Annotated in this window: 95 protein-coding genes and 1 tRNA gene (1 of these 96 running past the window's edge); 51 read left to right on the plus strand and 45 right to left on the minus strand. The window is 67.9% G+C overall.

All coding sequences use genetic code 11. The features are described 5' to 3' along the window. Positions 1 to 3: 3 nt before the first annotated feature. The 19 genes from tagH to gghA all read left to right on the plus strand — a co-directional run bounded on the left by tagH (position 4) and on the right by gghA (position 28,958). Complete coding sequence (gene tagH, locus DQG15_RS12100; protein ID WP_255415145.1) at positions 4 to 720, plus strand: type VI secretion system-associated FHA domain protein TagH; 717 nt, start codon at positions 4 to 6, stop codon at positions 718 to 720. A gap of 143 nt (positions 721 to 863) precedes the next feature. Beyond that, on the plus strand, positions 864 to 1,376 hold the full coding sequence (locus DQG15_RS12105; RefSeq protein WP_116085630.1) for an OmpA family protein: 513 nt from the start codon (positions 864 to 866) through the stop codon (positions 1,374 to 1,376). An 84-nt stretch (positions 1,377 to 1,460) separates the two neighbouring features. After that, positions 1,461 to 2,789 carry an ImpA family type VI secretion system protein gene (locus DQG15_RS12110; RefSeq protein ID WP_116085631.1) on the plus strand — a complete coding sequence of 443 codons (1,329 nt, stop codon included), beginning with the start codon at positions 1,461 to 1,463 and terminating at the stop codon, positions 2,787 to 2,789. Between the two features lie 96 nt (positions 2,790 to 2,885). Then, positions 2,886 to 3,407 carry a type VI secretion system contractile sheath small subunit gene (gene tssB / locus DQG15_RS12115; protein WP_116085633.1) on the plus strand — a complete coding sequence of 174 codons (522 nt, stop codon included), beginning with the start codon at positions 2,886 to 2,888 and terminating at the stop codon, positions 3,405 to 3,407. Positions 3,408 to 3,454: 47 nt separating this feature from the next. Continuing rightward, a complete protein-coding gene (gene tssC / locus DQG15_RS12120; protein WP_116085634.1) occupies positions 3,455 to 4,948 on the plus strand; it encodes a type VI secretion system contractile sheath large subunit in 1,494 nt (497 codons plus the stop codon). A gap of 49 nt (positions 4,949 to 4,997) precedes the next feature. Beyond that, positions 4,998 to 5,483, plus strand: a complete 486-nt coding sequence (locus DQG15_RS12125; RefSeq protein WP_116085636.1) for a type VI secretion system tube protein Hcp — start codon at positions 4,998 to 5,000, stop codon at positions 5,481 to 5,483. Positions 5,484 to 5,610: 127 nt separating this feature from the next. Then, positions 5,611 to 6,165 carry a type VI secretion system baseplate subunit TssE gene (locus tag DQG15_RS12130; protein ID WP_116085637.1) on the plus strand — a complete coding sequence of 185 codons (555 nt, stop codon included), beginning with the start codon at positions 5,611 to 5,613 and terminating at the stop codon, positions 6,163 to 6,165. After that, complete coding sequence (gene tssF, locus DQG15_RS12135; RefSeq protein WP_116085639.1) at positions 6,162 to 8,123, plus strand: type VI secretion system baseplate subunit TssF; 1,962 nt, start codon at positions 6,162 to 6,164, stop codon at positions 8,121 to 8,123. Before DQG15_RS12130 ends, tssF begins: the two co-directional genes overlap by 4 nt. Further along, a complete protein-coding gene (tssG, locus tag DQG15_RS12140) occupies positions 8,120 to 9,130 on the plus strand; it encodes a type VI secretion system baseplate subunit TssG (protein ID WP_116085640.1) in 1,011 nt (336 codons plus the stop codon). Before tssF ends, tssG begins: the two co-directional genes overlap by 4 nt. A 47-nt stretch (positions 9,131 to 9,177) precedes the next feature. Next, a complete protein-coding gene (gene tssH / locus DQG15_RS12145) occupies positions 9,178 to 12,015 on the plus strand; it encodes a type VI secretion system ATPase TssH (protein WP_116085642.1) in 2,838 nt (945 codons plus the stop codon). A gap of 291 nt (positions 12,016 to 12,306) precedes the next feature. Then, on the plus strand, positions 12,307 to 12,816 hold the full coding sequence (locus DQG15_RS12150) for a flavin reductase family protein (protein ID WP_116085644.1): 510 nt from the start codon (positions 12,307 to 12,309) through the stop codon (positions 12,814 to 12,816). Between the two features lie 258 nt (positions 12,817 to 13,074). Continuing rightward, positions 13,075 to 15,468 (plus strand): glycogen/starch/alpha-glucan phosphorylase, encoded by a 2,394-nt coding sequence (locus DQG15_RS12155; protein ID WP_116085645.1) that lies wholly within the window; start codon positions 13,075 to 13,077, stop codon positions 15,466 to 15,468. 502 nt (positions 15,469 to 15,970) lie between these two features. Further along, positions 15,971 to 18,178 (plus strand): 1,4-alpha-glucan branching protein GlgB, encoded by a 2,208-nt coding sequence (gene glgB, locus DQG15_RS12160; protein WP_116085647.1) that lies wholly within the window; start codon positions 15,971 to 15,973, stop codon positions 18,176 to 18,178. 43 nt (positions 18,179 to 18,221) lie between these two features. Continuing rightward, entirely contained in the window at positions 18,222 to 19,487 is a 1,266-nt protein-coding gene (gene glgC, locus DQG15_RS12165; protein WP_116085648.1) for a glucose-1-phosphate adenylyltransferase, read from the plus strand. Beyond that, positions 19,484 to 20,917, plus strand: coding sequence for a glycogen synthase GlgA (glgA, locus tag DQG15_RS12170; protein ID WP_116085650.1), 1,434 nt, complete (start codon positions 19,484 to 19,486; stop codon positions 20,915 to 20,917). Before glgC ends, glgA begins: the two co-directional genes overlap by 4 nt. 14 nt (positions 20,918 to 20,931) lie before the next feature. Next, positions 20,932 to 23,001: a glycogen debranching protein GlgX gene (gene glgX / locus DQG15_RS12175; RefSeq protein WP_116086306.1), complete on the plus strand. Its 2,070-nt coding sequence runs from the start codon at positions 20,932 to 20,934 to the stop codon at positions 22,999 to 23,001. Then, entirely contained in the window at positions 22,998 to 24,920 is a 1,923-nt protein-coding gene (gene malQ / locus DQG15_RS12180; protein ID WP_232830832.1) for a 4-alpha-glucanotransferase, read from the plus strand. Before glgX ends, malQ begins: the two co-directional genes overlap by 4 nt. Beyond that, positions 24,917 to 26,551 carry an alpha-D-glucose phosphate-specific phosphoglucomutase gene (locus DQG15_RS12185; RefSeq protein ID WP_116085652.1) on the plus strand — a complete coding sequence of 545 codons (1,635 nt, stop codon included), beginning with the start codon at positions 24,917 to 24,919 and terminating at the stop codon, positions 26,549 to 26,551. The genes malQ and DQG15_RS12185 overlap by 4 nt, the downstream gene beginning before the upstream one ends. Before the next feature lie 10 nt (positions 26,552 to 26,561). Further along, complete coding sequence (gene gghA / locus DQG15_RS12190; protein WP_116085653.1) at positions 26,562 to 28,958, plus strand: glucosylglycerol hydrolase; 2,397 nt, start codon at positions 26,562 to 26,564, stop codon at positions 28,956 to 28,958. 98 nt (positions 28,959 to 29,056) lie between these two features. Here the strand turns inward: gghA and mdoH are convergent, their stop codons facing one another. From mdoH to DQG15_RS12205, 3 genes are read right to left on the minus strand one after another with little or no spacing between them, the layout of a single operon-like run. Continuing rightward, positions 29,057 to 30,964, minus strand: coding sequence for a glucans biosynthesis glucosyltransferase MdoH (gene mdoH / locus DQG15_RS12195; RefSeq protein ID WP_232830833.1), 1,908 nt, complete (start codon positions 30,962 to 30,964; stop codon positions 29,057 to 29,059). Beyond that, positions 30,952 to 32,493 (minus strand): glucan biosynthesis protein, encoded by a 1,542-nt coding sequence (locus DQG15_RS12200; RefSeq protein ID WP_116085655.1) that lies wholly within the window; start codon positions 32,491 to 32,493, stop codon positions 30,952 to 30,954. The genes mdoH and DQG15_RS12200 overlap by 13 nt, the downstream gene beginning before the upstream one ends. Then, complete coding sequence (locus DQG15_RS12205; protein WP_116085657.1) at positions 32,490 to 33,686, minus strand: OpgC family protein; 1,197 nt, start codon at positions 33,684 to 33,686, stop codon at positions 32,490 to 32,492. Before DQG15_RS12205 ends, DQG15_RS12200 begins: the two co-directional genes overlap by 4 nt. Positions 33,687 to 34,197: 511 nt before the next feature. On the opposite strand from DQG15_RS12205, the gene DQG15_RS12210 reads away from it, so the two are divergent. The 3 genes from DQG15_RS12210 (at position 34,198) to DQG15_RS12220 (ending at position 41,098) form a co-directional block, all read left to right on the plus strand. After that, positions 34,198 to 35,178: a hypothetical protein gene (locus DQG15_RS12210; protein WP_116085658.1), complete on the plus strand. Its 981-nt coding sequence runs from the start codon at positions 34,198 to 34,200 to the stop codon at positions 35,176 to 35,178. A 379-nt stretch (positions 35,179 to 35,557) separates the two neighbouring features. After that, complete coding sequence (locus DQG15_RS12215; RefSeq protein WP_116085660.1) at positions 35,558 to 39,046, plus strand: hypothetical protein; 3,489 nt, start codon at positions 35,558 to 35,560, stop codon at positions 39,044 to 39,046. A 105-nt stretch (positions 39,047 to 39,151) separates the two neighbouring features. After that, positions 39,152 to 41,098 carry a cation:proton antiporter gene (locus DQG15_RS12220; protein ID WP_116085662.1) on the plus strand — a complete coding sequence of 649 codons (1,947 nt, stop codon included), beginning with the start codon at positions 39,152 to 39,154 and terminating at the stop codon, positions 41,096 to 41,098. Positions 41,099 to 41,193: 95 nt separating this feature from the next. On the opposite strand, the gene nusB is transcribed toward DQG15_RS12220, so the two are convergent. From nusB to DQG15_RS12245, 5 genes are all read right to left on the minus strand, one after another. Continuing rightward, the gene (gene nusB, locus DQG15_RS12225) at positions 41,194 to 41,652 is read right to left on the minus strand and encodes a transcription antitermination factor NusB (protein ID WP_116085663.1); all 459 of its coding nucleotides are present in this window, start codon (positions 41,650 to 41,652) and stop codon (positions 41,194 to 41,196) included. Then, positions 41,649 to 42,203, minus strand: coding sequence for a 6,7-dimethyl-8-ribityllumazine synthase (locus tag DQG15_RS12230; protein WP_116085665.1), 555 nt, complete (start codon positions 42,201 to 42,203; stop codon positions 41,649 to 41,651). The genes nusB and DQG15_RS12230 overlap by 4 nt, the downstream gene beginning before the upstream one ends. Beyond that, complete coding sequence (gene ribB, locus DQG15_RS12235) at positions 42,203 to 43,354, minus strand: 3,4-dihydroxy-2-butanone-4-phosphate synthase (RefSeq protein ID WP_116085667.1); 1,152 nt, start codon at positions 43,352 to 43,354, stop codon at positions 42,203 to 42,205. The genes DQG15_RS12230 and ribB overlap by 1 nt, the downstream gene beginning before the upstream one ends. 104 nt (positions 43,355 to 43,458) lie before the next feature. After that, complete coding sequence (locus tag DQG15_RS12240; RefSeq protein ID WP_116085668.1) at positions 43,459 to 44,400, minus strand: alpha/beta fold hydrolase; 942 nt, start codon at positions 44,398 to 44,400, stop codon at positions 43,459 to 43,461. A 53-nt stretch (positions 44,401 to 44,453) separates the two neighbouring features. Continuing rightward, on the minus strand, positions 44,454 to 44,741 hold the full coding sequence (locus DQG15_RS12245) for an SCP2 sterol-binding domain-containing protein (protein ID WP_116085670.1): 288 nt from the start codon (positions 44,739 to 44,741) through the stop codon (positions 44,454 to 44,456). A 140-nt stretch (positions 44,742 to 44,881) separates the two neighbouring features. On the opposite strand from DQG15_RS12245, the gene DQG15_RS12250 reads away from it, so the two are divergent. The 5 genes from DQG15_RS12250 (at position 44,882) to DQG15_RS12270 (ending at position 50,056) form a co-directional block, all read left to right on the plus strand. Beyond that, positions 44,882 to 45,394, plus strand: coding sequence for a tetratricopeptide repeat protein (locus DQG15_RS12250; protein ID WP_232830834.1), 513 nt, complete (start codon positions 44,882 to 44,884; stop codon positions 45,392 to 45,394). A 63-nt stretch (positions 45,395 to 45,457) separates the two neighbouring features. Then, the gene (locus tag DQG15_RS12255) at positions 45,458 to 48,484 is read left to right on the plus strand and encodes a helicase-related protein (protein ID WP_116085671.1); all 3,027 of its coding nucleotides are present in this window, start codon (positions 45,458 to 45,460) and stop codon (positions 48,482 to 48,484) included. 52 nt (positions 48,485 to 48,536) lie between these two features. After that, positions 48,537 to 48,926, plus strand: coding sequence for an RNA-binding S4 domain-containing protein (locus DQG15_RS12260; RefSeq protein WP_116085673.1), 390 nt, complete (start codon positions 48,537 to 48,539; stop codon positions 48,924 to 48,926). Positions 48,927 to 48,962: 36 nt separating this feature from the next. Beyond that, complete coding sequence (gene fdxA / locus DQG15_RS12265; RefSeq protein ID WP_116085674.1) at positions 48,963 to 49,298, plus strand: ferredoxin FdxA; 336 nt, start codon at positions 48,963 to 48,965, stop codon at positions 49,296 to 49,298. Between the two features lie 242 nt (positions 49,299 to 49,540). Continuing rightward, positions 49,541 to 50,056 carry a CarD family transcriptional regulator gene (locus tag DQG15_RS12270; protein WP_116085676.1) on the plus strand — a complete coding sequence of 172 codons (516 nt, stop codon included), beginning with the start codon at positions 49,541 to 49,543 and terminating at the stop codon, positions 50,054 to 50,056. Between the two features lie 87 nt (positions 50,057 to 50,143). Here DQG15_RS12270 and DQG15_RS12275 read toward each other — a convergent pair whose 3' ends face one another. The 4 genes from DQG15_RS12275 to DQG15_RS12290 form a co-directional block, all read right to left on the minus strand. Next, positions 50,144 to 50,947: a hypothetical protein gene (locus DQG15_RS12275; protein WP_116085677.1), complete on the minus strand. Its 804-nt coding sequence runs from the start codon at positions 50,945 to 50,947 to the stop codon at positions 50,144 to 50,146. Positions 50,948 to 50,993: 46 nt separating this feature from the next. Continuing rightward, positions 50,994 to 51,734, minus strand: coding sequence for a hypothetical protein (locus DQG15_RS12280; protein ID WP_116085679.1), 741 nt, complete (start codon positions 51,732 to 51,734; stop codon positions 50,994 to 50,996). 7 nt (positions 51,735 to 51,741) lie between these two features. Next, on the minus strand, positions 51,742 to 53,070 hold the full coding sequence (locus DQG15_RS12285) for a hypothetical protein (protein ID WP_198665145.1): 1,329 nt from the start codon (positions 53,068 to 53,070) through the stop codon (positions 51,742 to 51,744). Positions 53,071 to 53,180: 110 nt separating this feature from the next. Continuing rightward, entirely contained in the window at positions 53,181 to 53,897 is a 717-nt protein-coding gene (locus tag DQG15_RS12290; protein ID WP_157968980.1) for an endonuclease/exonuclease/phosphatase family protein, read from the minus strand. An 86-nt stretch (positions 53,898 to 53,983) separates the two neighbouring features. Between DQG15_RS12290 and DQG15_RS12295 the strand changes: the two genes are divergently transcribed. From DQG15_RS12295 to DQG15_RS12305, 3 genes are all read left to right on the plus strand, one after another. Further along, positions 53,984 to 54,682, plus strand: coding sequence for a hypothetical protein (locus tag DQG15_RS12295; RefSeq protein ID WP_116085682.1), 699 nt, complete (start codon positions 53,984 to 53,986; stop codon positions 54,680 to 54,682). 274 nt (positions 54,683 to 54,956) lie between these two features. Next, complete coding sequence (locus DQG15_RS12300; protein ID WP_232830835.1) at positions 54,957 to 55,430, plus strand: MmcB family DNA repair protein; 474 nt, start codon at positions 54,957 to 54,959, stop codon at positions 55,428 to 55,430. Positions 55,431 to 55,469: 39 nt separating this feature from the next. Further along, entirely contained in the window at positions 55,470 to 56,213 is a 744-nt protein-coding gene (locus DQG15_RS12305; RefSeq protein WP_157968981.1) for a hypothetical protein, read from the plus strand. A 7-nt stretch (positions 56,214 to 56,220) separates the two neighbouring features. Here DQG15_RS12305 and DQG15_RS12310 read toward each other — a convergent pair whose 3' ends face one another. Next, entirely contained in the window at positions 56,221 to 56,442 is a 222-nt protein-coding gene (locus tag DQG15_RS12310; RefSeq protein WP_116085686.1) for a DUF6324 family protein, read from the minus strand. Between the two features lie 145 nt (positions 56,443 to 56,587). On the opposite strand from DQG15_RS12310, the gene DQG15_RS12315 reads away from it, so the two are divergent. After that, a tRNA-His gene (locus tag DQG15_RS12315) sits at positions 56,588 to 56,664 on the plus strand. Between the two features lie 167 nt (positions 56,665 to 56,831). Further along, positions 56,832 to 57,605 carry a Bax inhibitor-1/YccA family protein gene (locus DQG15_RS12320; RefSeq protein WP_116085688.1) on the plus strand — a complete coding sequence of 258 codons (774 nt, stop codon included), beginning with the start codon at positions 56,832 to 56,834 and terminating at the stop codon, positions 57,603 to 57,605. A 163-nt stretch (positions 57,606 to 57,768) separates the two neighbouring features. Here the strand turns inward: DQG15_RS12320 and DQG15_RS12325 are convergent, their stop codons facing one another. After that, positions 57,769 to 58,803, minus strand: a complete 1,035-nt coding sequence (locus DQG15_RS12325) for a YcjF family protein (RefSeq protein ID WP_116085690.1) — start codon at positions 58,801 to 58,803, stop codon at positions 57,769 to 57,771. Beyond that, on the minus strand, positions 58,800 to 60,218 hold the full coding sequence (locus DQG15_RS12330; RefSeq protein WP_116085691.1) for a YcjX family protein: 1,419 nt from the start codon (positions 60,216 to 60,218) through the stop codon (positions 58,800 to 58,802). Before DQG15_RS12330 ends, DQG15_RS12325 begins: the two co-directional genes overlap by 4 nt. Positions 60,219 to 60,328: 110 nt before the next feature. On the opposite strand from DQG15_RS12330, the gene truA reads away from it, so the two are divergent. Then, on the plus strand, positions 60,329 to 61,096 hold the full coding sequence (truA, locus tag DQG15_RS12335) for a tRNA pseudouridine(38-40) synthase TruA (RefSeq protein ID WP_116085693.1): 768 nt from the start codon (positions 60,329 to 60,331) through the stop codon (positions 61,094 to 61,096). A 7-nt stretch (positions 61,097 to 61,103) separates the two neighbouring features. On the opposite strand, the gene glpK is transcribed toward truA, so the two are convergent. The 6 genes from glpK to hisS all read right to left on the minus strand — a co-directional run bounded on the left by glpK (position 61,104) and on the right by hisS (position 68,229). Then, positions 61,104 to 62,606 (minus strand): glycerol kinase GlpK, encoded by a 1,503-nt coding sequence (gene glpK, locus DQG15_RS12340; protein ID WP_116085695.1) that lies wholly within the window; start codon positions 62,604 to 62,606, stop codon positions 61,104 to 61,106. Positions 62,607 to 62,664: 58 nt separating this feature from the next. Beyond that, positions 62,665 to 64,242 carry a glycerol-3-phosphate dehydrogenase gene (gene glpD / locus DQG15_RS12345; RefSeq protein ID WP_116085696.1) on the minus strand — a complete coding sequence of 526 codons (1,578 nt, stop codon included), beginning with the start codon at positions 64,240 to 64,242 and terminating at the stop codon, positions 62,665 to 62,667. Positions 64,243 to 64,341: 99 nt separating this feature from the next. Then, a complete protein-coding gene (locus DQG15_RS12350; protein WP_157968982.1) occupies positions 64,342 to 64,860 on the minus strand; it encodes a DUF421 domain-containing protein in 519 nt (172 codons plus the stop codon). Positions 64,861 to 64,908: 48 nt separating this feature from the next. After that, a complete protein-coding gene (hisG, locus tag DQG15_RS12355; protein ID WP_116085699.1) occupies positions 64,909 to 65,619 on the minus strand; it encodes an ATP phosphoribosyltransferase in 711 nt (236 codons plus the stop codon). After that, on the minus strand, positions 65,616 to 66,725 hold the full coding sequence (locus DQG15_RS12360; protein ID WP_116085701.1) for an ATP phosphoribosyltransferase regulatory subunit: 1,110 nt from the start codon (positions 66,723 to 66,725) through the stop codon (positions 65,616 to 65,618). Before DQG15_RS12360 ends, hisG begins: the two co-directional genes overlap by 4 nt. Continuing rightward, positions 66,718 to 68,229, minus strand: a complete 1,512-nt coding sequence (hisS, locus tag DQG15_RS12365) for a histidine--tRNA ligase (protein WP_116085702.1) — start codon at positions 68,227 to 68,229, stop codon at positions 66,718 to 66,720. Before hisS ends, DQG15_RS12360 begins: the two co-directional genes overlap by 8 nt. A 184-nt stretch (positions 68,230 to 68,413) precedes the next feature. On the opposite strand from hisS, the gene DQG15_RS12370 reads away from it, so the two are divergent. Continuing rightward, entirely contained in the window at positions 68,414 to 68,614 is a 201-nt protein-coding gene (locus DQG15_RS12370; RefSeq protein WP_116085704.1) for a SlyX family protein, read from the plus strand. Beyond that, complete coding sequence (locus tag DQG15_RS12375) at positions 68,614 to 69,147, plus strand: gluconokinase (RefSeq protein WP_116085706.1); 534 nt, start codon at positions 68,614 to 68,616, stop codon at positions 69,145 to 69,147. Before DQG15_RS12370 ends, DQG15_RS12375 begins: the two co-directional genes overlap by 1 nt. Here the strand turns inward: DQG15_RS12375 and DQG15_RS12380 are convergent. The 9 genes from DQG15_RS12380 to DQG15_RS12420 all read right to left on the minus strand — a co-directional run bounded on the left by DQG15_RS12380 (position 69,121) and on the right by DQG15_RS12420 (position 79,173). After that, positions 69,121 to 70,686: an FGGY-family carbohydrate kinase gene (locus tag DQG15_RS12380; RefSeq protein ID WP_116085707.1), complete on the minus strand. Its 1,566-nt coding sequence runs from the start codon at positions 70,684 to 70,686 to the stop codon at positions 69,121 to 69,123. The two genes, DQG15_RS12375 and DQG15_RS12380, sit on opposite strands and share 27 nt — an antisense overlap. A 24-nt stretch (positions 70,687 to 70,710) precedes the next feature. Further along, entirely contained in the window at positions 70,711 to 71,376 is a 666-nt protein-coding gene (locus tag DQG15_RS12385) for an HAD family hydrolase (protein ID WP_116085709.1), read from the minus strand. Between the two features lie 40 nt (positions 71,377 to 71,416). Then, positions 71,417 to 72,895, minus strand: coding sequence for a mannitol dehydrogenase family protein (locus DQG15_RS12390; protein WP_116085710.1), 1,479 nt, complete (start codon positions 72,893 to 72,895; stop codon positions 71,417 to 71,419). A gap of 129 nt (positions 72,896 to 73,024) precedes the next feature. Continuing rightward, positions 73,025 to 74,023, minus strand: coding sequence for an ABC transporter ATP-binding protein (locus DQG15_RS12395; RefSeq protein WP_116085712.1), 999 nt, complete (start codon positions 74,021 to 74,023; stop codon positions 73,025 to 73,027). 14 nt (positions 74,024 to 74,037) lie between these two features. Continuing rightward, the gene (locus tag DQG15_RS12400) at positions 74,038 to 74,868 is read right to left on the minus strand and encodes a carbohydrate ABC transporter permease (RefSeq protein ID WP_116085714.1); all 831 of its coding nucleotides are present in this window, start codon (positions 74,866 to 74,868) and stop codon (positions 74,038 to 74,040) included. Positions 74,869 to 74,883: 15 nt separating this feature from the next. Next, positions 74,884 to 75,756, minus strand: a complete 873-nt coding sequence (locus DQG15_RS12405; protein ID WP_116085715.1) for a carbohydrate ABC transporter permease — start codon at positions 75,754 to 75,756, stop codon at positions 74,884 to 74,886. A 175-nt stretch (positions 75,757 to 75,931) separates the two neighbouring features. Continuing rightward, on the minus strand, positions 75,932 to 77,251 hold the full coding sequence (locus DQG15_RS12410; protein WP_116085717.1) for a sugar ABC transporter substrate-binding protein: 1,320 nt from the start codon (positions 77,249 to 77,251) through the stop codon (positions 75,932 to 75,934). 266 nt (positions 77,252 to 77,517) lie between these two features. Beyond that, the gene (locus DQG15_RS12415; RefSeq protein WP_116085718.1) at positions 77,518 to 78,480 is read right to left on the minus strand and encodes a sugar-binding transcriptional regulator; all 963 of its coding nucleotides are present in this window, start codon (positions 78,478 to 78,480) and stop codon (positions 77,518 to 77,520) included. 96 nt (positions 78,481 to 78,576) lie between these two features. After that, the gene (locus DQG15_RS12420) at positions 78,577 to 79,173 is read right to left on the minus strand and encodes a nicotinate-nucleotide adenylyltransferase (protein ID WP_370454189.1); all 597 of its coding nucleotides are present in this window, start codon (positions 79,171 to 79,173) and stop codon (positions 78,577 to 78,579) included. 112 nt (positions 79,174 to 79,285) lie between these two features. Between DQG15_RS12420 and ettA the strand changes: the two genes are divergently transcribed. The 3 genes from ettA (at position 79,286) to DQG15_RS12435 (ending at position 82,708) form a co-directional block, all read left to right on the plus strand. Then, positions 79,286 to 80,941, plus strand: coding sequence for an energy-dependent translational throttle protein EttA (gene ettA / locus DQG15_RS12425; protein ID WP_116085721.1), 1,656 nt, complete (start codon positions 79,286 to 79,288; stop codon positions 80,939 to 80,941). A gap of 322 nt (positions 80,942 to 81,263) precedes the next feature. Then, positions 81,264 to 82,160, plus strand: coding sequence for a hypothetical protein (locus DQG15_RS12430; protein ID WP_116085723.1), 897 nt, complete (start codon positions 81,264 to 81,266; stop codon positions 82,158 to 82,160). A 341-nt stretch (positions 82,161 to 82,501) separates the two neighbouring features. Next, the gene (locus DQG15_RS12435) at positions 82,502 to 82,708 is read left to right on the plus strand and encodes a cold-shock protein (RefSeq protein ID WP_116085725.1); all 207 of its coding nucleotides are present in this window, start codon (positions 82,502 to 82,504) and stop codon (positions 82,706 to 82,708) included. 36 nt (positions 82,709 to 82,744) lie between these two features. Here DQG15_RS12435 and parA read toward each other — a convergent pair whose 3' ends face one another. Next, a complete protein-coding gene (gene parA / locus DQG15_RS12440) occupies positions 82,745 to 83,383 on the minus strand; it encodes a ParA family partition ATPase (RefSeq protein WP_116085726.1) in 639 nt (212 codons plus the stop codon). Positions 83,384 to 83,585: 202 nt separating this feature from the next. Between parA and DQG15_RS12445 the strand changes: the two genes are divergently transcribed. Continuing rightward, positions 83,586 to 85,400: an autotransporter assembly complex family protein gene (locus tag DQG15_RS12445; protein ID WP_157968983.1), complete on the plus strand. Its 1,815-nt coding sequence runs from the start codon at positions 83,586 to 83,588 to the stop codon at positions 85,398 to 85,400. After that, on the plus strand, positions 85,400 to 90,151 hold the full coding sequence (locus DQG15_RS12450; RefSeq protein WP_116085729.1) for a translocation/assembly module TamB domain-containing protein: 4,752 nt from the start codon (positions 85,400 to 85,402) through the stop codon (positions 90,149 to 90,151). Before DQG15_RS12445 ends, DQG15_RS12450 begins: the two co-directional genes overlap by 1 nt. Positions 90,152 to 90,184: 33 nt before the next feature. Here the strand turns inward: DQG15_RS12450 and DQG15_RS12455 are convergent, their stop codons facing one another. The 6 genes from DQG15_RS12455 to DQG15_RS12480 form a co-directional block, all read right to left on the minus strand. After that, a complete protein-coding gene (locus tag DQG15_RS12455; protein ID WP_232830836.1) occupies positions 90,185 to 90,574 on the minus strand; it encodes a thermonuclease family protein in 390 nt (129 codons plus the stop codon). 297 nt (positions 90,575 to 90,871) lie between these two features. Then, positions 90,872 to 92,221 carry a TrkH family potassium uptake protein gene (locus DQG15_RS12460; protein ID WP_116085733.1) on the minus strand — a complete coding sequence of 450 codons (1,350 nt, stop codon included), beginning with the start codon at positions 92,219 to 92,221 and terminating at the stop codon, positions 90,872 to 90,874. 3 nt (positions 92,222 to 92,224) lie between these two features. After that, on the minus strand, positions 92,225 to 92,896 hold the full coding sequence (locus DQG15_RS12465) for a TrkA family potassium uptake protein (protein WP_116085734.1): 672 nt from the start codon (positions 92,894 to 92,896) through the stop codon (positions 92,225 to 92,227). A 95-nt stretch (positions 92,897 to 92,991) separates the two neighbouring features. Beyond that, positions 92,992 to 96,447 carry a chromosome segregation SMC family protein gene (locus tag DQG15_RS12470; RefSeq protein WP_116085736.1) on the minus strand — a complete coding sequence of 1,152 codons (3,456 nt, stop codon included), beginning with the start codon at positions 96,445 to 96,447 and terminating at the stop codon, positions 92,992 to 92,994. Positions 96,448 to 96,583: 136 nt separating this feature from the next. Next, positions 96,584 to 97,288: a response regulator gene (locus DQG15_RS12475; protein ID WP_116085737.1), complete on the minus strand. Its 705-nt coding sequence runs from the start codon at positions 97,286 to 97,288 to the stop codon at positions 96,584 to 96,586. Between the two features lie 2 nt (positions 97,289 to 97,290). After that, positions 97,291 to 97,821 (minus strand): MarR family winged helix-turn-helix transcriptional regulator, encoded by a 531-nt coding sequence (locus tag DQG15_RS12480; RefSeq protein WP_370454186.1) that lies wholly within the window; start codon positions 97,819 to 97,821, stop codon positions 97,291 to 97,293. A 137-nt stretch (positions 97,822 to 97,958) separates the two neighbouring features. Between DQG15_RS12480 and DQG15_RS12485 the strand changes: the two genes are divergently transcribed. Further along, entirely contained in the window at positions 97,959 to 98,828 is an 870-nt protein-coding gene (locus tag DQG15_RS12485; RefSeq protein ID WP_116085739.1) for a branched-chain amino acid aminotransferase, read from the plus strand. Between the two features lie 66 nt (positions 98,829 to 98,894). On the opposite strand, the gene DQG15_RS12490 is transcribed toward DQG15_RS12485, so the two are convergent. The 5 genes from DQG15_RS12490 to DQG15_RS12510 all read right to left on the minus strand — a co-directional run bounded on the left by DQG15_RS12490 (position 98,895) and on the right by DQG15_RS12510 (position 102,279). Beyond that, positions 98,895 to 99,089 carry a hypothetical protein gene (locus tag DQG15_RS12490; RefSeq protein WP_157968984.1) on the minus strand — a complete coding sequence of 65 codons (195 nt, stop codon included), beginning with the start codon at positions 99,087 to 99,089 and terminating at the stop codon, positions 98,895 to 98,897. Positions 99,090 to 99,148: 59 nt separating this feature from the next. Then, entirely contained in the window at positions 99,149 to 100,180 is a 1,032-nt protein-coding gene (gene queG / locus DQG15_RS12495) for a tRNA epoxyqueuosine(34) reductase QueG (RefSeq protein ID WP_116086318.1), read from the minus strand. A 48-nt stretch (positions 100,181 to 100,228) separates the two neighbouring features. Beyond that, entirely contained in the window at positions 100,229 to 100,699 is a 471-nt protein-coding gene (rlmH, locus tag DQG15_RS12500; RefSeq protein ID WP_116085742.1) for a 23S rRNA (pseudouridine(1915)-N(3))-methyltransferase RlmH, read from the minus strand. A 4-nt stretch (positions 100,700 to 100,703) separates the two neighbouring features. Continuing rightward, positions 100,704 to 101,081, minus strand: a complete 378-nt coding sequence (gene rsfS, locus DQG15_RS12505; RefSeq protein ID WP_116085744.1) for a ribosome silencing factor — start codon at positions 101,079 to 101,081, stop codon at positions 100,704 to 100,706. Positions 101,082 to 101,223: 142 nt separating this feature from the next. Then, positions 101,224 to 102,279, minus strand: coding sequence for an FAD-binding oxidoreductase (locus DQG15_RS12510; protein ID WP_116085745.1), 1,056 nt, complete (start codon positions 102,277 to 102,279; stop codon positions 101,224 to 101,226). Between the two features lie 53 nt (positions 102,280 to 102,332). Here DQG15_RS12510 and mnmD point away from each other — a divergent pair, with 53 nt between their 5' ends. Continuing rightward, positions 102,333 to 103,001, plus strand: a complete 669-nt coding sequence (gene mnmD / locus DQG15_RS12515) for a tRNA (5-methylaminomethyl-2-thiouridine)(34)-methyltransferase MnmD (RefSeq protein WP_116085747.1) — start codon at positions 102,333 to 102,335, stop codon at positions 102,999 to 103,001. A gap of 82 nt (positions 103,002 to 103,083) precedes the next feature. Further along, a complete protein-coding gene (locus DQG15_RS12520; RefSeq protein WP_116085749.1) occupies positions 103,084 to 103,977 on the plus strand; it encodes a DMT family transporter in 894 nt (297 codons plus the stop codon). On the opposite strand, the gene DQG15_RS12525 is transcribed toward DQG15_RS12520, so the two are convergent. Continuing rightward, the gene (locus DQG15_RS12525) at positions 103,974 to 105,824 is read right to left on the minus strand and encodes a lytic transglycosylase domain-containing protein (protein ID WP_116085750.1); all 1,851 of its coding nucleotides are present in this window, start codon (positions 105,822 to 105,824) and stop codon (positions 103,974 to 103,976) included. The two genes, DQG15_RS12520 and DQG15_RS12525, sit on opposite strands and share 4 nt — an antisense overlap. Before the next feature lie 275 nt (positions 105,825 to 106,099). Here DQG15_RS12525 and dapA point away from each other — a divergent pair, with 275 nt between their 5' ends. From dapA to DQG15_RS12555, 6 genes are all read left to right on the plus strand, one after another. Beyond that, positions 106,100 to 106,975 (plus strand): 4-hydroxy-tetrahydrodipicolinate synthase, encoded by an 876-nt coding sequence (gene dapA, locus DQG15_RS12530; protein ID WP_116085752.1) that lies wholly within the window; start codon positions 106,100 to 106,102, stop codon positions 106,973 to 106,975. A 101-nt stretch (positions 106,976 to 107,076) separates the two neighbouring features. After that, positions 107,077 to 107,550 (plus strand): SsrA-binding protein SmpB, encoded by a 474-nt coding sequence (gene smpB / locus DQG15_RS12535; protein ID WP_116085753.1) that lies wholly within the window; start codon positions 107,077 to 107,079, stop codon positions 107,548 to 107,550. An 81-nt stretch (positions 107,551 to 107,631) separates the two neighbouring features. After that, complete coding sequence (gene sseA, locus DQG15_RS12540) at positions 107,632 to 108,498, plus strand: 3-mercaptopyruvate sulfurtransferase (RefSeq protein WP_116085754.1); 867 nt, start codon at positions 107,632 to 107,634, stop codon at positions 108,496 to 108,498. Further along, entirely contained in the window at positions 108,495 to 109,061 is a 567-nt protein-coding gene (locus DQG15_RS12545; RefSeq protein ID WP_116085755.1) for an N-acetyltransferase, read from the plus strand. Before sseA ends, DQG15_RS12545 begins: the two co-directional genes overlap by 4 nt. Continuing rightward, entirely contained in the window at positions 109,061 to 110,239 is a 1,179-nt protein-coding gene (locus tag DQG15_RS12550; protein WP_116085756.1) for an amino acid aminotransferase, read from the plus strand. The genes DQG15_RS12545 and DQG15_RS12550 overlap by 1 nt, the downstream gene beginning before the upstream one ends. Positions 110,240 to 110,304: 65 nt before the next feature. Further along, positions 110,305 to 110,682 carry a rhodanese-like domain-containing protein gene (locus DQG15_RS12555; protein ID WP_116085757.1) on the plus strand — a complete coding sequence of 126 codons (378 nt, stop codon included), beginning with the start codon at positions 110,305 to 110,307 and terminating at the stop codon, positions 110,680 to 110,682. Positions 110,683 to 110,770: 88 nt separating this feature from the next. On the opposite strand, the gene amt is transcribed toward DQG15_RS12555, so the two are convergent. Both amt and DQG15_RS12565 read right to left on the minus strand, forming a co-directional pair. After that, a complete protein-coding gene (amt, locus tag DQG15_RS12560) occupies positions 110,771 to 112,138 on the minus strand; it encodes an ammonium transporter (protein WP_116085758.1) in 1,368 nt (455 codons plus the stop codon). Between the two features lie 34 nt (positions 112,139 to 112,172). After that, the gene (locus DQG15_RS12565) at positions 112,173 to 112,511 is read right to left on the minus strand and encodes a P-II family nitrogen regulator (RefSeq protein WP_116085759.1); all 339 of its coding nucleotides are present in this window, start codon (positions 112,509 to 112,511) and stop codon (positions 112,173 to 112,175) included. A gap of 272 nt (positions 112,512 to 112,783) precedes the next feature. Between DQG15_RS12565 and DQG15_RS12570 the strand changes: the two genes are divergently transcribed. Beyond that, entirely contained in the window at positions 112,784 to 115,060 is a 2,277-nt protein-coding gene (locus DQG15_RS12570; RefSeq protein WP_116085760.1) for a transglycosylase domain-containing protein, read from the plus strand. A gap of 26 nt (positions 115,061 to 115,086) precedes the next feature. Then, positions 115,087 to 115,343: the 5' end (the start) of a transglutaminase family protein gene (locus tag DQG15_RS12575; protein ID WP_116085762.1), read on the plus strand. The gene runs 523 nt beyond the window's last position; the window shows 257 of its 780 coding nt (coding positions 1-257); the start codon lies at positions 115,087 to 115,089; its stop codon lies beyond the right edge, outside the window.

Here is a 115,343-nt window from a genome sequence, read left to right on the forward strand (position 1 = left end):
AATATGAGAACGCATTTTCGACGCATTTTGTGCAATTACTCCGAAAGCTCACTTGCAAGAGCCCTGCGTCACGTTCTGCATCATCACCTACATCGCGCTACTCAGGCTCGACGCTGCCAGTACCCGCCCCCGTCCCCGGCGGGAGGGGGCGCCGCCGAGACCGCCATGCTTCGCGCGATCTGCGACGGCGCGGGAATCCAGCCCGACACGTTCGACGGCGCCGCTCCGCAGGAGGTCGCACAGGAGATCGGGCGGGCACTGCGGATCATGACTGCCGAGCTCCGCGAGCTTTTGAAGGCCCGGACAGCGACGAAAGTGTCCCTGCGCTCCGGAAGCCGAACGATGATGAACAACGAGGCGAACTCCCCGCTGAAGTTCTCGGCCGGAGTCGAGGATGCGCTCGGCATGATGTTCGGCCCCGGAAGGCCAGGCTACATGCGCGGCGCCGAGGCGGTGCAGTCGGGGTTCTCGGACGTGAAGAAGCACCAGGCCGCGATGCTCGCAGCGATCCAGCCGGCGCTCGCCGAGCTGATCGACGACCTCGCGCCGGAGACCATCGAGAAGAAGGTCGAGGGCGGACGGTTCTCGAACAAGAGCGCGCGGGCCTGGGAGCTCTTCGTCGAACGATGGGACGCGAAGACCGAGCCCTACGACAACGGGATACTCGATGTCTTCAACGTCTACTACTCCAAGGCCTACGACCGCATCGCACAGAATTGACGCAAGGGAAGTTACGCTGCGTCAAAACGGCCTCCGACATGCCCCGTGGGCCGCTCATGCAGGGGTTTCGGCGCCGCGGCCAAATTGACTCCGAGGTCACCGTGAGGTAACGTCCCGGCAGTTTCAGGAAAGGATTATCAGCGATGCGCAGCATTCTTCTGTCGTCCGCCTTTCTCGCCGCGATCGCGACCGGCGCGGCGGCGCAGGACACCCCCTACTCCCCGAACGATGTCGTCAATTTCCTCGTGGACAGCGCCGATCTCGGCCTCAACCGGGGGATCTGCATCGGTACCGCGCAGGAATGTGCGCCGCCCGAGCCGCAAGGCATGGACATGCTCATCAACTTCGAGCTCGATTCGGCCGACCTGACCGCCGAGGCGCGCGAGAACCTCGCCGTGTTCGCCGAAGCGCTGAAGGATGAGCGGCTGAACAAGGCCCGCTTCGTCGTGGAGGGGCATACCGATGCGCGCGGCGTGGAGGGCTACAATTTCGGCCTGTCCGAAGAGCGCGCGGCGTCCGTGAAGGACTATCTCTCGGAGCTTGGCGTCTCCGAGGCACGGCTCACCGCCGTCGGCCTCGGCGAGAGCGAGCCCCGCACCGGCGATGCGCTCGATCCCGAGAACCGCCGCGTCGAGCTGCGGATCGATCTTCAGTAGCGATCGGCGCCCGGACGGGGTTGCCGCTGGACATGACGATGCCGCCCCGTCAATCTCGGGGCGGCATTTTCATTCGGACCCGCCATGGATCACGAGAAACTACTTGAGCCCATTTCCGACGATCAGCCCTGCGGGCCTGACATGGAGGAAGAGGGCGACGACGCATTCATCGACTACTACTACGAGGCGCTCGCGCGGATTCCGGAGCGGTTCCTGCAAGGTGGCGAGCCGTTCGACCGCACCTCCATCGACCTCAAGAGCGAGACAGCGCAGATCGATACGCTGCTCGGGCAGTCTCGGGACCTGCGGCTTCTGTCGCTGGAAGCGAAGTTCTACGCTCTGGCCGGCCGGATCGACGGGTTCTCCCGAAGTCTCAATGGCATGTCCGGCCTCCTGAGGGAGTACTGGACGGACGTGCACCCGCAGATCGGCGGTGGCGTCACCGAACGGCGCAACCAGATCGAACTGCTCGACGACCGTTCCACCATCGTCATGCCCATTGAGCATGCCCCCCTCTTCCGCGACCGGCGCCTCGATTACGTATCGCTGAGGGATTATCAGGTCGCATCCGGCAAGAAACCCGCGCGTGAGAGCGAGAAGGTGCTCGATGCCGGCAGCATCATGACCGCGCTGCGCTCCCCCGACAATGCCGAGGCGGTGGAGAAGGTCTTCGGGCAGGTGAGCGAGGCCCGCGATGCGCTCGCCGCGATCTCCCTGACCTGCCGGACGGCCGACAGCGGGAGTTTCGCCCCCACGCTCGGCGCCGTGACCGAGTGCCTGAACGAACTCTACGCCTTCATCGCCGGCGCACGGCCCGATTTGTCGGGTGAAGAGGCGGGCGAGACGGAGGACGAGGCCGCGGCCGAGGGCGGCGCCCCCGCCGAGGACGGCCTCGCGGCGCCCGCGCAAGGCGGGACGATGACGATCACGATCGCCCAACCGGGCGACATTCCCAGCCACGCCGCCGCCGCTGCCGCCCTCCTCGCCGTCGAGGCCTACTACGCCCGCACCGAACCCTCCTCGCCGGGGCTTCTCCTCGTGCGGCAGGCGCGGAAGCTGATCGGGCGCCCGCTGACGGAGGCGCTCGATACGCTGCTGCCCAACGTCGCCTCCTACGCCAAGATCGATTTCGGATCGGAGACGGGCTTCGAGCTGGCGGCGGATACGCTCCGCGGCCTCGCGGCCGACACCTACGACGTCGATTCGCTGCTCGGTGAGGAGGGGGAAATTCCCGACTATTCCTGCGGCACGCGGCAGGAAGCATCGGCGCTGATCACCGCAACCGAGTCCTTCTTCCGCCAGATGGAGCCGTCGAGCCCGGTTCCGGTGCTTCTCTTCAAGGCCAAGACCTATCTCAACCGGGACTTCTCGGCGATCGTGAGCGAGCTGTTCGCATCGATGAACTCGGAGTGATCGGGAGGCGGCGCGGCACGGTTAGCGCTACGTCAAAAGGTTTGACAAAAAGCCCCCCCCGTGGCTCTTATAACGCCATATTGATGGAGATTTGACATGGCCTCTGACTCGGCGACTGGTTTCATCAAACGCAATCGTCCGCCTCGCGTGAATATTTCTTACGCGGACCCCTACGACGCGGAAAAGAATGTCGAACTGCCCTTTGTAATGGGCGTGATGAGCGATCTGTCCGGCAATGCCTCCGAGAAGGAGAAGGACCCCGTTGCCGAGCGCAAGTTTTCGCAGGTGGATACCGAAAATTTCGATGACTACATGGCATCGGTTGCGCCCGGCGTGTCGATGAATGTCGACAACAAGCTCGGCGATGCAGAGGGCGAGAAACTCTCCGTGAAGCTCGACTTCGCGAGCATGGAGGATCTCGACCCCGGCCAGATCGCCAAGCAGGTTCCGGCCCTGGCGAAACTGCTCGAGGCGCGGGACCAGCTCGCCAACCTCCAGCGCTACATGAACGGCAAGTCCAAGGCCCAGGATCAGCTCAGGCAGCTCCTCGAGGATCCCAAGCTCATGGCCCTTCTCGCCGAGAAGGACACGAGCAAGGACACGGACGCCGACACGTAATCTGCCGGCGCGATCGGCTCGAATTGAGATAGTGGGATAGCGTAGAGATGGCAGACGAAGCCCAAAGGGAAGCCGGCGCGGCCGGCGGTGCGGTAACCGAACTCGACGAGTTCTCGAGCCTTCTGAAGCAGAACTTCAAGCCGCGCTCCGAGAACGCGGCCAGCGAGGTCGAGAACGCCGTCTCGACGCTGGTCAAGACGGCCCTGTCGGACTCGACCGTGATCAAGGAAGACGTGCTCGACACGATCTCCGAGATGATCGCGAAGCTCGACGAGAAGATGACCTCGCAGATGAACGAGATCATCCATCACGAGGAGTTCCAGAAGGTTGAGAGCGCGTGGCGCGGCCTTCACTACATGGTCATGAACTCGGAGCCCGATTCCGAGCTCAAGATCAAGGTGATGAACGTTTCCAAGAAGGAGCTGGAGCGGGAGCTGCGCTCCTATCCGGGCGCCAAATGGGACCAGTCTCCGCTCTTCAAGCAGATCTACGAGCACGAGTTCGGCCAGCTCGGCGGGCAGCCCTACGGCACCCTCGTCGGCGACTTCTACTTCGACCACTCGCCGGCCGACGTGCGCCTGCTGCGGGACCTCGGCAAGATCGCCGCGGCTAGCCACGCGCCCTTCATTTCCTCGACCAGCCCGTCCCTTTTGAACATGGACAGCTGGAACGAGCTCGGCAATCCGACCGACCTGATGTCGATCTTCGAGACCCCGGATTACGCCGGCTGGAAATCGCTGCGCGACAGCGAGAACAGCCGTTACGTGGCGCTCACCGCGCCCCGAATGCTCGCCCGTGAGCCCTACGGCCAGAGTAACCTGCCGGTCGACGCCTTCAATTTCGAGGAAGAGACCGACGGCCATACCGGCGAGAAATACGCCTGGATGAATTCCTGCTACGCGATGGCGGCCAACATCGCCCGTTCGCACAAGGAGTACGGCTGGACCGTCCGCATCCGCGGCGTTCAGGCCGGCGGCGAGGTCATCAACCTGCCGCAGCATACCTTCGACACCGATGACGGCTCGCGCGATCTGAAGTGCCCAACGGAGGTCGCGATCAGCGATCGCCGCGAGGCGGAACTGTCCCGCGCGGGACTCATCAGCCTCATTCATCGCAAGAACACCGACAAGGCCGCCTTCATCGGCGCCCAGTCGCTGTACAAGCCCAAGAATTATCAGACGGAAGAAGCGACCGCCGCTGATAACCTGAGTTCCCGGCTGCCCTACATCTTCGCCGTGTCGCGCTTCAGCCATTACCTGAAGTGCATGGTCCGTGATCAGATCGGGTCCAACAAGGAGAAGATTCAGCTGGAACGGGATCTGACCGCCTGGATCAACCAGTATGTCGATCCCTCACCGGAGACCTCCTCGGAGCGGACGAAGGCGGAAAAGCCGCTGGCCGCCGCTCAGATCGAGGTCATCGAAGACGAGGAAAACCCCGGATACTACATGGGTAAATTTTTCCTTCGTCCGCACTTCCAGATGGAAGGAATGGATATCGGGATGTCCCTGGTATCCAGGCTCCCGCAAGGCGCCAATTAAACTCAACCTGGATTGAATCACCCATCCATTGCCAACAAGGAGAGCTCCAATGGCAGTTGACATGTTCATTAAAATCAACGGCATCAAAGGCGAGGCGCAGGACAAGACCCACAAGGACGAGATCGACGTCCTGGCCTGGTCCTTCGGAATGTCGAACTCCGGTTCCACCCATATCGGTGGCGGCTCCGGTGCCGGAAAAGCGAATTTCCAGGACATCAGCTTCACGAAGTACATCGACAAGTCGTCGCCGATCCTCGCGATGCACTGCTCGAACGGCAAGCACATCCCGGACGCCAAGCTCGTGTGCCGCAAGGCCGGCGAGAACCCGCTGGAATATCTCATCATCGACATGAAGGACATCCTGGTGTCCTCCGTCTCGCTGGGCGGCAGCGGCGGCGAGGATCGCTTGACCGAGAACGTCACGCTGAACTTCGGCTCCTTCAAGTACAAGTACGTGGAGCAGACGAAGACCGGCGGTTCCGGCGCCCAGCCCGACATGAAGTGGGACATCGCCGCGAACGCCGAAGGCTTCTGATCGGCGGGACCCACCGCGGGCGCGCGACGGTCAGAGCCGTCGCGTCGCTTCACGGGCGAGACACGCGGGCGGGCGCTTCATGTGGCCCGCCCCGTTCGTTTTCAGTGCATAGCGGGGAGGCATCGCCGTGGCCGATCTGTCCAGACAGCCGCTCCAGGTTCCGCTCATGTATGCCTTTCGCGAGGCGTTCGAAGCGAAGGACGCCAAGAAGGGCGAGCACGAGTACCGCGACGGCGCGCGCGTTCTGAGCGACCGCGGCGCGACCCGCAGGCGCGGCGCCAACGAGGCGCAGCTCAAGGCCGATCTCGAGATCGACCTCAACAAGCTGGCCAACACGATCAACCTCGCCGCCGCCGAGGATCTGAGCCCGTTTCCCTTCGTTCGCAGATCTATCCTCAATTACGGCGTGGTCGATCTGTCCCTCGTGTCCGAGCACGGCGAGGCGGTGCGCGCCCTGACCCGCGACCTGCGCGAGGCGCTCCTCGCCAACGAGCCCCGCTTCATATCGCGGACCATGGAGATCCGGCTGCACGAGGCGGTGGACGATGTGGACCAGAAGTTCATCTTCGACATCTCCGCCGAGATGGCGTGCCGGCCGGTCGACATTCCGCTCGAATTCGTCGCCGAGATCGACGTCGGATCGGGGAAGATCGCCTTCAACAGGATCGGCGGGGCGAAATGAACCGCGAGTTTCTCGAAGCGTACAACCGCGAGCTCGCCATCCTCTACGAGCGCGCCCGGGAGTTCGCGGAGGATTATCCCGGCATTGCGGAGCGTCTGGGTGGCCTGACGGAGGAGAAGCTGGATCCGGGACTGGCCGGGCTTCTGGAGGGCAGCGCGTTTCTCGCCGCGCGGGTGCAGCTCAAGCTGCAATCCGAGTTCTCCACCTTCACCACGAACCTGCTCGACCAGCTCCTGCCCAACTACCTCGCCCCCACCCCGGCGGCGATGATCGTGCAGGCGCGCCCCGATTTCACCGATACGGCGCTGACGGACGGCGCCCGCCATCCCGCCGGCGCCTATCTCGACGCGACCTATGTCGAGCGGGAACAGCGCGTGTCCTGCCGGTTCCGCCTCTCCGCGCCGCTGACCGTCTGGCCGCTGGACATCGACAAGGCCGATTACCTTCCGAGTCCGGGTCCGATCCAGTCCCTCGGCCTCGATGTCCTGGGGGAGACCTCGGCCGGTCTGCGCCTGCGCATCGTGCGGCGCACGGACAACAAGAAGCGCTCCCTCGAAGAGGTCACGAAGATCGGCCGGAAGCCCGCGCTCGTGGACGAGGTGCAGGTCGACGAGCTGCCCGTGCATCTCAACGGCAACCGGCCGGACATGGTCTCCCTCTACGAGCAGCTCTTCGCGAACACCGCCCGGATCACCCTGCGCTACCTCGACAAGGCCGGGGACCCGATCTTCCTGCCCTGCCCGCCCGGCATGATCGAGCAGATCGGCTTCCGCGAGGAAGAGGCGCTCTTTCCCGAAGACGACAAGATCTTCTCGGGCTTCAACCTCCTGCGCGAATTCTACGTCCTGCCGCAGAAGTTCCTCGGCTTCCGGCTGACCGGGCTCCGGGCGCTCGTGTCCCGCATCCCGGCGCCCGCCTTCGACATCCTGATCGAGTTCGACACCGCCCAGCCCCGCCTTGCGCCGCTGATCGGGCCCGACAACTTCCGGCTCTATGCCGTTCCGGCGGTGAATCTCTTCGAGGAACAGTGCAGCAAGGTGAAGCCTGACCCCAGGCACAACGAGTACATCGTCGTGCCGGACAGCGCGCCGTCGGTGAATTACGAGATCCACCGCATCGCCTCCGTCGCCGCCCATTACGCTGGCGTGCGCAAGAAGGTCCGCGTGCACAGGCTCTACTCGCTGCCCGATGCCGAGATTCGGCCGCAGGATGCGCTCTACTACACGATCCGCCGCAGGCCCCGGCGCCTGACGGAGAAGGAACGCCGGTTCGGCTTCGGCGGCGATTACATCGGCACGGAGACGTTCCTGTCCCTCTACGAGCCGGCCGGTCTCGATGACAAGGATCGGGTCCAGCGGCTCCAGGTCACCGCGCTCTGTTCCAACCGGCACCTGACGCAGCAACTGCCCATCGGCCAATCCGCCGTCGATTTCCGGCTGGTGGACGACATGGAGGTCGCGCTGAGTTGCATCTCCGGGCCGACCCTGCCCCGGACCTCGATCGCCCAGATCGAACGCAACGATCCCCGGACCGGCAAGCATGGCGAAGTGCTCTGGCGTCTCGTCAACATGCTGTCCTTCAATCACCTGGGCCTTAGCGACCGCGGCGCGGAGGACCCGGCCGGGGGCCTTCGGGAACTTCTGTCGCTCTTCGCCGACGTGGGGGACGCGATCACGGACCGGCAGCTGCGCGGGTTTTCCTCCATCACCGCCCGCCCCATCACCCGCTCCCTCAGGCGGCCGGACGGGTTCCATGCGGCGAGGGGCACGGAGGTCACCGTCCGCTTCGACGAACGGGCGTTCGAGGGGGCGGGCATCATGCAGATCGGCGCCGTGCTCGACCGGTTCTTCGCCGATTACGCACATATCAACAGCTTCACCGAGACCGTCCTCACCTCCGACCAGCGCGGCGAGGTCATGCGCTTTCCGCCCCGCTCCGGCACGGGGCCGCTGCTGTGAGCGCTCCGTCAAAACCCGAGACCCGCCGCGAGGAGCTCGCGGACGAGCCGTGGCGGTTCGACATCCTCGCCCTCCTGCGGGAACTGGAGCGGATGCATCCGGACAAGCCCCGCATCGGTCGCGCGTCGGTGATGCGGGAGGAGATCGTGCGGCTGGGGCAGGATCCGTTCTACGAGTTCCCCGCCTCGAACATCCAGTCCGCCGAGTTCGAAAAGGACGGGCCGGTGCATCTGCGGGCCCGCTTCCTCGGCTTCTTCGGCCCGCAGGGCGCGCTTCCGCTCCTGACCACCCTCGAGGCGTATCGCTGGCAACAGGGGCGGGACGACAGCTTCGTGCGCTTCGTGGACATCTTCGCCACGCGGCTGATGCAGCTCTTCTTCCGGGCCTGGGCCGACGCCCGGCCGATCGCGCAGTTCGACCGGCCGAACGACGACCGCTTCGCCGATTACGTCGGCTCGATGATCGGCATCGGCACGCCCGATGCGAAGGGGCGGGACAGCATTCCGGACTGTGCGAAGCTGCCCTATGCCGGGCTGATGGCGGGCCGCGTGAAGTCCGCCGCGCGCCTTCAGACGGTGATCCGCGGCATCCTCGGGGTAGAGGCGCGTCTGCGGGAGAGGGTCGGCATGTGGCTCGATTTCGAGCAGAGCGATCTCACCCGCATGGGCCGGACCGGCGCCGAACTGGGGCGCAATACTCATGCCGGCGCACGGGTCTACTCGATCAACGACAAGGCCGTGATCGAGATCCGGACCACATCTTATGACGAGTACCGCTCCTTCCTGCCCGGCCAGCCCGCCTTTCAGCACCTCGCTGACATCGTGCGCTTCTATCTCGGCGAGACGGTCGATTTCGACGTGGAGCTGACCCTCCCCGCCACCGCGCGCCCCGCCGCCCGGCTCGGCCAGGCGGGACAGCTCGGCTGGACCAGCTGGGCCAATCCCGGGGACGCGGAGCCCGGCGAGAGCATTACCGGCGCCACGTTCAGCCTGCACGAGGCGGCATGACGACGTTCTAGTAGAAGAAACATAACGAACCGACGGGGGATGCATTTATGTCTGAGATCAGCCTGGAGACAGTCGCCGGCAAATTAAACCGGACCGGCTACGACGCCTTCATGAAGGCCCTGCGCCACGCCAAGAACGAGGGCCACCGCAACGTGGAGCTCAGTCACTGGCTCTTGCACATGCTGATGAACGACCGCTCGGACATCACCATCGCCCTGCAGAACTACGGCGTCGATCGCTCCAAGGTGATGATCGAGACGCAGAAGACCATCGACAGCTACAAGCAGAACGTCACGGAGATGCCGGGCTTCTCCTCCCACGTGATCGACCTCCTGGACCGCGGCTGGCACTACGCCACGCTCCTGTTCGGCGAGCCCTCGATCCGCACGGGGCACATGCTGGTGGGGATGCTGAAGGACAAGACGCTCTCCCAGGCGCTGGAAAGCACGTCACCCACCCTCTCGAAACTGGATCCAACCACCGTCGCCAACGATGCCCGCTCCGTCTGGGCCGCCTCCGAGGAGGAGGACATGCGTCCGATGGACGGGTCCGGTCTCGGTGGCGGCGGCGGGGCTGCGCCCGCCGGCGAGGGGGAGGAGAGGCGCGGAACGACGGCGCTCGACCGGTTCTGCATCGACATGACGGCGGATGCCAAATCCGGCAAGATGGATCCCATCGTGGGCCGCGACGAGGAGATCCGCCAGATCGTCGACATCCTGATGCGGCGCCGGCAGAACAACCCGATCCTCACCGGGGAGGCCGGCGTCGGCAAGACCGCGGTCGTCGAGGGATTCGCGCAGCGCCTCGCCTCCGGGGACGTGCCGCCACAGCTTCAGGGCGTTCGCCTCCTGTCGCTCGACATCGGCCTGATGCAGGCCGGCGCGTCCATGAAGGGGGAGTTCGAGCAGCGCCTCCGGCAGGTGATCGACGAGGTCCAGGGCTCCCCGACCCCCATCATCCTCTTCGTCGACGAGGCCCATACCCTGATCGGGGCCGGCGGCGCGGCCGGGACCGGGGACGCGGCGAACCTCATGAAGCCCGCCCTCGCCCGGGGCACGCTCAGGACGATCGGCGCGACCACGTGGATGGAGTACCAGAAGTACTTCGAGAAGGACCCCGCCCTCACCCGCCGCTTCCAGCCGATCACCATCGACGAGCCGGACGTGGACCGGTGCTGCTACATGCTGCGCGGAATCATGGGACCGATGGAGAAGCACCACGGCGTGCGCATCTCGGACGAGGCCATCGTCGCCGCGGTCCAGCTCTCCCATCGCTACATCCCGGCCCGCCAACTCCCCGACAAGGCGGTCTCCCTGCTCGACACGGCGGCCGCCCGCGTGGCCATCTCGCAGAGCACGACGCCCGCGATCATCGCCGATGCACAGGCCAGGATCGACAGCCTGACCAAGGAGCTGACCGCCAAGGAGCGGCAGGCCGATCTCGGCGAGGTCGCCGAAGACCGGATCGCCGAGATCAAGGAAGAGCTGAAAGCCACCGAGGCGGAGCTGGACAAGTTCAGGGCCATGTACGAGGCGGAGAAGGCCGTGGTGACGGATGTGCTCGAGCTGCGTGCGCGGCTTACCGGCGACGCGAGCGCCGCAGGACTTCCGGTCGACCGGAACCCCGCCGCCGATCCCGACAGCCCCTCGGCGCCGGAGCCCGACCAGACCCCGCCGCCCCGCGCCGCCGAGGAGGAGGCCGCGCCCGCCCAGACGATGGCCGAGGCCCCCGGCGCTGCCGCGGCCGAGGCGCCCCAGATCGATCCTGCGCTCACGGCCCCCGCCTCGGAGGAGGATGCCGAGGCCCTGCGCAGCGTCCTCGCGGCCAGGGTCTCCGAGCTGGAGGGCCGCGATCCCGACGAGCGGATGATCTACGCCCATGTGGATGCGCAGGCCGTCGCCTCCGTCGTCGGCGACTGGACCGGCATCCCCGTCGGGCGCATGGTGACGGACGAGGTGCAGGCGATCCTCACCCTCGCCGACCGCCTTCAGGAGCGCGTCGTCGGTCAGGATCATGGCCTGAAGATGATCGCGAAACGGATCGAGACGAACCGCGCCAAGCTCGACAACCCCGACAAGCCGATCGGCGTCTTCATGCTCGCGGGCCCCTCCGGCGTCGGCAAGACGGAGACGGCGCTCGCGCTGGCCGAGGCGATCTACGGCGGCGAGCAGAACGTCATCACCATCAACATGAGCGAATTCCAGGAGGCGCATTCGGTCTCCCTCCTGAAGGGCGCGCCTCCGGGCTATGTCGGCTACGGCGAGGGCGGGCGCCTGACGGAAGCGGTCCGGCGCAAGCCCTATTCCGTGGTCCTGCTCGACGAGGTCGAGAAGGCGCATCCCGACGTTCACGAGCTCTTTTTCCAGGTCTTCGACAAGGGCAGGATGGAAGACGGCACCGGGCGGGAGATCGACTTCAAGAACACGCTGATCCTGTTGACCTCCAACGCCGGGACCGATGTCATCATGGACCTGACGGCCCGCGGCGCCGCGCGTCCGGACCCCGACGCCCTGGCCGAGGCCCTTCGTCCCGCGCTGCTTGACGTCTTCCCGCCGGCGCTTCTGGGTCGGATCGTGACGATCCCCTACTACCCGCTCTCGTCGGACGTGATCGGCATGATCACGCGCCTCAAGCTCGGCTCCATCGTCAAGCGGGTGAAGGCGAACCACGGCGCGACGATGAGCTTCTCGGACGCGGTGATCGAGGAGATCGTGGGCAAGTGCCAGGATCCGGATTCGGGCGGCCGGATGATCGACAACATCATCACCAACTCCATCCTGCCCGATCTGTCCCGCCAGATCCTGAACAAGGCCGTCGCCGGCGAGGAGATCAGGGAGGTGAAGGTGGAGACGGGCGAAGACGGCTTCACCTACGCGCTGACCTGAGAGGGGGATGCCGGAGCGCCCGGCCCGCGGGTGGCGGGTGCCCCGGCTGCCCCATCCTTTACAGGATTGTCACGCCCCTCTCATCGCCCTGTCATACCGGGCTGTCAGGACTGCAGGCGGCCCCGGCATTCCCTCCGGACGGGGCCGCAGACGTTCCCCCGGTGTGTGCATTTCAAGCATGACAAAGGCGCCCCTGATCCGGGGGCGTCTTCTTTGCTGCACACCACGTGCGCGAAATTTTAAGTCGCCTCCGGGGTAGTTTCGGCCCTCGTTCCAGCTAAGACGTCTTCCATGACCGACGCTGCGCCTACCGCTTTCGAGCCCGACCCGTCCAACCTTCGCTCCATCCGCACGGCGCTGGGGCATTTCGGCACGGGCGTCACCATCGTCACCTGCGCCGCGCCGGACGGCCCGCTCGCGATGACGGCGAACAGCTTCGCCTCCGTGTCGCTGGAGCCGCCGCTCGTCCTGTGGTCCCCGGCCCGCAAGAGCGCCCGGCACGACCCGTTCGTCGAGGCCCGGCACTTCGCCATCCATGTCCTGAAGGACGATCAGGAGGAGCTGGCCCGCCGTGCCGCCGCCTCCGGCCGGGACTTCGACGGGATCGAGCTGGAGCACGGCGCGGCCGGAACGCCCCTCCTGCCCGACTGCCTCGCCCGCTTCGAATGCCTGCACTACGCGGCGCACCCCGCCGGCGATCACACCATTGTTCTCGGCCAGATCGAGAAGGTCACACTCGGAACGGGCACCCCGCTTCTGTTCGCGCAAGGCGCCTTCGGTCGCTTCGCCGAATGGCAATAAAGTGAGCAACGCCCTGACCTTGCCCGAAATTTGTGCGCTGGCGGCGCGTCCGCACGCCCTGTCTCGCCATGCGCTCCGAACGGCACAAATCCGCCCCCATCGCTCACTGGGGCCTTGCATCGCGCGCCGTGGCGCAGTGAAAACGATCTAATCCGATACAAATCCCGTGCTTTTGCCCGTTGGCGATAACCAGCCGGAAACTCGCATAGTAAATAATTCCCCAGCGCGGACATCGTGCCGCCCTGACCGGAGAGACCCATGCCGCATACCGAATTTCGCTCCGAGATTCTCCGCCACCTGACCTACACGCTGGGCAAGGAAGCCGAGATGGCGACCCGGTACGACTGGCGCATGGCTCTGTCCTACACCGTCAGGGACCGGATCACCGAAAGCTGGCACGAGGCGATGCGCACCTCCCGCGAGGGCAAGATGAAGCGCGTCTACTACCTCTCGATGGAGTTCCTGATCGGACGCCTCCTCGAGGACGCGATCGTGAACCTGCGCCTCGACAAGCAGGCCGAAGCCGCCATGCAGGACCTCGGCGTCGATTACGACGCCGTCGTCGCGACGGAGCCGGATGCCGCGCTCGGCAATGGCGGTCTCGGCCGTCTCGCCGCCTGTTTCCTGGAATCGCTCTCCACGATCGGGACGCCCGCCATCGGCTACGGCATCCGGTACGAGCACGGCCTCTTCCGCCAGACCTTCGAGAACGGTCGCCAGATGGAGGAGCCTGAGGACTGGCTCTCCCAGCGGCATGCCTGGGAGTTCGAGCGGCCGGACGTCGCCTTCGAGATCGGCTTCGGCGGCGATGTCCGCGAGGAGAATGGCCGCTGCATCTGGACCCCTGCGGAGCGCGTCATCGCCTCCGCCCACGACACCCCCGTCGTCGGCTGGCAGGGCAGCTGGTCCAACACGCTGCGCCTCTGGGAAGCGAGGGCCGCCCACGCATTCGACCTCGCGGCGTTCAACGCCGGCCGCTACGTCGCCGCGGCCGAACCCGGAACGCTGGCCCGGACCATCTCTCGCGTGCTCTACCCCGACGACACGACGGAGCAGGGCAAGGAGCTGCGCCTCAAGCAGGAATATTTCTTCACCGCCGCCTCCCTGCGGGACATCCTCGCGCGGTTCGAGCGGGAGCATGACGACATCGCGCTCCTCCCCGAGAAGGTCGCGATCCAGCTCAATGACACGCATCCCGCCATCGCCGGGCCGGAGCTCGTCCGCCTGCTGCATGACGAGCGTGGCATCGAGTTCAACGCCTCGGTGGACCTCGCCCGCCGCTGCCTGAACTACACGAACCACACGCTCCTGCCCGAGGCGCTGGAGCGCTGGTCCGAGGGGCTGATGGGTCGCCTCCTGCCGCGCCACCTCGCCCTCATCGCGCGGATCGACGAATGGCATGCGCGCCTGAACCCGGGCCGCACCATCACCGCCCTGGAGCACGGGCAGGTGAAGATGGGCGAACTCAGCTTCATCATGGCCAATCGCGTGAACGGCGTCTCCGCGCTGCATACGGAGCTGATGAAGAAGACGGTCTTCTCCGAACTGCACGCGCTGCATCCCGAACGGATCGTCAACCAGACCAACGGCGTCACGCCGCGGCGCTGGGTCCTGTCCTCCAATCCGCGGCTCTCCGCGCTGACGACCGATCGCATCGGAGAGGGCTGGGTCGACGACCTTGAGCAGATCGGCCGCCTCGAGGACCACGTGGACGATCCCGCGTTCCTCGACGCCTATGCCGCGGCGAAGCGTGCCAACAAGGAAGACCTCGCGGCGTGGGCGAAGGAGAGCCTCGGCGAGAAGATCGACCCCGCTGCCATGTTCGACATCCAGATCAAGCGCCTGCACGAGTACAAGCGCCAGCACCTCAACATCATCGAGACCGTCGCACTCTGGCAGGAGATCCGGGACAATCCGAACGCGGACTGGACCCCGAGGGTCAAGATCTTCGCCGGCAAGGCCGCGCCCGGCTACGTCTTTGCCAAGGAGATCATCCACCTGATCAACGACGTCGGCCGCGTGCTGAATGCCGACGCGGTGACCAGCAAGTTCCTCAAGGTGATCTACCCGCCGAACTACAACGTGACGCTCGCCGAGCGCCTGATCCCTGCCGCGGACCTGTCGGAACAGATTTCGACGGCCGGCAAGGAAGCCTCCGGCACCGGCAACATGAAGTTCGCCCTCAACGGCGCGCTGACCATCGGCACGCTCGATGGCGCGAACGTGGAGATCCGCGAACGGGTTGGCGCCGACAACTTCTTCCTCTTCGGGATGACCGCCGAGGAGGTGGTGGAGCGACGCCGCGTCGAGAACCATGCTGCCCGGGCCGTCGCCGATGATCCGCGTCTTGCGCGGGCGCTGGAGGCCATCCGCTCCGGCGTCTTCTCCCCCGAGGAGCCGGACCGGTATCACGGCGTCGTCGCGAACGTCACGGGGCCGGACTACTTCCTCGTCTCGTCCGATTTCTCCGATTACTGGCGCGCCCAGCGCGAGGTCGATGCCGCGTATCGCGACACCGCCGCATGGACCCGCGCCGCCGCGCTCAACACCGCCCGGTCGGGCTGGTTCTCCTCCGACCGAACGATCCGCGGCTACATGGCCGACATCTGGGACATCCGCTCCAGTCGCGCTTTCGCGACAGCAGCGGAGTAAAACGCGCCGCCCCCGGCGTCCGGTGGGCTCCGGGGCGGGACTTGGAAGGATAGAGTCGGGCCGATCCCGAGGTCAGGGCCGGCCCAATCGGCCCGCGAACGACCGGGGTTCGCGCGCCCATCGGCTCGCGACAGGATCGCGGTCGCCGAGGGCCCTGCCGGCCATCCAGGCGCACTCCGGCCATTCGCCCCACACAAAAATGCGCACCCCGGAGTCGAGACGGCGGCGCACCGCAGGGTCGTCGCCTCCGCCCGCGCGGATCGCATGACGCGCAAGGTGCGAGTTCGCGCAGCGGGCACCTCCGCCGCCCCCCTGCTGGCCTTTTCGTCCGGAAACGACCCCGATTCTGCGGCCCCGCGCCGGCCGATGGCGGCGACGGGCGGCCTCATGGAGCTTGCACCTCCGCCTCAATCCCCGGCACCATCGTAGAAATATTTGCCTGTTCCCCACAGGAACCGCCCCGGTTTCTTGATGTTGGCTCGGCGAAGGATAGCGTTGGACCATGGCCAAGACACAGAATTCACACCCCGCCTCCGCCGCCTCGCCCGAGGCGTACCGCAGCATCATCGAAGGACGCTCCGACGATCCGTTCGCCGTGCTCGGTCCACACGGGTCCGGCAAGGACAGGACGGTGACGGCCTTTGATCCGGGCGCCGCATCGCTCGCGGCCGTCGTGGGCGGAACGTCCCATCCGCTGGAGCCCGTGGAGGGCGCTGCGGGGCTCTTCAGCGGCCCCGTTCCGGAGGGCGACTACACCCTCAGGGGCACAGGAGCGGGCGGGGAGACGTGGGACGTCGAAGACCCCTATCGCTTCGGTCCCGTGATGGGGGAGATGGACGAGTATCTCCTCGGCGAGGGCACGCATCAGCGTATCTGGCAGGTCCTCGGCGCCCACGTCATGGAGCATGAAGGCGAGCGCGGCACGCATTTCGCGATCTGGGCGCCCAGCGCGCGGCGGGTCTCGGTGGTCGGCGAGTTCAACGCATGGGACGGCAGGCGCGCCCAGATGCGCCGCCGTGGATCGACCGGCGTGTGGGAGATCTTCCTGCCCGGAATCGGCGAGGGCGCTGCCTACAAGTACGAGATCCTCGGCGCCGAGGGCCAGCTTCAGCCGCTGAAAGCGGACCCGGTGGGCTTTGGCTCGGAGCATCCGCCGCAGACGTCGTCCATCGTGCGCGACATCACCGGCTACGGCTGGCACGATCAGGACTGGATGGACAGCCGCGAAGGCCGCAACGGCCGCTCCGCCCCGATCTCCGTCTACGAGGCTCACCTGGGGTCCTGGAAGCGCATCGCCGAGGAGGGCAATCGGCCGCTGTCCTACAAGGAAGCCGCCGAACAGCTCGTCGATTACGTCCATGACATGGGCTTCACGCATATCGAGCTGATGCCGGTCAGCGAGCACCCCTTCGACGGCTCCTGGGGCTATCAGCCGGTCGGTCTCTTCGCGCCGACGATCCGCCACGGTCCTCCGCACGAATTCCGCGATCTTGTGGATGCCGCGCACCGCAAGGGTCTCGGCATGATCCTCGACTGGGTGCCGGGGCATTTCCCCTCGGACAAGCACGGGCTGGAGCGGTTCGACGGCACCGCGCTCTACGAACATGCCGACCCGCGGGAGGGCTTCCACCAGGACTGGAACACCCTGATCTACAATTACGGGCGGATCGAGGTCTGCAACTTCCTCGTCTCCAACGCCCTTTACTGGCTTGAGGAATACCACGTCGACGGGCTGCGCGTGGATGCCGTCGCCTCGATGCTCTACCGCGATTACTCGCGGGCCGAAGGCGAATGGGTGCCGAACAAGGATGGCGGGCGCGAGAATTACGAAGCCATCGCCATGCTCCAGAAGATGAACACGATGACCTACGGCGAGACCGAGGGCGTGATGACGGTCGCGGAGGAAAGCACCTCCTATCCGGGCGTCTCCGCGCCTGTTCATACGGGCGGCCTCGGCTTCGGGTACAAGTGGAACATGGGCTGGATGAACGACACGCTCAGCTACATGGCGAAGGATCCGCTCTACCGGAAGCATCATCACCATCAGATGACCTTCGGCCTGCACTACGCGTTCTCGGAGAATTTCATCCTGCCGATCAGCCACGACGAGGTCGTGCACGGCAAGGGCTCCATGCTGACGAAGATGCCGGGCAACGAGGCGGAGAAGCTCGCCAACCTGCGCGCCTATTACGGTTTCATGTGGGGTCATCCCGGCAAGAAGCTGCTCTTCATGGGCAACGAGTTCGCGCAGCCGACCGAGTGGAACCACAACGCCCAGCTCGACTGGGAGACCGCCGCGAAGCCGCAGCATGACGGCATCCGCCGCCTCGTCCGCGATCTGAACACGCTCTACCGCGCTGAGCCGTCGCTGCATGCGCGGGACTGCGAGGAGGACGGGTTCCAGTGGATCGAGGCGAATGACGCCGATCACTCCACCTTCGCCTGGGTCCGCCGCAATTTCGACGCCTCGCCCGAAGTGGTGGTGGTCAGCAACTTCACGCCCGTCGAACATCCTGAATATCGCGTCGGCCTGCCCGCCGCGGGCAAGTGGCGCGAGGCGATGAACACCGACGCCGGGGTCTACGGCGGCGGCAACCGGGGGAACATGGGTGGCGTGACCGCCACATCCGGCGAGTGGCAGGGTCAGCCCGCCAGCGCCACGATGGTGCTTCCCCCGCTGAGTACGGTCATCCTCGTCAGGGAGGGATGAGGAGATCGGATGGTCCAAGGGTAATCGGTACGGGGGGAGACCTATGACACCCAGCACACAGCGCCTCAGCGCGCGTTCCATGGCGTTCGTCCTTGCGGGCGGACGCGGCAGCCGGCTCAAGGAGCTGACGGACCGGCGCGCGAAGCCGGCGGTCTATTTCGGCGGCAAGACGCGGATCGTCGACTTCGCGCTGTCGAACGCGCTGAATTCCGGCATCCGCAAGATGGCGATCGCGACGCAGTACAAGGCGCACAGCCTGATCCGTCACTGCCAGCGCGGGTGGTCCTTCTTCCGCGCCGAGCGGAACGAGTATCTCGATATCCTGCCCGCCTCGCAGCAGATGTCCGAGACGGACTGGTATCGCGGCACGGCGGATGCGGTTTCGCAGAACGTCGCGATCATCGACAGCTACGACATCGAGTACATCGTGATCCTCGCCGGGGATCACATCTACAAGATGGATTACGAGGTGATGCTGCAGGAGCACGTGGACAGCGGCGCCGACGTGACCGTCGGCTGCCTGACCGTACCGCGTGAGGAGGCATCTGCGTTCGGCGTGATGGCGGTGGACGATGATCTGCGCATCACCTCCTTCCTCGAAAAGCCGAAGGACCCGCCGGGAATGCCGGGGGACGACACCAAGACCCTCGCCTCGATGGGGATCTACGTCTTCAAGTGGTCCTTCCTGCGGGACCTGCTCGTCGGCGATTCCGAGGACAGCAACAGCAGCCACGATTTCGGCAACGACATCATCCCCGAGCTCGTGAAGAACGGCAAGGCGCAGGCCCACCAGTTCACCGACAGCTGCGTGCGCCATGCCGAGGATGCGCCGGTCTACTGGCGGGACGTCGGCACCATCGATGCGTTCTGGAAGGCGAATATCGACCTTACCAATTTTACGCCCGATCTCGATCTCTGGGACAAGAACTGGCCGATCTGGACGTATTCGGAGATCGTGCCGCCCGCCAAGTTCATCCACGACGAGGAGGACCGCCGCGGTCACGCGATCTCCTCACTCGTCGCGGGGGGCTGCATCATCTCAGGCACAGAGATCCGGGAGAGCCTGCTCTTCACCAAGGTGCGGACCAGTTCCTACGCCTCGCTGGAGCGAACCGTCGTCCTTCCCCGGGTCATCATCAACCGCAACGCGCACCTGAAGAACTGCGTGGTCGACAGCGGCGTGGAAATCCCCGCCGGCCTCGTCATCGGCGAGGATCCCGAAGAGGACGCCAAGCACTTCCGCGTCTCGGATGGCGGCGTGACGCTGATCACCAAGTCGATGGTCGACGCATGGTCGAGAGCGCAATGATGAACGTCCTGTCCGTCACGTCCGAATGCGCGCCGCTGGTGAAGACCGGCGGTCTCGCGGACGTGGCCGGCGCGCTGCCTCACGCCCTCCTCTCCGAGGACGTGCGGATGCGGACTATCCTGCCGGGGTACCGCACTGTGATGGAGGCGCTTGGCGATGCCCGCGAGGTACTGACTGATGCGGATGTCTTCGGTGGGACCGCGCGCATACTGGAGGGCACGGCGGCAGGGCTCGACGTCTTCGTCGTCGATGCCCCCCATCTCTACGACCGGGACGGCTCTCCCTATCTCGATGCCGAGGGGCGGGATTGGGAGGACAACCCCGAGCGCTTCGCTGCCCTCTGCCGCCTTGCCGCGCGGATCGCGGCCGAGGGGGCCGGTGACTGGCGGCCGGACGTCGTGCATCTTCACGACTGGCAGGCCGGCCTCACCCCGCTCTACCTGCGCGGCCACGGCCCGGACACGCCGCCTTGCGTCACCACGATCCACAACGTCGCGTTTCATGGCATCGCCTCCCCGGACAAGCTGGACCGTCTCGGCCTGCCGCGGGAGCTGTTCACGCCCGAAGGCTACGAATTCTACGGTCAGATCAGCGCACTGAAGGCGGCCCTCGTCTACTCGGACAAGCTGACAACCGTCTCGCCCTCCTATGCCCGGGAGCTTCTGTCGCCGGAGTTCGGCATGGGGCTGGACGGGGTCCTGCGCAACCGCGCCTCCGATCTCTACGGCATCCTCAACGGGATCGACACCGCCGCGTGGGATCCGGCCCGGGACCCCGCCATTCCCACCTTCAAGGCGCCTCGCGGCAAGGCGAAGGCCCGCGCGCGGCTGATCGAGGAGATGGGGCTGGACCCCGAGGCGCCCGGCCCCCTCGCCGTCGTCGTCTCCCGCCTGAGCGGGCAGAAGGGGCTGGACCTGCTTCTGGAGGCGCTCCCCGCGCTTCTCGCCCGCGGCGGCCAGCTTGCGCTCCTGGGATCCGGAGACGCGGCGCTGGAACATGCCTTCCGCGAAGCGGCGGCGGCCGATCCGCGCGTGGCCGTCCATATCGGATACGATGAGGCGATGTCCCACCGGATGATTGCCGGGGGCGATGCGATCCTCGTCCCCTCCCGTTTCGAGCCCTGCGGCCTCACACAGCTCTACGGTCTGCGCTACGGCACCGTTCCGGTGGTCGCTCTGACCGGTGGACTTGCCGACACGGTCATTCCGGCCAACGCCGCCGCCCTTCAGGCCGGTGCGGCGACCGGACTTCAGTTCCACCCCATCACCGCGCCCGCCCTCGAAGGCGCCCTGAACCAGCTCTGCGATCTCTATTCCGACGCCGACACATGGGGCCGGATACAGCGCAACGCGATGAAACACCCGGTCGGCTGGGGGCCCTCGGCGGCTGCCTATGCCGCCCTCTACAAAGGAATGGCACGAACATCGTGACCCAGATCTGGACCATGACAGCAGGCCGCCCGGCCCCCCTGGGCGCGACCTTCGACGGGGACGGCGTGAACTTCGCCGTGTTCTCCGAGAACGCCACCCGGATGCAGCTTTGCCTGTTCACCCCGGACGGGCAGACCGAGACCGACCGGCTGGACCTGCCCGAGCGGGACGGTGACGTCTGGCACGGCTACGTCTCCGGCATGCGGCCGGGCCAGCGCTACGGCCTGCGCGCGCACGGCCCCTATCGCCCGGACGAGGGCCACCGCTTCAACCACCACAAGCTTCTCATCGACCCCTACGCGAAGCGTCTCACGGGTCATCCCGCCTGGAACGATGCACTGATGGGCTACACCGTCGGCGCCAAGCAGCAGGATCTGTCCTTCGACACGCGCGACAGCGCCCCCTACATGCCCAAATCGGTGGTCGAGGATCCCGCCTTCACCTGGGGCGGAGACACGCGGCCCGAAGTGCTGACCGAGGAAGCGGTGATCTACGAGGCCCATGTGAAGGGCCTGACGCGCCTTCACCCGAGGGCCGAGCCGCCGGGCACGTTCCTTGCCATGGCGTCCGATCCGATGCTGGAGCACTACACGAAGCTCGGAGTCACCTCGATCGAGCTTCTGCCCATCCAGGCCTTCGTCAATGACGGCTTTCTCGAGGAGAAGGGCCTGACGAACTACTGGGGCTACCAGACGCTCGGCTACTTCGCGCCCGATCCGCGCTACCTCTCCGAGGGCAAGATCAACGAATTCCAGCAGATGGTGGCGCGGCTTCATTCGGCCGGCCTCGAGGTTATCCTCGACGTGGTCTACAACCACACCTGCGAGGGCAACGAGATGGGCCCGACGCTGGCCTTCAGAGGTCTCGACAACGCTGCCTATTACCGCCTCGCCGACGATCGCCGCTATTACATCAACGACACGGGCACCGGGAACACGCTCAACGTGGACAACCCGATGGTGCTGCGCATGGTGATGGATTCCCTGCGCTACTGGGTTCAGGAGATGCACGTGGACGGCTTCCGGTTCGACCTGTGCTCGACGCTCGGGCGCACCGATACCGGCTTCGATCGCGGCGCCGCCTTCTTCGACGCGATCCGGCAGGATCCCGTCCTGACGCAGGTGAAGCTGATCGCCGAGCCGTGGGACATCGGCCCCGGCGGCTACCAGCTCGGAGCCTTCCCGCCGCCCTTCCTCGAATGGAACGACAAGTACCGCGACGGGGTGCGCCGGTTCTGGCGCCGGGATCCGGGCCGCGCGCCAGATCTTGCCGAGCGCCTGACAGGCAGCGCGACGCAGTTCGACCATTCGGGCCGTCCGGCGACGGCGTCCGTGAACTTCCTGACCGCGCATGACGGCTTCGTCCTGCACGACATCGTCAGCTACAACGAGAAGCACAACGAAGCGAATGGCGAGGACAACCGCGACGGCCATTCGAACAACTACTCGGACAACATGGGCGTCGAGGGGGAGACCTCCGACAAGCGCGTCAACGAGGATCGCGCCCGCCGCAAGCGCGCGCTGATGACCACGCTCTTCCTCAGCCAGGGAACGCCGATGATCCTCGCCGGGGACGAGATCGGAAATTCCCAGATGGGCAACAACAACGCCTATGCCCAGGACAGCGAGATCTCCTGGATCGACTGGTCCCGCGCCGACGAGGACTTCCTGCGCTTCGTGCAGCGCATCATCGCCTTCCGCAAGGACCAGCCGATCCTGCGCCAGAAACGCTTCCTCCACAGCCGGGAGCGGATGATCGACGGCATGGAAGACCTGTTCTGGCGCCGGCCGGACGGCAAGCCGATGGAGCCGTCCGACTGGAACGATCCCGGCCTCCAGACCCTCTGCGTCGAGATGCGGACGGCGTCGGGCACCCCGCCCTACGGCGCCACGGCCACCGCCATCTTCGCGGTGTTCAACGCCGGCGACACGATCGAGGTGGCAATTCCCGATCCGGGCACCGGCATATGGTCGAAGCACATCGACTCCGCCGACCCCGAGGTGGAGGTCGCTCCGGTCGAGGACAGCAGTATCGAGGTCGGGCGGGAAAGCGTTTCCGTCTTCGTTCTGGAAGGGGAAGAATGACCGGCCCGCTTCACGACCTCATGGCGGAGGTGGGGATCCTCGCGCAGTACACGGACCAGACGGACAAGGTCCGTGTCACGCCGCCCGAGACCGCCCGGGCGCTCCTCGCTGCCATGGGCCTCGATGCCAGCACCGATGACGCAGCCGCCGATACCCTGGATCGCCTGCGCTCGGCAAAGGCGGCCCGCGCGCTGCCCGACTGGCACGTCGTCGAGGCGGATCATCCCGAGACGATCGCGCTGCCCCGCTCTGTGTCCGAGGCACGGCTGGAGACAGAGGACGGCGAGACCTCCAATCTGGAACCGGGAGAGACTCTGGGCTTGCCGCCGCTCCCGGTCGGCTTTCACCGCCTGACGCTCGACGGGGAGGAGACGACGCTGCTCTCGGCCCCGAAGAGCCTGCCGCTGCCGCCGCGCGGCTGGGGCGTGACGCTGCCGCTCTACGGCTTGCGGCCCCCGGAGGAGGGCGGACTCGGCACGTATGCGGACCTTGCCACGGTCATAAGCGGGCTGGCGAGAACGGGCGCCGCGTTCGCCGGGGTCAACCCGATCCATGCGGGGTTCCCCAGCGATCCCGGCTCCTTCAGCCCCTACGCCCCCTCCCACCGGCGCCGCTTCAACGTCGCCCATATCCGCCCGGCATCGGAGCCTGACGCTGTCCCGAGCGATCTGGTCGACTACCGCTCGGACATTCCGGCCCGCCTGTCGGCACTGCGCGCCGAATTCGACGAGGGCGGAAGCGACGCCGCGCGCAAGGCGCTTGAGGACAGGGACGACGCGCTCCGCCGCTTCGCCGTGCACCAGGCGCTCTCCGAGGAGCTGGGTGCATTCTGGAGCGACTGGCCAGAGGAGTACCAGGACTGCACCTCGAACGCCGTGTCCCGCTTCGCGGAGACGCACGAGGCCGATGTGCTCTTCCACGTCTGGCTCCAGCTGCGGGCGGAAGAGCAGTTGGCGGAGGTCGGCCGGACGGCCGGAGGGATGCGCTACGGTCTCTATCTCGATCTTGCCGTCGGCACCCATCCCCACGGCGCCGAGACCTGGGGCGATCGCGAGCATTTCGCGCAGGGCGTCTCCCTCGGGGCGCCGCCCGACGCGTTCAGCTCGGACGGTCAGACCTGGGGCCTCGCCCCCTTCGATCCGCTGGCGCTGGCGCGGGACGGGTTCCGCCCGCTTGCGGAGACGCTGCGCACCCAGCTGCGCTTCGCCCGTCTTTTGCGGATCGACCACATCCTTGGCTTCGAGCGCGCGTTCTGGGTGCCGCAGGGCGACGCCGCCGGAGCGCCCGGCGCCTACGTGAAGATGCCCCGCGAGGCGATGCTGGCGGTGGTGCGGATCGAGGCGGCCCGCGTGGGCGCGGCGGTGATCGGGGAAGATCTGGGCAACGTCCCGGACGGGCTTCAGGATGCGCTCGTCGCAAGCGGCGTCCTGGGGTGCCGCGTGGTGATGTTCGAGCAGACCGGGAGCGACGAGGCCCCTGCATTCCGCGCTCCGCGGGACTACACCGAAGCCGCCCTCGCCTCCTTCTCCACCCACGATCTGCCGACTTGGGCGGGCTGGCGCGAGGGCCGGGAAATCGATGCACGCCTCGAGCGGGATCTGATCGAGACGGAGACCGCCGAACGCATTCACGCCCAGCGAACGCGGGAGGTCGCGGCCTTCGACCGTGTTGCCGGCACCCCCGATGGCGGGGCGGACGGGATGCACGCATTTCTCGGCGATACGGCCGCGCGGCTTGTCGCCGTCCAGATCGAGGATATCCTCGGTATCGAAAACCAGCCGAACCTGCCGGGCACGGTGGACGCCTATCCCAACTGGCGCCGCCGCCTGCCGGTCGGCCCCGGCGCTCTTGCGGGGGATCCCCGCGTCGCGGGCGTATCACACATCATGGCCCGCGCAGGCCGCGAGGAGAACGAATGAGCGAGATCATCACGGTCGAGACGACACCGATCGAGGGTCAGAAACCCGGCACGTCCGGGCTGCGCAAGAAGACCCGTACCTTCATGAAACCTCACTACGTCGAGAATTTCGTCCAGGCGATCTTCGACGGGATCGGCGGCGCGGAGGGCAAGACGCTCGTCCTCGGCGGAGACGGTCGCTACTTCAACGACCGCGCGATCCAGGTGATCCTGCGCATGGCCGCGGCGCAGGGCGCGGCGCGCGTGATCGTCGGTCAGGGCGGCATCCTGTCGACGCCCGCCGCCTCGAATCTCATTCGCACCCGGGGCACCGATGGCGGGATCATCCTTTCCGCGTCGCACAATCCGGGCGGCGAGGACGAGGATTTCGGCATCAAGTACAACACCGCGAACGGCGGCCCCGCTCCCGAGGAGGTGACGAACCGCATCTTCGAGGCGAGCCGGGCCGTCACCGCCTACAGGATCGCCGAGAGTCAGGATATCGACCTTGCCGAGATCGGCACCCACCGCCTGATCGAGACCGAGATCGAGGTCGTGGACCCGGTCGAAGATTACGCCGCCCTGATGGAGCGCCTCTTCGATTTCGACAGGATCCGGGAGTTCCTGGCCTCCGGCTTCACCCTGCGCTTCGACGCGATGCACGCCGTGACGGGCCCCTATGCCAAGGAGATCCTCGAGGCCCGGCTCGGCGCGCCGGAAGGCTCCGTCCTCAACGCGCAGCCCCTGCCCGACTTCGGCGGCGGTCACCCGGATCCCAACCCGATCTGGGCCAAGCCGCTCCTCGATCTGATGATGTCGCAGGACGCGCCCGATTTCGGCGCGGCATCCGATGGCGACGGTGACCGCAACATGATCCTCGGCCGCGGCATCTACGTCACCCCCTCGGACAGTCTCGCCGTCCTCGTCGCGAACGCGCATCTCGCGCCGGCCTATGCCGGGGGGCTGAAGGGCGCAGCGCGGTCCATGCCGACCTCCCGTGCGGTGGACAGGGTCGCCGGCAAGCTCGGCATCGACTGCTACGAAACGCCGACCGGATGGAAGTTCTTCGGCAACCTTCTCGATGCCGGACGCGTCACGATCTGCGGCGAGGAGAGCGCCGGGACGGGCTCGGACCATGTGCGGGAGAAGGACGGTCTCTGGGCCGTGCTTCTCTGGCTCAATATCCTCGCCGAAACCGGCAAGGGGGTGAAGGAGCTGCTGGCCGATCACTGGCGCAGCTTCGGTCGGAACTACTATTCCCGTCACGACTACGAAGGCGTGGACGCGGAGGCCGCAAGCGGCCTGATGGAGGCCCTGCGCGGGCGTCTGGCCGACTTGCCGGGCACGCTGATCGCGGACCGCAAGGTGACCGCGGCGGACGAGTTTGCCTATGACGATCCTGTCGACGGCTCGCGGGCCGAGCAGCAGGGCATCCGTATCGAATTCGAGGGGGGAGGCCGCATCGTCTACCGACTGTCGGGAACCGGCACGTCGGGCGCGACGCTGCGCGTCTATCTGGAGGACGTGGAGGAGGAGCCGGCGGCGATGGACCGCGATGCGCAGGAGGCGCTCGCGGACATCATCGCAGCCGCAGACCAGCTTGCCGGGATCGCAGAGCGCACCGGCCGCGCTGGCCCCGACGTGAAGACCTGAAAGGAACCCCATGTCCCTTAAAGATCGCGCCGAAGCCCGGCCCGACATCGCCGCGGGCCTGGCCGAAGACTGCCACCGTATCCTCAACGAGGCCGAAACCTCCTTCGACGCGGAGATGGAGCTGGCCCGCCGCCTCGGCGCCCATGTCGCGGAGGGCCACGTCACCTTCGGCTTCTGGACGCCGGAACTCCTGGATCATCGCGTGCCGGACGGGGACGTGTTTCTCGAGCTCCTCGCCCCGGAAGAGGACGTGGACCTCACCCGCGCCAGCCAGACCCTGCGCTTCGAGCGGGTCTACCTGCCCGTGGCGCGCTACGAGGATCGCGTCTTCGCCGCCGTGTCCGGGCTGAAGATCGGCACTCGGGAGGACGTGGGCGACTTCTACGCTCTCGTCTGGCGCGACCCGGAGGGAGCCTGGCACCGCATCCTCGATCCCCTCGCGGCCTCCCTGCCCTACGGCGCCTTCGCGCCGGCGGAGCTTTACGACGTGGCCTCCATGCATCGGGGACGGGCGGACGAAAAGTATTTCCGCTCCCTCGCGACGGAGGACGGCAGCGCGTACAAGTTCGGCCCGCCGACGAATATCCTGCAGATCCACGTCCCCACCGCCACCGCCGGCGGCACCATCGCCTCGCTCAACCGCCGCTACCAGCGCCTCGCGGAGCGCCTCGCCAACGACATGGCGCTCGAGCCGGCGGACCAGCTCTTCCTCGGCTATGACGCAGTGCAGCTCCTCCCGGTGGAGCCGACGACGGTCTACGAGGACGGGCACGCCTTCTGGGAGGAGACGGACCACGAAGACGGGCAGGTGACGGTGAACCTCACCCGTCCGGACACCACAAACTGGGGCTACGACGTCGTGATCGGCGGCATGGCCACGGTAAACCCGGTGCTCCTGGAAAGCGGGCGGCCGGACGAGCTCGTCGACCTCGCGGCGACGCTCCACACCTTCCCCGCGCGTCCCGGAACCACCCAGCCCCCGAAGCGCCTGATCCTCGACGTGGTGTTCGGTCATTCCGACAACCAGGGCCTCGGCGCGCTCAACGCGCACTTCTTTGCCGGACCGAACATGTACGGCCAGAACATGGCCTACAAGAACCCCACCGTCCGCGCGATCCTGCTGGAGCTGCAGCGCCGGAAGGTCGATTTCGGGGCGGACGGCGTCCGCGTCGACGGCGCGCAGGACTTCAAGTGGTGGGACCCGACCAGTCAGGAGCTCAAGCACGACGACGAGTATCTCCAGCAGATGGCGGACGTCGAACAATGCGTCGCCGGCACCACCTACAGACCGTGGTTCATCTTCGAGGACGGCCGCCCGTGGCCGCAGGAAGACTGGGAGCTGTCCTCCACCTACCGCGCGGTGGTGGAGAGCCAGAAGGACGACGACATCTTCCAGTGGGGGCCGCTGACCTTCGCTCACAACACGCCGTTCATCTACACGTTCTGGCTGTCGAAGTTCTGGCGCATCCAGGAGATGCTGACCCACGGTGCCAACTGGATCTCCGGGACGGCCAACCATGACACGCTCCGGCGTGGCACCCAAGTCAACCCGAAGCTCAACATCAACACCCGCCTCGGCGACACGAAGATGGAGATCCTCGACAAGGCCTATGACAATCCGGCCGTGGCGATGCTGACCTATGCCGCGCTGCCGGGCGTTCCGATGGACTTCCTGAACGCCCGCGCCCGCGCGTCCTGGGGCTTCATCCGCAACCAGGACGACCTCTACGGCGTGAAGGTCGTGGCCGAGGAGGCGATCAGCCTGAAGTGGCAGGTGGACGAGTACAGTTATTCCGTTCCCGCCAACTTCCGGCGCCTGAAGGAGATGGGCTTCGCCACCCGCGAGGATCTCGCGCGGTTCTTCGAGTTCCTGCCGGCCCTGGTGGAGGTCACGGAGTACGACCTCGACGAGATCGCGCGGCTTCTGAACGTCGCCGAACCGAAGCTTGCCGGGCCCGAGCATTTCAGCGATGCGACGCTGAAGGCGGTGGCGCGCGCGTGGATGGATGACATGCACGAGTACTGCAATGTCTCCCATTCCCTGCCCCGGCTCGACTCCGTGCAGACCGACTTCATGCTGGCGGTGCGCAATTTCCGCCGAGCACGGCCGTGGCTGCGGGACAATTTCAGGGACGGCGACCATTTCGACTACATCCGCCCGATCGATGGACGGACGGTCTTCACCTCCCTCCGCCACGGGCCGGACGGCGAACAGGTCTATACCGTGACCCACATGGAGGGCGGCCCGACGGACGACTTCGATCCGGTGCGCCTCGGCATTCCGGGGCTGGACGGGTTCGGCTGGGAACTGGCGCTCAGGACGCCCGGCATCGGTCAGGACTATGTCGGCGGGCCGATCGTCTTGCGAGACAGCATGGGCCTCGTGTTCACCCGCACCCCCGGCTGATCGGGGCACCTAGGCCCGAGCCGGGCGACCGGCTCCGGCCCCGCGGTACACCCTGCTAAATTGCGCGGTGGCGGGGCAGCTCGCTGCCCCGCTTCGCCTCAGACCGTCCCGGGCTCTCCGAGCGTCCGGCGCAGTTCCTCGCGGCGGGTGCGGGCGCTGGAGATGATGCGCGGTTCGTCTACCGATTCAGGTGTCTTGAGCCAGACATCCGTCCAGCGCCTCTGCGCCAGGTCGATGGAGGACAGGGCGGAGATCGGGACGGACAGAAGAAGGCTCGCCGCGATCGGCAAGAGCCAGAGGGAGACCAGCCCCGTCGCCATGCCGGAAACGAGGAGGATCCCGGTCACCGTCTCGAGCGCGTGGAAGCGCAGCAGGACCCCCAGCCGGTAATCCCCGCCGGAGCGGGCCTGCGGCGACCAGGTGGCCGGGACGCCGGCGATGGTGCGCAGAACGGCGATCATCTGCTGCACCATCAGGATCGGGGCGAAGGCGACGGAGGCCGCGACTTCGAGGCAGATGGAGAGCCAGAAGAAGCGGCGGCGTCCGAAATGCGCGGGCTTGATGCCGGTCAGCGGCAGCGACAGCGCGCCCAGCGCCTTGGGGGCCAGCAGCATCGAGTACATGAAGACGAGGACGAGCACGTTGTCGAGCGGAGAGAGTTCCGGCCAGAGCGGACGCATCGGGTTGTCCGGCGAGAAGTACTGCACGACGCTGGTCTGCCCTGTGCCGAGCAGGGCCCAGATGCACAGGAGCACGAACCAAGCGGGTGACATAAGGTAGGCCATCGCGCCCGAGAAGAGATGGAACCGCGAGACCCCGGCGAGACGGGACGTCGCGAGAACGAGAAGGTGTTGCAGGTTGCCGTGGCACCAGCGCCGGTCCCTGAGGCAGAAATCGATCAGGGAGGCGGGGCTTTCCTCGTAGCTGCCGTCGATCCTCGGCAGGAAGCGGATGGACCAGCCGGCGCGCCGCAGAAGGCCCGCCTCGACGAAATCGTGGCTCATGATGAGACCACCCTCGCCGCGCAGGGCCGGCATGCGCGGCAGGCCCGCGCAGGAGGCGAACGCCGCGGTGCGGATGATCGCGTTGTGGCCCCAGTAGTTCCCGTCCGTATCGGTCCATGTCGCCAGCCCCTCGGCGAGAAGGGCGCCGTAGACGACGGAGGAGAATTGCTGCACCCGCGCGAAGAAGGTCCGTGCGCCGATCAGGCGGGGGAAGGACTGGATGAGACCGGCGGAGGGGTCCGCCGCCATCTCGTGCGCAAGACTGGTGAGGGCCTTGCCGCTCATGAGGCTGTCGGCATCCAGCACCACCATGGCCTCGTGGCCGCCGCCCCAGCGGGCGACCCAGTCGGCGATGTTGCCGCTCTTGCGGTCGGTGTTCTCAGGGCGGCGGCGATAGTAGAAGCGGCGCCCCTCCGGCAGCGCTTCGGCCAGAAGCTCGGCGGCCCGCCATTCCTGCGCGGCGATGACGGGATCGCGCGTATCGGACAGGACGAAGAGGGAGAAGGTGTGCGGCGTCTCCGAGCGGCCGAGCTCGTCCAGCATGGCCGCGGCATTGCCCATCACGTCCCAGGGGACCTCGTTGTAGATCGGCACGAGGAGCGCGACGTCGATCCCGCGAGGGGCCGGGTCCTCGGCGCGCGTGCGCAGCGGCGGCGCGGTCAGAAGATGCAGGAAGCCGACCGTGGCCGTGGCCAGCGACATGGCGATCCAAAAGAACGTGGCGCAGACAAGGGCGACGAGCGCCGCCTCGGCGAAGCCGAGCCCGTCCTCCGCCAGCCAGCGGCCGAAGAATGTGCAGAGAAGCCCCGTGGTCAGAAGCGCCGGCAGGAACGTCATCGCCCGCCAGACGCGGGCACGTTGCCGGATCGGCGCGGCGCATCGGCCTTCGTCGGGAACATGGCGCAGCGATTGACGCGGGTGCGGCAGGGGCTGCTCGGGCGGGACCATCTCCGAGCCGGCGGGGCCGGCAACGGCGGTGAGAAGGCGGGTCAGCTCGTCCATCTGTACAGCCACACTTCTGAGAGGGGCGCGCCGTCCCGGACGAATTGCGCGCGAAGTTCGGAGGCGGTCTCCTCGCCGGGATCGAAGGAGAATGTCAGGCGGGGGCCGCCGGTATCGGGATTGGTCTCGAGGCGCGGCGTGCCGAGCGTGCCGCGCGAGGCGTTCAGGTAGATGTCCTCGGCGGAGATGTTCTCGATCGCGTCCGTTCCCGCGAAGTCGAGCACGACGACGAGCTTGCCGGCGAAGTCCCGTCCGATCCGCGTATCGACGATCCGCGCGGGCGCATCGGGCCCGGGCGCCGCTTCCGGCCCCCATGTGATGCGGTAGGCGTAGGCCACTTCGCTGCCGCCCTCGAGCGGCTCCCTCGGGGACCAGTAGGTGACGATGTTGTCATAGATCTCACGGTCGGCGGGGATCTCCACCAGCGTGACGGACCCCGGCCCCCAATCGCCCTTCGGCTCGATGAAGGCCGAGGTGCGCTTGTGGTAGAGCGCCTCGAGGTCGGAATAGGCGGAGAACCCCCGCGTCCGCTGCATCAGGCCGAAGCCCCGCATCCCGTCGTCGAGGAACTGGGAGATCTGGAGCGTCCTGGGGTTGGCCAGGGGCCGCCAGAGCGTCTCGCCCCGGCCGTTATGGATGCACAGGCCTTCGCTGTCATGCACCGCCGAGCGAAAATCGTCGAAGCGCGCGCGGTTGGTCTGGTCGAAGAGGAACATCGAGGTGAGCGGTGCGAGGCCGATATTGGCGAGGCGCCGCCGCGGATAGATCACCGCGTCCACGTCCATGACCGTCGTTTCGCCGGCCGAGATGTCGAAGCTGTAGACGCCGGTGACGGAGGGGCTGTCGAGGAGCGCATGGATGCGGAAGCTCGTCGCGCCGGGGTCTGGCGCTTCGAGGTAGAACTCGGTGAAATCCGGGAACTCCTCGCCCTTCGGGCCGGCCGTATCCACTGTCAGCGCCCGCGCCGACAGACCGTAGACCTCGCCCTGACCGATGGCGCGGAAGTAGCTCGCGCCCTGGAATACCGCGAATTCCTGAAAGATGCCGGCCTTTTCGAGCTCGGCCCGGAGACGCAGGCCGGAGAAGCCCATGCTCTCGCTCACCGGCAGATCGGGGAACCGGTCGGTCGTGTCGAAGAGGTCCATGTCGAACGCGACCATCCGCGCCGCCGCGTCCTCCACCACGAACATCGAAACGCCGCGGGGGAAATAGAGGCCGGGGGCGAAGAAATCGACGCGGAGCGGGCGCCCTGTTTCGTTCCAGAGCGCCGCGGCATCGCGGAACCAGATCGAGCGATACTCGTCGTAGCTGAGGTCCTGCCATTCCTGCGGTACGGGATCGCGCGGCGTGAAGGACCCCTCCGCCATCGCGCGGGCCCGGGTCCGGAGGGCCTCCACGGAGAAGGGCTGAGACAGGGGGAGCAGACGCGCCGCGCTGCGCGGCGACGACTCCGGGATGATCTCGGCGGACGCGCCGCGGGCCGCGAGGCCGGCCGCGATCACGCCAAGAGCTGTGCGACGGGAAATCATGACGATGTCCTTTTGCGCCAGGGTTCCGACATGAGCCATCCGGTGCCGTAGGCCACGCCCACCATGAGGGTGCAGCCGGCAATGGTGACGGCGAGAACGAGAAGCGGCGTACGGCCGGTCACGTCGAGCACCAGCCCGGCGATCCGGGACAGCGCCATGGAAAAGACGAAGACCGCGAGGGACCGCTGGCCGACGCGGACGATGGCGGCGCGCAGTCCGCCCCAGAGCTGCCCCGCCATGCCGGCGGGCGTGGCCCGGAGCGCCCGCCCCTCGGGGCCGGACAGGGCATAGGCGGCATAGGCCAGGACGAGGAAGTAGAGATAGCGGAAGAGGCCGAGATCGGTCTTCTCAAGGAGGGGCCGGGCCGCCTCCCGCAGGCTCAGGATCCACTCGTGATGGATGTAGAAGCGCCAGTAGGCGAACGGCATCGTCAGGACGAGCAGGATCAGTGCGGCGGTCACGAGGCCCCATGTCACCGGCGGCGTCCTGATCCATCCCCGCGTCAGCGCAAAGCCGGTGAAGAAGACGAGCTGCCAGCCGAACGGGTTGAAGAACCATTCCCGGTCGGACCAGGGCTCCGCCGGAAGGTGCAGTACCTCGATCGCCGCCACGAACCAGATCCCGACCGAGAGCGCAATGGCGGCAGCCGGGGCGATCCGGGCTGCCGCCATCATCAGCGGCACCAGTGCCAGCGCTCCCATGTACATGGGCAGGATGTCGAAATAGTTCGGCACGTAGGTCAGCGTCATCAGCGCCGGAAGAAGCGCCTCGGGATCCGCGAAGAACGGCGTGAGGTTCAGCGAGTTCACGTAGTCCTTGTCGAACAGTCCCGCCCCGTCGATCGCGGCAAGCGTCGCGGCGAGGGCGAAGAAGAAGCCGATATGCGCCCAGTAGAGCTGCCAGACGCGCAGGCCGATCCGCGCCGTCCCGATGGCGAAGCCGGACCGGTCGTAGACGCGACCGAAGGCGATGCCGGACGCGGCACCGGAGCAGAAGACGAAGATCTCCGTCGCGTCCGAAAAGCCGAAGCGCGTCGGCAGCCACGCATTCAGGAAGTTGCCGGGCATGTGCGCGATGAAGATCAGGAACATCGCGACGCCCCTGAAGAAATCGAGACGGATATCGCGCGCGGCCGCGGGAATGGTTGCTGCAACCTGGGGAGGCGCGGCTGGCAGTATGTCGGTTGCGGTCATAGCGCCGGTATCAAGATCCTTCAGAACCCGTCGCGGGACACGCCGAACGTGCCGACCTTGTGCGCAACACCGGCGCCTCGTCCCCGACATATCCGGACATGACCGCCCTTCACGTCGAAGGAAAGACGTGCGCGCCGAAAATGCCGCGTTGCGGCAGGCAAGTGGCAAAAAGCCGCCGGGGGAGGCGCCAAGTGCCCGCCGAGGGGGCATAAATCGTACCTCGCATGTCCAGAATCGTGACTGCGGACAGGGGCGGAGCGACAGACGATTCTTGCGCCCCTACCCCGTGCGGGACAGGCGGCATGGAATCGGCAGGCTCGGCGAAAGCGCCCCCATCTGCCCCTCAGGTCTGACCCCACCCGGGGAGGCGGCGCCCCTGCCCCGGAAGGCCGCGCCGGCGGCGACGGCGACGGTGCGGCGACACGTCGAAGGTCCGCCCCGCCTGCCCCACTTTCTCGCCCGGCCGCCTCCCGTTAAGGTTGGCCCCGGACCAGCGAGAGCGGAGGACATCATGGCGGGCTTCACCATCGCCTTCGTCGCGCAGGACGGACGACTGCAATACGAAGCGCTTCTCCTCGCCGCGTCCCTGCGCGAGATGGATCCCGGTTTCGACGGCCGTCTGGTGGCGCTGGAGCCGCAGCCGGGCGGCGCATGGCCCGGCGATCCGCGCATCTCGTCTCCTCACGTGCGGGAGGCGCTGCAGCGGCTGGACGTGGAGATCACCCCGTTCAGCGCCGAGCATTTCGGCGCGGCCTATCCCAACGGCAACAAGATCGAGGGATTGTCCGCCCTCCCGGAGGGCCCGTTTCTCTTTCTCGACAGCGACACCCTCGTCACCGGCTCCCTGAGCGACGTGCCCTTCGACTGGGCGCGTCCGTCCGCTTCGATGAGGCGGGAGGGGACATGGCCTGAGCCGCCGCTCTACGGCCCCGGATATACCGAGATCTGGGGCTCGCTCTACGACCGATTCGGCCTCGACATGACGCCGACGCTGGACCTCTCCCAGCCGGACGAGCACTGGGAGCGCTATCTCTATTTCAATGCGGGCTGGTTCTTCGGCGCAGATGCTGCCGCCTTCGGTGCCCGTTTTCTCGACTATTCCCTTTCGATCAGGAACGACCCGCCAGAGGCGCTGGCCTGCCAATCCCTCGATCCGTGGCTAGACCAGATCGCCTTGCCCCTCGTCATCCACTCCCTGAATGGCGGGCGGCCGGGGCCGGAGCTTGCAGGGCTGGACGGAGACGTGACCTGCCATTGGCGCGTGCTGTCGCTGCTTTATGCGCGGGAAAGCGACCGGACCGTCGAGATCCTCGAGACGGTCAGCCAGCCCAACTGGATCAAGAAGGCGCTGAAGGAGCACGAACCGTTCCGCCGTCTGCTGTTTCAGGGCAAGGGCCACCGCCTGCGTGCATTGTTCGACCGCGCGGACCTGCCCCGCCCGGAACAGGCCCTGCGCAACCGCATCAAGAAGGAGAAGATGTGGTATCGCTGACGGGCGGCGGCCCGGCCGCGGCCACGTTCGGTCGCCGGGCAGTACCGGGGGCCTGAGCGGCTCCGCCCCTCGGGGCGTCTCGACCCTCCGCCCGCGAGGAGACGACACAGCCGTCAGACCGGAGGCGCCGGCGGGCCGTGAGCAGCAATTCGCCGTTCATCGCGGTTCGCCCTTTTCGGACGATTGCGTTCGGGCGCCGCCGACAGGACAAATCCGGCAACAGATCGGCAGGCCGAGGGCGGCTGGACGCGCCCCCGATGCCTGCTCCGCACGGTCAGGTGAAGGTCCCTTCGGTTTCCAAGCGCCGGGCCGTGCTGTATCAATGGCTTGCGGCCGCCGCTTGGCATGGCCCCGGAATCGGCGAGACGGACCAGACGCGATGAGCATTGCCTACATTCTCGAACTCGGTGATGACGAGGTGGCCCTCAAGCACGCCGGCACCGGTGAACTCGTCGGTGCCGTCCGCCTGGATGCGCCTGACTTCGATGCGGCGCTCGGTGCCCTGGCCGCCGAGGCGGAGCCCGGCGCGGAGGTCGAACTCTGGCTGCCCGAAAGCCAGGTCCTCTGCCTGGAGGTGCCGGCCTCCGGCCTTGACGAGGTGGTCGATCGCGGCCGGATCCGCAGCGCCCTCGACGGCCGGACGCCCTATTCCGTCGATGAGCTCGATTGGGACTGGACCGAGAAGGACGGCAAGCTCCATGTCGCCGTGGTTGCACGTGAAACGCTGTCCGAGGCCGAGCGCTTCGCCACCCAGCACGGCTTCGCGCCGAGCGGTGTCAGCGCAAGCGATGGCATGGCGGACTATCCGGGCCGCCCGATCTTCACCGGCACGGCGGCCGAGCAGAGCGCCTACGAGGCGAAGGCGAACGTCCCGCCCGTGATACTCGCCCCCATGCCCCCCACCGACGCCGGCGGGACCGCTGCCGGCGCCGCGGCGGAGTCGACCCCGACCGGGGAGATCGAGATCCCGGACGAGGAGACGGATCCCCGGATCGAGGAGACGCCGCGCGACACCGCCGCGCTGGACGGTCCGGACAAGGCAGACGACGAGCCCGCCGAGGGCACAACGGACGAGATGGCCGCCCCTGCGGACGCAGCCCACCTCGAGGATGGTCCGGCCGCCCCCCCTGTCGATGACCGCACGGGCGCCGAGGTCTCCGGCGATGCATCACCTGTCATGCCGGACGTGCCGCAGGAGCCTCGGACCAGCGACGATCCAGCCGGAACCGCCGCGCCCGACCTGACCACCGACGCCGAGACCCCCGACGTGCCGGCGGACCCGGACCCCGGCGTTCCGCCGCGACGCCTCACGGACGACGTTCCCGTCCTGCCGTCCTTCGCCGCAATGCGCGCGCGCTCCGGGGAGCCGTCCGGGGGCGCGCCGAGCCTGTCTCGCGCGAGCCAGGTCGCTCCGCCGAAGACGCCCGAGGGCGAGGACGGCGCACCGATCCTGAGCGGGCCGGACGCCGAGCCGAAGCCGCCGACCGTGCCCCGCCCGGAGATCCCGCCGCATCTGGCGAAGACGGCCGAGCCGGCCGCGCCGTCCCGAAAGGCTGGCGGTCTGAGGGGGCTTGCCGGGAGCGTTCTGAAGAAGACCGAACCGTCCCGCGCAGATCATCAGCGCACCGAGCCGCCCGCCATGGGCGCGCCCGCACCGCAGGCCGAAGCACCGAAGCACCCGCTCTTCAGCGGCAGCGCGTCAGGCACGCCCACCGAGACGACAGTACCGCCGCGCCCCCTCTTCGGTGAGGCCGGCCCGCCGCTTGGCCGCACGAAACGGGCCGGCGACGCCGGCATGGGCGCCGCGCTTGCCGGAGCCGCAGGTGCGGCCGGTGCAGCGGGGGCCGCCACCGTGGCCGGGGCGAAGGGCCCTGCCGGCAACGTCACGCCCGCGACAGAACAGAAGACACCGGGGGCCTCCCCCGCCGCCGCGCCCGGCTTCGCGCATGGCCTGACGGGCTTTGCCGAACCTGCGGCGCCGCCCCCCATGCCCCCGTCCAGCGCAGCTGGGACACCCGGCACGGAGGCCGCACGCCCGGCGCCCGAGCCGCCGCGCCTTCGCCCGAAGGACGGCATGGTTCCGGCGCCGCGCGCGGTCTCTCCGGCCAGTGAAAACAGCCTCTCCGAGGAGGAGAGCCTCACCGTCTTCGGCGCCCGTCGCGGGGCCGCACCTGCGAACGCGCGCAGCCCGAAGGCGCTCGGCCTGGCCGTTGCCGCCTGCCTCGTGGCACTCGTGGCGCTGGTCGGGATATGGTCGCTCATCTTCAGTGGTGACGAGGATGTCGCCATGCCCGAGATCCGCGAGCCGTCCGAGCTCGAAACCGCCCGCGTCGGGGATGCGGAGGAGCTGGACCCGGCGGCCGAACTGTCCGCCGGGGGAACCGCTCCCTCCGCAGAGGCGGACGAGCCGCCGCAGATGCAGGCCGCGGATCCGGATGCGGAGATCGCCGCAGGGACCGCCGAGACCACCGAAGGAACGCCTGCCCTCGAAACAGCCGTGCCGGACGAGGAAGCTGCGCCCGATACGGATCTGGCCGCCCTTGAGCCCCGGGGCGATCTGCCTGCGCCAAGCGCTGCGGAGCCGCAGGAGGACGCCGCGTCCGAAGCGCCGCCCGCCGTTTCTGCCGCCGAGGCACGGGCCTTCTACGACGCCACCGGCATCTGGCAGGCCGCGCCCGAACGGGGCTACGAGCCGGCGGCGGATGCCGCACGCGGCCTCGTCGTCGCCTCGGTCGATCCCGGCGTGCCTGCCGAAGAGCCCGGCGCCCTGCCCGAGGCCGGCAATCCCGAAGCGGACCGTCCCAGCGGCTTGCCGGAGCCGAAATCCTACGGCGAGGAGCTTGGCGGCGATCTGGTAGGCACCGTGACGCCGACCGAAGAGGGCGCCCTGTCCGCCGTCGGCATTCCCATCGTTGCCGGCCCGCCGGACGTCATCCCGCCGTCGCGGCCGGATGACCTCGAGGAAGCGGCCCGCGAAGCCGATCCGCTCTTCGGCTTCCGCCCGCAGCCGCGGCCGGACACCCTCGGCCCGAGCGATGAGGATGCGAGTGCCGATACCGGACAGGACGAGACAGCGACCGCCTCCGACGACGGAGAAGACGTTGATGACGTCTCCCTCGACGTGGCCGATGACGTCGACGGCACGGATCCGGACGGCGCCGAACTCCAGGTGGCCGATGCGGACGCGGGGACGGCGGACGATGACGCCGCCGAGGACGCGCCGAATATCGCGATCGGCAAGCTCCGCCCCCGCGCCCGCCCCCTGGCCCTGATGCCGGAAACTGCCGCGGCAGCGGATTCGGAGGCGATCGACGAGGCGGTGAGCGCCGCGCTTGCAGCCAGGCTCTCGAATGCCACCGACCTGGCCGTGGCCGCCTCCGTCCAGCCCGCCAGTCGGCCCGAGGACATTTCCCGCATCGTCGCCAGCGTCCGCGCCTCGCAGTCGGCGGCGAGCCAGGCCGCGGCCGCATCGACGGCAGCCGTGCAGACCAGCGCCCCCGCCGCCACTGCCGTGCCGCAGGCTGCGCCCCAGCGGCAGCCGCAGCCGCAGGCACAGCCGAGTGCGGCACCGGCCCGCGGGCCGGCCGTCGCGCGCAATCAGCGGGTGCAGCCCTCCGCTCCCACGTCCGGTGCGGTCGCCGCCACCGCGACCACGAAGAATGCGCTCGACATGTCCGGCCTCGCGCTCATCGGGACCTACGGCTCCGCCAACCAGCGCCGCGCCCTCATCCGCCTCGGCTCGGGCCGCTACGTCAAGGTTCAGGTGGGCGACAAGGTCGATGGCGGGCAGGTCGCGCGGATCGACGACGGGCAGGTGTCCTACGTCAAGCGCGGGCGGCAGCACGTGTTGCAGATGCCCGAAAGCTGATCCCCGGAGCGGCAGGTCCCGGGAGCCGGGCCTTGCCCGCCCCGGCGGGGTGCCTCACTGTAAGCCGACGCGCCCTCGACGATCCTCTGACGGACCTGCCAGCCCATGGAATTCATACTTGCCCAGGCCACGCTGTATCTTGCAGCCGCGGTGGTCGCGGTGCCGATCTGCGCGCGGCTGGGGCTCGGGTCCGTCCTTGGATACCTCCTCGCCGGCATCGCCATCCAGCCCTTCATCGGGATGCTCGGGACCGAAGCCGGTGAGCTGATGCATTTCGCCGAGTTCGGCGTCGTGCTGATGCTCTTCCTGATCGGCCTCGAACTGGAGCCGCGGGCGCTCTGGGACATGCGGCACAAGCTGGTCGGCCTTGGGGGGATGCAGGTCCTTCTGACCACCTTCGTGATCGCCGGGGGCTGCCTCATCCTCGGCGTGCCTGTGCCCACCGCCATCGCCATCGGCATGACGCTGGCCCTCTCCTCCACCGCCATCGTGCTTCAGACGCTGACGGAAAAGGGTCTGATGAAGACGCCGGGGGGCCATGCTTCCTTCTCCGTCCTCCTGACGCAGGACGTTGCCGTCATTCCGTTCCTCGCGATCCTGCCGCTTCTGACCATGCCCGGGATCTCCGCGCGGATCTCCGAGACCGGGACCATCGAACGCGCGGGCGACGGGCACCACGAGGCCGCGCTCAGCCTCGTACAGGGGCTTCCGGGATGGCAGGTCACGCTCGTCACGCTCGGCGCCGTGGCCTTGGTGATCCTCGTCGGGATCTACGCCACACGCCCGGTCTTCCGCTTCGTCCACATGGCGAAGTTGCGGGAGATGTACACCGCGACGGCGCTGCTCATGGTCGTCGGCATCGCCGTGCTGATGAACGCCGTCGGTCTGTCCGCCGCGCTCGGAACGTTCCTGGCCGGTGTGGTCCTGGCGAACTCCGAGTTCCGGCACGAGCTCGAGGCGGATATCGAACCCTTCAAGGGTCTCCTTCTCGGCCTGTTCTTCATCGCGGTCGGCGCGGACATCAACTTCCAGTATCTCTGGCGCAACCTCGGGGACGTGATCGGGCTGACGCTGCTCGTGGTGCTGGCGAAGGGCGTGATCCTCCTCGGCCTTGCCACCGCGTTCCGTCTGAAGGGCGAGGACCGGCTCCTGTTCACCCTCGGCCTCGCACAGGCCGGCGAGTTCGGCTTCGTCCTAGTGTCCTTCTCGCTGCAGCAGGGGGTGTTCGACGCGGCGCTCGGGCAGCTCCTACTTCTCGTCGTCGCGCTGTCGATGCTCATGACGCCGCTGTTCTTCATCGCGCAGGACCAGATCGCGCGGCGGCTCTCGGGCGGCCGCAAGTCGGCGGAGCATGACCATATCGACGAGCAGGGCGCGGTGATCATCGCCGGGATCGGGCGCTTCGGGCAGGTGGTGAACCGCATGGTGCAGATGGCCGGACTGACGACGACGGTGATCGACAACGACCTGCCGACGATCCAGCTGATGCGGAAGTTCGGCTTCAAGGGATTCTTCGGCGATCCGACCCGCCCCGAGATCATCCATGCGGCGGGCCTGGCGAATGCGCGCGTCCTCGTCGTGGCCCTCGACGACAAGGCCGCCGCCCTGAAACTCGTTCGCCATGCGCGAGCGCACCGGCCGGACCTGCACATCGTCGCCCGCGCCCATGACCGGGTGCACGTCTACGAGCTCTATCGGGCCGGGGCGAACGACATCGTCCGGGAGATGTTCGACAGCTCCCTCCGGGCGGGGCGCTACGTGCTCGAGAACATGTCCTTCTCGGAATTCGAGGCACACGAGATCGAGCGCACCTTTTACACCCACGACCGCCGCACGATCCGCGAGCTTGCCGATGTCTGGCGGCCGGGCGTGCCGGTCGCGGAGAATGCCGAGTACATCGCCCGCGCACGAGAGCTGAACAAGGATCTCGAAACAGCCCTCGTCACCGCCCTCGACGACAGCGAGGATGCACGGGATGCAGCACGGCGGGACCGGGATGCCGAAGCCGCCGCGGTCGCGAAGTCCGAAACGCGGAAGATGGAAGGGCAGTAGGGACGCCCGGCGCGTGTCTGCATCCCCGGTCGCCACGATTCAACGGACCAGTGCGGCGTCACGCGGGACCGGGGCCTGGGTCCCGGCCCGCTCCCTCAGAACGCTTCGGGACGCGCTTCCCGGGCCATGTGATCGAGAACGCCGTTGACGAAGGAGGGCTCGCGGCCTTCCGGAAAGAACGCCCGGGCGATATCGACGAATTCGTTGATCACGACCTTCGGCGGTGTGTCCGCGCGGACGAGTTCGGCCCCGGCGGCGCGGAACAGCGCGCGTAGCGTGGTGTCGATCCGGGCGATCGGCCATTTGGCAACGAGGGCCCGGTCCGTCATCTGGTCGATCCGGGCCTGTTCGTTCACCGCGTCATCGACGAGAGCACGGAAGAGATCGACGTCTCCCTCGGCCATTTCCTCGCCTTCGTAGGCCGCGCCGAAGCGATGGTCCTCGAACTCCTTCTCCACCGCACGGGTGGTCTGTCCGGAGCTTTCCATCTGGAAGAGCGCCTGCACCGCATAGAGTCGCGCGGCGGACCGCATCTGGCGTTTGTTCGAGCTCATGCCGTCTTCGGATCCTCGTCATCTGCCCCTGTCGCGAGGCGGTATTCGGCGCTGGCGGGCTTGAAGCCGATGCCGCGTTCGGGCCGGCTGAAGCGGCGCGTCAGCGCAATCAGGTGTAGCGCGGCTTCGGCCGCGCCGCCGCCCTTGTTCTGGCCGGCCGCCTCAGCGCGGGTCTCGGCCTGCTCCATGGTTTCCACCGTCAGGATGCCGTTGCCGATGCAGGCCCCTTCGAGCCCGAGGAGCGTCAGCGCGCGGGAGCTGTCGTTGCAAACCGTGTCGTAATGGGTGGTCTCGCCCCGGATCACGCAGCCGAGCGCGACGAAGCCGTCGAAGTTGGACTGGCGATGGGCGATGCGGATGGCGATGGGCACTTCGAGCGCGCCCGGCACCTCGGCGATCTCCCATGTGCCACCAGCGGCCTCGATGGCGGCCTTGGCGCCGGCGACCAGTTCGCCAGCGATATCCTTGTAGTAGGGCGCGACGACGATCAGGAGCCTCGGCGCCTGTTCGAAGGTCGGGGCGGGCAGCGTGTGGTGGCTCTGGCCGGCCATCAGGAGCTCCTCGGGATGGGACGTGTGCCGGTGATCTCCAGACCGTACGCCTCCAGCCCGACGACCTTTGGCGCGGGCGAGTTGGTGAGGAGTTCCATCTGGTGGATGCCGAGCGCGGCGAGGATCTGGGCGCCGACGCCGTATTGCCGGAGCGTCTGCGGCGAGGCTTCGGGGCCGGTGGCGATCTGCATCGACAGATCGCGCAGCAGGACGACGGCTCCGCGGCCCTCCCCCGCAATGGCCCGCATCGCGTCGTAGAACTCGGTCGGGCTGCCGGTCTCGCCGATGCCGGCCACGTCCTGAAGCGGATCGAGCGCGTGCATCCGCACGAGGACCGGACCGCCTGTCTCGATGTCGCCCTTGGTCAGCGCGATATGCTCGGCGCCCTGCGCCTCGTCGCGGAAGATGCGCATGCGCCACTCGCCGCCATGCATGCTCTCGACGTCGCGCTCCTGGACGAGGCGGACGAGGTTGTCGTGGCGGCGACGGTACGAGATCAGATCGGAGATCGTCCCGACCTTGATGCCATGCTTCTGGGCGAAGGCGATGAGCTCGGGCAGGCGCGCCATGGTACCGTCGTCGTTCATCACTTCGCAGATGACGCCGGACGGATCGAGCCCGGCGAGACGGGAGATGTCCACCGCGGCCTCGGTATGCCCGGCGCGGACGAGCACGCCGCCCTCGCGGGCGCGCAGCGGAAAGACGTGGCCCGGCGTCGCGAGATCCGCGCCGGTCGCCTCGGGATCGATCGCGACCTCGACGCTGCGCGCCCGGTCGGCGGCGGAGATCCCGGTGGTCACGCCTTCGCGCGCCTCGATGGAAACGGTGAAGGCGGTTTCGTGACGGGAGGAGTTGCTGGCCGCCATCAGCGGAAGACCGAGCGCGTCGATCCGCTCGCTGGTGAGCGCAAGACAGATCAGCCCGCGCCCGTGGACGGCCATGAAGTTGATCGCCTCGGGCGTCGCCATCTGGGCCGGCACGATGAGATCGCCTTCGTTTTCCCGGTCCTCGTGATCGACGAGGATGAAGATGCGCCCGGCCCGCGCTTCCTCGATGATCTCCTCGACGGAGGAGAGCGCGCCGCTGAACTCCCCCTCGGGAGCCGCGCCGGGGCGGGGGTCGGCCCTCTTGGGGGTATCGGTCACGGTCATGTCCTCGGGCTCGTTCGGATCGGGCGGCAGATAGTACAGGCACGGCCCTTTGGCCAGAGCGGTGAGGCGCCGCAGGACGCGGCGTTCCGGGCCCGCCCTCGCCCTCAGCCCGCCGGGCGGTGGCGGGAGAAATGGCCGATGATGTCCTCGAAGAACGCATCCCGGATCTCCGGGCGCTCCATCATCAGCTCGTGCTCGCCTCCGGGCGCGACATGGAGCCGCCCGCCGGGCCAGCGCGCCATGGTCGCGCGGATGGCGGCGGTATCGACGATGCGCTCGTTCGAGCCGACCCAGGTGAGGCACGGCACGCGCGGCGGAGCGAGGCGGCGAAGCGCCCGCATTTCCCGCAACGCCTCGAGAAGCCATGTCAGGGACGGACCGCCGAGGGACAGTTCGGGATGCGCGACAAGATGGGACTGAAGCCAGGAGAGCCGCTCCCGGTCGGTCGTCAGCGTGTTGCCCTCGTAGGGGACGTTCGCGAGGAAACTCTCGGGCGACGTGCCCGGGGCATAGCGACCGCCTAAGCCGAGCGCGCCGCCGGCCCCCGAGATCAGCCAGGCGGCCGGTCGCAGATGCGGCGGCATCCCGATGCCCCACATGGGCGCGGAGAAGGCCGCGGCCGCGACAGGGAGCCCCCGGTGCAGCGCGCGCAGGCCGATGCAGCCGCCCATGCTGTGACCGACGAGGTAGAACGGGCCGGGCAGTCCAAGCTCGGTAACCGCCGCCAGGACCGCATCCGCATCGTCCTGATAGGTGGCGAACCTGTCGACATGGCCGGTCGCGGTATCGGGAAGGAAACGGTCCGCGAGGCCCTGCCCCTGCCAGTCGACCGCGACGGAGCCGAAGCCCGCCTCGGCAAAGACCCGCGCCGCAGGCCCGTACTTCTCGCCGTATTCGGTGCGGCCGGGGAAGATGAGGACGGTGCCTGCGCCCCCCCGGCCGAGATGAGCCATCCGGAGGCGCAGCCCCCTCGGCGTGGTCAGCCAGAACGCGCGGGCCTCCTCCGGAGCGTCGGCGATGTCGGCCAGGAACGGCGCGGGGGTCATCTCCCCTGTCCGCGGGCCGTCACGTCCGGGCCGGGTGGAGGCCGCGCCGCCGCTCACGACAGGATGCCTGCCAGCTTCATGGCAAGACCCATGTCCCCGTCCACGGCCAGCTTGCCGGACATGAACGCAGCGGTGGGATCCGTGTCCCCGTCGAGGATGGACTGGAAGGTTTCGGCATCCGCCGTCATCGTCACGTCCGCCGCGTCGTCGCCTTCGCGCACGCCCGCGTCGTCCATCATGATCGAGCCTTCGTCGCCGATCACGAACTTGGCGGTTCCGCCGAGGCCGCCCTCATATTTCTCGGACAGCTTGGCGACTGCCGTGTCGATTGTCTGGCTCATGGGTCCTGGCTCCTTCGCTTCCGCCAAATGTGACCTCGCGGGGCATTTCATCGCGCCCGAAGTCTCTCTAGGATCGCCATCGAGATATGGAACGTTTGCGCCCTTCCCTCAACGTCGTCGCTGCGGCATTTCTGTGCAGCATGGCGTTTTTCTCCGCGGCCCTCGCCCAGGGGACCGGCGCGGACGTGGAGGGTATGCTGGAGCGCCTCGCCGATCCGGAGACCCGCGGCTGGGAGCAGATCGAGGCCGACATCATGCGCGAGTGGTCGAAAAGCGGCTCACCGGCGATGGACCTGCTCCTACAGCGCGGCAACGAGGCGCTGGCCGAAAACGACACCGAGCTTGCCATCGACCACTTTACCGCCCTCGTCGATCATGCGCCCGATTTCTCGCAAGGCTGGAATGCCCGTGCGACCGCGTACTACCAGGCCGGGCTCTACGGGCCCGCGATGTCCGACATCGCCCGGGCGCTGGAGCTGAACCCGCGGCATTTCGGTGCGCTGGCGGGGCTCGCGATCATCCTCGACGAGCTGGACGAGAAGGAGCTGGCGCTGCAGGCCTATCGCAGGGTCGAGGAGGTCAACCCGCATCGCGAGGAGCTTGGCCGGGCCATCGAACGGCTCGAACAGGAAACCGGCGGCCGGACCCTCTGATCCGCCAGCTTTCCGGGCCGCCTGCCCTTTCCCCCCGCTCAACCGCCGGATAGGCTCCCTTCCATGCACGATCGCCCCAGCGTGACGGCCGTCCTCGGCCCGACGAATACCGGCAAGACCCATTACGCGATCGAGCGGATGCTCGGCCATCGGACCGGGATCATCGGCCTTCCGCTGCGCCTTCTGGCGCGGGAGGTCTACGACCGGATCGTGGCCATCCGCGGCCCGCGCGTCGTCGCGCTCGTCACCGGAGAGGAGCGGATCGTTCCGCCAAAGGCGCAGTACTGGGTCTGCACCGTGGAGGCGATGCCGGAAGGCACCGGCTGCGACTTCCTCGCGATCGACGAGATCCAGCTCTGCGCCGATCCCGAGCGCGGCCACGTCTTCACCGACCGGCTCCTGCGGGCCCGCGGCCTGCACGAGACGCTGTTTCTCGGCAGCGATTCGATGCGCAGCGTGATCGCCGCGCTGGTGCCGCGCGTGCAGTTCATGCGGCGGGAGCGGTTCTCCGAGCTGATCTATGCCGGGCCGAAGAAGATCTCCCGGATGCCGCCGCGCTCCGCCATCGTCGCCTTTTCCGCCGAAAGCGTCTACGCCATCGCGGAGCTGATCCGGCGCCAGAAGGGCGGCTGCGCCGTGGTCATGGGCGCCCTGTCCCCGCGCACGCGGAATGCGCAGGTCGATCTCTACCAGAACGGGGACGTGGACTACCTCGTCGCCACGGACGCGATCGGGATGGGCCTGAACCTCGACGTGCGGCATGTCGCCTTCGCGGGCCTGTCGAAGTTCGACGGGCGGCGGATGCGCCCCCTCGCCCCCAACGAACTCGGACAGATCGCCGGGCGTGCCGGCCGCTACACGCAGGACGGCTCCTTCGGCACGACCGGGGAGGCGCCGCCGATCGACGACGAGGTCGCCTCCGCCATCATGGACCACCGATTCTCGCCGGTGAAGAAACTGCTGTGGCGCAATCACGATCTCGATTTCGGCTCGCCCCAGCGGCTGGAAGCCTCCCTCGAGCGCCCCGCCGAGGGCGATCTTCTTCAGAGAACACGCGAATCGGACGACCTGGCGGCCCTGCGCGCCCTGATGGGAATGCCCGAGGTGATCGACGCCGTCCGGGACGCCCGCGATGTGCGCCTGCTCTGGGATGTCTGCCGGATTCCGGATTTCCGGGGCATCTCCGCAGCCGAGCACGCATCCCTCCTGGGCCGCATTTTCGGCTTCCTGCGCGAATGGGGCCGGGTCCCGGATGACTGGCTCGCGCGGCAAGTGAAACGCATCGACCGAACCGACGGCGACATAGATGCGTTGGGAAAGCGTCTGGCCTACATCCGGACATGGACGTATGTGGCGCAGCGCAGCGGCTGGGTCGACGACGAAAGACGTTGGCGCGACGAGACGCGCGCTGTAGAAGACCGACTGTCCGATGCGCTCCACCAGGCGCTGACGCAGCGGTTCGTGGACCGGCGCACGAGCGTGCTTCTGCGCCGACTGAAGCAGAGGGAGGGCCTTGTGGCCGAAGTCAGCGAGACCGGTGAAGTCACCGTCGAGGGCGAACATGTGGGCCGGTTGGACGGCTTCCGGTTCAGCCAGGATAAGTCCGGCGATCCCGACGGGGCGAAAACGGTGCGGCAGGCAGCCCTTGCTGCTCTGAAGCCCGAGTTCTCGCTGCGCGCGGATCGTCTCTACAACGCGCCCGATACCGAGTTCGATTTCACCGAACAGGGTGGCCTCATGTGGGGCTCCTCCGCCATCGGCAAGTTGGTGAAAGGGTCCGACGCCCTCAAGCCGCGGGTCGAGGTCTTCGTCGATGACGAGGCGGGCGAGGGTGTGGCCGAAAAGGTCGCGCGCAGGCTGGATCACTTCATCGGCCGCAAGATCGCCGCCCTCTTCGAGCCCCTTCTCGGCTTGTCGTCGGACGAGGCGCTCACGGGTCTCGCCCGCGGCTTCGCCTTCCGCATGGTCGAGGGCATGGGCCTTCTGGAGCGCGGTGCCGTCGCCGAGGAAGTCCGGTCGCTGGATCAGGAAGCGCGGGGAGCGCTGCGGAAGCATGGCCTGCGCTTCGGCCAGTTCACCATTTTCATGCCGCTCCTGCTCAAGCCGGCGCCGACGCGCCTGCGGCTCGTGCTGTGGTCGCTGTGGAACAATCTCCAGGAATTTCCCGAGAGCCCCCCTCCGGGCCTCGTGACGATCCCGACGCCGAAGGATGCGCCGGACGGCTACGCGCTGATGGCGGGCTACCGCGTTGCCGGCGAGCGCTCCATTCGCATCGACATGCTGGAGCGCCTTGCCGATCAGCTCCGCCCGATGGACAGCCGCGGCGGCTTCGAGGCGACGGCGGACATGCTGTCGATCACCGGCCTCACGCTCGAGCAATTCGCCGCCCTGATGGACGGCCTCGGCTACCGCGCGGAAAAGGGCGAACGCGAGAAGATGCGCGCGCCCGCGGCTCCGTCGGCACCCGCGAAGACGGACGAGGCACAGGCAGAGAGCGCATCCGAGGCCGGAGCGTCCGAGGCTGAGGCCGTCCCCTCCGCCGAGACCGAGGCTTCCGCGCCCCTTCCGGGCGAGGCCGAACCGGTCTCCGAGGCCGAGACGCCGGCACCCTCGGAGGCCGCCGCCCCCGAAGCACCGGTCGAGCCGACCGCCGAAGGGGCATCCGAGGTAGAGGCCGTTCCCTCCGCCGAGCCGGCTGCGCAGGAGCCGTCACCGGCTGAAGGGACGTCGGAAGCCGAAGCGCCCGCCCCCGAGGCCAGCCCGGCGGACACAGATGCGGCACCGGCAGAATCTGCACCGCAGCCTACCGGCGAGACCGAGATTTTCTACACCTTCACCTGGGCCGGACGGCGCGGCGGCCAGCAGAGCCGTCGTGGCGGCGGTCAGGCGCAGCGCAAGGGCGGCGGCAAGCCGCGCGCAGAGGCCGGCGGTCGCGGCAAACCCGGAGGCAAGGGCCCGCGCGGGGGAAAGAAGGACGGCAAGTCCGGCAACGCCCCCAGGGCCTTCGAGGCGCGTCCTCCGAAGAAGGACAAGCCGATCGATCCCGACAACCCCTTCGCCGCGCTCGCGGCGCTGAAGGACAAGCGCTGACGGCGGGGGCGGACAGCCGCCTTCGGCACCGTCACCGGGACAGAGCCTCCCGGTGACGGACACGCCCTCGATACGCGTCGACAAGTGGCTCTGGCACGCGCGGTTCTTCAAGTCGCGCGGGCTGTCGGCCAAGGCCGTCTCGGATGGCGGGATCCGCGTCGATGGCGTGCGGATCTCCAAGCCCTCCCGCAGTGTCGGCCCCGGCAACACCCTGACCTTCGTGACCGGCAACCGCGTGCGGGTCGTGCGGATCTTGGATGTCGGCACCCGGCGCGGCCCCGCCCCGGAAGCACAGGCGCTCTACGAGGATCTGTCTCCGCCGCCCGAGCCGCGCGATGACGGGGCGCCGGTTCGTACGGGCCCCCGGCCGACCAAGAAGGAACGCCGCCGGATGGATGCGACACGCAGCGGCGCGCTTGATCCTTTCGCCGGAAGCGAATAGGTCGCCGAACGTTCCGCATCGTCCGAGGGCCAGCGAATGACCTACGTCGTCACTGAAAACTGTATCGCCTGCAAATACACCGACTGCGTCGAGGTGTGCCCCGTGGATTGTTTCTACGAGGGGGAGAACATGCTGGTGATCCACCCCGACGAGTGCATCGATTGCGGCGTCTGCGAGCCCGAATGCCCCGCCGACGCGATCCGGCCGGACACGGAGCCGGACATGGACAAGTGGGTGGAGTTCAACCGCAAGTACTCCGAAGCCTGGCCCGTGATCGTCACGAAGAAGGACCCGCTCGAGGGCGCCGAGGAGATGGACGGCAAGGACGGCAAGATGGAGCTCTTCGCCGAGGGCGCCGGCGAGGGCGGCTGAGGCCGTCTCTTCACCGCAAATTAAGCGTCTTTCCGCAGGGCGACGAGCCGCCTGCGGCTGCCGGTCCTTCAAATGTAGCCTGTTTCGTGCTATATGATCGTTTCGATGCCTTCGGAACGGGCGATTCTGCGCGTTTGCCTCCTTCCCGGGCCATGACACCACCGGCAGTGCCGCGGTCGTGAAGCACATGCTCCACGGGCGGGGCCTTTTGGCCTCCGCGGGCACGCTTACGAGGAAATACCATGAGCAAGAGCAAGAAGATCGAGTTTCGCCCCAACGACTACGTCGTGTACCCGGCGCATGGCGTCGGACAGATCGTCTCGATCGAGAAGCAGGAGGTCGCGGGGATCTCGCTTGAGCTCTTCGTCATCTCCTTCGAGAAGGACAAGATGACCCTCCGCGTTCCGACCAACAAGGCGACGGAAGCGGGCCTGCGCTCCCTCTCGAACCCCGAGACGGTCGACAAGGCGATGACGACCCTGAAGGGCAAGGCCAAGGTCAAGAAGGCCATGTGGTCCCGTCGTGCGCAGGAATATGAGCAGAAGATCAATTCGGGCGATCTGATCGCCATCGCCGAGGTGGTCCGCGACCTGCACCGGGCCGACGATCAGCGCGAGCAATCCTACTCCGAGCGCCAGCTCTACGAGGCCGCCCTCGAGCGCCTGACCCGCGAAATCGCCGCGGTCTCCGGCAAGGGCGAGGACGATGCGCAGCGCCAGGTGGACGACGTTCTCGTCAGCCGCGTCGCCGCCGCCTGAACCAGCTTCGGCACGATGTAAGGAGGCCCGCCCCGGAGATCCGCGGCGGGCCTTTTTTCGTCGGCAGCAGCAGCGGGGCGTCCGGGGTCAGTCCCCCTGCCCCGGCGCCTCACCCCGCCGCAGCGCCTCGTTGTAGCGCCGTGCGCGGGGCACCAGCAGGTACGGCACGAGCCAGTCCGACCGCCCGAGCCACCGGGCATCGTAGCGGATCCGCCCGTCCGTGCGGCCCTTCATGGAGTTGCCGTAGAGGATGTGGTGCTCTCCCGATGTGAAGGGGACGGAGGTGTCGATGAGGTCCACGCCGGTCCGCCGATTGATCCGCTCTGCCTCCGCCTCGATTCCGAGAACGAGGTCGTCGTAGACGATCTGCATCCAGTCCGTGCCGTCCACCATCCCGCGGGTGCGTCTGACGGCGGCCGTCTCGCGCCGGTGCCATTCGCGTATCAGGGTCAGGCCACCCTTGCGCTTTCCCGCGCGGTTCGGCCGATCCATCCACCGGCATGCCCATGACCGCACATCTTTCGACACGTGAAGCACCAGCGTCCGTCGGCGGCTCACATGCTCGATCAGGTGATTGGCGTCCTTGGAGCTGTCGACCATGATCCGGCCGGGGAAGAGCTCCGCGAAGGTATCGTGCAGCACGACGTTCGCCGGGCCCCGCGATCGGCCCTCCGGCAGACGCGGGATCAGGACGCCCCAGAACGAACAGTCCAGCGCCGGTGCGCCACAGGAACAGGTCTGCGCGGTCACTTCCGCCCTTGGACGCTGCCAGACGCATTTCCACCCCCCGAGACTGACGGCATGACCGCCCGTGCCGAGAAGAAAGTCGAGCAGCGTCGACCCCGAATGGCCGAGGCTGGAGACGAAAACGGAGTCGTATCGGTGCGCCATCCGTTATTGATCGCAGGTAAAGTGACCTACGGAAGGTCTTCCCGCCCTAGTCCGTCACCTCGGTCGCCACAACGTACTCGGTCAACTCCTCCTCCACGAGCACGTAGATCTCGTCCGGCGGCGTGGCGAGGCTGTGTTTCATCAGGCGCAGGTCGATGCCCATCTCACCGAGATAATCCATCACCTCCGCCTGCCCTGACTGGATGTCCTTCACGGCGAGAAAGGCGGGCAGCAGGGTATTCTCCCCGTAGTAGTGCTGGTGCACACCCACCGCGCCCTCCCGGCTAACGAAGCGCTCCGGCCCGCCCATCAGCATGTAGGGACAGGCGGACATGCAGACGGCGTTCGTCTCGATCCGCGTGTCGATCTCGTCCTGCCGCAGGCGCCGGCCGATCGTGAGCGCGTCCGACACGGAACCGCCGGGGGAGAGAAGCGCGACCTCGAGGAGGGGCTCTGAGCGGGCGCCGAGCCAGTCCGTGAAGCGATCGGCGTCGCCGGGGCGGATCGTCCCCGAAATGCGCGCGGTGTTCGCGCCGGTCTCCTCGAAGAAGAGGCTCGATGGCATGTCCATCCCGTCCGGCAGGTCGACGCCGGGGGGCGCAGGCAGGCGTTCCGGATCGAACCGGCGGCGCTGGTCGCCGGGGCGGATCGGCTGATCGAGTTGGGGTGCGGTGGTCCCCGGCCAGCCAAGCTGCGGCAGCGCCCCGGAGAAGTCCTGAACCAGCAGGACAAGGGCGATGCCGATCTGCAGACCGAAGATGGCGCGGATCGCTGAGGCCGTGTTCATCGCCGGATCAGCCTGCCGGTCGCGGACCGGAGCCGACGGCCTTCGGCCCCTCGGACATGCGCTCCGGCCGTGGCGGCCCCTCGTATTCTCCCGGGCCCGGATCCGAGGGCCGGCTTGCCTCCTCCACGTCCCTGATCGCGAGAATCGCGGCGCGCATCTCGGCAAGCGTCAGCGAATCTTCGATCCGGGTGCCCTCCCGCCCGGAGCGGATCGCCGACTGCACGACCATGAGGATGAAGACGAGCACGGCCGGCAACAGGTCGATCGCGATGGCGCCGGCCCAGGAGGGGGCGAAGTTCGACGCGTACCGGATCACCGCGTCCGCCGTGCTGATGGGCGTATACGCGACCTCGTCCGGGGCTGGCATCTCGATGACCTGCTGCGCCGCGGCCTCCAGCGTCTGGGCGCGCTGACCGAGGACCTCGAGGACGGAGGTGATCGTCGCCTGCTGGCCCTGACGGATCGCATCGCTGGAGCCATCGAGTTCCGGCAGGACGACGGACGCGCGAAGGTCCTGCGCCGCGCGCTGCACCAGAGGCGCGACGGAAAGCTGGCGAAGCTGCGTGATGATCCCGGCCAGGCGGACGGCCTCTTCGGAGAAGGTCACGGAGCGATCCTCGACGGAGCCCTGTGCCACCGTCAGCGCCCGCATCCGCGACAGGATGGCGTTGCCCTCGGCGAAGGCCCGATCCACCAGCGGATCCTGCGCCGCGATCTGCGTCTCGAGGGTCTCCAGTTCCTGCGACTTCTGCCGCAGCACGCGGAACACGGCGCCGCGGCCCGCGATGCCGGACAGATCCCCCGTCGCCTCCTGCTCCCCCAGATCCTCGAAGGACTGGCGGACGCGGGACACGTCGAGCTCGAGCCCCTGCGCACTTACCGCGATCTGGTGTGCCCGCTCGAGGCTGGCCTGATACTCCTGCACGGTATTGGCGAGATGCTGTTCCACCGCCGCCGCTCCGGCAAGCGCAGCCGCGTTCAGCCAGGAGGACATCGCGACGATGGCGAGCGAGCCGAGCGCCATTGACGCCATGAGCCCGATGCGCGCGCCCGCGGTCTTCACCGCCGGCAGCAGGCGCATCAGGTAGGACCAGAAGACGAAGATCCCGACCGAGACGGCGATGGAGTAGGATATCGCCGCGAAGAAGGTGAAGGCGCCCGAATCGTCGAGGAGGGAAGACACGCCGAGATAGGTGTAGATGCCAGACGCGCAGGCGAGGACGCCGAGCGCGGTCGGGGTGAACGTGTCGAGTATGCCGATATGGCCCTCGAGTTCCTTCGCGTGCCGCAGACCCCGCGCTTCGGCGCGACCCATCCTGCGCTCGTCTGCATCCATCCGTGACGTCCCCCGCTTCCCCTTGCAGCGGTCACTCTACCTCGCGATGTGCCTCGATCGAAATGACTAATCGGTGGGACGGTGCCCGCGCAGGTAGGCCCGGCGTCCGGTCACCCCGGCGGCCAGGCGATATCGGCCCAGATCGGCAGATGATCGGACGCGCGGCGGAACTCCGGGCCATCGGCGACGCCGCCGCGGATCATGTGCAGTCCCTTGAGAACGAAGCGGTCGAGCGGTGCCCAGGCGTAGGTCGCGTGGAACGAATTCCCGACCTCGCGAACGTCGAACTTCGACACCCGGAACGGGGCGAACCCGGCGGTGCGGCTGAACTCGTTGAAATCCCCCATGATCGCGACGGGCCCCGCCTCGAGGGCGGAGAGGCGCTTCACGATCTCGACCTGCTGGCTGAGCCGCGTGCGGCGGACGAGCGAGAAATGGGTGCCGACGAGGCGGAAGGGCATCTCCCGCACGGACAACTCGGCGAGAATGCCGCCCCGGCCTATCCCCATCAGGTCGAACGGCGTCACCGATGCGACCTCGACATGCTCGCGGACCAGCATGGCATTGCCGTGATGACCGAGGGACGTGCCCTTCCCCGCCGGCAGCGGCTCCATTCCGGCCAGCTCGCGGATCGTATCGGGCGGGATCGCGGAGTGGCGCGGACCGAGACGCCAGTCCGCTTCCTGCAAGGTCACGACGTCCGCGCCGAGACGGGCGATCCCGCGGGCGACGCGCTCGGGATCCCGGCGCCAGTCGAGACCGAAGCACTTGCGCACGTTCCAGCTTGCCAGTCTCAGCTTGCCCGGGAGAGGCGGTGGAAGGCTCACGCGCAAGGCCCCCCCGTGCAACGGAGGCCCTGAAATCGTCTGCGGATACCTTGTGCTCCGTGAGCACTCGTCGCAGCGTCCCGCGCATGAAATTTCGTCATCAGCCCCTCCTCGTCTGGGCCATCTGGCTCGTGCTGACCGCAGCGGCAGCGCAGGCGGCGTGGCATGGCCACTGGTCGATTCTCTTTCTCGCCGTGTCGTCCTTCTTGCTGACCCTGGCGCCGTCGCTGTTCGTGTCGCGGTTCGACATCGTGCTTCCGGCGAAGTTTCTCTCCGGGGTCTGCCTGTTCGTGTTCGCCACTCTATTCCTCGGCGAGGCCTTCGACTTCTACGAGAGATTCTGGTGGTGGGACATGATCTTGCACGGCGCGTCGGCAGTCGGGCTCGGGATCGTGGGATTTGTGTTTCTGTTCTTCCTCTTCGAGGGCGACCGGTATGCTGCGCCGGCCGGGCCGCTGGCCATGCTGTCCTTCTGCTTCGCGGTGTCCATCGGAGCGGTCTGGGAGATCTTCGAGTTCGTCATGGACCAGACCTTCGGCATGAACATGCAGAAATCCGGGCTCGTCGACACGATGTGGGATCTGATCGTGGATTGCCTCGGCGCGGGCATCGCGGCGCTTGCCGGGTATCTCTACCTCAAACGGAGGGAGGGCGGCTTCGTTTCGGATCTCATCGAGGAGTTCATCGACGCGAACAGGCGCAGGTTCTCTCTCCGCCGCGGGCGCCAGCGGCTGAAGCCGGGCGCGCGGGGAGAAGACAGGTGGCGGGGACCGCCGCATCCGTAGGGGCAACCAATTCCCGAGGACCTGTATATACAGGTGGGCGCCAGGTAACCGGACCACGGCCCGATCAGAGCCAGCTCCCTCGGAATTGCTTAAGGCCACCGGAATTTGACCCCATGAACGAGAAGGGCAGATCCGCCAAGCCGCGAGATAAGGCGCGGTGCGCGCCTCGGCAAGGGGCCGGAGCGATTTCCGTGACCGCGACCGCCTGCTCTCGCCATCACGCTCCGGCGAGGCCGGCTTGCGCGGACGTTCCCGTTGTGTTCATCATCGACCCATGCCGTTCGACCCTGCGACAGACAGTTCCCACGCCCAAGCGCTGATGCCCGGCCAGCTCATCGCCCGAGGCATTTGCCGGATGATGGCACATTCGGGGTTCGTGACCGTGGAGGAGCTGGTTCCGACCCCCGGCCTCAGGGTCGACGTGATGGCGATGGGGCCGAAGGGAGAGATCTGGATCTTCGAATGCAAGTCGAGCCGGGCGGACTACATGTCCGATCGCAAGTGGCAGGGCTATCTTGAGTGGTGCGACCGCTTCTTCTGGGCGGTGGACGAGACCTTCCCGACCGACCTTCTTCCCGAAGGCACCGGCCTCGCGATCGCGGATGCCTATGACGGCGAGATCCTGCGCATGGGGCCGGAGACCAAGCTTGCCGGGGCGAGGCGCAAGGTTATGTGTCAGAAATTCGCGCGTCACGCCGCGCGCCGCCTTCAACTTATGCGCGACCCGAGCTTCACGATTTCCACCTGATCATTTATGCGGGTCCGGCCCGACTTGCTGGAGACCATCGTGGACCTCGAAATTGTCATCGTATCCGGCCGTCGGCCGGCCCTTCTGGAACGGACGCTCGCCTCCTTTGAGGCGAGGCTCTTCCGACATTTCGACATATGCCGCGTTTCGGCCAACCTCGACGCATTCGGCGGTGACGAGGCCGATCACGCGGCGTGCCGAAAGATCCTGACATCCGCTTTTCCGGATATCATTCTTCATGAACCGCAGGAGCCCGGATTCGCCGCCGCGGTGCAGCGTCTGTGGGCCGGAACGACGGGATCCACCGTTTTCCATCTGGAGGATGACTGGCTGCTCGACGAAGACGTCAGGCCGGCGGATATCGCCGATCTGGGGCGCGGGAACGTCGCGGCCATGCCTCTTCTGTCCCAGCATATCGACTGGACGGGCCCCTCTCGTGACCTCGTCTCGCGCAAGGTGCGTACCCGCCTTTTCGGCATGGCGATCCGGACCGAAACGCGACCCATCTTCGGGACGAGCCCCGGTTTCTTCACCGGCTCGTTCGTGCGCGGGGCCGCAGCGCGGATGGATACGAGACTGGATCCGGAGAAGCAGATGCGGGGCCGCAAGAAGAACCCCGCCCTGAGCGAATTCCTGAAGCCGCTGCGCTGTCAGGTCCTGCCCGGCCGGAACGACCGCCCCATCATCCGCGACATCGGTCGGGAATGGCGGGACGAACGAGACTTGGAGAAGATCGTCCATCCGGACGGGCGCACCGAATGGCGCAAGAGAGAGGCGGCCTGACGGCGTCTCAGCGCTTTTTCTTGCCGCCTTGCTTGCCACCGCCCGCCTTCGCCCGCGCAGCCTCGGCCGCGGCGCGGATCTCCTCGGCGATCTCCACCGCCTCGTCCGGCTCGAAGTCGAGCGGGATCTCGATCCCGCCTTCGGCCTCGACATAGATCCGCACCATTCCCGCCGTGGTCGGGCCGATCTGCAGGTTCGCAGTAATGTCGATTTCGCTGTCGATGCTCATGGCGTCCCTTCGGATGCTGCCTGACCGCCCCTGTGGACGGTGGATAGAAGGGGATATACCGTCGTGGCACGGTGTGGCAAGCGGCGGGAAATCGTCCTTGCGCCCCTTGCGCGGACCGCTCGCGGGCGCTAAACCCTCGGCCCGTGCCGCCTTAGCTCAGTTGGTTAGAGCGCTTGATTGTGGATCAAGAGGTCGCCCGTTCGAACCGGGCAGGCGGTACCATCTTCCCCTTGGTTCAAGTTTCTTCCGCTGCCGGCGCGCATCCTGTCGCCCGTTAACCTCACGAGCGCGTTGGGTCCTCCGGAAAACCTTGAATACGCGGGACTTCCTCCCGATATTGCACAACGAAGCCCGCCCTCGCGCGGGAACGATTTCGACTGGAGGTATGGATGGCACAATTTGACACGATCCGAACGGGGACCGCTGGCGTCCGCACCGCTCAGATCGACGCGGGCCTCAAGGCCCACATGAACAAGGTCTACGGCACGATGTCCGTGGGCATGCTGATCACCGCGCTCGCGGCCTGGGCGATTTCCGGCCTTGCGACGAGCGATGCGCCGACGGCGTACCAGATCAGCGCGAACACCTACCTGACCGACTTCGGCTACGCGATCTACGCGTCGCCCCTGAAGTGGCTCATCATGTTCGCGCCGCTGATCTTCGTCTTCGGCTTCTCCGCCGGGATCAACCGCATGTCCGCCGCCACCGCGCAGCTCGTGTTCTACGCGTTCGCAGCCGTCATGGGCCTGTCGCTGTCCTCCATCTTCCTGGTCTTCACCAGCTACTCCATCGCACAGGTCTTCCTGATCACCGCGATCGCCTTCGCCGGCCTGTCCCTCTGGGGCTACACGACGAAGAAGGACATCTCCGGCTGGGGATCGTTCCTGATCATGGGCGTGATCGGCCTGGTCGTGGCGTCGATCGTCAACATCTTCCTCGCCTCCCCGGCGGTGATGTTCGCGATCTCTGCCCTCGGTGTGCTGATCTTCGCGGGCCTGACCGCCTATGACACCCAGAAGATCAAGACCGAGTACATCGCCCACGCCCACCACGGCGATTCGGAGTGGCTCGGCAAGGCCGCCATCATGGGCGCGCTGAGCCTCTACCTCGACTTCATCAACATGTTCATGTTCCTGCTCCAGCTCTTCGGCAATCGCGAATAAGCTGCAGAAGCTCCGAACCGGACGTCAGGGCCCGCCATTTGGCGGGCCTTTTTTATGTCTGGAGGGACGGAACATTACGGCCGGATGATCGGGCGGGCATACATTCTGTGCAAACCCCGCCGATGGGGCCGGGGCGCGCCCGCCCGCCGGGGGCCTCGCCGCCCTAGTCCTCGTCCTTGTCGAAGAGCCCGGTCAGGGCACGGCCGACGAGGTTGGCCGTCGTCGGCTTGCGCAAGCGCTGGAAGGGAAGCGGGCGGCAGACCTCCATCGCCGCAACGCCGACGCGGGCCGTCAGGGCGCCGTTCACGACCCCTTCCCCGAAGCGGCGGGAGAGGCGTGACAACAGCCCGCCGCCCGCAACGGTGTGGATCAGATCATCGCCCACGGCGACGGCGCCCGTCGCCACGAGGTGGGTCAGCACGGAGCGGGTGAGCCGCCACGTGCCGAGCGTTCCGGACCGCCCGCCATAAATCTCGGCGATGCGCCGGATCATACGAAGGTTCGACGTAAGCGCCGTGAAGACGTCCGCCAGCGCCAGCGGCACCACCGCCGTGACCGCCGCGACCTGCCGCGCCGCCGCCTCGATCTCCGCCCGCGCGGCGAGGTCGAGCTGGCCCATTAGTTCCGCTTCCGCGAGGCCGAGGAGGGCGTCCGCGTCGAAGAGGTCGCCCTTGCGCTCCGCCAGCCTCGCACGGCCCCATTCGAGGTCACTCCGGCTGGCATAGAGCTTCTCAAGCGACGCCACGCTCTTGCGCGCGAGGGAGAGATCGGCGCCGGCGAGGGCCGCTTCGGCATCCCGGTGGATGTGGTCGAGCCGCCCGAGGCGCCAGAAGCTCGCAGCCTCCTTGATCGCCATCGCGATGAGCGCGAGCAGCACGGCGGAGACGAGGCCGGCCGCGATGATCCCGAGGACCGGGTTTGCCTGCAGAAGGGACGTCACGAAGGACCACGCAGCGACCGACGCCGCGAAGCCGATGAGGGACACGAGCGCACCCCAGAAGAGCTTCGCGGCTCCCGACGAGCGCCGCGCACCGAGGGCCGCGAGCGTCTTCATCGCCTGCCCGCGCGGGGCTTCGGAGCGGGGCGCGTCCGGCACCGGCGGCGCCTCTGCCGGGCTCATTCCGGGGGCACCCCGCGTCTCGGCGTCGATCTCGATCATCACCGGACGTCGGCCGGGACGTGCTGTCTCGTCACTCATCTCAGACGGTCTCCGATCAGGAAGTCGGCGGCCTGGTCCAGCCGGATGTGCGGCGGCCCCTCCCCCGGCTTGAGGACGACCGGCGCGGGAGCGAAGCGCATCAGCCCGTAATCGCCGTCGAGCCATGCGCCCCCTCCGGCGCGGGCGGGCTTGAGGATGCGGGCGGGGTCCTCCGGCAGTTCGCCCGGCCAGAGCATGACCTCCTTGCCGGTGTCGAGGAGCCGTCCGCGCACCATGCCGAGCTCTTCGCCGTCATGCTCCCGCATCTCCTCCACCGTCGCGCGGAGAGACGCGATCGCGAGCGCGCGGGTCTTCGCGCCGGCGAAATCCGCCTGGTCCTTCGCCCCGCGCAGGAGCGCGGCCATGATCGCGGTCATCCGCGCATGCTGCGTGTGGTGCAGATGATCGGCCTTGGTCGCGGCGAAGAGGAGCCGGTCCACCCGTCGGGCCCCGATGAGGGAGGTCAGCCAGTTCCGCTTGCCATGCCGGAAGGCGCCGAGGATGCGTTCCATGGTCTCGCCGAGATCGGCGACGGCGTGCGGGCCCGCATGGATCGCCCCCAGAAGGTCCACGAGGACGACCTGCCGGTCCATCCGGGAGAAGTGATCGCGGAAGAAGGGGCGCACGACCTGTCCCTTGTAGGCGTCGAAGCGGCGCTCCATTTCCCGCCCGAGGGAGCCGCGCGGGAAGCGCCCCTCCCCCGGCGGAACGGGCGCGAAGGTCAGCGCCGGAGAGCCCTCGAGATCGCCGGGCATCAGGAAGCGGCCGGGGGAGCAATCGGCGTAGCCCGCCTTTCGCGCGGCCGCGAGATAGGCGGTGTAGGCCCTTGCGAGCCCCTGCGCGGCGGTTTCCGTGAACTCGGCGGAGGGGTCGAGCCCCGCCAGCGCCTCCCGGTAGGGCGCGGCCTCGGGGCGGCCCTCGGCGGCCTCGATCATGCCGCGGGACCACTCCGCGAAGTCCTGCTCCATCAGCGCCAGATCGAGGAGCCATTCGCCCGGATAGTCCACGATATCGAGATGCACCGTCCGGAGCCCGGACACCGATCCCAGCATCCCCTGGGGCTGCACCTTTAGGGACAGGCGCAACTCGGAAATCGCGCGGGTGCTGTCCGGCCAGTGCGGCGCGGGGCCGGTCATGTCGCTCAGGTGCTCTTCGAACGCGAAGCGGGGGATGGTGTCGTCCGGCTGCGGCTGGAGCCAGGCGGCCTTGATCGCGCCGTTCGCCGTGCCCGAGAGGCCCGGCATCCGCGCGCGATCCATCAGATTGGCCACGAGGGACGTGATGAAGACCGTCTTGCCGGCGCGCGCGAGGCCCGTGACGCCAAGCCGGATGGTGGGCTCGAAGAGCCCGGTCACGCGGTCGTTCGCGCCCTCGACGCCGCGCAGTATTCCGTCGGCGATTCGCCCGATGACCACTCTATCCGTCCCCTCGATCCTGGCTTGGCGACAATGTAGGGCGACGAAGGGGGCTCCGAAAGGCCGGCCGCGGGATGGACTGCCGCGCAGTCGGGCGCTAAGGCCCCGCAATGCCCCGATTTGCCCTCCGCATCGAGTATGACGGCGGCCCGTTCTCGGGTTGGCAGCGTCAGTCGCACGCCCCTTCGGTGCAGGGCGCGGTAGAGGCCGCGCTCGCACGGCTGGAGCCCGCCCCCGTCACCATCGCCGCGGCAGGGCGCACGGATGCCGGCGTCCACGCGACGGGACAGGTTGCCCATGCGGACCTGACGAAGGATTGGGATCCCTTCCGCCTGATGGGCGCGCTCAATCATCACCTGAAGCCCCACCCCGTCGCCGTCACGGCCTGCTCCGAGGTGTCCGAAGAGTGGCACGCGCGCTTTTCGGCGACGGAGCGGCGCTATCTCTTCCGGATGCTGAACCGCCGCGCGCCGGCGGCTCTGGAGGCGGGCAAGGTCTGGCTGGTTCCGCAGCCGATGAACGTGGAGGCCATGCAGGACGGCGCCCGTCACCTTCTCGGGCGGCACGACTTCACGACCTTCCGCGCCTCCGAATGCCAGGCGGACAGTCCGGTGCGCACGCTGGACGAGCTGCGGATCGAACGGGCCGGAACCCCGGAAGCGCCGGAGGTCCACTTCCACGTCCGCGCCCGGTCGTTCCTCCATTCGCAGGTCCGCAGCTTTGTCGGGACGCTCGAGCGGGTGGGCGCCGGCGCGTGGCCGCCGGAGCGTGTGGGCGAGGTGCTGGCGGCACGGGACCGGGCCCGATGCGGCCCGGTCTGCCCGCCGCACGGGCTTTACCTCGCCGGGGTCTCCTACCCCGAAGACCCGTTCGGCTGAGGCCCGCTCAGACGGACATCGTGGCCTTCACCGCATCCTTCCAGTGCCGGTACCGCTCCTCGCGATCCCCCTCGCTCATCTTCGGCTCGAAGCGAGTCTGCAGCTTCCAGCTCTTCGTGAAGCCGTCGAAGGAGGGATAGAGGCCCGCCTGCGACCCCGCGACCCATGCCGCGCCAAGGGCCGTCGTCTCCAGCACCTCGGGCCGGTCCACGGAGGCGCCGATGATATCGGACAGGAACTGCATCGCCCAGTCGGACGCGGACATGCCGCCGTCGACGCGCAAAGTGTCCCCCGCCTGCTCCTCACCGCCATGGTCGGCCGTGATGTCCGCCGTCATCGCCTCGAGGAGATCCCGCGTCTGGAACCCGACGCTCTCCAGCGCCGCCTTGGCGAACTCCTCCGGCCCGGAATTGCGCGTCAGACCGAAGACCGCGCCTCGGCACTCGGCATCCCAGTAGGGCGCGCCGAGGCCGGTGAAGGCGGGGACGAGGATCAGGTTCTGCCCCGGGTCCGCCTTCTCCGCCAAGGGCTGGCTCTCGGAGGAGGAGGAAATGATCTTCAGCCCGTCCCGCAGCCACTGGACGACCGCACCGGCGATGAAGATGGAGCCTTCGAGCGCGAAGGTGGGCTTGCCATCGAACTGGTAGGCGACGGTGGTCAGGAGCCGGTTCTGGGACTGCACCGGCTTGTCGCCGGTGTTGAGAAGCGCGAAGCACCCGGTGCCGTAGGTCGATTTCAGCATGCCGGGCTCGAAACACGCCTGCCCGAGAGTCGCCGCTTGCTGATCGCCGGCGACGCCCAGGATCGGGATCTCGCCTCCGAACAGCTCTTCGGACGTCACGCCGAACTCCCCGCCCGTGTCCAGCACCTCCGGCAACATCTTCAGCGGGATGCCGAAGATATCCGAGATGGTCTCGGACCAGCGGCGCTTGTGAATGTCGTAGAGCAGCGTCCGGCTGGCATTGGTGGCGTCCGTGACGTGGGACCTGCCGCCCGTCAGATGCCAGATCAGGAAGCTGTCCACCGTGCCGAAGAGCAGCTTGCCCTCGGCCGCCTTCTCTCGCGCGCCGTCGACCTCGTCGAGAATGAACTTGAGCTTGGTCGCGCTGAAATACGGGTCGAGCAGGAGGCCGGTGCGCTTGGTGAACATCTCCTCCCGTCCCTCCTCCCGGAGCTGGCGGCAGAAGTCGGCGGTGCGGCGGTCCTGCCAGACGATGGCCGGATGGATGGCCTTTCCGGTCTCGGCGTCCCAGACGACGGTGGTTTCGCGCTGGTTGGTGATGCCGATGGCGGCGACGTCCCCGGCGCGGATCTCGGCCTTCTCCAGCACGGCGCGGCACGTCCGCAGGGTCGTGTCCCACAGATCGCCGGCATCGTGCTCCACCCAGCCGGAGGCGGGATAGTGCTGCGCGAACTCCTCCTGAGCGGAATGGGCCATGTGCATGTCCCGGTCGAACAGGATTGCGCGGGTGGACGTCGTGCCCTGATCGATGGCCAGAATGTAGCTCATGCCCCCTCCCTTCGGGTCTTGTGAGACTGTGTTGGGCGGGGGGCGGTCCCCGCCATTGTCACTCCGCCGCCTCGAGCCGATCGGCGTTGTCCGCCATGAAGGCGTCCAACCGTCCGGCCTCCTCCTGCGACAGGCGCAGTCCGAGCTTGCCGCGGCGCCAGAGGACGTCATCGGCGGTGAGGGCGAACTCGTACTTCATGAGCCAGCGCACCTCCGTCTCGGTCAGCGTGTGACCGAAATCCTGACCGAGATCGCCGACCTCCGAGGCCTCACCGAGGATCTTCCAGACATCCATGCCGTAGGCGCGAACGAGGCGCCTCGCCCAGCGTTCGCCCAGGAAGTCGTACCGGGCGACGAGGTCCGCGATCAGCTTGTCGACACCATCGACCGGGAAGTCACCGCCCGGCAGCGGGACGCCCGCAGTCCATGGCGCGCCCATGTCGTGGACTTCGCCGAGGCGTTCGAGCGCGGATTCGGCGAGCCGGCGATAGGTCGTGATCTTGCCGCCGAAGATGTTGATGTAGGGCGCGCCGCTCTCGGAATGCAGCTTGATGACATAGTCCCGCGTCGCCGCCGTCGCGCTCTTCGCACCGTCGTCGTAGAGAGGCCGCACGCCGGAATAGGTCCAGACGATGTCTTCCTGCCGCACCGGCTCCCGGAAGTACTGCGACACGAACGCGAGGAGATAGTCGCGCTCCTCGTCCGATATCTCGGGCTTCTGGTCGGGATCCTCGTGCACCGCGTCGGTGGTACCGATGAGCGTGAAGTCTTCCTCGTAGGGAATGGCGAAGATGATCCGCCCGTCCGTGCCCTGGAAGAAGTAGCACTTGTCATGCTCGAAGAGCTTGCGGGTGACGATGTGGCTGCCTTTGACGAGCCGGACGCCCTCGCGGGTATTGTCGTGAATGCGCTGGTTGATCACCTGCTCCACCCAGGGTCCGCCGGCATTGACCAGCGCGCGGGCGCGGAAGGTCTGCTTGCCCTCCGGGCCGTCCGTCGTGATCTCCCAGACGCCGTCGCCCCGCTTTGCCTCGATGACCTTGGTGCGCGTCATGATCTTCGCGCCACGCTCTGCCGCATCGCGGGCGTTGAGGGCCACGAGCCGCGAATCCTGCACCCAGCAGTCGGAATATTCGTAGGCCTTGTCGAACCGCTCCTTGAGCGGCAGGCCGGCGATATCGCTCCTGAGATTGACGGTGGAGGTGCCCTTCAGGATCTTCCGGCCGCCGAGATTGTCGTACATCGCAAGGCCCATGCGGATCAGCCAGGATGGCCGGCGCCCCTTCATCCACGGCATGACGACGCCCATGAGCTTCGAGGTCGGCGTGTCGCTCTCGAACCGCATGTCCGCGGTGTAGGGCAGGACGAACCGCAGCGGCCAGGAGATGTGCGGCATGGCGCGCAGCAGCGTCTCCCGCTCGATCAACGCCTCCCGGACGAGGCGGAACTCGAAATACTCGAGGTACCGCAGCCCGCCGTGGAAGAGCTTCGTGGACGCGCTGGAGGTCGCCGAGGCGAGGTCGTTCATCTCGGCGAGGCGAACGGTCAGCCCGCGCCCGGCCGCGTCGCGGGCGATTCCGCATCCGTTGATCCCTCCGCCGATGACGAAAAGATCGGAGATGTCGGTACTGTCCATGTCGGGTCTCCCTCCCGTTTGCGTGCGATCCCTGGCGGGCCCGGGTGCACAGAGGCTAAATCAGCTGAGGGCGGGGTCAAACCCCTTAAGGCCCATGGCTCAGGCCCCGGCTCGCCCGGCACTGCGCCGGACACCGAGCATGATGGCGTCCTCGACCCCGGGCCCGCCCGGCTCTCCCGAAAGCACGCTGACGTCACCGGTCGTCTCGAGGACCACCGCGCGCACCTCCTCCAGCGAACCGATCCCGGCTTTGCGGAGCTTCGCCATCAGGTCTCTCCGGGTGAGACGGGCGGCCTTGAGGTTCGCCTCGAAGATCTCGCCGTCCTCCATCAGAAGGAGCGGCGAGTTGTCGAAGACCCGCTGGGTGTCCGGCGCATAGCGGCGGAATGAGGAGATCACGCGCTGCACGACGAAGACCGAAGCGATACCGATCAGGGCGGTGACGAGGCTGGAGCGGGTGTCCACGATCGTCGTCGCCAGGAGCGAGCCCGTAGCGACGGTCAGTGCGAAGTCGAAGCTCGACATCTTGGAGAAGGACCGGAGCCCGTTCATCCTGACGATGACGATCAGGACCGGCACGGCGACCAGCGCACGCAGGAAGGGCTCTATATAGGTCATGACGGGCGAACGGACCCGAGTGGCCATTCGTTCCGCGCGAAGGGAAACTCAGCGGTCGCCGCGTTCGGAGATTCCGAGCAGATTGCCAAGGCCGCGCCAGACCTCGCGGGCGCCGCCATCCCAATCTGACCGCCGGGACTTGAAGAGCGTCGCCTGGCTGCGGTGCATCACCCCGTCCGACAGGATGCGCAGGTGGTTCGCCCGCAACGTCTCACCGGTGGAGGTAATGTCCGCGATCGCCTCCGCCGTGCCGTTCCGCACGGTGCCCTCGGTCGCGCCCTGGCTGTCCACCAGCCTGTAATCGGCCACGCCGGCCTCGCGCAGGAACTCCCGGACCAGCCGGTGATACTTCGTCGCGATCCGCAGACGGAAACCGTGCTCGGCGCGGAATGCGGCGGCGGCGGCATCGAGGTCGTCGAGCGTGTCCACATCCGCCCAGAAGGCCGGAACGGCGAGAACCAGATCGGCGTGACCGAAGCCCATCCGGGTCAGCTCCTGAACCGAATCCTGCCAGGAGGCGAGGCGCTCGCGCACCATGTCCGAACCGGTGACGCCGAGATGGATGCGGCCCGCCTCCAGCTCCCGCGGGATCTCGCCGGCAGAGAGCAGCACCAGCTCCACGCCCTCGGCCCCCTCGACGCGGCCCGCATATTCGCGCTCGTTCTCCGTGCGGCGGATGTCGAGCCCGCGCGCCCCGAACCAGTCGAAGGTCTTCTCCATGAGCCGCCCCTTGGACGGCACGCCGAGCTTGAGCGTCATGGTGCACCTTCCGTGAGCGCAAGGGCGAGGCCCGGCCGGATCACCCCGCCCACGGCCTCGATCGAGCGCCCCCCGCCGAGCCGCGAGCACAGCGCATCGTAGCGCCCGCCGGTGGCGACAGGAGGCAGGTCCGGGCGGCCGGGGGCATAGAAGCCGAAGACGAAGCCGTCGTAATACTCCATCGAGGTGCGGCCGTAGCTGCCCTCGAATTCGATGGCGGAGAGATCGACGCCGCGCTTCACCAGCGCGTCCAGCCGATCGGCGAGCCGCGCCGCCGCAGGCTCCATCGCCGGCATGTCCACCGCGATATCCTCGAGCCGGGCAAGGGCGTTCTCGGGGTCCGCACGCACCGCAAGGAGATCGTCGATCACCTCGACCTCCGCCGCGGAGAGCCGGTCTTCAGCGGCATCCTCGGCCAGAGCCTTGATGCGCGCGACGACCTCCGAAGCGGACCTCAGGCCGATCTCCGGCCCGGCCTTCGCCACCAGCTCCTCGGCGCTCCGACGTCCCAGCCCTTCCAGAAGAGCCTTGCGCGCCGGCGGCACCGCCGAGCGTCCGGCATACCGGTCGAGCAGCGCCTTGAAGCGGCGCGGGCGCCAGAGATGCCGCATCAGCGCGGCCCGTCGCCGGGGAGAGGCACCGAGCCCCTCGACCGCCGCCGTCAGAAGTCCGATATCGCCCATGGCGGCCCTGAGGCCGAGCGGCGCCAGCAATTCCGAGAAGAGGGCGAAGACCTCCGCGTCCGCCGCCGCCGGATCCGCGCGGGAAAAGAACTCGAGCCCCACCTGCATCGTTTCCGCCGCACGCCCGGCTCTCGCGACTTCCTGACGCCGGAAGACCTCGCCCGCGTAGCAGTAGCGCGCCGGCTCGGCGCCTTCGCGCATGTGCGCCTCGACCACGGGGACGGTGAAGTCCGGCCGGAGCATCATCTCGCCCTGAAGGGGATCGTCCGTGGTGAAGGCGCGGGCGCGGATATCTTCGCCATAGAGGTCGAGGAGCGTGCCCGCCGGTTGCAGGATCTCCGCCTCGACCGGGACCGCCCCTGTCTCTTCGAACGCCGCCAGAAGTCGCGCGGCCTCGGCCCGGATCGCCGCCTTGTCAGTCATCGTGGGCCGCCAGCATCCGGCCAAGCTCGGCCACGAGGTCAGCGCGGGGCACTTCGCGTTGGGCCGGCTGCCCCTTCCATTCCTCGAGCGTCGCACTCGCCGCGATCTTCGCGCCGAGCTTCAGGTCCTTGAGCTGAACGACGCCGCGCCCGGCCTCCTCCTCGCCCTCGATCACGGCGACCGGCGAGCCGCGCTTGTCAGCGTATTTGAGCTGGTTGCCGAAATTCTTCGGATTGCCGAGATAGACCTCCGCCCGGATCCCGGCGGCGCGGAGCTCGGACGCCATCGCCTGGTAGGCCGGCAGCCGGTCCCGGTCCATCACGGTGACGACGACGGGACCGTCCGCCTCGCCCTTCGTCTTGCCGGTGGCATGCAGGGCGGCGAGGAGCCGGTCGACGCCGATGGAAATGCCGGTCGCGGGGACGGCCTGCCCGGTGAAGCGCTTCACCAGATCATCGTAGCGCCCGCCGCCGGCGACGGAGCCGAACTGGCGCGGCTTGCCATCGTCGCCCGTGATCTCGAAGGTCAGCTCCGCCTCGAAGACGGGGCCGGTGTAATAGCCGAGGCCGCGAACGACGGAGGGGTCGATGGTTGCGCGATCCGGGCCGAAGCCCTGCGCCGCCAGAAGCTCGGCGATATGCTCCAGCTCATCGACGCCGGCCCGCCCCTCAGCGCTTTCGCCAACGAGATCCCGGAGCCGCGCCAGCACGGCGGCGGGGGCGCGCCCGGCATCGCTCCGGTCCAGCCCCGCCTCGACGAAGCCCATGACCACGGCGGCCTGCTCATCGGTCAGCCCTGCGCCCTTCGTGAAGTCGCCGCTCTCGTCCTTGCGGCCACCGCCGAGAAGGAGGCGGACGCCCTCGGGTCCCAGCCGGTCGAGCTTGTCGATGGCGCGCAGGACGATGCCCCGCTCCCGCGCGAACGCCTCGGGGTCGGCCGGATCTAGGATGCCGGCGACCTCCATCACACCGTTCAGGACCTTGCGGTTGTTGATGCGGACGGCGTAGTCCCCCCGCTCGATCCCGGCCGCTTCCAGCGCTTCGCAGAGCATTCCGCAGATCTCCGCGTCGGCGGCGACAGAGGGCGCGCCCACCGTGTCCGCATCGCATTGGTAGAACTGGCGGAACCGCCCCGGCCCGGGCTTCTCGTTGCGCCAGACCGGGCCCATCGCGTAGCGGCGGTAGGGGGAGGGCAGATCGTTGCGGTACTGCGCGGCGACCCGGGCCAGTGGCGCGGTCAGGTCGTAGCGCAGCGCCAGCCAGTCGCCGTTCTCCTCCCATGCGAAGACGCCTTCGTTCGGGCGATCCACGTCGGGCAGGAACTTGCCAAGCGCCTCGACCGTCTCCACCGCGCTCGTCTCCAGCGGGTCGAAGCCGTAAAGCCGGTAGACCTCCGCGATCCTGCCGAGCATTTCGGTCCGCTCGGTGACCTCCGCGCCCATGTAGTCGCGGAAGCCGCGCGGGGTCACGGCCTTGGGCCGAGGGGCCTTCTTGGTCTTTGCCATGTCGCGTCTCGTCCCCGCCTTGCCCTGCATCGCAGTCGCGCCCGCATCTAGCCGAAGGCCGGTGCGCTCGCAACCGCGGCCGCTGGCCGCTGGCGGTACCGCCCCCGCCGATGGACGCGTGCGCTGAGGCCGGCGCCCTGCAATCCCCTTCCCCCTCCGCCGGCAAGCGGGTACCAGACTTCCCATGAACGAGACCCGCATCGAGGAAGAACTGGCGCATCTGCGGCGCGTGACGGACGATCTGTCCGAGATCGTCGCACGTCAGGAGACGCAGATTTCGCGGCTGGAGGCACGGGTGGCCTATCTCACCCGGCGCGCGGCGGATGACGAGGCCGCCCAGTCTGGCGGCGCCGTCTTCACCGACGAAACCCCGCCGCATTACTGATGGCGGAGCCGCTCCTTCTCGTGGTCATGGGGGTCAGCGCCTCCGGCAAGTCCACACTCGCCCGGCGTCTCGCGGAGCGCCTCGGCCTGCCGTTCATCGAAGGCGACACCTGTCATCCGCCCGAGAACATCGCATGGATGGAAGCGGGCCACCCGCTCGACGACGAGATGCGCAAGCCGTTTCTCAAGGCCGTCGGCGAAGCCCTGCGGACGGGCCGGAAGGACGGCACGGGCGCCTGTGTCGCCGCGTCGGTCCTCAAGCGCGCCTACCGGGACCAGGTGCGGCAGGCCGCCGGCTCCCACGTCACCTTCGTTCACCTCGCGCCGGACGCGGACACGTTGCGGGAGCGGATCAGCGGCCGGACCGGGCACTTCATGCCACCCTCGCTTCTGGACAGCCAGCTTGCGACGCTCGAGCCGCTCGAGCCGGACGAGGGCGGCCTGACCCTCTCGGATCTGGCCCCCGCGGAGGCTCACGTCGAAACGACGCTGGACTGGCTTCGCGCCTCAGGGAGCGAGATCCCGCAGGACTGAGCGCAGACGCGTCTGCGCCTTGCGGTCCGCCTCCATACGCCCGGCGCGTTCGGCGCGCGGCGTGATCGGAGTGCCGGCGGGCATCCCCATGGAAGCCGCCGCCGCACCGGGGCCGGGATACAACCCCGCGGCCGAGGCTCCGAGCATGGCGGTTCCGAGCAGGACCGCATCGGGGGCGCCGGAGGGCCGGACCTCGCGGCCCGTCGCATCGGCGTAGAGCTGCATCAGAAGCGGGCTTCGCCGCACGCCTCCCGCGGCATGGAGCACCCGCACGGGCTGCCCCGCGGCATCCATCTCGCCGAGGACATCGCCCATGCCGAGTGCGAGCGCGGTCGCGGCGCGCCAGTAGATCCGGGCGGCGTCGTCCGCACCGCGCCCGAGGCCGAGACCGATGATCCCCGCCCGCCCCTCGGCCCCGGGACGAGGCATCCGCCGCCCGCGGGCGCCTGTCAGGACATGGATATCGGACCCAAGGTCCGGCCCTTCGGCGATCAGGAGCGTCTCGATCCGGGCAAGCGTGGCCTCGTGGGCGGCAATGTCGGCGGAGCCCGCCCCGAAGGTCTGAAGCACCCAGTCGAGAAGGGCGCCGGCCGCGCTTTGCCCGCCCTCGATGGACCAGAGACCGGGCAGAACCGCGCCCTCCACCGGACCCCATAGCCCGGCGCTCCTCGGCCGCTCGGCACTCACGCCCATGACACAGGCGGAGGTGCCGGCGATCAGCGCCGCATGACCGCCGCGGCCGCCCTCCGGGGCCCGCCCCAGGAGGCCGAGCGTGCCTGCATAGGCGTCCACCATCCCCACCGCGACCGGGCAGCCGATCGGCAGGCCGAGTTCCGTCGCCGCAAGGGCGGTCAGCGTTCCGGCCCGCGTTCCGGGCGGTGCCACGTGACGCGGAAGACCGCCGGCCCGGCCCAGATCCTCGAGCCCGATCCGGGCGAAGAGCGCCTCCGGCCAGCCGCCATCGCCGGGGCAGTATCCCCATTTCGCCGCTGCCGCGCAGAGGGAGCGGATCTCTGACCCCGTCGCGCGCCATGTGAGAAAATCGACGAGGTCACGGGCAGAGCCCAGCCTGTCCCAGAGAAGCGGGCGGTGGCGCTTGAGCCAGAGGAGCTTCGGAAGCTGCATCTCGGGATGCATGGAGCCGCCGGCGAAAGCGAGGGCGGGATCGGCGGTCGCCGCGATCTCCTCGGCCTCCGCCGTGCCGCGGTGATCCATCCAGGCGATGGTGTCCGCACCATCCGCGCCGATCTCGAGGGGGGCGCCACCTTTTTGGCGCAGGACCAGGGAACAGGTCGCGTCAAAGGCGAGCCCGGCGACGGGACGGGTCTCTCCGCCGGCGCGGGCTTCGGCAAGGGCGCCACGGGCCGCTGCGGCGACGGCGCGCCAGACCCCCTCCGAGGACATCTCCGCGATCCCGCCAAGCGTTCCGGTCATCTCGAATGGCGCGACGTGGCGGACGATCATGTACCCCGAGCGATCGAACAGGCCCGCCCGGGCGCTCGCGGTTCCGACATCCACCGCGCAGATCAGAGACTCCATGCATGTTCCTCGAGCGAGGGCGACCTAGCCGAGCGCGGCGAGCGCGTCGGCCAGACCACGCATATCGTCCACGACCGCATCAGGCGAGAGCGAGACGACTTTCTCGTGCAATCTCGCGGGCGCCGCGTGGCTTCCACCGGTGAAGGCGAGGGTGCGCATCCCGGCGGCCCGTGCGGCCCGAAGCCCGGCCACGCTGTCCTCGATGACGACGCAATCCGCCGGATCGGTCCCCATCCGGGCCGCTGCATGGAGAAAGAGATCGGGCGCCGGTTTGCCGCGCGGCACCATGGTCGCGCTGAAGATCCGGCCCTCGAACAGGGGCAGCAGGCCGGTCAGGGACAGCGAGAGGCGAATCCGTTCCGGCTGGGAGGAGGAGGCGACGCAAACGGGCGCGCCGATCTCTGCGATCGCCTCCGCCACGTGGGGGATCGCGCCAAGATCCGTCTCGAAGCGCGCGAAGAGGCGCTGGCGGATCTGCGACAGGTGGGCTTCGGTCAGCTCGCAATCGTGCTCGGCACGCAGGATCTCCACCACGCTCGCCATGGAGCGGCCGAGGAACCGCTCGTAGACGTCCGCCGCCTCGATCTGTCCGCCGGCTTCGCGCACCACGCCCAGGAGCACCTCGGCGGACAGAAGCTCGCTGTCCACCAGGACCCCGTCGCAGTCGAAGATGACGAGACGCGGCAGCATGGCCCGGCCCCTCCTGTCTCGCCCGTCGGGCGTCGTGAACCTAGAGCCGGTCCTCCAGATATGCTGCGAGCGTCGCGCGCACGCCGTCCGCATACAGCGCCTCGAGGCATTTGGCGAACGCATCGGCAAAGGTCGGGTCGCGGCCGACGGCGCCGTAAACGTCCTGCATCCCGAGCCAGGCGGAGGGATCGCTGCGCGCAGCCTCCGCCCGCTCCACCAGTCGGTCCCAGGCCGGATCGTTGGGCTCGATCGTCTCGCCCGCCTCGGTCGTGCCAGCGCAGTAGCGGCACCAGAGCGCGCTTTCGAGGGCAAGGCCGGTGATCCCCTGCCCCGCGTTCAGGCGGTCCGCGATGGTCGGCACGATGAATTTCGGCTGCCGGTTGGAGCCGTCGAGGCACAGGCGTCGCACGGTGTCCCCGATCTTGGGATTGGCGAAGCGCGCCTCGATGGTGGCGGCATAGGTCTCGAGGTCCGTCTCCGGTACGGGGGGCACGGCGGGGATGATCTCGTCCGACGTGATCTTGGCCAGGAAGGCGCGGATCTGCTCGTCTTCCATCGCCTCGTGGACGAAATGGATGCCGAGAAGCCCGGCGGGATAGGCGATGACCGCGTGGCCACCGTTGAGGATGCGGAGCTTCATGGTCTCGAACGGGGCCACGTCCGGCACGAACTGAACGCCCACCGTCTCGAGCGCGGGGCGGCCTTGCGGGAAATCGTCCTCCAGAACCCACTGGATGAAATCCTCGCAGAAGACGGGCCAGTTATCGGCCACACCGAACGTCTCCCGGACGATCGCGCGCTCGCGATCGCCGGTCGCGGGGGTGATCCGGTCCACCATCCCGCTCGGGAACGCGACACTCTCCTCGATCCAGTCCGCGAGCTGCGGGTCCGACAGGCGTGCGAGGCCGGCGACGGCGTTGCGCGTGATGGCACCGTTATGGGGAATGTTGTCGCAGGACATGATGGTGAAGGGCGCCTGCCCGCTCTCGCGGCGTGCCTTGAGGCCAGCGACGAGAAGGCCGAAGACGGTTTTCGGCGCGTCCGGGGTCTGGCCGTCGGCGGCAATGGCGGGGTGCGTGGGATCGAAGCGGCCTGTCTCGGCGTCGATGAAATAGCCGCCTTCGGTGATCGTGAGGGAGGCGATCCGGATTGCCGGATCCGTCAGCTTCGCCACGATCGCCCCGGCGTCACCGGGATCGAGGTAATCGACCATCACGCCCGTGACGCGGGCCTCGCTCGTCTCGGCGGACTGCTCGACGACGGTGGTCAGGAAATCCTGCGCGGCCAGCGTCTCTCGCGCCACCGCGTCACCCGGCATGACCCCGGCGCCGACGATGGCCCAGTCCTGCCCCTCCCCCGCCCTGAAGAGCCGGTCGAGATAGACGGCCTGATGCGCGCGGTGAAAGTTGCCGACGCCGAAATGCAGGATTCCGGGCGAGAGGTCTTCGCGATCGTAGCTGGGGCGGGCGACACCTTCGGGAAGGGTGCCTAGATCGGCGAGGGACAGGGTCACGGCCATGGCGTGCACTCCTAGAATAGCAATGTGGGGCCGCCTTCGGCCAGCGGGGACCGGCGCGGCAGCGTCATGGGGTCTTCACCCGCTTGCGCCCTGCCCGGGGGGACGGCCCCCCCGCGGCGCGGGCCGGGCTCACCGGATCGAAAGGCCGCTTTCGTCGAAGCGGTGGATGCGGGCGGGATCGGGGGTGAGGTAGACGGTGTCCCCGTGCCGCGCGTCGAAATCGCCGATGGTGCGGACGGTCATCTCGCCGAACTCCGTCTCCACCCGCAGGAACGTGTCCGACCCCAGGTGTTCGCCGAGGCCGACGCGGCCGGTCCACTCACCGCTCTCCTTCGACGTCCGGAGATGTTCGGGACGGATGCCGATGGTGTGGGCGCCGTGCTTCGCGGCTTCGGGGCCGGTGATGAAGTTCATCTTGGGCGAGCCGATGAAGCCCGCGACGAAGAGGTTGCGCGGATGGTTGTAGAGATCGAGCGGCGAGCCGACCTGCTCGATCACGCCGGCCTGCAGCACCACGATCTTGTCGGCCATCGTCATCGCCTCGACCTGATCGTGGGTGACGTAGATCATGGTCGTCGACAGCTGCTGATGCAGTTCGGAGATTTCGGCGCGCATGTTGACCCTGAGCGCCGCATCGAGGTTCGACAAGGGCTCGTCGAAGAGGAACGCGGCCGGCTCCCGCACGATGGCGCGGCCGATGGCGACGCGCTGGCGCTGCCCGCCCGAGAGCTGGCCGGGACGCTTGTCGATATAGGGAGAGAGGTTGAGCACCTGCGCGGCGTTCTCAACCTTCCGGTTGATCTCCTCCTGCGGCAGCTTCGCCATCTTGAGCGGGAAGGCGATGTTCTTGCGCACGCTCATGTGCGGGTAGAGCGCGTAGGACTGGAACACCATGGCAAGGCCGCGCTTGGCCGGCGGCAGGTCCGTCGCGGGCTTGCCGTCGATGCGGATCTCCCCCGAGGTGACGTCCTCCAGCCCGGCGATCAGGCGCAGGAGCGTGGACTTGCCGCAGCCCGAGGGGCCGACGAAGACGACGAACTCGCCGTCCTCGATGGTGAGGTCCAGAGGCGGAATGACCTGTGCCTCGCCGAAGGACTTTGTGATCTGGTCGAGCGTGATGCGGCCCATTCAGGGAGCCCTCCTTATTTCACGGCGCCGAAGGTGAGACCGCGCACGAGCTGCTTCTGGCTGAACCAGCCGAGGATCAGGATCGGCGCGATGGCCATCGTCGATGCGGCGCTGAGCTTGGCGTAGAACAGCCCCTCGGGGCTTGAATAGCTGGCGATGAACGCGGTCAGCGGCGCGGCCTTGGCCGCGGTGAGGTTCAGCGTCCAGAATGCCTCGTTCCATGCGAGGATGACGTTCAGGAGCATGGTGGACGCGATGCCGGGGATCGCCATCGGCGTCAGCACGTGGATGATCTCGTTGCGCAGTTGCGCCCCGTCCATCCGGGCGGCCTCGAGAATCTCGCCGGGGATCTCCTTGAAGTAGGTGTAGAGCATCCAGACGATGATCGGCAGGTTGATGAGCATCATCACGATGATGAGGCCGGTCCGCGTGTCGAGCAGGTTCATGTCCCGGAAGATCAGGTAGATCGGGATCAGGACGCCCACCGGCGGCAGCATCTTCGTGGACAGCATCCACATCAGGATCCCGCGGGTCCGCGGGCTCGGCACGAAGGCCATGGCCCAGGCCGCCGGCACCGCGATGATCAGGCCGATGACCGTGGAGCCGACCGAGATCAGCACGGAGTTCCAGAAGTAGCGAAAGTAGTTCGACCGCTCCTGCACCACGACGTAGTTCTCGAGCGTCCAATTGAAGAACAGAAGGCTCGGCGGATCGGCGATCGCCTCCGCCTCGGTCTTGAAGGAGGTCAGGACCGTCCAGAGGACCGGGAAGAAAAGCGTGAGACCGACGAGCCACGCAAAAACGGTGACGGTGAGCTTGCGGGAGGTGCTGCTAGCGCGTGCCATGTGGGATGCCCCTCCTCAGGCGTCGAGGTTCTTGCCGATCGCGCGCATCAGGAAGATCGCGACGATGTTGGCGAGGATGATGGCGACGACGCCGCCCGCGGCCCCCGTGCCGACGTCGAAGCGCAGGAGCGATTCGGCGTAGACGAGGTAGGTGAGGTTCGTGGAGGCGTTCCCTGGCCCGCCATTCGTCGTCACGAGGATCTCGGCGAAGATGGACAGAAGGAAGATCGTCTCGATCAGCACCACGACGGTGCCCGCCCGCGCAAGGTGCGGCACGGTGATGTAGAAGAAGCGGGAGATCGCGCCCGCGCCGTCCATCTCGGAGGCTTCCATCTGCTCGCTGTCGAGCGACTGGAGCGAGGTCAGCAGGATCAGCGTCGCGAAGGGCAGCCACGTCCAGCTCACCATCAGCGTGATGGACAGAAGCGGGATCTCCGCCAGCCAGTCGATGGGCTGCATCCCGATCGCCTCCGCCATGAAGGCGAAGAGTCCGTTCACGGGGTTCATGAACATGTTCTTGAAAACGAGCGCCGAGACCGTCGGCATGACGAAGAAGGGCGCGATGGCGAGCACGCGCACGATGCCCTGCCCGAAGAAATCCTGGTTAAGCAGGAGCGCGAGGAGCGTCCCGCCGACGAGGGTTATGAAAAGCACCCCGCCGACCAGCAGCAGCGTATTGATGAGCGCGGTCGAAAAGGCGGGATCGGTCAGGAAGTAGCGGTAGTTCTCGAAGCCGGTCCACTCCTCCATGCCGGGCATGAGGAGGTTGTAGCGCAGGAACGAGAAATAGAGCGTCATCGCCAGCGGCACGATCATCCACAGAAGAAGGAAGATGACGGCCGGCGAGATCATCGCGCGGGCGGCGGTTCTGGAATGGGCTGTCGCCATGGCGGGCCTCGCGGGGGCGTGACGAAGGATCAGGGATGCGCGGAGGCGGACGTCTCAGGGTCCGCGCCTCGGGCGGATGGGCGGGGGGCGGATCCGGAAGAGGACCGCCCCCGCGCCGTGTCTTGCGGGGTCCCCGCGCCCCCTTTTCAGGAGAGGACGCGGGGCGCGCTCGGGCTCAGTCCTGGTAGCCCGCCCGCTCCATTTCGCGGTTGGTGGAGGTCTGCGCGTTCTGCAGAGCCTGCTCGGCCGTCACCTGGCCCGCAAGCGCGGCGGAGAACTGCTGACCGACCGCCGTGCCGATGCCTTGGAATTCCGGGATCGCGACGAACTGTGCGCCGGTATACGGGATCTCCTGAACCGAGGGCGCGCTGGTATCGACGGCGGACATCGAGTTCAGCGTCATCTCGGCGAAGGGCGCGGCCTCCTGGTACTCGGGGTTCTCGTAGAGAGACGTCCGGGTGCCCGGAGGTGCGGCGCGCCAGCCCTCTTCCTCGGCGACGAGCTGGGTGTAGCCCTGCGACGTGGCCCAGGCGACGAACTCCTTGGCGGCCTCGGGCGCATCAGAGGAGGCCGGAACCGCCAGCGACCATGCCCAGAGCCAGTTGCCCCGGTTGTCCATGCCGTCCTTGTTCGGGAACTGCGCGAAGCCGACGCTGTCCGCCACAGTGCTGTCATCGGGATCGGTGACGAAGCCTGCGGCGACGGTGGCGTCGATCCACATGCCGCACTTGCCCTGCTGGAACAGCGAGAGGTTCTCGTTGAAGCCGTTGGAGGACGCGCCCGGCGGGCCGTACTCGTTCATCATCATCAGGTAATCGTTGACGGCGGAGGTCCATTCCTCGCTGTCGAACTGGGCCTGCCAATCGGTATCGAACCAGCGCGCGCCGTAGCTGTTGGCCATGGCGGTGATGAAGGCCATGTTCTCGCCCCAGCCGGGCTTGCCGCGCAGGCAGATGCCGTAGATCCCGGCGTCCTGATCGGTCATCGCCTCGGCGGCGGTCATGATGTCGTCCCAGGTCGGCTGATCGGGGATCTCGACGCCGGCCTCTTCGGCCAGGTCGGTGCGGTACATCACCATTGCCGATTCGCCGTAGAACGGTGCGGCGTAGAGCGTGTCGTCCACCGACAGTGCGGTGCGCACGGAGGGCAGCAGGTCGTCCACGTCGTAGTCTTCAGGCAGGTCGTCGAGAGCCAGGAGCCAGTCCTGGTTTGCCCAGATCGGAACCTCGTAGGTGCCGATGGTCATGACGTCGAACTGCCCGCCATTCGTGGCAATGTCCTGCGTGACGCGCTGGCGCAGGACGTTCTCCTCGAGCGTCACCCATTCGAGTTCGATGTCGGGATGATCTGCGGTGAAATCCTCGGTCAGACCCTGCATGCGGATCATGTCGCCGTTGTTCACCGTGGCGATGGTGAGCGTTGTCTGCGCAGCGGCTGCGGACGACAGGGCGCCGACGGCGCAGGCTCCGAGAAGGGTACAGGTCAAGCGTGTCATAGGGCTCCTCCCTCATATGGGCTTGGCGATTCTGGTGGCAGATCGACTTCTCCCGGTCGAACATTTGCCACCCCTCTGGGCATTTACTCGCACTCTACGCAAAGACGGTCAATACCCCAGCGCAATTCTGCATTGCAGAAAACGCATGGCGTGACGTGGCAGCGGATGTGCGGCCCTTGTTTGCCGGCTTGGGCGCGTGAATCACCGGGGCCCCGGCGCGGATCATCGCCGCCCGGGGGGAGGAGGTCGGGGACCGTCCGGGCCGCTCAGCCGAGCAAGGCCGTCGCGGTCGCCTCGTCCGTGATGAGGCCGGTGATCAGCCCGCCGCGAATCGCACCGGCGATGGCCGGGAGCTTGGCGGTGCCGGTGGCCGCGGCGATCACGCTGCGGCCGTTCGCAAGCTCCGAAAGCGGCATGGAGGTCACCCTCCGTGCGGCGCGGGCGCCGATCTCGGCGCCTTGCGAATCATAGGTCCGGCCGAGGATCTCCCCCACCGCACCGGCCGCCCTGAGCGCGTCCAGATCCTGCCGGGAGAGAAAACCGTCCAGCACCAGCGGCGCGACTTCCGATACGCCCCCGATGCCGACAAAGGCGACCTCGGCCGCCCCCGCCAGATCCATGGTCCTGCGGATCGCCTTCTGACCGACGATCATCTCCCGCTCTTCGGGAGAGGAGGCGATGACCGGCATCGGCAAGGGGTAAGTCGGCGCGTCCACCCGGTCCGACAGCGAGAAGAGCACGTTGTAATAGGCCGTCGAGCCATCGATGGAGATGTTGCCGGTCAGCGAGACGATCTTGTGCTGTGCGCAGGCAAGACGCGGCATCTGCTCCACGGCCGCGCGCAGGGTCCGCCCGGTGCCGAAGCCCGCGACGAGCGGCTCCTCCCGCTCCAGCCATTCCTCGATGCAGGCCGACGTGGCGCTGGCGACGGCGGCCAGCGGACCGCCCTCCCCCGGCAGGGTCGGCACGACCTCCGCCATCGTAAGCCCGAGCTCGGACTTCAGCCGCTCGGCCAGGGAGAGGCAGGCGGCGATCGGATGGTCGATCCGGACCTTCACCATGCCCGCCGCCATCGCCTGACTGACGAGACGCTGGGCCGATTGCCGGGAGACGCCGAGAACGCTCGCGATCTCGTCCTGCGTCTTGCCGGAGATATAGTAGAGCCAGGCTGCACGGGCCGCATCGTCCAGTCGCCGCGCGCTCCTGCCCGTTCTCTCGTCCTTCGCCATCAGCCTGCCTTGTCCTCGCGGGAGGAGCGCAGGATTGCACGACCCGGCCCCTCAGCGCCAGTCGAAGGGCGGAACGGGGCGAAGGAGCCGCGCTCCTCACCAGCCTCCGCTTGCCCTGATCGCCGTCGAGGAGGCCGGGGACAGCGGCATGTTGACGAAGCACCAGGCGGGCGCCTCCGCCCGTGCGAGCGCAAGGGACTGCGCGGCGGGTATCCGCGCGGAGGGGTAGGCCCGCGCCGCGGGGGAGGTCAGCGCGGAGAGGCGCGATCCGGGGCGGGCAAGGATGCCCATGGGCACGCTTTCCATGATCCCTCTCCAGTCGTCCCAGCGATGAAACTGCGCAAGGTTGTCCGCCCCCATCAGCCAGACGAAGCGCTGCCGGGGGTAGAGCCGCCCCAGGGCCGCGAGCGTCGCGGCGGTGAAGCGCGTTCCGGTCCGCGCCTCGATATCCGTCACGTCGACGCGCGGGTGCCGGACGAGATTGCGCGCTGCACGGAGACGCCGCTCCATCGGGGCGGGACCGTTTTCCTTCAACGGGTTGCCGGGGCTCACCATCCACCAGATGCGCGCGAGGCCGAACGCCGCCAGGGCCGCCTCCGTCAGGGCCACGTGGCCTGCGTGGGGCGGATCGAAGGAGCCGCCCAGAAGGCCGATGGCTCCGCGCGGCGCGCCCGGAGGGAGGTCGTATCGCATCATGTCTTCCCGTCTGTGCGCGCAGGTCCTTGCCCCCTGCCGTGCCTCTGCCCGTTGAACAAGGGGCCATGGCGCCGTAACTAGGGCGCCAAACCAGTCAGCGAGCGAGCACATGGCAACCTACCAGTACGTCTACCACATGGACGGCGTCTCCAAGACCTATCCGGGCGGCAAGAAGTGCTTCGAGAACATCCGCCTCAACTTCCTGCCGGGCGTGAAGATCGGTGTGGTCGGCGCCAACGGCTCGGGCAAGTCCACCCTGATGCGCATCATGGCGGGGCAGGACAAGGACTTCTCCGGTGAGGCCTGGGTCGCCGAGGGCGCGCGCGTCGGCTACCTGCCGCAGGAGCCGCAGCTCGACGAAAGCCTGACCGTGCGCGAGAACGTCATGCTCGGCGTGAAGGAAAAGCAGGACATCCTCGAGCGCTACAACGAGCTGGCGATGAACTACTCGGACGAGACCGCCGAGGAGATGTCCGCCCTTCAGGACACCATCGACAGCCAGAACCTGTGGGATCTCGACAGCCGGATCGACATCGCGATGGAAGCGCTCCGCTGTCCGCCGGACGATGCGATGCCGGCGAACCTCTCGGGCGGCGAGCTGCGCCGCGTCGCGCTCTGCCAGCTCCTGCTCGAAGCGCCCGAAATGCTGCTTCTCGACGAGCCGACCAACCACCTCGACGCCGAGACCATCGCCTGGCTCCAGCAGCACCTGATCGACTACAAGGGCACGATCCTGATCGTCACCCACGACCGGTATTTCCTCGACGAGATCACCGGCTGGATCCTCGAGATCGATCGCGGCCGCGGCATTCCCTACGAGGGCAACTACTCCGCGTGGCTCGACCAGAAGGCCAAGCGGCTGGCGCAGGAGGCCCGCGAGGACAAGGCCCGGCAGAAGTCCCTCGACCGTGAGCTCGAGTGGATCCGGGCGGGCGCGAAGGCGCGGCAGGCCAAGTCCAAGGCCCGGATCAACGCATACGAGCAGATGGCGGGCCAGTCCGAGCGGGAGCGCGTCGGCAAGGCGCAGATCATCATCCCGAACGGCGAGCGTCTCGGCTCCAAGGTCATCGAGGTGGACAACCTCAAGAAGTCCTACGGCGACCGCGTCCTGATCAACGATCTCTCCTTCTCGCTGCCGCCGGGCGGCATCGTCGGCGTGATCGGTCCCAACGGTGCCGGCAAATCCACCCTCTTCCGCATGCTCACCGGCCAGGAGGAGCCTGATTCGGGCGAGCTGTCCTACGGACCGACGGTGGACCTCTCCTATGTCGACCAGTCCCGCGACGCGCTCGATCCCGAGAAGACGGTCTGGGAGGAAGTCTCCGGCGGCGCCGAGATCATCGAACTCGGCGAGGCCCAGATGAACTCCCGCGCCTATTGCGGCGCCTTCAATTTCCGCGGGCCGGACCAGCAGAAGCCCGTCGGCCTCCTGTCGGGCGGTGAGCGCAACCGCGTGCACATGGCCAAGCTGCTGCGCGCCGGCGGCAACGTGCTGCTCCTCGACGAACCGACCAACGACCTCGACGTGGAGACGCTGCGGGCGCTGGAGAATGCGCTTGAGGACTTCGCGGGCTGCGCCGTGATCATCTCCCACGACCGCTTCTTCCTCGACCGCCTCTGCACGCACATGCTCGCCTTCGAAGGCGACGGGCACGTCGAGTGGTTCGAGGGCAACTTCGCGGCCTACGAGGAGGACAAGGTCCGCCGTCTCGGCGACGAGGCCTTCCAGCCGAGCCGCTCGAAGCACAAGAAGTTCACCCGCTGAGCCGAAGGCGCCCGGAGAGACACGGGCCCGCAGAAGATCGAAAAGGGCGCCCGCCAGTCGGGCGCCCTTTTTCCTTTGCGCGCCGTCCAATGACGCGGCCAGCTCCGGAGCCGGGACCGGAGAAATGGCGGCCGAATACACCTGCGACCTGCTCCCTGTCATGCCCCCACCCGCGGGACAGCGGGCGGGCCCCTCGCAACACCGGTCTTCGCAGCGCGATCGTCCGCTCTCTCGCTTCCGACCCCGGTCTCCGCCCTTCTTGACCGATGCGCCCCGGAGCGGTCAGGGTGGCATCGTTCATTCCAGGACGGACCTTATTTCGATGCATCCTTTCAGGACGAAGGCGCGCCTCGACGGGCGGTGCAGGGTTTGCGGGCAGCCCGTCCCGCCCGAACGCGCAGGGCTCGGGATCTGCGGCAACCCCGTCTGCCAGACCCGCGCGACGATCGAGGCGGCCTCCGCCGAGGTAAAGCGCAAGGCCGAGGAGAGGGATGCGGCCGAGGCAAAGGGGCTGGCGCGCGTGTCCCACGTCCTCGAAGCGACCGCTGCGCAGGCCGGCGAGCCGGATCTGGACAGGATCGCGACGGGCGTCGTTCCCCATATCACCCTGACCGAGGTGCCGCAGGAGGAGGAGCAGCTGGAGCGGTTCGAGACCAATCTCGACCGCGCCATCGCGGAGGCGCTCGGGGAGGAAGAGGCGCCGGAATGGCTTCAGACCGAAGCGGAGGGCGATCCCGACTTCGTCCAGCGCGCGGAGCATCAGCAGGGCGATCCGCTCTCTCTCGACGCCGCCTGCATCGCGTGTCGCGGCGAGTGCTGCATGCAGGGCAACGGCCGGGACGCCTTCATCAACATGCGCACGATCCAGTGGTACCTCCGCCAGAACCCCGAGGCTAAGAGGGAGGAGATTCGGCAGGACTACCTCTCCCGCCTGCCCGAGGCGCATATCGAACGCTCCTGCGTCTACCACACGAATACCGGCTGCGCCCTGCCCCGCGAGATGCGGGCCGATGTCTGCAATCGCTGGGAATGCCGGTGGCGGGACGCCCTCAGGGGCGAGATCCGCCGCAAGGGCGCCGCCCGCTCCGCCGTGGTCGGCCTGCCCCGCGACCACGACGACCATCCCGAGGAGGGTGGCCCCCGCATCCGTGCCGTCGCCATCGACGAGCATTCCCGCGTCGCCATCAACGACGGCTTCCGAGCCGGTCCCCTCAAATAGCCACCGGGCGGCGTCCCGGGGCCGGCTCGGGGCGTTCCGCCGCAGCCTTCCGCGAGAGAAGTGGTTTAAGGCCGCCGGAATGTGCGCTAGGCTTGACACTCCGTTCCCGAGCCGGCGCGGTCCAAATCGATTTTGAAAACACGACGCCGAGAGCCGGGGCGGGCCCTGTCCATGCCCCCTTGCGCGGTGGCGCTCTTTGGCGCATGATGCGACCTGCGAACGCGCTGCGCCGCATCGAACACTGTCCTCGCTACCCGTGCTGTCAGTCCCTCGATCGTAAGCGACTGAAGCCGACCTGCCGCAATATCGCGGGCAGGAGACTAGCAAGGAAGGGTCACATCATGGCCACCGGCACCGTTAAATGGTTCAACTCCACCAAGGGTTACGGCTTCATCGCCCCCGATGGTGGCGGCAAGGACGTCTTCGTCCACATCTCCGCTGTCGAGCGCGCCGGCCTCACGGGCCTCGCGGATGACCAGAAGGTCACCTTCGACATCGAATCCGGCCGCGACGGCCGCGCCAGCGCCTCCAACCTCGCGCTGGCCTGAACCGGGACTGCGGAACGGCCTTCGGGCCCTCCGCGCTCAGGCGAGGCCGATGAGGCGCGCGATCTCAGTCGAGAGCGCCGCGATCTCCGCCCTCGCCGCACCGGCACGCTTTTCCTCCGGCGCGGCCCGTCCGCGCCCGAGGCTCTCGGCATAGGCCACGCGATTCCCGAGCACCGTCTCGGCAATCTCGGCCCCGAGCTCCGTCAGGTTCTCCGATATTTCCGCCGTCAGCCGCGTTCCCGGTCGCGCACGATTGAGAACGAGCAGCGTCTTCCGATGCTCCCGCTTCGCCAGCTCCAGCACGCTTTCGGTCGCCCAGACATCAAGGTGGCTCGCGGAGACCGGCACCAGAACCAGATCCGCCTCCCGCAAGGCCGGCCGGAGATCGGCATCCACCTTGGGCGGGGTATCCACGATCACCACGTCGTTCTCCCGACGCAGCTTCTCCACCTCGTATGAGACGCCCCATGCGGAGGCCGTGGAGAACTCCATGTCCGCCTCCCCGAGCGCATCCCGTCTGGTCATGAACCATCGGCCGAGGCTGCCCTGCGGGTCGGTGTCGAGGAGCGCCACGCGGCGGCCCTCCAGCCTGTAGGCGCAGGCAAGATTCGCTGCCAGCGTCGTCTTGCCGGAGCCGCCCTTCTGCTGCGCCAGCGTGATCGTTCGGCCGGCCATGCTGTCGCTCACCTTGCTGGAATTGTCGAACTTCCTTGGGGTTAGCCTCGCCGAAAGGAAGGGGCGCCGCAAGGAGCCGTTCGCGCCGGGGCCGCAGCCCCGCCCGTGGCGAGGCACACGTTTTGTTTATGCCCGATCTCGGTTCGCAACGTCACCTTGGCCATGGCGCCGTGCCCGGACCGTCGTTAAACATTGATGCGACATGACACGCACCCCAGCTTTCCTGCGCCCCGTGGCGCTCGCTGCCGCCCTTGCCGCAGGCGCAGGGCCGGCGTTCACCCAGAACCTCGACCTCGTGGTCAGCAGTTCCGACGAAGACCTCAAGAGCGCGCTGAACGCCGCCTCCGTCCTGCGTGCGGCGTTCCAGGACGAGGAGCGCGGCCCGGCCGAACTCGTCGCGGCGGCGAAGGCGGAATATGCGCGTCTCCTGACGGCGCTCTATTCCGAAGGCTATTACGGCGGCGTCATCAACGTCTTCGTCGACGGGCGGGAGGCGGCGGACCTGTCCCCCCTGTCGGCACCGTCCGGCATCGGCCGGATCGTGGTGAACGTTCAGCCCGGGCCCCAGTTCGTCTTCTCCGAGGCGCGGATAGATCCCCTCTCTCCCGAGACGGACCTGCCTGAGGAATTCGCCGTAGGCGAACCTGCCGCGGCCTCGATCATCGGCGATGCGGCGAATGCCGGGATCGACGGCTGGCGCAATCTTGGCTTCGCGCGGGCGGACATCGCCTCCGAGGACATCACCGCCAATCACGCCGCGAACACCCTCTCGGCCCGGATCGGCATCTCCACCGGCCCGCGCCTGCGCTTCGGCCGCCCGGTCATCACCGGCAACGAGCGCGTGCGCACCGAGCGCATTCGCACGATCGCCGGCATCCCGGAGGGGGAGATCTACGACCCGGAGGAGCTGGAGCAGGCCACGAAGCGGCTTCGGCGCACCGAAGCGTTCCGCTCGATCACCGTCTCCGATGCGGAGACCCTCGCAGCCGACGGCTCCCTTCCCATCGACATCGCGGTGGTCGAGGAGAAGCGCCGCCGCCTCGGCGTCGGCCTCGAATATTCCTCGGTGGAAGGCCTGACCTTCACCACCTTCTGGCTGCACCGGAACCTGCTTGGCGGGGCCGAACGGCTCCGGTTCGACTTCGACGTGACCAACATTGGCGCGACCGAGGAAGACAACGGGATCGATTACGCGCTTACCGGCTTCTTCCGCCGCCCGGCGACCTTCACCCCCGATACCAACCTTCTGATCAATGGCGCCATCGAGTCCGAGGACGAGCCCGGCTACAAGTCGGACTCGCTGACCTTCGGTGTCGGCCTCGAGCGGATCTTCTCGGAACGGCTGACCGGGACCGTCGGCGTCGCGCTGCGCGCGGGACAGGTCGAGGATGCGTTCGGTGAGCGTGAATTCTCCCTCGTCTCGCTGCCCGTCAGCCTGACCTACAACACCCGGGACACCGATCTCGACGCGACCGAGGGTGTCTACATCAAGGCGGACGTCTCCCCCTTCGTCGGCATCAGCGACATCGACAGCGGGGCCCTCACGGAAGTCGACGCGCGGGCCTATTACGGCTTCGGCGCACAGGACCGCGTCGTGCTCGCGGGCCGCGCCCAGCTCGGCTCCCTCACCGGCCCCGACATCGACAGCGCGCCGCCCGATTACCTCTTCTTCGCCGGCGGCGGCGGATCGGTGCGAGGGCATCCGTTCCAGACCCTCGGCACCGACGAGATCGACGATACGGTGATCGGCGGGCGCTCCTATGTTGCGCTGTCCGCGGAGGTTCGCACCAAGGTGACGGACAAGATCGGCATCGTCGGGTTCTACGACACCGGCTATGTCGGCGAGGAGGAATTCCCCGACGGCTCGGGCGAGACCATCTCCGGCGCCGGTCTCGGCCTGCGCTATGCCACGGGGATCGGTCCCATCCGCGTCGATGTGGCGACGCCCGTCGGCGACACGCCGGACGAGGACGCGGCGGCAGTTCAGTTCTACATCGGTATCGGGCAGGCCTTTTGATGCGCGCATTCCTTGCAGCACTCACCGCCGTGGTTCTCGCCACGGGCGTCGCCCATGCCCAGGAAGACCGTGACGTCGGCCTGCTCCAGGGCTTCATCGAGGACCGGCTCTCGGGCGGCGGCCGCCAGATCCGCATCGAGGGCTTCGAGGGCGCGCTCTCCTCTCGCGCCACGATCGAGGAGCTGACGATCGCGGACGAGGAAGGCACCTGGTTCACGCTGAGAAACGCCGTTCTCGACTGGAATCGCTCGGCGCTCCTGCGCGGCCGCTTCACCGTGACCGAACTTTCCGCCGAAGAGCTGATCGTCGAGCGTCGCCCGATCACGGAGCCTGAGGTGGACGTGCCGAGCGCGCAGGCCTCCGGCTTCTCCCTGCCCGAGCTTCCCGTCTCGGTGAATATCGGCGAGGTCTCCATCGGACGTGCCGTCCTCGGCGAGGACATCATCGGCCAGGAGGCCGTCCTGTCGCTCGAGGGGTCCGCCTCCCTCGCGGATGGCAGCGGCGAGGCGGACCTCACGCTCCAGCGGCTCGACGGCCCCGAGGGACAGATCGCCCTCGATGCCGCCTTCGACGGGGAGTCCGAGGTCCTGTCCCTTGACCTGCGGGTCGACGAGGCGGCGAACGGTCTGGCAGTCAACCTGCTGAACATCCCCGGCGCGCCCTCCCTCGAGCTGAAAGTGCAGGGTGAAGGGCCGCTCGACGACTTCACCGCCGAGATCGCCCTCGACACCGACGGCGAACCCCGCGTGACCGGCACTGTCGCCCTCGACGGCACCGACGATGGCGGCCGGGCGTTCGACGTGGAGATCGGCGGCGACATCACCCAGATCGTCCAGCCCGATTACGAGGACTTCCTCGGCTCGAACATAGCGCTCATCCTGCGCGGGCGGCAGACCGGCGACGGCCGTACCGTCATCGAGGAGCTGGGCATCTCCGCGCTCTCGCTCACGCTGGAGGGCTCTGCCGCCATCGGAGCGGACGGACTTCCAGATGCGTTCGACCTCGAAGGCGCGCTCCGCGCAAGCGACGGCGGCTCCGTCACCCTGCCCTTCGGGGGCGGCGACACGGAGGTCGACCGCGCTCAGATCACGGCGAGTTTCGACGGCGCCGTCAGCGACCGGTGGACGCTGGACCTCATCGCGCAGGGGATCGACCAGCCGCAGATCGAGATCGCGACCCTTCGGCTCGGTGGCGGCGGCACCATCGCCGCTCCGCGCGCCGAAGGCGGCGAACGCGCCGTCACGGCGGATCTGACCTTCACCGCGGGCGGTATCGACCCGGCGGACGAAGCTCTGGGCGACGCTGTCGGAGAGGACATCCGCGGCGACGTCAACCTCACCTGGGCGGATGGGGAGCCGCTCGAACTGACCTCCCTGAACGTGATCGGTACGAACTACTCCGCCGCGATCGAGGGCATCGCGCGTCTCCAGAACCGCTCGATCCTCTTCGAGGGCGACGCCGCGCTGAACGCGGACGATCTCTCCCGCTTTTCCGGCGTCGCGGGCCGTCCTCTCACCGGCGATGTCGAAGTGACCCTATCGGGCAATGTCGATGCGCTCGGCGGGATCTTTGATGCGGAACTCAGTCTTCAGGGCACCGATCTCAGCATCGGCCAGGAGACTGCGGACGAGCTTCTGGACGGTCCCGTCTCCATCGATCTGTCCGCTGCGCGAGATACCGGCGGCACCACGCTGCGCGCCTTCTTGATCGACAGCCCGGCGATCACCGCAAGCGGCGAAGGCCGCCTCGGGCCCACCGACAGCGACCTTGTCCTGACCGCCCGGCTTGCCGATCTCGGCATCCTCGTCGAGGATTACAGCGGCCCCGTCACCCTTGAGGGCCGGGTTCAGAACAGCGCGCCCGAAGTCTACGATGTGGCCGTCGATCTGGCCGCGCCCTACGATCTGACCGCCCGCATCGACGGCCGCATCGCCGAAGGCACGAGTGATGTGGACCTGGCCGTCTCCCTGCCGGACATCGCGCCCTATCTGCCCGATACGGACTATAGCGGCCCGCTCGACGTCACCGGCAACGTCGCCGAGACCGGCGAAGGCCGCTGGCGCGTGGACGTCGAGGGGTCCGGCCCCTACGAAAGCTCCTTCGACATTTCCGGCCCGGTCGGCGACGGACGCAGCAATATCGAGGGCACGGTATCCTTGCCCGATGTCGCCCCCCTCGCGCCGGGCGCCGACATTTCCGGCCCGATCCGGGTCACGGGCTCCGCGGTGCAGAATGACGAAGGTCTCTTCGTCGTCGACGTCGAGGGCTCCGGCCCCTACGAGAGCACGTTCGACCTCGAGGGTCCGGTGGGGTCGGGCCGAACCGCGCTCGCGGGCCGCGTCGCCATCCCCGAGATCGCCCCCCTCCTTCCCGAGACGCTGGACTACAAGGGCGCCGTCGAGGTGACCGGCAGCTTCCGCCAGGGCCCCGAGGGCCGCATCGTCGTCGATGTGGACGGCTCAGGCCCCTACGGCTCGACCTTCGCCGTCGAAGGTCCCGTGGGCGGCGGCGAAACCTCTCTGCAGGGGGCCGTCGCGATCCCCGATATCCAGCCGCTCGTCCCGGGCGGGAATTACTCGGGCCCGCTGAGCGTCACCGGCACTGCCGAGCAAGGGGCAGACGGCCGTTTCGTCCTCGATGTCGAGGGGACCGGCCCATACGACAGCGTCTTTTCCGTCGAGGGTCCGGTCGGCGGCGGCGAGACCTCCATCGTCTTTGATGCCGCGCTTCCCGATATCGCGCCGCTGGCGCCGGGCGATTATTCCGGCCCCCTCAGCGTGTCCGGCACGGCCGCCCAGACGGGCGAGGGCCGCTTCGCCATCGACGTGAACGGCTCCGGTCCCTACGACAGCACTTTCGCGGTGGAAGGTCCCGTGGGCGACGGACGCAGCGAGGTCTCCCTCGCGCTCAACCTGCCATCCCTCTCTCCGATCGCATCCGGCATACCGGGCGGCCTCAGCGTCACCGGGGACGTGGCCGAGAACGGGGACAGTCGCTTCCGCGTCGATCTCGATGCCTCCGGCCCCTATGGCGCGTCAGCCTCGGTCGAGGGTCTTGCGGGCGCCACCGGGACGGACGTGGACGTGCGCGTTTCGGTGCCGAATGTCGGCGCCATCGCTCCCGGCATCAACGGCCCCCTGACCCTGACCTCCTCCGTGGAACAGGTCGAGGATACTCAGCGCTACCGGATCGATGCGGATTTCTCCGGTCCCTACAGCACCTCGGGCACGGTGGCGGGCGTGGTCGGCGCCGAGGGCAGCGACGTGGATCTTGCCGTCTCGATACCGAACATCGCCCCCCTCGCGCCCGGCCTGTCCGGCACGGTGCGTGTTGCGGGCAACCTCCAGCAGTCGCAAAGCGGGTACGCGGTCGATCTCGACGTGACCGGCCCCGGCCCGGCCCGCGCTTCGGTGGACGGCACGATCGCACCGGACTTCGGCAGCGCGGATCTGGACGCCACGGGCAGCGTTCCCCTAGGCCTCGCCAATGCCGCACTCGATCCCAACCAGATCGTCGGCACGGCCAGCTTCGACCTCGGCCTGAACGGCCCGCTCGAGCTTGCCTCCGTCGCCGGCACTGTCAGCACGAATGGCGCGCGCTTCTTCCTGCCGAACCTGTCGCAGGCGATCACCGACATCAACGCGACGGTGAACCTGGGTGGTGGCACGGCCCGCATCGACGCCTCTGCCCGTGGCGGCGATGGCGGGCGGCTGTCGGCGAACGGCTCGCTCGGCCTCGGCGCGGGGCTGCCCGCCGATATCGCCATCAACATCCGCAACTACGTCCTGCGCGATCCCGAGCTTTACGAGACCCGCGTCAGCGGCGATCTGCAACTCAGCGGCCCGCTTGCCGGAAGCGGCGGGATCAGCGGGCGTCTGAACCTCGGCGAAACCGAGATCCGCGTCCCGGACAGCGGCCTCGGCTTCGGCGGGGACATTCCCGAGATCACCCATATCAACGAGCCGCGCCCGGTCTACATCACCCGCCTGCGCGCCGATCTGGCCGGGCCGAACGCCGATACGGATGGAGACGATGCGTCCGGCGGCGGCTCCGGGGGCCTCAATCTCGACATACGCATCGTTGCGGACAACCAGATCTTCGTGCGCGGACGCGGCCTCGAGGCGGAACTCGGCGGCCAGCTGACCCTCGGGGGGACGACGTCCGACATCGTTCCCGTCGGTCGGTTCGAGCTGATCCGCGGCCGCCTCGACATCCTCGGCGAACGCATCGTCCTCGATCAGGGCGCAATCACGCTTCAGGGTGATTTCGTGCCCTACGTGTCCCTCAGCGCCTCCACCGAAACGGACGAATACACCATCACGATCAGCGTCGAAGGCCCGGTGGACGATCCTGAGATCAGCTTCAACTCCAACCCCTCCCTGCCGCAGGAAGAGGTGCTGGCGCAGTTCCTCTTCGGCCGGGACGTCACGCAGCTGTCGCCCCTACAGGCGGCGCAACTCGCCAATGCCGTGGCCACTCTCACCGGGCGCGGCGGCGTCGGCATCGTGGGACAGATCCGGGAGAACCTCGGCCTCGACGATCTCGACTTCACAACCGACGAGACCGGCGGCACCCAGCTGCGCATCGGCAAGTACCTGTCGGACAACGTCTATACCGACGTGACGACGGGCAGCGACGGCGACACCGAGATCAATCTCAACATCGACGTCCGCCGCAACGTGACGGTCAAGGGGTCCGCCGGCTCGGACGGCGAAACCAGCCTCGGCATCTTTTTCGAGCGCGATTACTGAAGACGGGGGGCTTCATTGCCCCCCGGCCCGTGCCTATTGCACGGAGGACGGCGCAGCCGCGCGCTGAGCGGCGGGAGGAAAGAGCTTGCCCCGGTGCTTGGCATCGACGCGCCAGAGTTTCTTCCGAATCCCGGCCGGCTCAAGATGGCGGTACGCCCCGCCGGAGAACTTCTTCCAGTCGAGCGCCAACCCCTGCTTCACGAGTTCCGCGGACAGATCGCTTCCATCCGGGAGGTAGCATTTCGCCACGACCCGGTCGTACGTCATGCCCTCCTGGATGACCGCCTTGATGACCTGCCCCTTGCAGAGGGCGACCATCGCGAACTTCGCCTTCTTGCCCCACGGGTCCTGCAACTCCGGCGCGTCGATCCCGGCGAGGCGAATGTGCGTCTTCTGGATGACGATCGTATCGCCGTCGATCACGTAGCATTTGCCCTCGAGGATGCCCCCGGCCGCGGTTGCCGGCGACGGCGACGGCGCTGGCACCGGCGGGCTCACACTCCGCGGCGGGACCGGCTTATGGACTGGCCTGTGAGGGCGAGGGTTCTCTGGAGCCCGAAGGGGGGGCCGCGGCGCCGGCTTCGGAGGCCCGCTGAACAGTTTCCTCAAGAATCTCAACATGCAACTCGCCTTTACCTCTGGACAGGCAGAGACTAGCCGCGATCCGCTTGGCACTTCCAGACCTCCGGGAAGCGTTCGGACAGCCGCGTTGCCCGCCGCCTACCCGAGGAACACCCGACCTTCCGGGTAGCGGACCTGCGGCACCGTGCGTGTGGCGAGGAAGAAGCCGAGCGTCAGCGGACCGACGCGGCCGAGGAACATCACCACCATGATGACGATCTTCCCGGCCCAGGTCAGGTCCCCCGTTGCGCCGAGTGACAGGCCCACCGTGCCGAAGGCGGACGACACCTCAAAGGCCAGTTCCAGGAAGCTCGCATCCTCGAAGATCAGGAGGAGGAACAGCGACACCATGACGAGGAGCATGGACACGATGGTCAGGGCGAGAACCTTCAGCAGTTCCTCCCCCCGGATCGAACGCCCGAAGATCGTCAGGTCCTGACGCCGCCGGAAGAAGGCGAGCGTGGCGATGATCAGGACGGCGAAGGTCGTCACCTTGATCCCGCCCGCCGTGGACGTGCTGCCGCCGCCGATCAGCATCAGGGCGATGGTCAGGAGCGATGTCTCCTCCCGCATCTGGGTGATGTCCACCGTGTTGAACCCCGCCGTCCGGGGCGTGACGCCCTGGAACCAGGCGGCCCAGAGCCGGTCGGACGTGCTCTCGAGCCCGCCGAGCGTGCCTGGGTTGTTCCATTCCAGAAGGCCGAAGGTCAGCGTGCCCCAGAGGATCAGGATCGCCGTGCCGGACAGCATCAGCTTGCTGTGGAGCGACAGTTTCCGCCACGAGCGCTTGTTCACGATCTCGCCCACGACAAGGAAGCCGAGGCCCGAGACGATGAACATGAGGGGCACGACGATATTGAGAAGGGGATCGCCAACCCATCCGGAGAGGCTGTCGGGATAGAGCGCAAAGCCGGCATTGTTGAATGCGGAGATGGAGGTGAAGATCGCGCTCCAGATCCCCTCCGCCACTCCGAGACGCGGCACGAAATCGATGATCAGGAGAAGCGCCCCGCCGAGCTCGACGACCACCGCGATCTTGAAGATCTGCTCCACGAGACTCGTGAGGTTTCCCAGCGAGGGCTGGTTCAGGTCCTCCCGAAGGATGACACGGTGGGAGAAGCCCACGGGAATGCCGAGGGACGTCAGCACAAGGACGGCGAAGGTCATGAGACCGAGCCCACCGAGTTGGATCAGGCACGCGATGATCGCTTGCCCGACGATCGTGTAGTCGGAGCCGGTATCGACCACCGCGAGGCCCGTGACCGTCACCGCGGACACGGAGGTGAAGGCGGCGTCGAGCGACGTCACTTTACCGGTATTGGAGATCGGCAGGATGAGGAGGATCGTGCCGAGAACAATGAGCCCGAGGTAGAGAGAGGCAAGCTGCGCCGGAGGAGGCAGGTGCCTCAGCCGCTCGAGGCCTCCGCGCAGGCGACGAAAAAGGCGCATAGCTCAGATCGTCTCGGCGAAGGCCCGCAAGTTTGCGCGCTTGCCGAGCAGGATGAGCCGGTCGCCTTCGGACAGGGTGCAGGGCTGACCCTGAAGCGCCTTGATCTCGGAGCCGTGCATGATGCCGAGGGGGACCAGCGAGAACCTGTCCTCGAGGTTCATCTCGCTGAGGACAGAACCTGCCATCCGCTCAGGCACGACGACGTTCACGACGTGATAGCCGTTACCGAGGCTGACATAGTCGCCGACCATCGGGTTGTTCAGCATCTGGGCGGCATGGCGGCCCATCTCGGCCTCGGCATGGATCACCCGCTCCACCCCGATCTTGGACAGGATCCGGTGGTGCATCCGGCTCGACGCCTTTGCCCACACGTGCTCCACCCCGACGAGCTTGGCAGACAGAGCAGACAGGATGGACGCTTCGAGGTCCTGCCCGATGGCGATGACTGCGACGTCGTACTCCCCGAGGCCGATCTCCCGCAGGACGTCCTCGTTGCCGCCGTCGGCAATCACGGTCCGCGCCAGCTCGTCGGCATAGCGGTTCACAACGGCGCCGTCCTTGTCGATCCCGAGGACGTGGTTTCCGAAGCGGGTGAGTTCCTTGGCGATCGTCGCGCCGAAAGTCCCGAGCCCGATGACCGCGAATGTGCGGCTCCTGCGACGCTCTTTTGCCATGATCTCCGTCTGGCGTTGCGCGGGCTTATGCGCCTCGCCGGGCGGGATGTAGCAGATGGCGGGCCCAAGGAAAGGCCCGTTTCAGAGCGCCTGCCTCAGGCGACCATCGCCTCCGCCTTCTTGAGATCCACAGACACGAGCTGGGATACGCCCTGTTCCTGCATCGTCACGCCGAAGAGACGGTCCATGCGACTCATGGTGATGGCGTGGTGGGTGATGATGAGGAAGCGGGTGTCCGTCTGCCGCGTCATCTCCTCGAGAAGATCGCAGAACCGGGTGACGTTGGCATCGTCGAGCGGGGCATCGACCTCGTCGAGGACGCAGATCGGAGCGGGGTTGGCAAGGAAGACCGCGAAGATCAGCGCCATCGCCGTCAGGGTCTGCTCGCCGCCGGACAAGAGCGACAGGACGGACAGCTTCTTGCCCGGAGGCATGCACATGATCTCGAGGCCGGCGTCCAGCGGATCGTCCGACTCGACCAGCATCAGCTTGGCCTCGCCGCCGCCGAAGAGATGCTTGAAGAGCATGGAGAAATTGCCGTTCACCTCCTCGAAGGCGGTCAATAGGCGCTCGCGACCTTCCTTGTTCAGGGAGGCGATACCGGTGCGCAGGGTTCCGATGGCGTCTTCGAGATCGGCCTTTTCGGTGACGAGCTCGTCATGCTCTTCCTGCACGGCGCGGGAATCCTCCTCGGCACGCAGGTTCACCGCGCCGAGCGCGTCCCGGCTGCGGCGGAGCCGGTCGATCTCGGCCTCGATCTCGGGAGCCGGCGGGATCGCGGACGCATCACCGCCGAGGCGGTCCAGCAGCGCATCCGGCTCGATGTCCAGCGCCTCGCGGATGCGCTCCGCGGCCTCCGCCTCGGAGGCGCGGGCAGCCTCGGCGCGGGCATCGGCTGCCGCACGCCTCTCGCGCGCCTCGGATGCGGCCCGCTCTGCCTCGCGGGCGGCAAGCTCGGCCTCGCGATGCGCGCTCTCCGCTGCGGCAAGTACTTCCGCGGCGGCGGTCCGGCGGGCTTCGGCCTTCTCGCGATCCGACTCCAGGGTGGCGCGGCGCTCCGCGATCTGTTGCGGCGCGGGACGGGCGGCGGCGAGGTCGCGCTCGGTTTCCTCCCGGCGCCGGGCAAGGTCCGCGCGGCTCGCTTCAGCATTCCGGAGGCGCTTCGCCCAGTCGGCCATCTCCCGCTCCACCGCCTCGGCGCGGCGACGGCGCCCCTCGCCCGCCCGGCGCAGCTCATCCGCCTCCTGACGGGCCGAGAGCATGTCCCGGCGGCTCCCTTCCACGCGATGCCTGGCTTCCGCGATGCCCTCACGGGCCGCGCCGAGATCGGGAAGCCCGGCCAGCGTCACCTCCGCCTCCTCCAGCCGCGCCTCGGACGCGGCGAGCTCTTCGGTATGGCGCTCCACGGCGAGCTCCGCGGCTTCGAGGCGGGTTCCGGCCATGGCGCGCTCGTTCTCCGCGCGGCTCGCGGCGCGGGAGGCGTCGGCCACGCGGGCATCGGCGTCGCGGCGGGCCCGGCGGGCGAGTTTGTCGTCCTCGGAGAGGCGCGTATGCTCGGCTTGCAGCGCCTCATGGGTAGCGGCGAGATCCTCGGCGCGCGACGTCAGGGTCTCCAGTTCGGCCGTGAGGCTCCTCAGCCGGTTGACCTGCTGAAGCCGGATCTTGGCGGCGGAGGGGGCATCGGCCGAGAGCGCGCCGTAGCCGTCCCAGCGGAAGAGATCGCCAGCGCGGGTCACGAGGCGCTGGCCGGGCGCGAGGTCCGCCTGCATCCGGGTCCCTGCCTCGGCATCCTCGACGAGCCCGATCTGGGCGAGGCGGCGCGCCAGCAGGGCGGGCGCCTCGACATGTGCGGAGAGCGGATCGCTCCCGGCGGGAAGAGGTTGCGGCGAAGGGTACCCCGGCAGCCCGCGCCATCCCGTCCCGGCCTCATCGAGAACGGGCGCGCGCAGCTCGTCGGCGAGTGCGGCGCCGAACGCGGCCTCGAAGCCCGGAGCGACGGTCACGCTGTCGATGAGCGCCGCGGCCTCGCCGGTCTCCCGCGACACAAGGCGCTCGATCGCGGTTGCCTCGGCGCGGAGAGCCTGAACCTCGCCTTCGGCGCCGGAGCGGGCCGCGCGGGCCTCCCCCACCTTCACCGAGCATTCCGCGAGCGCAGCGTCCGAGACCGCGATCTGGTCCTCGGCCTCCGCTGCTGCCTTCTGCGCCTCCGACAAGGCCCTCGTTGCTGCGGAAACGCCCTCGCCCAACGCCTCCAGCTTGCCGCGCGCCTCGGCCGCCTCCCGCTCCGAACTCGCGCGCTCGCGGCGGTGGCGTTCGGCGGACGCCCTGGCCTCGGCCGCGTATCGCTCGGCGGACTGGTGCTGCGCGGAGAGGCGGGCGACGTCCTCGGTCACCTCGGCCAGCTCCGATTCCCGGGCGCCGAGGTTCTCGGAGGCGATCCGGGCCGCCTCCTGCGCCGCATCGAGCCGTGGCCCGTGCCCGTCCATCGCCTTTGCCAGCCGATCCTTCTCGTCTTCCAGCCGGCGCAGGGAGGCGCCGGCATCGCTGTTCAGCTCCTCCTCCCGCGCAAGGTCGCGCGCGAGCTGCTCGAGACGTCCTTCGAGCGTTTCGATGGCACGGAGGGCGCGGGCGGCGTCCTCGTCCGCCGAGCCCAGATCGACGAGGATGCGCTGAAGCACCGCCGCCGCGACGGTCTCCTCCTCGCGCAGGGGCGGAAGCGATTCGGCCGCAAGTCGGCGCGCGTCTTCGGAGGCCGTGACCGCCTTCTCCGCGGCGGCGGCGTCCTGCCTCTGGAGGGTCAGCTCCTCGGCGGCGCGGGCGGCGGCATCGGCCGCCTCGCGCCAGCGCCGGAACAGCAGCAACCCTTCGGCCCGGCGCAGATCGCCGCCGATGGAGCGGTACCGCGCCGCCTGCTTCGCCTGCCGCGCAAGGGTCGAAAGCTGGGAGGCCAGCTGCTCGATCACGTCGTCCACGCGGGAGAGGTTCTGCTCCGCACCGCTGAGCTTCAGCTCCGCCTCGTGGCGCCGCTGGTAGAGCCCGGAGATCCCCGCCGCCTCCTCGAGGATACGCCGCCGCGCCTTCGGGCGGGCGTTGATCAGCTCCGAGATCTGCCCCTGCCGCACGAGCGCCGGGGAGTGGGAGCCGGTGGAGGCGTCCGCGAACAGCATCTGCACGTCCCGCGCGCGCACGTCCTTGCCCGCGGCCTTGTAGGCCGATCCGGCGTCGCGGGTGATCCGGCGGACGATGTCGAGCTCGTCGGCCTCGTTGAAGGCGGCCGGCGCGAGGCGCTCGGTGTTGTCGATATGGAGCGAGACCTCGGCGAAATTTCGGGCCCCGCGCGTCGCGGCGCCGGCGAAGATCACATCCTCCATCCCGCCGCCGCGCATGGCCGTCGGACGGTTCTCCCCCATGACCCAGCGCAATGCTTCGAGCAGATTGGACTTGCCGCATCCGTTCGGCCCGACGACCCCCGTCAGGCCGTCGGCGATCACGAGGTCCGTGGGATCGACGAAGCTCTTGAACCCGTTGAGGCGCAGGCGCGTGAATCGCAAAGGAAAGCTCCCGGAGAGATCGGAAGAGGGTGCCGCTGCGGGGGGATACATGTCAAGGAGATGACACCTGATGTGGATGCCGCAAGCGAGTTATCCACAAGATGTCGCAAGGGAAAGTGGCGGATGGTGGCCGATCCTAGTCGGCGGCCAGCATGTAGCCCGCGCCGCGCACAGTCTGTAGATAGCGCGGCTGCTTGGGGTTGTCCTCGATCTTGCGCCTCAAACGCGTGATCTGAACGTCCACCGCCCGCTCCTGCGCCCCGTCCCTGTCTCCGTCCCGGCCCGGATCCTCGACGAGCTGGCTGCGGGTCAGTGGCTCCCCCGCATGGGCGGCGAAGATCCGCATGAGCGTCGTCTCGGTCGCGGTCAGCCGGACGGGGACGGTCCCGCGCCACATCTCGCCCCGCTCCACATCGTAGCGCACCTGGCCGAGATGCAGCACCTTCGGGCCCTGCGACGGCGCCTGTTCGGGCGGAACGCGGCGCAGGATGGCGTTGATCCGGAGCAGCAGTTCCTTCGGCTCGAACGGCTTGCCGAGGTAGTCGTCCGCACCGGCCTCGAGCCCGGAGATCCGGTCCTGCGTTCCGCCCTTCGCGGTCAGAAGAAGGATCGGGGTCGCGAGACGTTCGCGCAAGGACGCGGTCAGGGACACCCCGTCCTCCCCCGGCATCATCACGTCGAGCACGATGAGATCGAATTCGAGGCCCGCGAGCAGGCGACGTGCATGGGCCGCATCGCGCGCGACAGTGACCATGAAGCCGTTCCGGGCGAGGAACTTCTGCAGCAATCCCCTGATCCGCTCGTCGTCATCGACGATCAGCAGGTGCGTCCCGGCTTCCATGCTCAGTGTCCTCCTTCGCTGAGCGACAGGTACCGCCTCCGCATCTCCGGGTCCATCATCGCTTCGAGGACCGCCCGGAAGCCCGCCACCGCCTCGGGCCCCGCGCTGCGGAACGCGGCGCGCATCCGGGCGCGCTGCGCGTCGGACAAAGCCGATTCGAGGTCCGAGCCGCGCTCGGTGAGGTAGAGGTGCCGCTCCCGCTTGTCCGTATGACCGACGCGGCTTTCGATGAGGCCGTCATCGATGAGGGCGCGCAACACCCGGTTCAGGGATTGCTTGGTCACGCCGAGGATGCCGAGCAGGTTGTTTACCGTCGTGCCGGGCGAGCGGTGGACGAAGTGCAGCGCCCGGTGGTGCGCGCGTCCGTAGCTGTAGCTCTCGAGGATCCGGTCGGGATCGGCGGTGAAGCCGCGATAGGCGAAGAACATCGCCTCGATCCCCTTCCTCAGGTGTTCGTCGGTCAGGAACAGGAGCGTCTCGCCCCGCTGCCCCGCTCCGGGCCTGTCCCTCATGTCGCTTCCGTCGCCGGTCATCGTCACCTCCAGGTGTCCCCGTATTAAGTCAGCCTTGTTGACATTGCCAGATCGCAATGTTAGCTCCGCTCAGTTTTTACGCAATTAAATGTCCGATCCGGACGTTTTTTGGACAGGTTGTTCCGAAGGAGGGCACGATGGCTGGCAATTACGACGATCGGGACGGGATGATCTGGCTCGACGGTCACCTTGTGCCGTGGCGCGACGCAAACGTGCATATCCTGACCCATGCGCTGCACTACGCCTCCTCGGTGTTCGAAGGCGAGCGTGCCTATAACGGGCGCATCTTCAAGAGCCGAGAGCATTCCGAGCGCCTCCGCACCTCCGCCCAGATGATCGATTTCGAGATCCCCTGGACCGTGGAGGAGATCGAGGCCGCGAAGGCGCAGGTCCTCGCCTCGTCCGGCCTTCAGGACGCCTATGTGCGCGCGGTTGCATGGCGTGGCGCGGGTCCCGACATGGGCGTCGCCTCCGCGCGCAACCCGGTCCGCATGGCCGTCGCCGCGTGGGAATGGGGGGCCTATTACGGCGACGCGAAGATGCGCGGTGCCAAGCTCGACCTCGCCAAGTGGCGCCGGCCCGATCCGGCCACGGCACCGAGCCAGGCCAAGGCCGCGGGTCTCTACATGATCTGCACCATGTCCAAGCATGCCGCCGAGGCAAAGGGCTGCTCCGACGCGATGATGCTGGATTACCGCGGCTACGTGGCCGAGGCGACCGGCGCGAACATCTTCTTCGTGAAGGACGGCGAGGTGCATACGCCGAAACCCGATTGCTTCCTCAACGGCATCACCCGCCAGACCGTTCTCGGCCTGCTCGAAAAGCGCGGCATCACGGTCCACGAGCGCCATATTGAACCGTCCGAGCTGGAAGGCTTCCAGCAATGCTGGCTCACCGGCACCGCCGCCGAGGTCACCCCAGTGGGACAGATCGGCGACTATACGTTCGAGGTGGGCGAACTGACTCGCTCCATCTCGGAGGAATACGAGCAGCTCGTGCGGGCCTGAGGCCCGGCGAGGGGCGGGCGCGAACGCGGCGCTCGCCCCCTCTCCCGACATCGGCGGACGGCGCGCCTAGGCCTGCCGTCCCCGCTCGATATCGGCATACCGCGAAACGCGCGCCACGCTCCGCACCCTGGGGCGTCGCATGACGCCGAGCACGTTGGGATGGGATCCCTCGGGCGCGAGCCGCTTTCCAGCGGCGGCAAACGACGTGAGCGGCTGGCCGCTCCTCGCGCGATGCGTTCTGTCGACGATATGGCGTGTCATTCCGGCATCCTCCTCATGCAGGTGGTACACCATCTAAGGTAGCAACTCCCGGCCGCCGCTCAACCCGTCAGGCGGCCCAAGGCCCACTCCGCGGCATCCGCGACTGCGGGATCGGCGTCGCCCCTCAGGCCCTCGGCCACCGGCAGGAGCGCCGGCTCGCCTGAATTGCCGATGGCGTAGAGGACGTTGCGCACGAAGCGATCCCGTCCGATGCGCTTGATCGGAGAGCCCGAGAAACGCGCACGGAACGCGGCATCGTCGAGCTCGGCCAGCTCCCTCAGGGGCGGCAAGTCCAGATCATCCCGGGCGGCGTGGCGAGCATCCCCGGCGGCGACGGCGAACTTGTTCCACGGGCAGACCGCAAGGCAATCGTCGCACCCGTAGATCCGGTTGCCGAGACTGGCGCGGAACTCCTCCGGGATCGGCCCTTTATGCTCGATCGTCAGGTAGGAGATGCAGCGACGCGCATCGAGCTGGAAGGGCGCCGGAAAGGCCTTCGTCGGGCAGATGTCGAGGCAGCGGGTGCAGGAGCCGCAGTGCTCATGCTCCGGCGCGTCCTTCGGCAGGTCGAGCGTGGTGAAGATCGCCCCGAGGAACACCCAGTTTCCGAAATCGCGACTGAGAAGGTTCGTGTGCTTGCCCTGCCAGCCAAGCCCCGCCGCCTGCGCCAGCGGCTTTTCGGGGACGGGCGCCGTATCGACGAAGACCTTCACCTCTCCGCCGCCCTCGGCGATCAACCAGCGCGCCAGCTTCTTCAGCCGCTTCTTGACGATATCGTGGTAATCCTTGCCGCGGGCATAGACGCTGATCAGGCCGCGGTCCTTTTCCGCCAGATCGGCAAGCGGATCCGTCTCCGGTCGGTAGCTGTCCGCCAGCATGACGACGGAGCGGGCCTCGGGCCAGAGCGCCGACGGGTCCGAGCGCCACGCCATTCGCTCGGCCATCCACTCCATCTGACCGTGCCGCCCCTTCTCCACGAACCGGGCGAGCCGCTCGGGCAGCTCCGGCAGCGAATCCGGCGCGCAGATGCCCATTTCGGCAAAGCCGGTCTCGCGCACCTCCCCGGCGAGGCGCGTCTTCAGCGCCTCCATCGCGCCGGAGCTGTCTCTGGGATCGCTGGACATGGGAAAACTCAGGGCTCAGACCCTGTGATAGGGCGTACCGGCGAGGATCTGCGTCGCGCGGTAGATCTGCTCGGTGAGCATGACGCGGGCGAGCATGTGGGGCCAGACCATCGCGCCGAAGGAGAGAAGGAGGTCCGCCCGCTCCAGCAGCGCGGCGCCGTGACCGTCCGCCCCGCCGATGGCGAAGAAGACGCCGCCGGCGCCCCGGTCCCTAAGGCCTGCGATTTCACTCGCAAAGCCAGGGGAATCCAGCGTCCTGCCCCGCTCGTCCAGAGCCACGAGAGCGGCAGTGTCGGGCAGCGCCTTCAGAAGTAGCGCCGCCTCGCCGTCCCGGCCGCCGCCCTTCCGGTCGTCGATCTCGGTGACGTCGAACCCGGTCAGACCCATCCCGCGGCCGGCCTTGGCGGCGCGGGAGAGGTAGTCCTCGACGAGCGAACGCTCGGGAGAGGCGCGCAGGCGCCCCACGGCCAGAACGCCCACCCGCATGGCTTCAGTTCGCGCCCGGCCGGCTCTCGGCGGCCGCCGTCGCGGGCTGCCACATCTTCTCGAGCTGGTAGAACTCCCGGACCTCGGGACGGAAGACGTGAACGATCACGTCACCCACGTCGATCAGCACCCAATCGCCGCTATCCTTGCCCTCGATCTTCGACAGGCGGCCGGCCTCCTGCTTGAGGCGGTCGACGAGGTTCTGCGAGATCGACGCCACCTGGCGGGTGGAGCGGCCCGAGCAGATCACCATGTAATCCGCCATCTCGGACTTGCCGCGCAGGTTGATCTGCACGACATCCTCGGCCTTGTCGTCATCGAGAGAGGAAAGGATGCGCTCAAGCAACGCTTCGCTGCTCTCGGCCCCGGGCTGCGCGGTCATCGCCGCGCCATGTGCCGCCGGGTGCGTGGCGGCGTCCGCATGAATAGACAGGACATCGTCCTCCGTTTGTCGCGCCGCCTGTGCCCCGGCGCTGGGCGTAACGACAAGGTAGCAATCGCAGAGCCTTTTCTCAACGGGCGTGTCACGCACGGGAGACGTGCATGGCCTCGAGGCGCAGGGGGGCCGGGATGGCGTCGCGGCCGTCCAGGATCAGATCCGCCATGAGGCGCGCGGCGAGGGGCGCCATTCCGAAGCCGATCTTGAAGCCGCCATTGGCCACGAAATGGCCCTCTCTGCCCGGAAAGCGGCCGAATATTGCGCGCCGGGAGCGTGATCTGGGCCTGAGACCAGCCCAGCGCTCGAGGACCGGCGCATCGGCGAGCGCAGGACACGCCGCGCGGGCGGCCGCGATGACATCGTCGAGCTGATGGTCGGTGCTCCGGGGATCGGCAAAATCCCGCTCGGAGGTGGAGCCGACGGCCACACTCCCATCCGCATGGGGGACGATATGAAGCCCGCCGGCATAGAGCTGTGGCAGGCCCCGGCGGTCGAGCCCGAGGCGTGCCGCCTGCCCCTTCTGCGCCGCGCCGATCACGCGGCCGGTCGCCTCGGACAGCGCTGCGAGGCCCGCGGGGCCGGTGGCGTGAAGGACGGGACCGACCTCCGCCGCATCTTCCCCGAGGATCACCTCGCCCCCCAGCCGCGAAATCGCTTCGGCCAGCGCCGCGCAGGCGGCGGCAGGGGCGATGCGGGCCGACAGCGTGTCGAAGACGAGCCGCCCGGTGGGAGACGCCGGGGCCCAGTCCCCGGCCTCCGCCACCCCGATCAGACGCCACTCCGCCTGCCCCCGCCAGCGTTCGGCCGCTTCGGCCGCACGCGCCTCGGCCCGGTCCTCGCCGCCCTCCGGGATTGGCTGAAGACGCCCGAGGCGCGCGTATCCGGGGCTCCTGCCCGAAACCCCCTCTACCGCGGCCCAGAACGCCGGCGCCGCGAGGAGGCTCTCGAGCTGCGCTTCCTTCGCCGCGTCCCACCGCTCCGGCGCATGGGGCGCGAGCGCCCCAACGACGCCGCCGGACGCGCCCGCGGCGAGGCCGTGCGTGTCGATCACGCGCACCCGCGCGCCCCGTCTTGCCATCTCGAACGCACAGGCGAGCCCGAAGATGCCCGCCCCTCTCACCGTTGCTTCGATGCTTGCCAAACCCGCCCCTCGCGTCCCATGTCGACGTCGTAGCTGAACAGGGCTTAGGACAGATGGATCAGGGTGAGAAGGGCGTGACGTGGAAGGAGAGCGGTGTTCCCGTGAGCACCCGGTTCGACGATCCCTATTTCTCCCTCGAGGACGGCTTGGCGGAGACGCGGCACGTCTTTCTCGCCGGAAACGGGCTTCCCGAGCGGGCCCGGAGCGGCTTCCACGTGGCCGAGCTCGGCGTGGGTACCGGATTGAACCTCCTCGCCCTCGCACAGATGGCGCGGGAGGCGGAGGTGGAGGTTCGGTACACCGGCTTCGAGGCCTACCCGCTGTCCCTGGCGGATCTCGGCCGGGCACTGGCGCAGTTCGAGGTCGCGGAGGAAGACGTGTCGGCCCTCTTGGCGGCGTGGGATCCCGCTGGGTTTGCCGCGCGGATCGGACCGGTGGAGGCGGAGGTGATCGTGGGCGATGCACGGCAGCGGGTGCCGGCCTGGGATGGGTGCGCGGACGCCTGGTTCCTCGACGGATTCGCGCCGGCGAAGAACCCGGAGCTGTGGGAGCCCGGGCTCCTCGCCGCCGTTGCCGCCCGCACCGCGCCGGGCGGAACCTTCGCGACCTACACCGCCGCCGGAGCCGTCCGCCGCGCCCTCTCCGCCTCCGGATTCGTGGTTGAGCGGCGCTCCGGATACGGCCGGAAGCGGCACATGAGCGTCGGGCGGATGCCGGAGTGATCGGAAGCGCTCCGCTCCGGCGGCGCCCCCGGCGGACTGCCCCGTCTGGCCATTGCCGCCCCGGCGCGGCACAACGTTGCCCATGACCGAGCAAAACTCCCGCCTTGGCATCGGATTGATGCTGGCCGCCACTTTCGTCTTCTCGGCGCAGGACGGGATCTCACGCCACCTCGCGGGCCAGTACAACGTCTTCATGGTCATGATGATCCGCTACTGGTTCTTCGCGGCGTTCGTAATCTTGCTGGCCACGCGACAGGCAGGCGGCATCCGGGACGCGGCGCGGACGACGATGCCGTGGATCCAGGGGTTCCGCTCGCTCCTTCTCATCGCCGAAGTGCTCACCCTCGTCACCGCCTTCGTCATCCTCGGCCTCGTCGAGACCCACGCGATCTTCGCCGTCTATCCGCTGATGGTCGCGGCCCTGTCGGGACCGATCCTCGGTGAGCGCGTCGGCTGGCGGCGATGGTTGGCGATCGGGATCGGTTTCGTCGGCATTCTCGTGATCCTGCAGCCGGGCTTCGGCGTCTTCTCCCCCGCCGCGCTTCTGGCCGTCGCGGGCGCGGCAATGTTCGCCCTCTATGGCCTGCTCACGCGCTATTGCGGCCGGTCCGACAGTGCGGCGACCAGCTTCTTCTGGACCGGCACGGTCGGCGCGGTAGCGATGACGCTGATCGGAATCTGGTTCTGGGAACCGATGACCGCCGGGGACTGGGCGTGGATGGCGCTTCTGTGCGTCACCGCCTCCCTCGCGCACTGGCTCCTGATCAGGTGCTACGAGGTCGCCGAGGCCTCCGTCGTGCAGCCCTTCGCCTACTTCCAGCTGGTCTTCGCCAGCGCCTTCGGGGTGACGATCTTCGGCGATGCGCTGGAGCTGAACGTGGTGATCGGCGCCCTCATCGTCACGTCCGCAGGGATCTTCACCCTCGTGCGGTCTGCCATCGCGGCTCGGGCCTCCCGCCGCGATGGCGCACGCTAGCCCTCCCGCAAGAGGTCCGTGAAGGCGACGGGGCCGGCGGTTCCGGTGAGGCGCGCACGGTAGATGCGCAGCGATTCGGTCACGCGCATCACATAGTTCTGCGTCTCCCGGAACGGGATCATCTCGATCCAGTCGATGATGTCGATGCCGGCGCTCCGCGGATCGCCCCGGTCGCCGACCCAGTCCACCGCACGGCCCGGCCCCGCATTGTAGCCCACCGAGACGAGAACGGGCGCCGGTCCGAACACCTCGATCAGCCCGGCGAGATAGGCGGACCCGAGCGTCGCGTTGTAATCGGGCCGGTCCGTCAGGCCATCGCGGTCATACGGCAGACCCAGCTCGTTCGCCACGTCCTGCGCCGTGCCGGGCATCAGCTGCATCAAACCGCGTGCCCCGGCGGGGGAGACGACGACAGGATCGAACTCGCTCTCACGCCGTGCGATCGACAGCGCGAGGGCCCGCTCCACCGGCAGGTCGTCCCGGTCGAGCATGTCGCTCATCGGGAAATAGGCCGCGGGGATCACCGTCCCCACGGAGGCCGCGCGCTTTGCGACCATGAGCGCGACATGCTCCTCCCCGCGCTCGAGCAGAAGCGTGCCGAGAGTGCCGGCGGCGTCGCGGTCCAGCTCCTCGACGAGATGGGTCAGGAAGCGCTCCGCCTCGTAGTCGATGCCCGCATCGAGCAACATCAGGCCGGCCGCCAGCACCGAACTGTCCTTCAGCGGCGAGGCCTCCAGCGCCGGAAACGTCTCCGCCCCCGTCAGCGTGGGATCGAGCGACAGGCCCGCCGCTTCCGCCGACAGAAGACCGTAGAAGCTCGTCTGATGCTCGGCACCCGCCTCGTAGGCGGCCTGAGCGGCCTCTTCATTGCCCGCGGCGGAATAGGCGCGCCCGAGCCAGTAATGGCCGCGACCCTTGCTGATCGGCGTCTGCACCGCCGCGTCGAAGCGGGTGAAATGATAGACTGCGAGTTCCGGATCGTTCAGGAAACGCAGCGCGATGAAGCCGGACAGCCATTCCAGATCGGCGTAGTCGGACCCGTCCACGAGGAAGTTCTGGCTCGCCAGCGTGTAGGCATCCGCGTAATTTCCGGCACGCATGGTCTGCCGGGCGAAGATGCGGCGCCAGCTTGCCCAGTACTGCGGCCGCCCGAGGCCTTCGAGCGAGGAAGAGCGCTCGTCCATCAGCGCCACGGCATCCTCGTTCCGCCCCTTCGCCGCGCGCCAGTTGAAGCGTTCGTAGGCGAGGCCCGCATCGTCGGCGAGGCCGTCCGGCACCTTCTCGATCAGCGTGTCGACGCCGGGCGACTGCTGCGAGAGCGCAATACGTGCCTCCGCCAGCGCCTCCCAGCCATCGGGCACGCGCGAATACATCCGCCGCGCCGCCGAGACCTCGCCCCGCCAGAGAAGGTCGTCGAGCCGGGAGACGTGGTGAGAGCCCAGGATCTCGCCGTAACTCGCAAGTAGCTGCGCCTCGGCCTCGGTCGTGAGCGTCATCGTCCGCCATGCGAGCACCGCGAGGGCCTCCGCGTCGCCGGTATGCCCCAGGGTGCGATGCGCGTCGATCAGGCGCAGGAGGCCGGTGGAGGTCTCCGGAATGCGGGATTCGAAGAACTCGAGGACGGTCTCGGGCGCCGCCGTCGTGGGGATCGCCGTCTCGGCGCGGACGCGCAGCAGATCGAGGCCGGGCCAGTCCGGGTTGCGGCCGATGAAATCGAGATATTCAGCGAACGTCGCCTCGCCGCCGCGCCGGAGGCGGTGCCACGTCACGAAATCCAGCGCCACCTGCCCGCCGGGCTCGGCCGCGATGTTCGCCCGCCTCCAGTCGCCGGCGCGGATCTGGTCCATCGCCTGCGCAAGGGCATCACCCCCGGGTGACGCCGCGGCGCCGGTTGCAAGAGCGGGACAGAGGACACACGCCACCGCAGCGGCACGAACGGTACATTTCAACACGTGGAGCAAGGCGGAGTCCTTCGGGTTCCGTCTTCGGGACAGGCTTGAGGCGAAGCCAGAGGGTAGATCCTGCGCCGCGTATCACAACTCACAAACTTGGCAATCTCTTCGACCGTCGCTAGGGTCCGCGCGCCGCGAAGCGCGGCCCCCGGCACAGGAGAAAAAAACCAATGTTTCAAGGATCGATTCCAGCGCTGGTGACGCCCTTCAAGGACGGCAAGGTGGATTGGAGCGCCCTCGAGGCGCTGATCGAATGGCACATCGCCGAAGGCAGCACCGGCATCGTGCCCGTCGGCACCACAGGCGAGACGCCGACGCTGAGCCACAAGGAGCATGAGGACGTTGTCGCGCGCACCGTGCAGATCGCCGCGGGGCGCGTGCCGGTGATCGCCGGGGCTGGCTCCAACAGCACGCATGAGGCGAAGCGGCTGGTGCGCCACGCCCAGGATGTCGGCGCGGATGCCGCCCTCGTGGTGACGCCGTACTACAACAAGCCGACGCAGGCCGGCATGATCGCGCATTTCACGGAACTTCACGAAAGCTCCGATCTGCCGATCATCATCTACAACATCCCCGGCCGCTCGGTGGTGGACATGACGCCCGAGTCGATGGGCCGGCTGGCCGAGCTGCCGCGCATCGTCGGCGTGAAGGATGCGACCGGGGACGTGGCGCGGGTGTCCCGCCAGCGCCAGACCTGCGGGCCGGACTTCTGCCAGCTCTCCGGCGAGGACGCCTCCGCCCTCGGGTTCAACGCGCATGGCGGACGGGGCTGCATTTCCGTGACCGCGAACGTGGCCCCGAAGCTGTGCGCGGAGTTCCAAGCCGCGACCCTGGCGGGCGATTACGCCAAGGCGCTGGACTACCAGGACAAGCTGATGCCACTGCACCGCGCGGTCTTTCTGGAGCCGGGCGTGGCTGGCGCGAAATACGGACTCTCCCTCCTCGGGCGCTGCCGCGACGAAGTCCGCCTCCCGCTCACGCCGCTGAGCGAGACGGTGCGGCTCGCGATGAAGGACGCGATGGAGCATGCCGGCCTGATCGGCTGAGCGCCGGGCGGGCGGCGGTGTCGCCGTCCGCTCCCCCCCGCGCCCTCGATGTCGAGCGCCCCCATTGGCCCGGAGCGCCATGTCCCCTATATGACCGCGTCATGGCCAAGCCCAAGGACAACCCGAACTACAAGGTGATCGCCGAGAACCGGCGGGCCCGCTACGACTATGCCATCGATGACGACATCGAATGCGGCATCGTCCTGCAGGGCTCGGAGGTGAAGTCGCTGCGCCTGAACACCGCCAACATCGCCGAAAGCTACGCCGAGGTTAAAGACGGGGAGCTGTGGCTGGTGAACAGCTACATCGCGCCCTACGAGCAGGCGATGTTCGGTCACGAGGACCGGCGCCGGCGCAAGCTCCTGGCCAACAACAAGGAGCTGGCCCGGATGTGGTCCGAGACCCAGCGCAAGGGCATGACGCTCGTGCCGATGGTGCTCTACTTCAACCACAAGGGCATCGCGAAGCTGAAGATCGGCATCGCGAAGGGCAAGCGCGCGCCCGACAAGCGTGAGACCGAAGCGAAGCGGGACTGGCAGCGCGCCAAGTCGCGGCTCCTCAAGGAACACGGCTGACCCGAAGCGCGAGGGTGGCGGGCCGGGTTGCATGGCCCCCTCCTCCGGTCTAGCCATATCGGCGGCAAGGAGGCCCCGGTGATGGCAGGCGACGCACCTACCCAAGACGATCCCCGCACGCTGGTCTCGACGGACTGGCTGTCCCGGCATCTGGGCGACGACACACTGCGCATCCTCGATGCGTCCTGGTACCTTCCGGCCATGGAGCGCGACGCGCGGGCGGAGTTCGACGCCGCCCACATTCCGGGCGCCCGCTTCTTCGACATCGACGCGATCGCGGACCACCGCTCCGGCCTTCCTCACATGGCGCCGCCGCCCGAGATGTTCGTCTCGCGGGTGCGTGGCCTTGGGATCGGGGACGGTCAGCAGGTGGTGGTCTATGACGGCGCGGGTCTCTTCTCGGCCGCGCGCGTCTGGTGGCTCTTCCGCCTGATGGGCAAGGACGATGTCGCGGTTCTGGACGGCGGCCTGCCGAAATGGACCGCCGAGGATCGTCCGCTCACCAGCACGCGCGCGCAGGTGAGGGACCGGCACCTGACCGTGCATCACCGGCCGCACCTGCTCTCCGACGTGACGGATGTGGCGCAGGCCGCGAAGGCCCGCGACCGTCAGGTGGTGGACGCCCGCTCCCCCGCCCGGTTCCGCGGCGAGGAGCCGGAGCCGCGGGCGGGAATGCGCGCGGGCCACGTCCCGGGCTCGCTCAACGTCCATTACAGCACGCTTCTGAATGCGGACGGCACGATGAAGGACGCCGACGGCCTCCGCGCCGCGTTCGAGGCCGGCGGCGTCGATCTCTCCCGCCCCATCATCACCACCTGCGGCTCCGGCGTGACCGCCGCGATCCTCTCCCTCGCCCTTGCCCGGCTCGGGCACGAGGACAACTCCCTCTATGACGGCTCCTGGTCCGAATGGGGCGCCTTTCCCGAACTGGAGGTTGAAACCGGATGAGCGTTCTGCCCGCGGGAAGCCGGATCGATTATACCATCACCTGGCTGGAGATGACCGAGCGGCCATCCTATCCTCGGCCGCACCATCCGCTGTCCGGCCCCGTCCAGCTCCTCTGCGCGCGCACGCCGCCGGTGTGGTACTTCCTCGACCTCTACCGCGCGGTCGGAACCGACTATTCGTGGGAGGACATGTTCGAGGCCGGGGAGGAGGATCTCGCAAGCTGGATCCAGGACCCGGACACCGAGCTCTGGACCCTCCTCAAGGACGGCTGGCCGAACGGGTTCTTCTTCCTTGATCACCGCGAGCCCGAAACCTGTGATCTGTCCTATTTCGGCCTCGCGCCTCAGGCGATCGGGCGGGGCCTCGGGCGCTTCATGCTCGAGACGGCAATCCATATCGGGTGGGATTTCGACGGAGTGACACGGATGACGGTGAATACCAACACGCTCGACCATCCCCGCGCGCTGGGGCTCTACCAGCGATGCGGCTTCGAGCCGGTCCGGCGTACGGAGCACGAGCGCATCCTGACGCGTCCGCGCGATGTTTCGCGGATTCCGAACTGATGTTCGCGCATCTCCCGGCAGCGGAGCCGGACAAGATCCTGAGGGTGATGGCGGAGTTCGCGGCCGATCCGAGGGACGGCAAGATCGACCTCGGCGTCGGCGTCTACAAGGCCGAGGACGGAACGACGCCCGTCCTGAAGGCGGTGCATGACGCAGAGGCGCGCATCCTCGAGAGGCAGACGACCAAGGGCTACACGGCGCTTTCTGGAGATCCCGGCTTTCGCAACGCGGTGGCCGAGCTGGTCCTCGGCGACGTGCCGCAGGACCGCCTCGCCACGCTTGCCACCCCCGGCGGGACGGGCGCGATCCGGCAGGCCTTCGAGCTGGCGCGCAAGGCGAAAAGCGATCTCACCGTCTGGGTCAGCGATCCGACATGGACGAACCACGAAGCGATCCTCGACGCGATGGGAATCCGCTGGCGGCGCTACCGCTACTACGACCAGGCGACCGGCCGGGCCGACGTCTCGGCGATGCTGGAGGACCTGGGCGATGCAGCGCGGGACGATCTCGTCCTGCTCCACGGTTGCTGCCACAACCCCACCGGCGCGGACCTGACCGAAGCGGACTGGCGCGCGATCGGAGACCTTCTGGAGCGCAGCGGTGCGGTGCCCCTCGTCGATCTGGCCTATCTGGGCTTCGCGGACGGGATCGAGGCGGATCTCGCCGGTCTTCGGCATCTTGCGCACCGGCTGCCTGAATTCCTGCTCGCCTTCTCCGGCTCGAAGAGCTTCGGCCTCTACCGCGACCGCGTCGGCTGCGTCCTGGCCCTCGGGGCCGACCGGGAGGCCGCGCAGGCGATGTCCGGCACCCTGGCGAGCATCAACCGCCATTCCTACGCCTTCCCCCCCGACCATGGCGCCCGAATCGTGGCGACGATCCTCGGCGATCCCGGCCTCCGCGCGAGCTGGACCGAAGAGCTGTCCTCCATGCGGACACGTATCAACTCGCTTCGCCGCAGCTTCGCGGAGGCGCTGACGGAGGCGACGGGCAATCCCGGCTGGCAGGTGCTGGCCGAGCAGCGCGGCATGTTCTCCCTCCTCGGCCTCGGGGACGATGCCGTGCGGCAGATGCGGGAGGCGCACGCGGTCTATGTCGTGGGAGGCGGGCGGATCAACATCGCCGGGCTGACCCCAGCGAGCATTCCGGGCGCGGCACGGGCCATCGCCGACGTCCTCTGACCCCTGACGCTCCGGCGCGCCGCCCTATCTCTGCGGCGAGTTCAACCAGCGTCGGAGAGACAGAGATGAAGACGGAAGAGACGGACGGGGGCACCCTGGAAACCTGGACGCCGGACGAGGTGGGCGCCGCCCTCGAGGCCGGCGAGATCGTCCTCATAGACGTTCGAACGCCGCAGGAATACGCCCTCGAGCGCATTCCGGGCGCGCTCCTTTTCCCGATGTCCCATTTCGATGCCGGCGCCCTGCCGACGCAGGACGGCAAGCGCATCGTCTTCCACTGTGCCGGTGGCGCGCGGTCCGAGAAGGTCGCCCGCGCGGCCCTGGCCGCCGGCCTCGATCCCGTCGCGCATCTCGGCGGCGGCTTCGGCGTCTGGAAAGGCAACAAGCGCCCCTATCTCGGCACGGACATGGCCACCGGCGCACCGAAACTCATGAACGGCTGATCCGGGCGGACCGGTCCTTTGCCGAACGAAAAACCCCGGGCACGATCCTGTGCCCGGGGCAATCTTGCTGGCCATCAGGCCGGGGCGATCAGCCGCGATGGAATTCCGGGTAGGCTTCCATGCCGAGCTCGGCAGTGTCGAGGCCGGCGATCTCTGCTTCTTCGCTGACGCGCAGGCCCATCACCGCCTTCAGGATGAACCAGACCACCAGCGACACCACGAAGACGAACACGCCGACGATGACGATGGAGATGAGCTGACCCATCAAGGTCGCATCGGGGTTGGTCAGGACCACGGCGAGCGTGCCCCAGATCCCGGCGAAGAGGTGGACCGGGATCGCACCGACGACGTCATCGATCTTCAGCTTGTCGAGGAACGGGATCGCGAAGACCACGATCACACCGCCGACGGCACCGATGAGGGTGGCCGCGCCGAGGGTCGGGGTCAGCGGCTCGGCGGTGATCGAGACGAGGCCCGCGAGAGCGCCGTTCAGGACCATGGTCAGGTCGATCTTGCCGTAGAGCATCTGCGTCAGGATGAGCGCCGCGATGGCACCGCCCGCTGCGGCCGTGTTGGTGTTGGCGAAGATCCGCGAGACGTCCGCCACGTCGCCGACGGTTCCCATGGCGAGCTGCGAGCCGCCGTTGAAGCCGAACCAGCCGAGCCACAGGATGAACGTCCCGAGCGTGGCGAGGGCAAGGTTGGAACCGGGCATCGGGACCGTGCGGCTGTCGACGTACTTGCCGATCCGCGGGCCGAGGACGATGGCACCGGCGAGGGCTGCCCAGCCGCCGACCGAGTGAACGACCGTGGAGCCGGCGAAGTCGAGGAAGCCGAACTGGCTGTCGAGGAAGCCGCCGCCCCATTTCCAGGACGCCTGGATCGGGTAGATCAGCGCGGTCAGGATGATGGTGAAGACGAGGAACGGCCACAGCTTGATGCGCTCGGCGAGCGTGCCCGAGACGATGGAGGCCGTGGTGGCGCAGAACATCAGCTGGAAGAAGAAGTCCGAGCCGGTGGAGGCGTAGCCGTAGTCGTCAGCGGCATCCCGGCCGACGCCGACCGCTTCGAGCACCGCGACACCGAAGGCGCCGAGATAGCCACCGGTTTCATCGGTGCCGATGGTCCAGTTCCCCAGCGGATACATGATGTTGTAGCCGATGAGATAATAAAAGATCGCGGCGAGCGAGAAGAGCGCGACGTTCTTGGTGAGCTGCATCGTGACGTTCTTGGACCGCACGAGACCGGCCTCGAGCATGCAGAAGCCCGCGGCCATCCAGAACACCAGGAAACCGCCGATCAGAAACAGCAGTGAGTTGAAGATGAAGACGCTGTCGGTGGACGCGGCGGCGAGGTCCGTCGTGGCCTCGGCGGCTTCAGCGGCCTCCTGCGCCATGCCGAGACCCGGCGCGAGCGCCAGGACCGCGACGAGCGGAAGGGTGGACTTGAGTTTCATTGGATCGGTATCCCCTGTCTGTTCCGGCCGGCGCTTAAAGCGCGTTATCGTTGGTTTCGCCCGTGCGAACCCGGACAGCCTGGCCCACGTCGAGAACGAAGATCTTGCCGTCGCCGATCTTGTCGGTCTTGGCGGTGGCCGCGATCGTCTCCATGACCTGATCGGCCATGGCGGCGCTGACGACGATTTCCAGCTTCACCTTGGGCACGAAGTTCACGGCGTATTCGGCGCCCCGGTAGATCTCGGTATGGCCCGATTGCGAGCCGAAGCCCTTGATCTCGGTTACCATCATGCCGCGCACGCCGATGGCGGTGAGCGCCTCGCGCACCTCCTCCAGCTTGAACGGCTTGATTGCAGCAATGATGAGTTTCACTAGTGTCCCCTTCGGCTGAACCGGGCGTATCTCCGGCAGTTCACGGCGCCGAAAAGGCACGCAAAGGGGGCACGCATTCAAGAAACGGCGCTCGCCACGCCTGCTGCATAACGCGCACATGCCTAAACTTTAGGCGCTCACACGGTGGTGACCACTTTTTGGGCAGGGAATGAAAATCAAAACGTGACCACTTCCCATCTCCCCAACTGGCGCCGGGTTCGGTAAGCACGGTCCCAATCGAGCAGAACAAGAAACCGAAAGGGGCGAGCGCCATGAGTTCAGGCAAGCGGCCCACCCTGAGAGGCGAACGTCGCGCGGGACCCACCAAGTCGAAGCGCCAGCCCAAGCCCGCGAAGTCCAAGCCCGCCCGCACGTCAAGGCGGAGCCGCCGTGCGCCTGCGCGCCGCCGGCGGGGCGGCCCCCTCGGCTGGATCGCCGCGTTCATCCGCCTGCTGATGCGGGTGATCTTCGGTCTCGTCTTCCGCACCGCGCTGATCGTCTGCCTGCTGATCGCCGGCGCCGTCGGCTATTATTACACGACGCTTCCGCCCGTGGAGGCGCTGGTCGATGGCCGCGCACGCGGCTCCGTCACGCTCCTCGATCGCAACGGGGACGTCTTCGCCTGGCGCGGGGAGCAGTTCGACACCATCACCTCGACGAGCGACGTGAACCCCAACGTGGTGAACGCCGTCATCGCCACCGAAGACCGGCGCTTCTACAGGCATTTCGGCGTCAGCCCCCGCGGCGTCGCCTCCGCCATGCGCATCAACCTGCGGGAGGGCCGCGGGCCGCTGTCCGGCCACGGCGGCTCGACGCTGACCCAGCAGACGGCCAAGCTTCTCTGCCTCGGCGATCCCTACGACCCCGATTCGGGCATGTCCGAAGCGGAGTACGAGGAGGATTGCCGCCGCACGACCGTCGGACGGAAGATCAAGGAAGCGATCTACGCCATGGCGATGGAGGCGCGGTACACCAAGGAGGAGATCCTCACGATCTACCTCAACCGCGCCTATCTCGGCGGCGGCGCGCGCGGGTTCGCCGCCGCGGCCGAACGCTATTTCGGCGCTCACGTGAGCCAGCTCGATCCCGCACAGTCGGCCATGCTGGCGGGTCTCCTCGTCGCCCCCTCGCGCTATGCGCCGACCTCAAGCCTCGAGCGGGCGCAGTCGCGGGCCGAGACCGTGATCCGCCTGATGTACGAGCAGGATTACATCACCGCGGCCGAGCGCGATGAGGCCTGGGCGCACCCGGCGGAGCTCTCTGCCGCCGCCGAGGCGCGCGCCGGCGGCTACTTTGCCGACTGGGTGATGTCCTCCGGGCCGGACTTCCTGACACGCAACACCACCGAGGACGTCGTCATCGGCACCACGCTGGACCAGGAGATCCAGCGCGCGGCCGAAGGGGCGCTGGCGGACATCTTCGAGCAGAAGGTCCGCGAGGGGTCGGAGGCCGAGGCCGCAATCGTTGTGATGAGCGCCGACGGCGCGGTCCGCGCCATGGTCGGCGGACGTCGCAGCAAGGTCTCCGGCGCGTTCAACCGCGCAACGATGGCCAAGCGTCAGTCCGGCTCCTCCTTCAAGCCGTTCATCTACGCCGCCGCGCTCGACATGGGTCACTCCCCGCTCGCGACGGTGGTGGACGAGCCCTGGTGCATCAACGTCCCCGGCTCCGGTCAGTATTGCCCGAAGAACTACACGCGGGACTTCAAGGGCCGCGTGACCCTTGCGGACGCCCTGAAGGACAGCCTGAACGTGCCGGCCGTGAAGGTGTCCGAAGCGGTCGGACGCGACGCCGTGCGCACCGTGGCCGAACAGTTCGGCATCGTCAGCGACCTTGCGAACGGCCCGGCCCTCGCGCTCGGCGCCTCAGAGACGTCCCTTCTCGAGATGACCGGCGCGTATGCCGGCATCCTCAACGGCGGCCGCTCCGTGTCGCCCTACGGCCTTCTCGAACTCCGGATCGAGGGAGAGGGCGAGGCCCTGATGGGACAGGACGGCGGGTATGGCGAGCGGGTGATCTCCGAGCACGCCGCCCGGGAGCTCGTCTGGATGATGAGCCGCGTGATCGATAGCGGCACCGGCGGGCGCGCGAAGCTCGGCGACCGCCCCGCCGCCGGCAAGACCGGCACCACCTCCGCTGCGCGGGATGCCTGGTTCGTCGGCTTCACCGCCGACTACGTGGCCGGCGTCTGGATGGGCTACGACGACAACACGCCCCTCTCCGGCGTCACCGGCGGTGGCCTTCCGGCGGAGATCTGGCACGAGGCGATGATGCGCATCCATGAGGGCATGGAGATCAGTCCGCTGCCGATGGACGTGCCGCAGCAGCAGGTCGCCGCGCCCGCTCCGCAGCAACAGCAGCAGCCGCAGCAGCAGGCCCCCGCGTACCAGGGTCAGACGCAAACCGCCGGAAACCAGCAGCGGCAGCAGCAGCAGCAGCAACAGCAACAGCAACAGCAACAACAGCGGCGACAGCAGCGGCAGCCCGACAATATCGGCGAGCGCATTCTGATGGACGTGCTCGGAACCATCCTCGGGGGTGGGAACTGACCCGCCCCGGCAAAGCGGAGCCGTCCATGACGACGCTGAACGTGGAGGTTCGCCTCGACTACGATGCCGTGGAGCCGACCGCGCTCCTGCTTCAGATCGAGGCCGCCGAGACGGAAGGCCAGCGCATCGTGTCGTCCGACCTCTCCGCGCCGGGGACGGACGAGATGTGGCGCGTGCCGGCCGAGGACGGGATCGGGGAGCGTCTCTGGCTTCGCTGCGAGGATGCGTTCCGCTGCACCTATCGCGCCCGGATCGAGGTCACGCGGGATGCGGCGCCGCTGGA

The organism is Tropicimonas sp. IMCC34011 (assembly GCF_003390865.1).
In the GTDB taxonomy this organism is placed as follows: Bacteria; Pseudomonadota; Alphaproteobacteria; order Rhodobacterales; family Rhodobacteraceae; genus Tropicimonas_B.

Bases quoted from the DNA above. Each gene is read 5' to 3' on its own strand.
- tagH (WP_255415145.1), top strand. From the start codon at position 4: ATGAGAACGCATTTTCGACGCATTTTGTGCAATTACTCCGAAAGCTCA.
- DQG15_RS12105 (WP_116085630.1), top strand. From the start codon at position 864: ATGCGCAGCATTCTTCTGTCGTCCGCCTTTCTCGCCGCGATCGCGACC.
- DQG15_RS12110 (WP_116085631.1), top strand. From the start codon at position 1,461: ATGGATCACGAGAAACTACTTGAGCCCATTTCCGACGATCAGCCCTGC.
- tssB (WP_116085633.1), top strand. From the start codon at position 2,886: ATGGCCTCTGACTCGGCGACTGGTTTCATCAAACGCAATCGTCCGCCT.
- tssC (WP_116085634.1), top strand. From the start codon at position 3,455: ATGGCAGACGAAGCCCAAAGGGAAGCCGGCGCGGCCGGCGGTGCGGTA.
- DQG15_RS12125 (WP_116085636.1), top strand. From the start codon at position 4,998: ATGGCAGTTGACATGTTCATTAAAATCAACGGCATCAAAGGCGAGGCG.
- tssF (WP_116085639.1), top strand. From the start codon at position 6,162: ATGAACCGCGAGTTTCTCGAAGCGTACAACCGCGAGCTCGCCATCCTC.
- tssH (WP_116085642.1), top strand. From the start codon at position 9,178: ATGTCTGAGATCAGCCTGGAGACAGTCGCCGGCAAATTAAACCGGACC.
- DQG15_RS12150 (WP_116085644.1), top strand. From the start codon at position 12,307: ATGACCGACGCTGCGCCTACCGCTTTCGAGCCCGACCCGTCCAACCTT.
- DQG15_RS12155 (WP_116085645.1), top strand. From the start codon at position 13,075: ATGCCGCATACCGAATTTCGCTCCGAGATTCTCCGCCACCTGACCTAC.
- glgB (WP_116085647.1), top strand. From the start codon at position 15,971: ATGGCCAAGACACAGAATTCACACCCCGCCTCCGCCGCCTCGCCCGAG.
- glgC (WP_116085648.1), top strand. From the start codon at position 18,222: ATGACACCCAGCACACAGCGCCTCAGCGCGCGTTCCATGGCGTTCGTC.
- glgA (WP_116085650.1), top strand. From the start codon at position 19,484: ATGATGAACGTCCTGTCCGTCACGTCCGAATGCGCGCCGCTGGTGAAG.
- glgX (WP_116086306.1), top strand. From the start codon at position 20,932: ATGACAGCAGGCCGCCCGGCCCCCCTGGGCGCGACCTTCGACGGGGAC.
- malQ (WP_232830832.1), top strand. From the start codon at position 22,998: ATGACCGGCCCGCTTCACGACCTCATGGCGGAGGTGGGGATCCTCGCG.
- DQG15_RS12185 (WP_116085652.1), top strand. From the start codon at position 24,917: ATGAGCGAGATCATCACGGTCGAGACGACACCGATCGAGGGTCAGAAA.
- gghA (WP_116085653.1), top strand. From the start codon at position 26,562: ATGTCCCTTAAAGATCGCGCCGAAGCCCGGCCCGACATCGCCGCGGGC.
- mdoH (WP_232830833.1), bottom strand. From the start codon at position 30,964: ATGGACGAGCTGACCCGCCTTCTCACCGCCGTTGCCGGCCCCGCCGGC.
- DQG15_RS12200 (WP_116085655.1), bottom strand. From the start codon at position 32,493: ATGATTTCCCGTCGCACAGCTCTTGGCGTGATCGCGGCCGGCCTCGCG.
- DQG15_RS12205 (WP_116085657.1), bottom strand. From the start codon at position 33,686: ATGACCGCAACCGACATACTGCCAGCCGCGCCTCCCCAGGTTGCAGCA.
- DQG15_RS12210 (WP_116085658.1), top strand. From the start codon at position 34,198: ATGGCGGGCTTCACCATCGCCTTCGTCGCGCAGGACGGACGACTGCAA.
- DQG15_RS12215 (WP_116085660.1), top strand. From the start codon at position 35,558: ATGAGCATTGCCTACATTCTCGAACTCGGTGATGACGAGGTGGCCCTC.
- DQG15_RS12220 (WP_116085662.1), top strand. From the start codon at position 39,152: ATGGAATTCATACTTGCCCAGGCCACGCTGTATCTTGCAGCCGCGGTG.
- nusB (WP_116085663.1), bottom strand. From the start codon at position 41,652: ATGAGCTCGAACAAACGCCAGATGCGGTCCGCCGCGCGACTCTATGCG.
- DQG15_RS12230 (WP_116085665.1), bottom strand. From the start codon at position 42,203: ATGGCCGGCCAGAGCCACCACACGCTGCCCGCCCCGACCTTCGAACAG.
- ribB (WP_116085667.1), bottom strand. From the start codon at position 43,354: ATGACCGTGACCGATACCCCCAAGAGGGCCGACCCCCGCCCCGGCGCG.
- DQG15_RS12240 (WP_116085668.1), bottom strand. From the start codon at position 44,400: ATGACCCCCGCGCCGTTCCTGGCCGACATCGCCGACGCTCCGGAGGAG.
- DQG15_RS12245 (WP_116085670.1), bottom strand. From the start codon at position 44,741: ATGAGCCAGACAATCGACACGGCAGTCGCCAAGCTGTCCGAGAAATAT.
- DQG15_RS12250 (WP_232830834.1), top strand. From the start codon at position 44,882: ATGGCGTTTTTCTCCGCGGCCCTCGCCCAGGGGACCGGCGCGGACGTG.
- DQG15_RS12255 (WP_116085671.1), top strand. From the start codon at position 45,458: ATGCACGATCGCCCCAGCGTGACGGCCGTCCTCGGCCCGACGAATACC.
- fdxA (WP_116085674.1), top strand. From the start codon at position 48,963: ATGACCTACGTCGTCACTGAAAACTGTATCGCCTGCAAATACACCGAC.
- DQG15_RS12270 (WP_116085676.1), top strand. From the start codon at position 49,541: ATGAGCAAGAGCAAGAAGATCGAGTTTCGCCCCAACGACTACGTCGTG.
- DQG15_RS12275 (WP_116085677.1), bottom strand. From the start codon at position 50,947: ATGGCGCACCGATACGACTCCGTTTTCGTCTCCAGCCTCGGCCATTCG.
- DQG15_RS12280 (WP_116085679.1), bottom strand. From the start codon at position 51,734: ATGAACACGGCCTCAGCGATCCGCGCCATCTTCGGTCTGCAGATCGGC.
- DQG15_RS12285 (WP_198665145.1), bottom strand. From the start codon at position 53,070: ATGGATGCAGACGAGCGCAGGATGGGTCGCGCCGAAGCGCGGGGTCTG.
- DQG15_RS12295 (WP_116085682.1), top strand. From the start codon at position 53,984: ATGAAATTTCGTCATCAGCCCCTCCTCGTCTGGGCCATCTGGCTCGTG.
- DQG15_RS12300 (WP_232830835.1), top strand. From the start codon at position 54,957: ATGCCGTTCGACCCTGCGACAGACAGTTCCCACGCCCAAGCGCTGATG.
- DQG15_RS12310 (WP_116085686.1), bottom strand. From the start codon at position 56,442: ATGAGCATCGACAGCGAAATCGACATTACTGCGAACCTGCAGATCGGC.
- DQG15_RS12320 (WP_116085688.1), top strand. From the start codon at position 56,832: ATGGCACAATTTGACACGATCCGAACGGGGACCGCTGGCGTCCGCACC.
- DQG15_RS12325 (WP_116085690.1), bottom strand. From the start codon at position 58,803: ATGAGTGACGAGACAGCACGTCCCGGCCGACGTCCGGTGATGATCGAG.
- truA (WP_116085693.1), top strand. From the start codon at position 60,329: ATGCCCCGATTTGCCCTCCGCATCGAGTATGACGGCGGCCCGTTCTCG.
- glpK (WP_116085695.1), bottom strand. From the start codon at position 62,606: ATGAGCTACATTCTGGCCATCGATCAGGGCACGACGTCCACCCGCGCA.
- glpD (WP_116085696.1), bottom strand. From the start codon at position 64,242: ATGGACAGTACCGACATCTCCGATCTTTTCGTCATCGGCGGAGGGATC.
- DQG15_RS12350 (WP_157968982.1), bottom strand. From the start codon at position 64,860: ATGACCTATATAGAGCCCTTCCTGCGTGCGCTGGTCGCCGTGCCGGTC.
- hisG (WP_116085699.1), bottom strand. From the start codon at position 65,619: ATGACGCTCAAGCTCGGCGTGCCGTCCAAGGGGCGGCTCATGGAGAAG.
- DQG15_RS12360 (WP_116085701.1), bottom strand. From the start codon at position 66,725: ATGACTGACAAGGCGGCGATCCGGGCCGAGGCCGCGCGACTTCTGGCG.
- hisS (WP_116085702.1), bottom strand. From the start codon at position 68,229: ATGGCAAAGACCAAGAAGGCCCCTCGGCCCAAGGCCGTGACCCCGCGC.
- DQG15_RS12370 (WP_116085704.1), top strand. From the start codon at position 68,414: ATGAACGAGACCCGCATCGAGGAAGAACTGGCGCATCTGCGGCGCGTG.
- DQG15_RS12375 (WP_116085706.1), top strand. From the start codon at position 68,614: ATGGCGGAGCCGCTCCTTCTCGTGGTCATGGGGGTCAGCGCCTCCGGC.
- DQG15_RS12380 (WP_116085707.1), bottom strand. From the start codon at position 70,686: ATGGAGTCTCTGATCTGCGCGGTGGATGTCGGAACCGCGAGCGCCCGG.
- DQG15_RS12385 (WP_116085709.1), bottom strand. From the start codon at position 71,376: ATGCTGCCGCGTCTCGTCATCTTCGACTGCGACGGGGTCCTGGTGGAC.
- DQG15_RS12390 (WP_116085710.1), bottom strand. From the start codon at position 72,895: ATGGCCGTGACCCTGTCCCTCGCCGATCTAGGCACCCTTCCCGAAGGT.
- DQG15_RS12395 (WP_116085712.1), bottom strand. From the start codon at position 74,023: ATGGGCCGCATCACGCTCGACCAGATCACAAAGTCCTTCGGCGAGGCA.
- DQG15_RS12400 (WP_116085714.1), bottom strand. From the start codon at position 74,868: ATGGCACGCGCTAGCAGCACCTCCCGCAAGCTCACCGTCACCGTTTTT.
- DQG15_RS12405 (WP_116085715.1), bottom strand. From the start codon at position 75,756: ATGGCGACAGCCCATTCCAGAACCGCCGCCCGCGCGATGATCTCGCCG.
- DQG15_RS12410 (WP_116085717.1), bottom strand. From the start codon at position 77,251: ATGACACGCTTGACCTGTACCCTTCTCGGAGCCTGCGCCGTCGGCGCC.
- DQG15_RS12415 (WP_116085718.1), bottom strand. From the start codon at position 78,480: ATGGCGAAGGACGAGAGAACGGGCAGGAGCGCGCGGCGACTGGACGAT.
- DQG15_RS12420 (WP_370454189.1), bottom strand. From the start codon at position 79,173: ATGCGATACGACCTCCCTCCGGGCGCGCCGCGCGGAGCCATCGGCCTT.
- ettA (WP_116085721.1), top strand. From the start codon at position 79,286: ATGGCAACCTACCAGTACGTCTACCACATGGACGGCGTCTCCAAGACC.
- DQG15_RS12430 (WP_116085723.1), top strand. From the start codon at position 81,264: ATGCATCCTTTCAGGACGAAGGCGCGCCTCGACGGGCGGTGCAGGGTT.
- DQG15_RS12435 (WP_116085725.1), top strand. From the start codon at position 82,502: ATGGCCACCGGCACCGTTAAATGGTTCAACTCCACCAAGGGTTACGGC.
- parA (WP_116085726.1), bottom strand. From the start codon at position 83,383: ATGGCCGGCCGAACGATCACGCTGGCGCAGCAGAAGGGCGGCTCCGGC.
- DQG15_RS12445 (WP_157968983.1), top strand. From the start codon at position 83,586: ATGACACGCACCCCAGCTTTCCTGCGCCCCGTGGCGCTCGCTGCCGCC.
- DQG15_RS12450 (WP_116085729.1), top strand. From the start codon at position 85,400: ATGCGCGCATTCCTTGCAGCACTCACCGCCGTGGTTCTCGCCACGGGC.
- DQG15_RS12460 (WP_116085733.1), bottom strand. From the start codon at position 92,221: ATGCGCCTTTTTCGTCGCCTGCGCGGAGGCCTCGAGCGGCTGAGGCAC.
- DQG15_RS12465 (WP_116085734.1), bottom strand. From the start codon at position 92,896: ATGGCAAAAGAGCGTCGCAGGAGCCGCACATTCGCGGTCATCGGGCTC.
- DQG15_RS12475 (WP_116085737.1), bottom strand. From the start codon at position 97,288: ATGGAAGCCGGGACGCACCTGCTGATCGTCGATGACGACGAGCGGATC.
- DQG15_RS12480 (WP_370454186.1), bottom strand. From the start codon at position 97,821: ATGACCGGCGACGGAAGCGACATGAGGGACAGGCCCGGAGCGGGGCAG.
- DQG15_RS12485 (WP_116085739.1), top strand. From the start codon at position 97,959: ATGGCTGGCAATTACGACGATCGGGACGGGATGATCTGGCTCGACGGT.
- DQG15_RS12490 (WP_157968984.1), bottom strand. From the start codon at position 99,089: ATGACACGCCATATCGTCGACAGAACGCATCGCGCGAGGAGCGGCCAG.
- queG (WP_116086318.1), bottom strand. From the start codon at position 100,180: ATGGAGGCGCTGAAGACGCGCCTCGCCGGGGAGGTGCGCGAGACCGGC.
- rlmH (WP_116085742.1), bottom strand. From the start codon at position 100,699: ATGCGGGTGGGCGTTCTGGCCGTGGGGCGCCTGCGCGCCTCTCCCGAG.
- rsfS (WP_116085744.1), bottom strand. From the start codon at position 101,081: ATGACCGCGCAGCCCGGGGCCGAGAGCAGCGAAGCGTTGCTTGAGCGC.
- mnmD (WP_116085747.1), top strand. From the start codon at position 102,333: ATGGATCAGGGTGAGAAGGGCGTGACGTGGAAGGAGAGCGGTGTTCCC.
- DQG15_RS12520 (WP_116085749.1), top strand. From the start codon at position 103,084: ATGACCGAGCAAAACTCCCGCCTTGGCATCGGATTGATGCTGGCCGCC.
- DQG15_RS12525 (WP_116085750.1), bottom strand. From the start codon at position 105,824: ATGGACCAGATCCGCGCCGGCGACTGGAGGCGGGCGAACATCGCGGCC.
- dapA (WP_116085752.1), top strand. From the start codon at position 106,100: ATGTTTCAAGGATCGATTCCAGCGCTGGTGACGCCCTTCAAGGACGGC.
- smpB (WP_116085753.1), top strand. From the start codon at position 107,077: ATGGCCAAGCCCAAGGACAACCCGAACTACAAGGTGATCGCCGAGAAC.
- sseA (WP_116085754.1), top strand. From the start codon at position 107,632: ATGGCAGGCGACGCACCTACCCAAGACGATCCCCGCACGCTGGTCTCG.
- DQG15_RS12545 (WP_116085755.1), top strand. From the start codon at position 108,495: ATGAGCGTTCTGCCCGCGGGAAGCCGGATCGATTATACCATCACCTGG.
- DQG15_RS12550 (WP_116085756.1), top strand. From the start codon at position 109,061: ATGTTCGCGCATCTCCCGGCAGCGGAGCCGGACAAGATCCTGAGGGTG.
- DQG15_RS12555 (WP_116085757.1), top strand. From the start codon at position 110,305: ATGAAGACGGAAGAGACGGACGGGGGCACCCTGGAAACCTGGACGCCG.
- amt (WP_116085758.1), bottom strand. From the start codon at position 112,138: ATGAAACTCAAGTCCACCCTTCCGCTCGTCGCGGTCCTGGCGCTCGCG.
- DQG15_RS12570 (WP_116085760.1), top strand. From the start codon at position 112,784: ATGAGTTCAGGCAAGCGGCCCACCCTGAGAGGCGAACGTCGCGCGGGA.